The sequence below is a fragment of the Bartonella schoenbuchensis R1 genome (assembly GCF_002022685.1).
Taxonomy (GTDB): Bacteria; Pseudomonadota; Alphaproteobacteria; order Rhizobiales; family Rhizobiaceae; genus Bartonella; species Bartonella schoenbuchensis.
This window is the reverse complement of the sequence record NZ_CP019789.1, coordinates 1,491,885-1,607,227: the sequence shown is the minus strand read 5'-3', so window position 1 is coordinate 1,607,227 and position 115,343 is coordinate 1,491,885. Positions and strand designations below refer to the sequence as shown.

Sequence of the window (115,343 nt, the reverse complement as noted above, 5' to 3'; positions counted from 1 at the left end):
TATAAGGCTAATGCGTTGTCCAGAAGGGCAATCAAGAACAGGATGCGCAATTAAATAAATGTGGTTTGCGTGTTGATTAAAGACGTTTAAAACAGAATCAAGTAGGAAAGGTTTGTTATCATTGACAAGTGTGATAGCAGTTATAGGCTTGCTGCTACGTGTTAGCTCTTTTTGTTCAAAGCAAATGGTGCTTTTTCCTGCTTGATGTAAGCTGAGCGCTTTAGAAGCAATAGCCGCAGCTTTTTCGAGTTCATCTTTTTTATAACAAGCAATATCTTCTTTATCAGTATGGGCGAAAAGGATTTTTGCTAATTGTTTTTGATTGTTCTTGATATCTAATGCTTCTTGTTTTGACATAGTTATACTCCCCTTTTTGCTCTTGGTGACCTTTTCTCCTCACAAGAGCAGGTCGTTTATGCCATCTTTATACTGTACCATTTTATTTTTGAATGAATAGTTATTTATTCAGATAATTATAAAATTTTTTCGCAAGTTAGAGTAATGCTGTAAATTTTGGATAAATAGTTGGCGCAAGTAAAAGGATATTTTTATTGATATTTTTTCTATGAAAAAGTAACATGTTTTTAAAATATACACTAACAATAAATATAAAGATGACAGATCTTCCAGAAAGACTTTTAAACGGTTATCGGTCTTTTATGACCAATAATTTTTCGCAGCAGGCAGCGCGTTATAGGCAATTGGCAGAAGAAGGGCAAAAGCCTGAAATTTTGATGATTGCGTGTTGTGATTCGCGTGCAGCACCAGAAACAATTTTTGATGCCAGTCCTGGTGAAATTTTTGTTGTGCGCAATGTGGCAAATTTTGTTCCACCTTTTTCTCCTGGTGATCAATATGATGCAACAGCAGCAGCAATTGAGTTTGCAGTGCAGTCGCTGAAAGTTAAACACGTTGTTATTTTAGGTCATGGGCGTTGTGGGGGAATTAATATTGTTCTTGGTGAGGTGTATAAGCCCTTGTCATCGAACAATTGTATGGGGCTATGGATGGATCTTTTAGTCTCGGCGGGAAAAGGGGCTTGCTGTCGTGAATCGATGACTGAAACACAGCGACAGGCTGCGTTGGAGCATTTTTCTATTCGTTATTCGTTGAAAAATTTAGAGACATTTCCATGGTTAAAAGAACGTAAAGATCAGGGGCTTTTGACAGTTCATGGTGCTTGGTTTGATATTTCAAACGGTGAATTGTGGAGCTTAGAACAAGAAACAGGGCATTTTATGCGTGTTGAGGAAAAATTACTCACCCGGTCATAAATATCTTTAATATCTTTTTGTTGCCTAATCTTTGTGTGCAAAGGTAATTTATGATCAATCTTGACAAAGAGTAGTTTTTGTTGTTTGAAGAAACAAACATTCAGTGACAAGAATTAACTTGGAGCCACCGACTGGGACCCCACTTATTTTAAGGGTATAAAAAGATCCCAGAGGTCAACATCCGATAACGCGTTGCGTCCTCGGGTGCCATTTTGATTTGTTTGTTATGTGGTCAATGAGGTAGATGATGTTTGAATCCTTGCAGGAGCGTCTTGGTTCCATTCTGTCCAATTTGACAGGGCGTGGTGCTTTGTCAGATCAGGATGTTGCAACAGCGCTGCGTGAGATTCGTCGTGCTTTGTTAGAAGCTGATGTTGCACTGGATGTGGTGCGTTCTTTCACTGATAGGGTTCGTGAAAAAGCTGTTGGCTCTGCTATTGTTAAATCTATTAAGCCTGGCCAAATGGTTGTTAAAATTGTTCACGATGAACTTGTGAGCATGTTGGGTGATGAGGCTGTCCTTAGTGATCTAAACGCACCAGCACCAGTTGTTATTATGTTGATTGGTTTGCAAGGTTCGGGAAAAACAACTACGACAGCAAAGCTTGCAAAGCGTTTAACTGACAAACACAATAAAAAAGTTTTGATGGCGTCACTAGATACGCGCCGCCCCGCAGCACAAGAACAGCTTCGTCAATTAGGAGAGCAGGCGCAGCTTGCAAGCTTACCTATTATTTCTGGTCAATCTGCTGTTGATATTACTGCACGGGCAGTGCAGGCAGCAAAATTAGGCGCTTATGATGTTTTGCTTCTTGATACAGCAGGACGCAATCATCTTGATGATGCTTTGATGATTGAATTGGCTGAGATCAAGGCATTGTCGCTTCCTCATGAAATTATGTTGGTTGCTGATAGCCTTACCGGTCAAGATGCTGTTCATCTTGCGCGTTCTTTTGATGAACGGGTAGGCCTTACAGGAATTATTTTAACACGAATGGATAGTGATGGCCGCGGTGGTGCAGCACTTTCAATGCGCGCTGTTACAGGAAAGCCGATCAAAGCCATTGGGGTTGGTGAAAAAATAGATGCTTTGGAAGAGTTTCACCCTCATCGTATTGCAAATCGTATCCTTGGCATGGGGGATATTGTTTCTTTAGTTGAAAAGACTGCTGAAGCGATTGATCATGAAAAGGCGATGAATTTTGCAAAAAAGATGCAGGCTGGAAAATTTGACCTTAATGATCTTGCAGAGCAATTACAAAAAATGAAAAAACTTGGGGTATGGGCAGCATTATGGGAATGATGCCGGGTTTGGGAAAGATGAAAGAGCAAATAGCGGCTGCAGGTCTTAATGATCATCTTTTGAACCGCCAATTGGCTATTATTTCATCAATGACATTTGCAGAGCGTGCTAATCCTGAGATTTTGAAACATAGTCGTAAACAAAGAATTGCTAAAGGATCTGGTACAAGTGCTGCTGATATTAATAAGCTTTTGAAAATGCACCGTCAGATGGCTGATATGATGAAAGCTATGGGGGGAAAGGGCAAAGGCGGTTTGATGGGAAAAATGTTAGGAGGGCTTGGTTCCAAACTAGGATTTGGGGCTGGAGGTGTTCCTGGTAATATGCCTAATTTATCGGGAATTGATCCGGCACAGTTATCGGCGTTACAAAAGCAAATTAAAAATGGTAATTTAGGAGAGAAATTACCTGGTCTTCCTCAGAGTGGATTACCGTTTCCCGGTTTTCCCAGTGGCCTTTCTGGGAATGGGGGGAAATTACCTCCGCTTCCTAAGAAGAAATCGTAAAGCACAAGAAAAAAGGAAGCGTGATGCAAAAGAAAGTACCAGATGGTTTGACGCGTTTACAAACATCTATTGATAATTTTGGTGTGGCGCTGGTTCATATTTTAGCAAAATGCTTTTGCTGTGTACAAGCAATTGGAGAGTTAAAAGCTTGTTATGATTTATCTGCAGTTTATGTGACGTGTGAGCAAAGTAAGGTTGCAGGTTTGCGACAATTGTTTATGGACAATTGTTTTGAACCCGATTTTGCTGAAAAGTTTTTAAATTTCACCATTAGAAGTGATTTACCATAATAATCATTGCTGAAAGGCAAACAAACAAAGCAAATTAATTTAGATAAAAGTTAAAGTTGATCGGAGAAAAAGATGGCATTAAAAATTCGTTTGTCTCGTGGGGGCTCAAAAAAGCGTCCTTATTACCATATTGTTGTTGCGGATGTGCGTAGTCCGCGCGATGGGCGTTTTCTTGAGCGTGTTGGTGCGTGGAACCCCATGTTGCCTAAAGATCAACAGCGTGTAAAGCTAAACGAAGAACGTATTCAATATTGGCTTGGTCAGGGTGCTCAGCCGACAGATCGTGTTTTGCGGTTTTTAGATGCTGCTGGTTTGAAAAAACGCCCAGCACGTAATAACCCACACAAAGGTGAGCCTGGTAAAAAAGCACAAGAACGTGCTGCAGCAGCAAAGCAAGCTGCTGAAGAAGCATCAGCTTCAATTGCTGAAGAAACTGTATCAGAAGAAGTAGCTGTATCGCAAGAAGATGCTGTATCAAAAGAGGCGGCTGTATCAGGAGAAGCATAGGCGCTTTAAATCTCTTAACTTAAGAGAAGTGTTGTGAAAGCTTGTGTTTTAAGCAGGCAATCATTGCTTGTTTTTATCTGAAAGATGTTTGCTTGTCTTTTAAAAGGTGGTTTGTTTTTTAAGCCATTAATTTGAGCTTTTTAAAAGTCAATAGCGCGGCCTTTAATTTCCCAGTCTCCATAGCGTGCTGGGTCTTTTCCGCCGCGCCCACCATTTTCCAAAGGCATCTTTTCATGGAGTGCTTGTTTACGTCTTTGTGCAGCCTCTTTGAGGGCACGTTGTGCTTCTGGGGGAAGGGGGCGCTGCTTAAGGGAAGCTGCATTTTGTTTTGTTGCATCTTGTTTTATCGCCTTGTCTTTTTGGTCCATTTTATGCCTTTCTTCCATTGAAGAATCAAAAAATCCTTATCATATAGATATTATTACGCATTATCATGGAGTTTTAAAGCAATGAATATCCTGCGCACAACAATGCTTGTGGCTTTTATGACTGCACTTTTTATGGGAGTTGGTTATCTTATTGCAGGAAGCAATGGTATGGTTATTGCGCTTTTGATGGCAGGGGGCTTAAACTTTTTTTCTTATTGGAATTCAGATAAAATAGTTTTGCGTATGTATGGTGCGCGTGAAGTGGATCAGCGTTCGGCACCCGTTTATTATAAGATTGTGCGTGAATTGGCGCAAAGAGCTTCTCTTCCACAACCGAAGGTCTATATCATAGACAGTGGGCAACCCAATGCTTTTGCTACAGGACGCAATCCGCACAATGCAGCTGTTGTTGCAAGTACAGGGCTGTTAGAGCGGTTAAGTCTAGAAGAAATTGCTGGGGTCATGGCTCATGAGTTAGCGCATATTCAACATCGTGATACGTTGATTATGACTCTTAGCGCAACAATTGCAGGGGCAATTTCTATGCTTGGTAATTTTGCTTTATTGATGGGGGGGCAGCGTTCTTCTTCAGAGCATTCGCATGGTGCTGGGGTGCTTGGTAGTCTTATTGCTCTGTTTGTGGCGCCTTTTGCAGCTATGTTGGTGCAAATGGCTATTAGCCGTACACGTGAATATGCTGCTGATCGACGTGGAGCTGAAATATGCGGTAATCCCTTATGGTTGGCTTCAGCTTTGAGTAAAATTGCAGGTGGGGGACATATGGTGCATAATGAACAGGCAGAGCATAATCGGGCAACGGCTCATATGTTTATTGTTAATCCTTTGAAAGGTGAGGGAGCAGATAGCCTTTTTTCTACTCATCCAGCGACTACAAATCGTATTGCGGCTCTTTATAAGCAAGCTGAGGAAATGAATATATTCAAAGCCAAGAATATAAAAGAAGGTAAAAAGAGTATGTTTGGTGAAAAGGTGAGCGGTTTAGATTTAGAGAATGAAGATTTAAATTTTAGTGCTCAAAACGATGCTCTTAATCATCAGGAAAGGGGTGCTTTTCGGCGTACAACAGATCGTCCTTCTTGGCTTCGTCATCAGAATTTTAAAAAGCCTCGGTCATAGTGTTTTTAAAGGGGGAGGTGTAGAGGTGTTATTGTGCAAAATAAAAAAGCGGGATGTATGTCTGAAAAGAATATTCCGGGATTAGTTGTTCGCCAAGTTTGTGCCCGTCTTTTAGGTGTGGTGCTTGATAAGCATAAGTCTCTTTCTGGTTTGACCGATCATGAATATGGACATCCACATTATTTAAAGCTTTCACACCGTGATCGCCTGTTATGTCGGGCTATTTTAATGGCGGCTTTGCGTCATCGAGGTCAGATTACAGCTGCTTTATCGCGTTTTTTAAAACGGCCTTTGCCACTTCAAGCATTGTCGCTTCAGCATCTTTTACATATCAGTGCAGCACAAATTCTTTATCTTGATATTCCTGATCATGCGGCGATTGATTTGGCGGTGCAAATGGCTAAAATTGACCCACGTACACGCCGCTTTTCAGGGTTAGTGAATGCTATTTTACGTAATTTTGCACGTGAGGCGGTGTGTTTGCGTGTGCAAGAGCCAACCATTAAAGATGTTCCAGCTTGGTTTGGGCAGCTTTTGGTGTCAACATATGGGGTTGATAAGGCGCATCAGATTTTAGCGATACAAAATAATGCACCATCGCTTGATTTGACTGTAAAATCAGACAGTATTGGTTGGGCAAAGCGGCTTGGGGGTGTTGTTTTGCCTAATGGTTCAATTCGGCTTGGCGCTTTGGATGGTTCTGTGGTTAATTTACCAGGATATGCGCAAGGGGCTTGGTGGGTTCAAGATTTTGCAGCAGCATTACCTGCTTGTTTGTTAGGAGATATTCGTGGCAAACGGGTTGTTGATTTTTGCGCAAGCCCTGGTGGGAAAACGGCTCAATTGGCTTTGCAAGGGGCAGATGTGACAGCTGTTGAGAGTTCGGCTAATCGGTTAGAGCGTTTAAAAGAAAATATGGAACGTCTTCATTTGTCAGCCCATTATTGGACTGGTGATATGAGAGATTTTTATTCTGAGCAGCTTTTTGATGCGGTTCTTCTTGATGCACCTTGTTCTTCTACGGGGACGATACGCCGTCATCCAGATATTTTATGGACTAAATCGTCTGATGATATCACCAAATTAGCGGCTGTGCAGTATGATCTTCTTTTGGCAGCAATTGCTTTTGTAAAGAAGGGTGGGTGCATTATTTTTTCTAATTGTTCATTGGCAAGACAAGAGGGGGAAGACCTTATTAAAAAGATTTTGTCTACGCGTGATGATATTATTTTAGAACCCATTTTAGCAGAAGAGATGGGTTCTATGAAGCATTTGCTCTCTTCTGATGGTACTTTGCGCACAACGCCTGCTGATTGTTGCTATGATAATTGTGATGTTGAAGACCCGCTGTTATTTGGAATGGATGGTTTTTTTGCAGCACGTTTACGCAAGGTGGCTTAATTAACGTTTCATTTACGTAAATCGCCGACATTCATTGTGTTTGATAAAGAAATGATTGAGCATTTTGTTTGATAAAGAATGGCTGGAGAGATAAGTGTGGCGATTGCGGTGGGAAGTCATCAGGTAAAGACATCAGTTTTTGTGTATAAGGTGTTACAATCTCTACGGCGTTTATGGGTGGGGCCTTTATTTCGTTGGCGATTTTTGGGTTTTCATCCGCAAAGAATTTTAGCCCATCCCATTGATTTGCACTTAGCTGATTCAAAAGTAGCACATGAATTTTACCATGGCCGTTTTGCTTTTGCTGGTCGGGTTGTTCAGTCTGGTTCTCTTTCGCCTTTTTCATTAGTTCCACCAACGCCAGAATGGGAAGCAGCACTTCATGACTTTCATTGGCTGCGGCATATGACGCCAGCACGCAACCCATTAGCTATAGCACATGCGCGCTCTTTATTAGAAGATTGGCTTGATCATAGTGATAAGAAAATAAAAGGGCTTTCTTGGAGTGGGGGGGTTGTTGCACGACGTTTGATTTCATGGATTTGTCATTCGCAAATATTGTTGGAAGGTGCAAGTGAACAGTTTAAAAAGCGTTTTTTGCATTCGCTTGGTTTTCAATTTCGTTATTTGCGTATATTGATTCACAGTATGGAAGAAAATGATCAACGCTTACAAGCGGCGATCGCTTTGGTATTTTCTTCTTTGGCTTTGCCTGTTTGTGCTGCCACAAGGAAGAAAATGCAAACCTATCTTATCCGTGAGCTTTCACGTCAAATTCTTGTCGATGGGGGGCATATTTCACGCAGTCCTGCTATTTTGCTCAGTTTACTGTTGGATTTATTATCTTTGCGTGATCTTTACAAACATAGCAATGAAACACTGCCACGTGTTTTAATTGATTCAGTTGAACGTATGTTACCAGCTTTGCGGTTTTTTATCCATGAAGATCAAACACTTGCACATTTTAATGGGGTTGGTCCTGTTATGTCGGGGCATCTATCGGCTATTTTAGATTTTGATGAAACAGGGGCAAATCCTTTTAGTTATGCGCGTTATTCTGGTTTTCAGCGTTTACAGGCCAATCAAACAACTGTACTTGCAGATACGGGAAAATTTCCACCACATTTTGCTTCAGAATATGCTTGTTCGGGATGTTTATCATTTGAGATGTCTTCTCAAGGAAACCGCTTTATTATCAATGCGGGTATTGCTCCTTATGGGGGGAAGAGTATCGGCATTTCGGGCGTGTTACAGCGGCACATTCAACAGCAACAATCAATGATTGTTCGGTGGGCATTTTTCGCAAAAAAAAGAGCAAAAATACTTCCCTGTTGCTTGAAGGACCGACGGATATTAAAGTGCAACGTATAGAAGAAGCAGAAAAGATTGGTTTTATTGCATGCCATGATGGGTATGTGCGACCTTTTAATCTTATTCATGAGCGCGGTCTTACTTTAACGACAAATGGGGCGATTATTGAAGGGTTTGATCGCTTTTTCATGCCGCATACTGCTCACTCAAATGGTCATAGGGCTGATTGCAATGAGTCTCATTGTGTTGCCGTTCGGTTTCATCTTCACCCCGAAGTTGAGGTCATTCATAATGGGGACAGTGTGCATTTGGCTGTGGAAGGTAAGAAGATGTGGCATTTTATGTCACCTGATACGGATATTTCTTTAGAAGATTCGATTGATTTTGCTGAATTAACGGGCCCACAACGCACGCAGCAAATTGTTTTATATTTCCGCCCTGCGTTGACAGAAAAAATTCATTGGCGTTTTGTTCGTCTTGAGTCAGAATAGGAATATGCTGCACTGATGACGGCATGAAGGTGGTTTTATTATTGATGGATTTCAGAATTTTAAGCATTATGTTCTTTCAGTTTTTTGGAAAAGGCATATATTATTGTAGTAATACATTATAAATTTGCTTGAATTTTAATCATTTTATTTTTAGAATCTTCCTTATGGCTGCTATTTCAAAAAATTATTCTGCGCCTGATCTTCATCAGGTTCGTCGTGCTCTTCTTTCTGTTTCTGATAAAACTGGTTTGGTGGAGTTTGCACAAGCGCTTCACGCTTATGGGATTGAGCTGATTTCAACGGGGGGGACATCCAAAGCATTAAAGGATGCTGGTTTACCGGTAAAAGATGTTGCTGAGGTAACAGGATTTCCGGAAATTATGGATGGGCGTGTTAAAACACTCCACCCATTAATTCATGGTGCTTTATTGGGCATTAGAAAAGACCCAGACCATGCAGCTGCTATGGAAGAACATGGTATTTGTGGGATTGATCTTGTTGTGGTTAATTTATATCCTTTTGAAGCAACAATTCAATCGGGGGCAGATTCACAAACGATTCTTGAAAATATTGATATTGGTGGCCCAGCGATGATTCGCGCAGCGGCTAAGAACCATGCTTATACGGGTGTTGTGACATCAGTTTGTGATTATGATTTGGTTTTGGATGAATTAAAGAAACATAATGGGTGTTTAAGCTTTTTATTGCGTCGTCAATTAGCAGCACGTGCTTATGAGCACACAGCTTCCTATGATGCAGTAATAGCGGCTTGGTTTGCACAAGATTTAAAAGTTGAAATGCCATCTTGGCAGAATTTTTCCGGTCATCTTGATAGTGTGATGCGTTATGGGGAAAATCCGCATCAACGGGCAGCGTTTTATCATACGCGTGATAAACGTTTTGGGGTTGCAACCGCAACGCTTTTACAGGGTAAAGAACTTTCTTATAATAATATGAATGATGCAGATGCAGCATTTGAGCTTGTGGCAGAATTTGATCCTTGTAGAACCGCTGCTGTTGCTATTATTAAACATGCCAATCCTTGTGGTGTTGCAGAAGGGCAGAGTTTAAAAGAAGCTTATTTAAATGCTTTAAGATGTGATAACATATCAGCATTTGGTGGGATTGTTGCTTTAAATCGCCCTTTAGATGAAGAGTGTGCAGGAGAGATTGTTAAGCTTTTTACGGAAGTAATTATTGCTCCTGATGCGACAATGGGGGCACGTGAAATCATTGCACAGAAAAAAAATCTCCGCTTATTGATAACGGGGGGGGTGCCTAATCCACGTTCTGAAGGGCTGATTTTTAAAACACTTTCAGGGGGAGTTTTAGTACAGTCGCGTGATAATGCGGTGGTTGAGGATTTAAAACTCCAGGTGGTAACGAAGCGGGCACCAAGCCAAGATGAGATGCGTGATCTTCAGTTTGCGTTTCGTGTTGTTAAACATGTTAAGTCAAACGCTATTGTTTATGCAAAAAACAGTGCAACAGTGGGTATTGGTGCTGGCCAAATGAGCCGTCTTGATTCAGCTAAAATTGCAGTTCATAAAGCTGAAGAAAACGCAAAAGGAATGGGTTTAACAGAGCCTTTAACCAAGGGATCTGTTGTTGCATCAGATGCGTTTTTTCCCTTTGCTGATGGTTTATTGTCAGCTGCTGAAGCTGGTGTGAGTGCAGTTATTCAACCAGGTGGGTCAATGCGCGATAAGGAAGTTATTGCAGCGGCTGATGCGCATAACTTGGCAATGGTTTTTACAGGTGTGCGCCATTTTCGCCATTAAAGCGTATGGCTTTTTATTTGTTTTTGTTTACCAGTCGAATGAAGGAAATTTGGCAATATGCTCCTATGCTATAAACGCACGACAGTTATGTGATTATAGCACAACTTATTTGTGAAATTTGCTCTATCTTATGGATCTCAAGAATTTAACGTAAGATTTGGGTAAAAAACATGAACATTCTACAGTCTTTTGGTTCTTGGCGCCGTTATCGTCGGACAGTTAAGGCATTAAATAATCTTTCAACATATGAACTTAATGATCTTGGTATTAATCGGGGTGATATTCGTTCAATTGCGTGGCGTTTTTCGCGCAAATCTCTTTGATGTTTGTTTTTGATAAAGCACTATTTACACGTGATCACTTGGGTGTGAAATTTAAAGGGGGTGTTTTGATGCGGGGTTTGTGTTTTCCTCTATTGTAGAAATAGGGGAAGAGGGCAAAAAAGAGAATTGTTTTCCTATCAGCTTTACAAGTTCAAGTTTATGAATGATGTTTCTTTGAAAAGAAACCGAGTAAAGTCTATAATTTTCAGCACAATATGATGATATCTTAAGTAATGCATGCTCTTTTTAAAAGAGGGGGGTATTTGAGTATTTATTTTATGAGATGGGGATATTTGAGGGTTTTATCTTTTTTAGTTATTATATTTTGAAAGCAGAAAAAAAGATGCACCCAAAACACCAGCTGCTAAAATGAACCATGTGAGAGCATAGCTAAGGTGATTATTGTTAAAATGCACAACTGTTAGACCGACAATAGGAAGATTTCCTTGTGTGGCTATTTTTTGTGTAACATCAATAAAATAAGGGGCTACATTGGAAAGCCCTAGCTTTTGGGCCATGGCGGGGAGTTGGCGTGTATACCAGAGATTTTGATCAGGGTTATTTTTGCGTGGAAATATTCCCTCTCCTTCGCTCATACGTAAAAAACCGGTGATCGTAGTCTGCTCTGTATTCGTGGAAGAATGGGGATGAGGTGGGGTGTTTTCTTGCTCAAAGTGGTGGCGTGCATCCATAGGAATGAAACCACGGTTTACAAAGGTTAGAGTATTATCTGCTGTTTGTAAGGGTGTTAAAACCCAATAACCAGTGGCATCTTGAGTGAGGGCTGTTATAAGAATATTGTTGTCTGTTAAGAGCTTTCCGGTAAGTGTGACGGGGCGATATTCATCTTTATCAAAAGTAACATGCTCCCATTGATCTTGGGAGGGAGCTTTGATGGGGGGTAAATGAATGCGCTGATTAGCACTGGCAATAAGATTCGTTTTCCAGTTTAGCCGTTGCATTTGCCAGACGCCTAGTGCACTGAAAAGCAAAAAAAAGCTTATACATAAAATGCCAAGCAGAATAGAAAAAAAACTTATATTTTTGTTGTGTGATTCTGTTGGAGATTGTTTCATTTTAGTCATCAATTCTCTTTTAGCATGTTCAGCGTTTAAAGAAAATATTTTATGTGTTTTTTTCAAAAATGAGTAACATATCTGTCAAAAAGACAGTAATATTGGTAATCACGCGAAAAAAATATGGTTGATATTGGTGATGGAACTGCAAAATTGACAAAATAAGTATCAATAAGCATTGATAAATATCAAAATGCTTGACCTTTTAGTGCTAACACCTTATAAACCCGACATTTCCAATGATGCTTGTTCAAGGCTAAATTTGGTGTGCTTGGCACCCGTTTTGTATTGCTGGATTTGGAATTTAAAAGTTTCTTAAAGTTTAAAGGTGAAGTCTATGTCTCGTGCCTGCGAATTAACAGGAAAAGCTGTCCAGTATGGGAATAATGTTAGCCATGCCAATAATAAAACGCGTCGTCGTTTTTTGCCAAATCTTTGCAATGTGACATTAATTTCGGAAGTGCTTCAGCAAAGTTACCGTTTACGTATTTCAGCGCATGCTTTACGTTCAGTTGAACATCGTGGTGGTCTTGATTGCTTTTTGGTGAAAGCTGATGATAAAGAGTTGTCGCAACGTGCGCGTTTATTAAAACGCCAGATCATGAAGAAAAAAGCTGAACAAGCTGCTTGATTGATTTTGATTCAAAGCAGAATTTAAAATGTTTGCTCTTATTTTTTAAGGGTGAGATTTTAAATCTGTGGGTGTTTAGCTTATACTACTGATTGATTCGCGTTTATACCTCAGGTTACAAGGAATGTTTTCAACCTGTAAATCTTTAGCAGAGCAGCAAAGAAAAAAGCATATTGTTTTTGCAAGTTTTGCAATGTGTTTGGCGGTGACTGCTTCCAATATTTTGGTTCAATATCCTATCTATTGGTTTGATTTGAATGAAATCTTGACCTATGGGGCTTTTACCTATCCAATTGCTTTTCTGATTAATGATTTAACGAATCGTTTTTATGGTCCAGCTGCGGCGCGACGTGTGGTGTATGCTGGTTTTATAACGGCTTTTTTTGTTTCTTGGGTATTAGTTACGCCACGGCTTGCCATTGCTTCTAGTATGGCATTTTTATTTGCGCAATTACTGGATATTTTTGTTTTTACACCTTTGCGACGTAAAACATGGTGGAAGGCACCTTTAGCAGCAGCATTGGCTGGCTCAGCTTTGGATACGGTATTGTTTTTTGCTATTGCTTTTTCTAGTCATTTTAGTTTTATCGATCACATGACAGGTTATGTTGATAGTTCTATCTTGGATAAAACAATATTTTTTGGGTTTGACGTTCCAGTTTGGTTCTCACTTGCTTGTGGTGATTTTTCAGTTAAAATAGTGATGAGTCTGGTTATGCTTGTGCCTTATGGTACAATTTTGAGAAGTTTTAGAGTTTCACTTTTATCAGAGAACTAAAAAGAAAGCTTTTCGTTAGTTTTTTTAAGATTTATCATCAATTCATAAATATGATCAGATTTTTAGTGTATTTGTGGAAATAAAGGGCATTTGAAATGTGCTTTATTTATGTGTTTGGTGCATGCAAATCATTTATCGTGGATGTTTATCTTTTGAAAATATTGTGTGAGCGATTAGTTTTTTTAGGGTCAAAGAGTGTTGCTAATTGTTTTGTCATGGCATCTGCTAGTTCTTCAGCGTTGACGATTGTCACAGCGCGTTGGTAATAACGTGTGACATCATGACCAATGCCAATGGCAATTAATTCTATAGGTGAATGTGTTTGGATTTCTTGAATGACAGCGTGCAAATGCTTTTCAAGATAAGAACTAGGATTAACAGAAAGTGTTGAATCGTCAATTGGTGCACCATCAGAAATGACCATGAGGATACGGCGAGATTCGTGTCGTGATAGAAGGCGCTGATGCGCCCAAATGAGTGCTTCACCATCAATATTTTCTTTGAGCAATCCTTCCTGCATCATTAGGCCTAAATTACGTCGGGCACGGCGCCATGGTGTATCGGCACTTTTGTAGATGATATGGAGCAGATCATTTAAACGCCCTGGATTGTCAGGTTTATTTTGGTTGTTCCATTCTTCCCGGGCTTGACCGCCTTTCCAAGCTTTAGTGGTGAAGCCTAAAATTTCGACTTTGACTTTGCAGCGTTCAAGTGTTTGCGCTAAAATATCAGCACAACTTGCTGCAACAGTAATTGGTCGTCCTCGCATTGATCCTGAATTATCAATGAGCAATGAGACAACTGTATCACGAAAGTGTGTATCGTGTTCTCTTTTAAAAGAAAGCGATTGCATGGGATCGATAATGAGGCGTGCAAGTCGTGCTGTATCCAGATGTCCTTCTTCAAGATCAAAATGCCAAGAACGATTTTGTTGTGCCATAAGACGGCGTTGCAGGCGGTTTGCTAAGCGTCCGACAATGTTTTGGAGATGATTTAATTGTTTATCAAGGCAGTGGCGTAAATGATCTAATTCGCTTTCTGAACAAAAATGAGTCGCTTCTGAAATTTCATCAAATTGACGCGTGAAAATTTTATAATCAGCAAGTTTCTCCATTGGCTGAGAAACATCAGAAGAGCATTTGAATTTCCTTTGTTCTTTTTGCCAAGTATTTTCCTGTTTTTTTTGGGTTGTATCATCATCGCTTAATTGGGTGTTTCGTGTGTTCTCTTTATCATATCTATCATTGTTTTGGTCAGTTGTTTTTTGTTCTTTATTTTGAGAGTATTTTGCGCTTTCACTTTCTTCTTTATCTGGGCTTTTGGTTTCAAGATCATTGTTTGGTTTTCTACTGCGTTCCCTCTTGGAATTTTCATTCAATTGGTCGGTAATTTTCAATGCAATAAGCATTTGATGAGCAATATGTGCAAAAGCTTTTTGGTTATAAATATGATATGTAAGCTCACGCAGTTCTGTTGCAGCTTTTTGTTCAATTGATTGACGCCATAATTCCAATATGGGTTCAGCTTCTTGGGGAGGGGGGCGTTTTGTTATCTTTTCACGCAGTAAAAGTGCAAGTGCATCTTCTAAAGGCGCTTCACTTTGATGGCGCACCATTTGGTAATGGGTTTTTTGGTATTTATCGGCGAGCATTGTATCAAGATTTTGAGCAATTCCTTCCATTGCTAAGGTGCCGATTGCTTCAACGCGTGTTTGCTCAAGAGCATCAAAAATAGCACGTGCTTCTGGTTGTGTTGGAGCAAACTTGGCATGAATATGGGGATCATGCCATGCTTTGTGTAGTGCTATGCAATCTCCCAATGCACGGGTAATGGTGACATCTTTTTGTGTTATGTGTGGTGGTAATATTGATGGGTGGACATAATTGTCGTTTGTAGATGATTTGCTTTTGTTAAAAGTGACTTCAAAATTGCATGTGCTAGAAAGTGTGCGGGTACAGATAGAAACGGCTTTTTTAAAAGCTGCAATGTCAAACTTACCATTGGGAGAGTGGTTTATTTGATGTTTGCTGTTGTCACCAACTTCTGTCGTCATAATTGACGCATTCCTTAAAGATCAGACATTATAGATTGAGTGATTTGGTAAGCTCTTTTCCAAAAGCACGTTGGTAAAACTCTGCAACGATTGAGTGTTCGAGTTCGTCACATTTATTAAGAAAGGTTAATTGAAAAGCCAAGTCAACATTTTGAAAAATTTCAGTATTTTCTGCCCAGGTGATTACGCTGCGCGGGCTCATAACCGTTGAAAGGTCACCATTGATAAAGGCTTGGCGTACCATGTTGGCTACATGCACCATTTGTGAAACTGTTTTTTTTCTTTGAGATGTTTGGAAATGTTTGACTTTTGAACAGACAATGTCAACTTCATGGTCATGGGGTAAATAGTTTAATATCGCCACAATAGACCACCGGTCCATTTGGGCTTGGTTAATTTGTTGTGTGCCATGATAAAGCCCTGTTGTATCGCCAAGGCCAATGGTATTTGCTGTTGCAAAAAGGCGAAATGCTGGATGAGGAGCGATAACGCGGTTTTGATCGAGTAAGCTCAACCGCCCAGAGGCTTCAAGTACCCGTTGAATAACAAACATAACATCAGGTCTGCCTGCATCATATTCATCAAAGACAAGAGCAATGTTGTTTTGATAAGCCCAGGGTAAAATGCCATCTTTAAATTCAGTGATTTGTAGACCATCTTTTAAAACGATGGCATCTTTTCCAACAAGGTCAATGCGACTAACGTGACTGTCAAGATTAATTCGAATACAAGGCCAGTTAAGACGTGCAGCGACTTGTTCAATATGTGTTGATTTACCAGTGCCATGATAGCCAGAAACCATAACACGACGATTAAAAGCAAAGCCTGCTAAAATGGCTAAAGTTGTTTGCTGGTCAAAAAGATAATCGGGATCTAAGTCAGGGACATGTAAGCTTTTTGCGCTAAAAGCGGGTACTTTCATGTCTGTATCAATATGAAATATATCACGAGCGCAGACTGTGATATCAGGAACATCGGTAGCGTGATTTGGTTTTGTCATTGTTTTTCTGGAAGGGTATCCACTCTTTATTATTTGAGTTGAAAAACAATACAAGACATCAATTGCTGATGCAATGCTCTGTAGAAAGAGAGGGGATGGGAGATAATGATTAATATTTCATGGTGTTTTTAAAACAAGTAAATTAAACAAGAAAACAGCTTGCACTCTTGCACTAAAGTGGATTGCTTTGAGCACGGTGACCCCCTCCTTTAGCACTTTAGCACAGGCCGGATTTCTTGAGTAAATTATAGGCGTGTAAAACATCGCGAAAACGTTCTTCTGAAGAACGGTTACCACCATTGGCATCAGGATGATGTTTTTTGACCAGTTCTTTATATTTTGTTTTAATATCCTCAGCTGAGGCATTGGCTTGTAACCCTAAAGTATCAAAAGCTTTGGCTTCCAAAGGTTTTAATTTTCGTGAGGTTGTACCGGCTGAGTGACGTTTGGTGAAAAATGAAAAGGGATCACGCATACGGTTTTGATAAGCCGCTGTTCCAGAGCGAATTGTTGCATAGTGAGGGGATGTTTTTTTTGATGCACTATTGCTCCCAGCAGACCACGTAGGGCGGTGCCCTGTGAGGGCGTCTTTCTGAAAATTTGCGATATCTTTATCGCTAAGGCCTGAGAAATAATTGAAGTCTTTATTGTAAGCACGTACATGATCAAGGCAAAAGTAAAAATACTGCCCTTCACGATTACGGCCTGCTGGCGCTTTGTGCACCCCGGTTTTTTCACACCCCTCCCATTGACACTGTTGGGTTTGTGCTTCACCTTGTTTTCTTTTATTGGAGCTGATACGAATTGAATCAAATAGTTTAGATGTTGTAGCCATGTTTTTGGTTTATGCAAAATCGGTGTGTTTGACAAGGATTGACTTTGAAAATTTATTTTCATACTTAATGTAGTGTCGAAGATGGCTAATTACACTATCCATTTTAGTGGAGAGTAAAGAAAAAATGTCTACTGTGATTCAAACAGTCATCGAAACAAAGCTTCGTGATGCTTTTTGCCCACAAAAACTTGAAGTGATTAATGAAAGCAGTCTTCATGCGGGGCATCGTCATGAAGGTGGTGTTTTTGATAGTCATGGGGAAACGCATTTTCGGGTGAAAATTTTTTCTTCTTCTTTTTCAGGTATGTCACGGGTAGAAAGACACCGGGCGATTTATAAAGTTTTACAGCAAGAATTAACGACGCATATTCATGCTTTGGCTCTTGAAGTTGAAGCTGCTTAAGATGGTTTTTCTGATTCAATGACTTTTGAAGCACGAGGATGTGCTTTTTGATAAACTTCTAATAAGCGGTCTGTATCAATGTGGGTGTAAACTTGTGTTGTCGATAAACAGGCATGGCCAAGTAATTCCTGAATGGTACGCAAATCCCCTCCACGCGACAAAAGGTGGGTTGCAAAAGAATGACGCAATGCATGGGGTGTAGTCGTTTCTGGTAAACCAAGACGAGCACGTAAATTTTGAACAAGGCGTTGAATAATAGCCGGTTGTAGCGGGCCACCTCGAACACCACGAAACATTGGTTGAGTGCTCACTAAAGGGTAAGGGCAGCATTTAAGATAAGTCTCTACCATTTCGTAAACGGTTTTAATCAGTGGAACTAGGCGTGTTTTGCCCCCTTTTCCTATTACAGACAGACTTGTTATCTCTGGATCAGAAAATTGTTCTGGTGTAAGTGCTAAAGCTTCTGATATTCGCATTCCGCAGCCGTAAAGGAGTGCTAAAACAGCAACGTTACGGGCAATAATCCATGGTTCATCTTCTTGTTGATTTTCTGGTTTGATGATATGCAATGCTGCTTGTACATTCAAAGGTTTAGGTAAAAGCTTTGGGTGTTTTGGTGTGCGAATAAGTTTAGCAGCTAGTGTATCAACGATACCCTCACGTGATAAGTAATTGAAAAAAGAGCGCAAACTCGCCACATTTCGGCTTAAAGAGCGTGCACTTATTTTTAACGTACGACGATGGGCCAAATAAGCACGCAAATCAACTACACGCAAATCAGCAAGGTCTTTGCAAGTTACTTCATGCCCGAGGTGATGACACAAAAAAATCAAAAATTGCCGTGTATCGCGTTCATAAGCTTGTGCTGTGTGTGTAGCCATACGACGCGTTTTTACAAGACCCTCTAGCCATTTTTTTCTTGCAACCAAAAGACCCTGCTCCGCTGGGATCAGAGGAGCATTTTGGCCTTTTTTGTTGTCATTATTGGGAGACATTTCTAGTTAAGAGTATTTTTTCCCTTTTTGGGCTTTTCAGAACTAGCCTGCCCATTTGTTTTTTCTTTCTTTTCTATAGAATTGGCAGCAGAATTAGCAGCGGCTTGACTTGCACCTTTTAGAGAGAGCACCTTTAGAAGATTATTCATTGACAAAAGATGCGCAAAAATCCGCCCTAAAAAGCCATTTTTATGCAATTTAGCAAGTTGATGAGCCGGTAATTTATGCAGTTTTTCTTCATCAACAATCCAGAAATCTTCTAATTGAGCTGAAAGACCTTTGTCATTTTTGACATTAATTGATTTTTGACTAAGAAGGTCCATCTTGACAAGAGTATCAATAAATTCAGCTGTTCTTTCCATACCAATTTTAAAGTGCTCAAGAAAATTGATACGCTCTTCCATGAAGGGAGAAATAGACCCATCAGAATTGAAAAGCTCTATGCCTGTAACGTCATTAAACATGCCAGATTGTTGGTCAAAGCAAACAGAAAGCTCTTTTTGATCTTGTATTTGTGCAAGAACAAAAGGATAACGGCGAATAAAAGCAGGGATATAAGTGTCACGTTGCCAACTTTTATCAGCAGTAATGTAATTATTTACATCATTAGAAAGACCTACAAGAGCGATGGATGTGTAATGGCGCTTTTTTTGTTCATCTTCTGCGCTCATAAACAAGATAGGGTAGTCGAGAGCAGCTTGAAAATATTCATCACTTGCTAGGGGAACCCAATGAGTATCTTTTGCAAAGGACATATCTTGTGAGGGATTGAATTTAAGACTTCTATGAAAAGTTTTGTTGATTGGAGTAACATTTTTATAAAAAAGCATAATATTCGCCATCAGATTTCTCCTTTTTCATTCACTATATGCCACAAAATACGCTTTTATAAGATTTTTGTATGGCAACAAGCTCTAATGGACAATAATTAAGTATATAATGATTCTTTCTTTTTAGAAGAGATGATATTATACATGAAACAAAAGAGAAAAAAACTTAAAAAGGCAATTTGTCTTGCCATTATTGGTGCTGCCCATGGAATTAGGGGGATGTTTGGGTTAAGGTATTGGGAGGTGAGCCTGAGCGCTTAAAGGCTTATGGTGTCCTTTATGATAAAGGAGGGCGCTGTTATGAAATTGCAACATTTCGGGTGCAAAAAAACGATGCAATTGTGCGTTTTAAGGGGGTGGAGGAGCGAAGTGCTGCCGAAGCTTTAAAGGGAATTAACCTTTATATTAAGCGAGATCAATTGCTTGATGATTTGGCTGAGGATGAATTTTATCAAATCGATTTGATTGGGCTTTGCGTTTATGATGATGCAGACAAGCGTCTTGGTGAAGTGAGCGGTTTTTTTAATTTTGGTGCTGGTGATTTGCTTGAAATCTGTTTAGATGGCGGCAAGAGAGAGCTCATTCCATTTAGCAAGGCGGCTGTGCCGGAAATTTGTGTTGCTTCTGGTTTTATTGTGATCAATCCAGTGGCAGCGGGTTTGGCTTACATGAAAGAAGAATAATAAATAAGGGAGATTTGAACAAAAAGAGTAGGATGAGGGAATAAGCATGGGATTTCAAGCGCATATTTTAACACTTTATCCTGAAATGTTTCCAGGATTATTAGGTCATTCTTTAGCAGGGCAGGCTTTAGCGCGAGGGATATGGTCGCTCAATACAGTACAGATTAGAGACTTTGCTTTTGACAAACACCACAGTGTTGATGATACACCGGCTGGTGGTGGTGCTGGTATGGTGATGCGGGCAGATGTGTTGGCTGCTGCAATTGATAGTTGCCCCCCTGATTTGCCAAGGTTTTTGTTGAGCCCACGGGGACGTCCTTTTAACCAAAACTATGCTCGTTCTTTGGCTCGTGGTTTAGGCGCGATATTGGTGTGTGGTCGTTTTGAAGGGGTTGATGAACGCGTGATAAAAGCGCGAAAATTAGAAGAAATTTCAATTGGTGATTATATTCTTTCAGGTGGAGAGGTGGCTGCATTGGTTCTTATGGATGCAATTGTGCGACTTTTACCTGGTGTTATGGGCAATCAAGCTTCTGGAGAATGTGAAAGTTTTGAGAATAATTTGCTTGAGTACCCCCATTATACGCGTCCTTCAGTTTTTGAAGGACTTACTATTCCACCGGTATTGACATCAGGCCATCACAAAGCTATTGCAAATTGGCGTCAAGAGCAGGCCGAATGTTTAACACAGCAACGTCGACCTGACCTTTATGCTCTTTATACCAAAAATCTTCGAAAAGCTTGATTCATTTTTAAAGATGGTGTATTGCACAACGCACTTTTAAGAGAGTTTTTTGAAAAAAGCTTTCTATGGATTTAAAAGAAATAAATTCTAAAAGAAAAAATAGTGTATTCGCTCTTGTTTAAAGCAGAGCCCAGGTGTTTAAAGCAGAACCCAAAGAATATCCTTTTTGTATGAAAGGCAGCTTTGTGGTAAGAGTTTAAGGCTCTGACTGTTCGAAAAGAACATGAAGGATGAAAGAAATGAATATTATAGCGCAGCTTGAAGCTGAACAATGCGCAAAAATTGAAGAAAAACGCCAATTTCCAGCGTTTCAGGTGGGAGATACGTTGCGCGTTTTGGTCCGTGTGACGGAAGGTACGCGCACACGTGTTCAGGCTTATGAAGGAATTTGCATTGCACGTTCGGGCGGTGGTTTGAATGAGAGCTTTACAGTGCGCAAAATTTCTTATGGTGAAGGTGTTGAGCGTGTGTTTCCGATGTATTCTCCCTTGGTTGAAGGTGTTGAGATTGTCCGCCGGGGTAAGGTGCGTCGTGCAAAGCTTTATTACCTTCGTGGTTTAAGAGGAAAGGCTGCACGTATCGCTGAAAAGAGAGATTACCGTAAGAATGCTAAGGTTTCTGAGGGAGGAGAAAAAGCAGTCGTTGCAGAAAAAGTTGAAGACAAGACTGCTGAATAAATATTTCTTTAAAGTTTTTTTTAAAAAAGCGGCTTTTATGCCGCTTTTTTGCTTTGTGAGGAAGAATTGCGATTATAAAACTCCTTTATCAAGGAATTTTATACAAAATAAGAGAGATCCTTTAGAGATGCTTATAAAGAGATGCTTGGTGATCAAATTTTAGAGAATCATTTTTTTTCATGGAAAAATGAAAGGTGTCTTTTAATATTTTATTTGCTTTGTATTGATCTTACAAAATGTGTGTAGTGGTAACTTTAACAATATTTTTTGTAATGAATTGTTTGTTACTTTTTTGATGCAAAAATTGCTTACACAAAAACTATCAAGAAACCGATATACTCTTATAAAAATGGGTACATTTAAAAATGGGGAGATTGGAGGAGATGTAGGGATGGCGCCTCCTTGGTCGTGTGAATTAAAAGTTATTCCAATAATTTTCGTTATAATGAGTACTTCAGTGTATTTTTATGAAGGAAATGCGGGTTTGATGAAGGAACAAATATCAGCAAAAAAGCTGTAACACTGTTATTGAAGTTGAATTTGATATGTGTGGATTATTGGGGCACTCAATCTATTGATCTCTTCAGAGAGGGGGGTGTCTTTAAAAGAGAAGCTTATTTTAATAAGGGGAAGTTTATTTTAATGTTAAGCGTGATTTGAAAGTTCTCTATCAAGAAGAGCAGTTTCGTTTTTTCATTAATGATTTAATATAGTTAATGATTTAAACTGTAAATATTGTGAAGTATTTCGTTACTATTTAACGGGTGGGATTTGAGCGGGTTTGAAAAAAATACATGTTTTCGTTGAAGAAACAATGTTTAAGCCTTTGACGTGAAGATAAAATTGTACTAAACAAAGCAGGCTTTATGGTTTATAGCTATAAGCTAATCGGTTTTTTTTATGCGCGACCTTTAATCCGTTATTTGAGATAACCGACCTGTAATGTGCGCCTTTAGGTATCAAAATTGGAATGTGCTTGATCGTTTATTATGAGTTTTCTCGTTTGCGATAAAGTTGCAATGAAAGTCAGGTCAGAGTTTTTATGATAGAGACATCTAGGATAAAAGATCGCCCTTATTCTCCCCATTTGAGTATTTATCGTTGGTCGATTACTATGGCGATGTCGATTGCACATCGTATCACTGGTGTAGCGCTTTATTTTGGAATGATATGTTTTGCCATTTGGTTGGGGGCAATCGCTTGCGGGAGTGATACGTTTAAAACGGTTAATGGGATTTATGGATCTTTCCCGGGGTTGTGTGTGTTATTTCTTTTTACGCTTGCTGGGGTTCACCATATGGTTGGCTGTATTCGCCATCTTGTTTGGAATATGAAGCCTTGTCTTTTAGCAAAAGAAAAAGCAACTGCGACTGCTTGGGCAACTGTGTTTATTACCCTTATTGTGACATGCGCAATTTGGGTTATTGGATATGGGTTGTCTTGATAGGGGATGGAGAAAAATATGAAAAAGATTTTCGAACAGAGTTTGGGAAAGTGCGTGGTTTTGGAAGTGCGCATGAGGGAACAGGGCATTTTTGGTTAGAAAATCTGACGGGTTTTACCAGTGTGCTGCTTTGGATATTTTTTATTGTTCTTGTCATTTCGCTTGTGGGGGAGGGGTATGATGTTATTTATGCACGACTTTCGCACCCTATTGTGGCGGTTTTAATGGGTTTGATGACTTTTTCAAGCCTTTATTATATGAAACTTGGAATGCAAGTTGTTATTGAAGATTATATTCCACATGGAAATTTGCGGATATTATTTTTAGTATTAAACACCTTATTTTGTTGTGTTTTGGGTGGTTTCATTATTTTTGCTCTTTTAAAAATCGTATTGGGAGTTTAACCAACATGGTGGCTACAGTATCGTCTTTGGGCCCTAAAGCGGGTCATGCTCCTTATCATTATGTAGATCATAAATTTGATGTTGTTGTTATTGGCGCTGGCGGTTCAGGTTTGCGTGCAACCCTTGGCATGGCTGAACAGGGGTTAAGGACAGCATGTATTACAAAGGTTTTTCCCACTCGTTCGCACACAGTTGCAGCACAAGGCGGTATTGCAGCGTCTCTTGCAAATATGGGGCCTGACAATTGGCAGTGGCATTTGTATGATACAGTGAAAGGCTCTGATTGGCTTGGCGACACTGATGCGATGGAATATTTGGTGCGCAATGCTCCTGCTGCTGTTTATGAATTAGAGCATTATGGGGTTCCTTTTTCGCGTACACAAGAGGGTAAAATTTACCAACGGCCTTTTGGTGGGCATACGACGCAGTTTGGGGAAGGTCCGCCAGTTCAACGTACTTGTGCGGCGGCTGATCGTACTGGGCATGCTATTTTGCACGCGCTTTATGGGCAAAGCTTAAAGCATAATGCGCAATTTTTTATTGAATATTTTGCGCTTGATTTGATCATGACTGATGGTGTGTGTACAGGTGTTGTAGCGTGGAATTTAGATGACGGTACAATTCACCGTTTTTCTGCTAAGATGGTTGTCTTGGCAACAGGTGGTTATGGACGTGCTTATTTTTCTGCTACATCAGCCCATACATGTACAGGTGATGGCGGTGGAATGATTGCACGTGCTGGGTTGCCGCTTCAGGATATGGAGTTTGTTCAATTTCACCCCACGGGTATTTATGGTTCTGGCTGTTTAATCACAGAAGGGGCACGTGGAGAAGGTGGTTATTTGATCAATTCTGAAGGTGAGCGTTTTATGGAACGTTATGCGCCTTCTTTTAAAGATTTGGCTTCACGTGATTTGGTTTCACGTTGTATTACGCTTGAAATTCGTGAAGGGCGTGGGGTTGGTGCCAAGAAGGACCATATTCATTTGGTTCTCAATCATATTGATCCTGCTATATTGCATGAGCGTTTACCGGGGATTTCTGAATCAGCACGAATTTTTGCAGGTGTTGATGTGACAAAAGATCCTATCCCGGTTTTACCAACAGTTCATTATAATATGGGTGGTATTCCTACCAATTATTATGGGGAAGTTTTAAACCCAACAAGTGATTCGCCTGATTGTGTTCAACCTGGATTGATGGCTGTGGGTGAGGCAGGGTGTGCATCTGTTCACGGTGCTAATCGTTTGGGTTCCAATTCACTGATTGATCTTGTGGTATTTGGGCGTGCGGCTGCAATTCGTGCAGGAAAAATAATTGACCGCAATGCAGAGATTCCGGCAATTAATGAAACAGCTGTTGATGAAATTATGGCACGTTTTGATCGTTTGCGTTTTGCTCAAGGGCATACACCAACGGCGGTGTTGCGTGAAAAAATGCAGCGGACTATGCAGGAAGATGCTGCAGTGTTCCGTACGGCAGATTCTTTAGAGCAAGGATGTCAGCGTGTAAGTAAACTCTGGAATGAACTTTCTGATCTTAAAGTGACAGATCATTCGTTGATTTGGAATTCTGATTTGGTTGAAACATTAGAGCTTGAGAATTTGATGGCAAATGCTATTACGACAGTTCATTCTGCGGCTGCGCGTTTAGAAAGCCGTGGGGCGCATGCGCGTGAAGATTATCCAGAGCGTGACGACAAAAATTGGCGTTGCCATACACTTTCGCATTTGTCAAAAGATGGGAAAGTGACATTATCCTATCGGCCTGTTCACGTGGATCCATTAACATCTGAGGCAGATGGCGGTATAGACTTAAAACGCATTGTGCCTAAAAAACGTGTTTACTAAGGGGAGAATGAGTCATGGTTCAAATTAGGCTTCCCAAAAATTCTCGTGTAAAGGCTGGAAAGATTTGGCCTAAACCTGAAGGTGCGACACAGCTGACAGAATTTCACATTTATCGTTGGTCACCTGATGATGAGGATAATCCTCGTCTTGATACCTATTATGTGGATCGTTCAGCATGTGGTCCGATGATTCTTGATGGCCTTTTGTTTATTAAGAATCATATTGATCCAACTTTGGCGCTTCGTCGGTCGTGTCGTGAGGGTATTTGTGGTTCATGTGCGATGAATATTGATGGGGTCAATACGCTGGCTTGTACTAAAGGGATGGATGATGTGAAACATCCCATCAAGGTGTATCCTCTTCCTTCTATGCCGGTTGTTAAAGATCTGGTTCCTGATTTGAAGCGTTTTTATGCGCAGCATCGTGCTATTGAGCCTTGGTTGCAAACTGTTTCACCTGAGCCTGCAAAAGAGTGGTTGCAAAGCTATTCTGATCGTCAAAAAATTGATGGTCTTTATGAGTGTATTCTTTGTGCGTGTTGTCAAACATCGTGTCCAAGTTATTGGTGGAATGGTGACCGTTATTTAGGGCCTGCTGTTTTACTTCAGGCTTATCGTTGGATTGCTGATTCGCGCGATGAGATGAGTGGGGAGCGTCTTGATAATCTGGAGGATCCTTTCCGGCTTTATCGATGCCATACGATTATGAATTGTACGCAAACTTGCCCAAAGGGTTTAAATCCGGCTAAAGCGATTGCTGAGATTAAAAAACTTATGGTTGAACGCCGTCTTTAAAAAATTATTAGCTTAGAAATTAGCTAGCAACAAAAACAATAGGAGGAAGCGGGGGCATATATGCCCCTGTCTTTTTTTTGTGTGCTTTGGAAGGTGGGGTTATTGAATTTTTTGCTGTGCACTTGCTTTTCTTTTGTATTGTGCATCTTAGAATCTATTAGCACCTTGAAATTATACTTGTGTTTTTGAGATGTGTTGTGCTCTTGAAACGCACTTGTGTTCGTGAACGATATGATAGGTGCGGTTTTGTAAATAAGGGCTTTTACTGTTTTTAAAAAGGGGAGGAGGGGTGCTGTGGTTCATTTAGAGCGGGAGTCCACGTAAAAGGCGTGGGGCATTTGGGGTAAGGCCGGAAGCTTCTTGAATGAAATATTTTTTTATTTTTGGCCTCTGATTAACAAGTCCAAGACCAATATCACGCAGTACTCTCAAAAATAGGGTATCGTTAGAAAAGAGCTTGTTGATCCAGTCATTACTCAAGGCCATACGCACGGTTTCGAAACGTCGCCAATTTTGATAGCGCTCAAGAGCGATGATTGACCCAATGTCAAGACCTAACCGTGCTGTTTTAATGATAACTTCAGCCAAAGCTGCACTGTCACGAAGCCCTAAGTTAAGACCTTGACCTGCAATGGGGTGAATTGTGTGGGCAGCATCTCCCACAAGAGCAAAACGGGGTTTAATGCAAGAATATGCTAGCGAAAGGGCTAAAGGAAATCCTTGGCGTTCGCCATCCCAAGTGAGTTTTCCAAATCGATGACCGATACGTTTTTCGAGTTCTGTTTCAAAAATAAGAGGATCAGCTTTAAGGTAATATTGAGCGGTTTGATGGTCTTCATTCCATACAATGGCTGATCGATTGCCTTTAAGGGGCAAAAGAGCAAAAGGCCCGGCAGGCAAAAAATGTTGAATTGCTTGACCATGATGGGGTTTTTCATGTTCGATAGTGCATATGATTGCTGTTTGTTTATAAGGGTGCACAAAGTTTTTAAGGTTTGCTTTCTCGCGTAGTTTGGAACGTGTTCCATCAGCTGCGATCAGCAATTGTGTTTGCCAAATTTCTTTATTGCTCAAGGTAACAGTTGTGTGGTGGTCTTCTTGGTAAAAATCAACGACACGTGCAGTTTTGATGAAAGGGATATTCAGTTCTTTTACACGTTTTTTTAAAACAGCAGTAAGCTCTTTATTTTCAATCATAGCGGCAAAGGGCTCGCCAGGGGTGATATCTCCTTCAAAGGTTAAAAGGGTTGGTTTGAAAGGATCATTAACGCGTGCATCAGTAATGAGCATTGAATGAATAGGTTGAGCATGAGGCTTGATATGTTCCCAGCATTGCAATTGCTTCAACATACGAATAGAAGCAGCGGAAATGGCTAGCGCTTGTCTTTTTTTACTAGGGGTATTCTCTTGAGGGGGGCATCGACAATGTTTATTTTCAACTCAGGTGCGGCTTGTTTGAGTGCTAGCGCAAGTGTTAAACCAACGATTGCTCCCCCTGCGATGAGGAGATCACATTGTTTTATATTTTGATTCATATTAAAAGACACTACATTTCTTTCTACTTTTGTGTAGTTTATTAGCTCTTAAATGAAAATAATACCCTTTTTGAAAATTATTTTTACAGTCTTAATTAAGAAATTGTTGTAATAAGAATGGTTAAAATGGCATTAATATTTTAAAACTATAAGCTGTAATGTTTTTAACTATAAGCTGTGCAACCAGTTTTTTATGAAAAGTTTTATATTTGGAATTGATTGATGCGCCAAGATTTGTCTTCTGATCATTTATCAGAAAGGCTTGATTATCAAAGTCCACGTCTTGTGAATTTATTTTTGCGTCAGATTGGTGCCTTCATTGGGCTTGGGCTTTTGGGTCTTATTATTTTTTGTGTTTTAGCTTTAGCAACATGGAATGTTGTAGACCCATCATTGACTTATGCCAATGCTCATGAGGTTACAAATCTTATGGGGTGGCCTGGTGCGATTTTTTCAGATTTTGCTATACAGTTTTTTGGTTTGGCAAGTTTGTGCATTTTATTACCCCCGTTTTTTTGGTCACTTTTATTGTTGGCACAAAAAGATATTCGTAATTTTATATTTCGTCTTTTTTTGTGGGTGGTATCAGCGATTTATTTTTCAGCTGTTTTTGCTTTGTTGACACATTTTGCCTCTTTTACGCGTTGGCCCTTGCCGATTGGCTTTGGAGGCGTTGTGGGTGATAAAATTTTAAATACTGCTTATTTATTTTTTCCTTCCTTTTTTGCTTTTTTTTCTTCCTTACAAATTGCTTTTATAGGTGTTTGTCTTGCTCCTTTAGGTTTTGTGATAGCTGCTTTTGCTGGCAATGTGGCGTGGCGTTGCAAGAATGATGACAAAAGAAACAAAAAAACAAAAAGGTCAAAGTAACAGATTCAGTCAGTGATGATGTGGAAGAGGCTCATCACTCTATCTATGAAGTGCTGCTTGGTTTTTTTGTTACAGTTTTTGGAGCAGTTTTGCATTTTCTTTATTTTTTACAAGCACGTTTGGGGCGCCTTTTTTCATGGAGCAAGAATTCTAAGAAACGAGATGATCTTTCTGAGCAGCAAAGTTGGCTCTGTGAGGGGGAAGAAAATGTATTTGGTCGGGTTGAGCCGGTTTTATTTGAAGAAGAAGGAAAGCAGGAGTCTTGCCCCCATAAAGAATCTGTTTCGTCCTCCAAGGGTCGTGTTTTCAAGCCGTCAAAAGTTGTTTTTAAAAATGGTTTTACGCTTCCACTTTTGGATTATCTTTCTGTTTTTCCACCGGCTGAGAAAGATGCGAGATTGTCTCCTACTGCTTTAAAAGAAAATTCTCGTGAACTTGAGACAATCTTATTAGATTTTGGTGTTAAGGGTAAAATGATTAATGCACGCCCTGGGCCAGTTGTAACTTTATATGAATTTGAGCCAGCAGCTGGTATTAAATCTTCACGTGTTATTGGATTGGCTGATGATATTGCTCGTTCAATGCGTGCAATTTCAGCACGTGTTGCTGTTGTTCCAGGGCGCAATGTGATTGGAATAGAGTTGCCCAATGCAACGCGTGAGACAGTTTATTTGCGGGAAATTTTGCAAGCTCAAGAATTTGTTCACAACAAAGCAAACTTAGCGCTTGCTTTGGGTAAAACAATAGGTGGTGAAACGGTGATTGCAGATTTGGCAAAGATGCCGCATCTTTTGGTAGCAGGTACCACTGGGTCGGGTAAATCTGTTGCTATTAATACAATGATTTTGTCACTTCTTTATCGTATGACACCTGAGCAATGTCGTTTAATTATGATCGATCCTAAGATGCTTGAACTTTCGATTTATGACGGTATTCCGCATTTATTAACGCCGGTGGTAACAGATCCTAAAAAAGCAGTGATTGCTCTTAAGTGGGCTGTTCGTGAAATGGAAGAGCGCTATAGTAAAATGTCAAAAGTTGGCGTTCGTAATATTGATGGGTTTAATGCGCGTTTAAAAGAAGCACAAAGTCAAGGAGAGACATTGACACGAACGGTCCAAGTGGGATTTGATCGCACGACTGGTGAGCCCCTTTATGAATCAGAAACTCTCGATTTAAATCCTATGCCCTATATTGTTGTTATTATTGATGAAATGGCAGATTTAATGCTTGTTGCGGGGAAGGATATTGAAGGAGCAGTTCAACGTTTAGCACAAATGGCGCGTGCTGCTGGTATTCATGTGATTATGGCCACACAGCGCCCTTCGGTGGATGTTATTACGGGTACGATTAAAGCTAATTTTCCTACACGCATTTCTTTTTCTGTTAGTTCAAAGATTGATAGTCGGACAATTCTTGGTGAACAAGGAGCTGAACAATTGCTAGGGCAGGGGGATATGCTTTTTATGATGGGAGGGGGGCGTATTCAGCGTGTTCATGGTCCTTTTGTTGCTGATAATGAAGTTGAACAGGTTGTTGCTCATCTGAAAGCTCAAGCGCAGCCTGATTATTTAGAGGCTGTTACACAAGAAACGGCAGATCATGGCGTTGATGTTTCTCTTGTCACTCCTGCGCAAAATGATCCTTATAGTCAAGCTGTTGCAGTTGTTTTGCGTGATCGTAGGGTTTCAACTTCTTATATTCAGCGCCGTTTAGGGATTGGGTATAACCGTGCTGCTTCACTGATTGAGCGGATGGAAGAAGAAGGCATCATTAGCCCTGCTAATCATGCGGGAAAACGAGAAATTTTAGTACCTGCTGAAGAAGAGCCGTTAAAGTAAAAGCCTTTAAATGAATTTTTTAAACAATACTTTAATGAATATTTACAAGTTAAAGGTATTGTTTGATGTTTATATTTTGAAGTTTGCTGCTTATATTTTCAAATGAGCATATGTTGCTTTAAGCGATTAGGAGCGTTGTCTGTGATGACATATTATTTATCATCAAGAAGAGTATTTATTGTTTTTGGTTTTATTATTTGTGTGCTGTTGGCTGTGCCTTCTTTTGCGCAGTCATCTCGTCAGGTAGCGCGGGCTCAGGCTATTGCTAATCATTTTTCCGAAATTAAAACAATGACAGGGGATTTTATTCAGTTTAGCCCAAAGGGCAAAATGAGTGAGGGAACATTTTATTTAGAGCGTCCTGGTAGGATTCGTTTTGGTTATAAAGGGGTGCCTTTGCAGATTATAGCAGATGGTAAAATGGTGGGTGTGAACAATCGTGCGCTCAATACTTGGAACCTTTATCAACTTTCTCAAACACCGATGAAATTTCTATTAGACGATAAAATTAATATATCATCGAAGAATTTATTGGCGCTTCGTGAAGATCCTGGGGTGATAACGATTGTTTTGCATGATAAAAGCATTGGCAAAGGGCAGATAAGAATGATTTTTGATTCTAAAGACTATAGTTTGCGCCAGTGGACGATTGTTGATCAGCAGAATTTGGAAACAACGGTTCAAATTATGAACGTGCGCACGGGGATTCGGTTTGTTGATGGAATGTTTACGATTCCTTATAAAAATATTGCAATATCGCGCAATCGGAATGGAAATTGATGTTTTTTCGTATTGCTACTTGGAATGTTAATTCTATTCGTTTACGCCTTGCGCAAGTCCTTCAATATTTGGATCTCTTTGCGCCAGATATTTTGTGTTTACAAGAAACTAAATGCCCAGATCATTTATTCCCACGTGAGCCTTTTCAAGCGGCAGGTTATGAGCATATTGCACTAAGTGGTCAAAAATCTTACCACGGTGTGGCGGTTGTTTCACGTTTGCCTTTGTTGGATGTTGAAAAGCGCTTTTTTTGTCAAAAAGAAGAGTGCCGCTATCTTTCAGTGGTTGTTCAGCCCTGTGGTAGGGCAATTCGGATTCATAATTTTTATGTTCCTGCTGGGGGTGATGAGCCTGATGTTAGTGTGAATGAAAAATTTCGTCATAAGCTTGATTTTTTAGAGGAAATGTCTTCTATCCGAGCGGATCAAGGTGATGGTTTATCTTCTCTTTTGCTGGGTGATTTGAATATTGCTCCTTTGGAAGATGATGTGTGGTCTCATAAGAAATTATTGAACGTTGTCAGTCATACGCCGGTTGAAACCGAGCGTTTACAAGCATTATGCCGTGAAGGGGGTGGATTGATTTGATGCGCATTAAATTTCCAGTTCCTGCTAAGCTTTATACCTGGTGGAGTTATCGGGCACGCGATTTTGCTCTTTCTGACCGTGGGCGGCGGCTTGACCATATTTGGTCTTCACCAGATTTAGCGCCTTTTATGGATGATCTTTCGATTTTCCGTGCTGCACGGGGGAACCTCAACCTTCCGATCACGTTCCAGTACAGACAGTATTTGATTTTTCACGTGAAGTTTGAAATAAATGCTTGAAGAAACATAGCTAGGTTGATTTGAAGACCACGCAAGGAGGGTGGATGTGGATGAGTACTTTAAAGTGGATTGCTTCAAAGAATCTTTACTATAGTTTCCTTTGTGTATTTTTGATGTTGTCAGGATGTGCTGTTGGCCCTGATTATCATAAGACATCTTTTAGTGTTCCAGCAGTTTGGGGGAGAAAATCTGCTCAAATATCTGACCACTCAGTTGCACTTGCGGGATGGTGGCGGCGTTTTAATGATCCTGTTTTAAATGAGCTAATCGATGATGCGATATCTGGTAATAATAACGTTGCTGTTGCAAAAGCACGCGTTCGTGAAGCACGTGCCAGTGTGGGGCAAACAGCAGGATATCTTGCACCAAGTGTTTCTGGTTCAATTTCAGGCAATCGTTTTTCTGAACAGCCTGATGTGTCTTTAAGTCAATATCGTGGTGGTTTTGATGCCAGCTGGGAGCTTGATCTTTTTGGAGGTCATAAGCGAGCGGTTGAGGCAGCCCGTTATGGTCTTGATAGTACTGTGGAAGATATGCGAGCGACAATGGTAACATTGTTGGGAGATGTGGCAACAAATTATGTTGAAATGCGTGGTTGGCAACAAAAATTGTTGATTGCACGCCGGATTGTTGTATCGCAGCGTAAAACTTTTGAACTTATGCGTACCAAATTGGCCGCTGGTGAGGCTTCAGAACTTGATTTTTCAAATGCGCAAGCACAAATGGCTAACACAGAGGCTGATATATTCCAAATAGAAGCTAGTTTAGCGATGAGTATTCATCGTCTTTCTGTGTTGACTGGTCGTGTTCCTACGGCTTTGGAGGCTTTTTTACAAAAGAGTGCTAAAAAAGAAGGGGCAATTCCACAACCACAATGGCCGATACCTGTAGGAATTCCAGCTGATATTTTGTTAACGCGTCCAGATTTACGGCGAGCAGAGCGCCAATATGCACAAGCTACAGCACGCATTGGTCAGCGTGAGGCAGATCGTTACCCATCGCTCACCTTAACGGGTCGTATTTCAACAACGGCAACACAGATTGGCCATTTGGGAGAAAGTTCAACCATTGGGTGGTCTTTTGGGCCTGGTCTTCAATTTCCTTTTTTTGATGGGGGCAGAGAGCTGCATCGGTTGAAATGGCGCGTGCACAGCGTGATCAAGCGTTTATTACTTACCGGGCAGAGGTGCTTGGTGCTTTAGAAGATGTAGAAAATGCACTGGTGAGACTTTATAAGGAACATCAGCGTTTAGAAAAGCTGACGGTTGCAAATACGGCTGCTTTGCGTTCATTAAAGCTTTCCCAGCTCCTTTTTGAGAATGGGGATATTAGTTTCTTTGAGTTTTTAGATGCGCGTCGTTCATATTATTCTGCGCAAATGGCGCTTAAAAATAGCTATGTTAATGTGGCTTTACAGTATATTGCTTTAATGAAAGCATTAGGTGGTGGTTGGGATGGTGTGGTTGATGTTTCACTCCCGGAAATAGTGGATGAGTGACGGGTTTACGCTTGAGAGTAAATGAGGGAGAAAAAGTTTAATTATGATGAAATACAACATGAAACGCAAAAAGCTTATTTTATGCATTGTGGCTTTTCTTGTCGTGTTTTTAGGGTTTATCCGTGCTCTTTTTTTTGGAAATTCCACCCAAGCTTATATCACAGCGGTGGTGAAACGTGGTGATATTGAAGAAAGTGTTTTAGCTTCTGGTATTGTGCGCCCTTATCGGCTTGTTGCTGTTGGTGCACGCGCGACAGGGCGTGTTATTGCGATGCATGTTTCTCCTGGTAGTGTTGTGAAAGAAGGAGATTTATTGGCAGAGATTGATCCCACAGATCAGGAAAATGATCTGAAAAGGAAGAAAGCTGTTTTGTCTCATTATTATGCTAGTTTAGTTGAGCAAGAAGCTAACCTTACTTTAGCGCAGAAAAATTTGGCACGTCAAAAAGAGATGGTTAAAGCACATGCAGTTTCACGTGCTAACTTTGATAATGCTCTAATACAAGTAAAAATACGTGAAGCTCAAATTGCTCAGCTTCGAGAACAAATTGTGCAAGCACAAATTGATGTTAAAAGTGCAGAGGTTAATTTAAGCTATACGCGGATAACAGCGCCTTCATCAGGCACGGTTTTAGCAACGGTTGTTGAAGAGGGACAAAATGTTAATGCAGTTCAGTCGGTGCCAACAATTGTTATTTTAGGGGATTTGTCAAAAATGACAGTGAAAGCGCAAATTTCAGAAGCTGATATTTTGAAAGTTCATGCTGGACAAGCCCTTTATTTCACGATTTTTGGTGATTCACAGCGCCGTTATAATGGGATATTAGAAACGATAGAACCTGCACCTGAATCTATTCGTAATGATATTAGTATTCACCCTGAGATGTCTGGAGGGAGCAGTGCTTTGGCATCATCAGCTATCTATTATAATGGGCTTGTGCATGTTGATAATAAAGACAATTTTTTGCGCACTTATATGACCGCTCAAGTCCATATTATCTTAGGTCGTGCTCATAATGTATTGTTGGTGCCAAGCGATGCTTTACATGATGAGACAAAAGATCATAAAGCGTGGGTTTGGCTTTTAGTTGGTAAAAATAGGGTGGTTGCAAAACAGGTGACTATTGGGCTCAATAATAAGGTGATGGCTGAGGTTGTTTCAGGATTAAATGAGGGTGATATAGTGATTACCGGTTCAAACGGTGGATTGATATTAGAAGATACCGATTGGCAAAGCGAAGACGAGATCTAAAACATGGAAACAAAGCAGACAGATGCTGTTCTTGTCTTGGAAGATATCACGCGCGAATTTCGTGCAGGTGAAACGTTAGTTCCTATTTTAAAAAATATTAATTTAACCATTAAACGTGGTGAAATGGTGGCTATTGTAGGGGCTTCTGGTTCAGGAAAATCCACATTGATGAATATTTTAGGTTGCCTTGATCGACCAAGTGGGGGGCGTTATTGGGTTTCAGGAAAAGAGATCGCTTCACTTTCAGCAGATGATTTGTCAGCTTTACGGCGCAACCATTTTGGATTTATTTTTCAGCGTTATCATTTGTTGCATGAATTGACAGCTCTTGGGAATGTTGAAATGCCAGCCATTTATGCACGATGTGCATCGGCAATACGAAGAAAGCGTGCACAAAGCCTTTTAACACGCTTAGGGATGGGTGAGCGTATGAACCACCGCCCCAATCAACTTTCAGGCGGTCAACAACAACGTGTATCAATTGCTCGTGCCTTGATGAATGATGCTGATGTTATTCTTGCAGATGAACCAACAGGTGCACTAGATAAACAAAGTGGGCAAGAAGTTTTACGTATTTTAGACGAGCTTCATCAAGAAGGGCGCACCATTGTTATTGTGACCCATGATATGGATGTGGCTCAAAGAGCGCAGCGCATTATTGAGATCAGTGATGGGGAAATTATTTCCGATAATGTGTCGAAAGTTAAAAAGGTTAAGGTTGATATTGAGCCTCTTCATGAAAGGCAAGATTTAAAAGATCATCAACAGCTTGGGGTTTTTCGTTCTTTTATGGATCGTTTCTATGAAGCGTTTACTATGGCTTTGTTTGCGATGAATGCACACCGGATGCGAACTTTTTTAACAATGCTTGGGGTGATTATTGGCATTGCATCAGTTATTGCGATGGTGTCTTTGGGTAATGGGACTCAAAAGAAAATTCTTGAAAATTTTAAGAGTTTGGGCACAAATATATTAACAATTTTACCGGGTAAGAGTTTTTCTGATCCACTAGCAGACAAGATAACAAGTTTGGTTGAAGATGATGCGCAAGCGTTATCGGGGCTACCTTATGTTGATGGTGTAACACCTCAGATTTCAGTGAGTTCGACAGTTTATTATGGGGGGATTGAAGCTAATGCTGTGGTTGCTGGTGTGGGAGAACAATTTTTCCAGACACACGGGTTTAGCGTTGTTGAAGGACAATTGTTTGATCGACAAAGTGTGCGTGATCGAGCAGTTGATTTGGTGATTGAAAAGGAGGCCATTGCTTCTCTTTTTCCGCATAGTCATGAAAGCCCTATTGGGAAAGTGGTGCGTGTGGGTAAGGTGCCTGCACGTATTATTGGTGTTGTGGCTTCAAACAATGAGGCAGGTGCGTCAAATACACTCCAGGTTTATTTGCCTTATACTGCGGTGCAAACCCGTTTTCTTGGAACCACAATTGTTCGTGCAATTACTGTGAAAATTGCTGATGATGTCGATTCAAAGTTAGCAGAAGCTGAGGTTCGGCGTTTTTTAATTACGCGCCATGGTCAGGAAGATTTTTTCATTAGAAATTCGGAATCGTTTCGTCAACGTCTTATGCAGAGTACACAGATTTTAACGCTTTTAGTGACTTCAATTGCAGCAATTTCACTGGTTGTTGGAGGCATTGGGGTGATGAATATTATGCTTGTGACTGTTTCTGAGCGGATCAGTGAAATTGGGGTGCGCATGGCAGTTGGTGCACGCCAGAGTGATATTTTACAACAATTTCTCATCGAAGCAATTTTGATGTGTGCAATTGGTGGGAGTTTTGGGATTCTTTTAGGGCTTTCTGTTGGCAGCTTGTTTTCGCTGTTTTCTCTACCTATTCAATTGGTTTATACGATAAATTCAATCGTTATAGCCTTTGTTTTTTCAGCCTTTATTGGAGTGTGTTTTGGTTTTTTTCCAGCACGCAAGGCTTCACAGCTTGATCCTGTGATTGCTCTGGCACGTGATTGAGGGATCAATTTAAAGAAGAATTATAGTTGCCGTAATAAGCGTGCAGTAGCGTTGAATAAGTGTGCAACAGCATTGATGAGTGTGTTTTAATGAACATAAAGCTGATGATGTTGCGTTTGAGTTCATAATTTGGCTTTTTGCATATGATCAAGAGACAATGGGATTTAAGTTAATAGTTGTTATAGTTGAATGAAAAAGTTGAGTGCTCATTATTTTTGTGTGTTTAATTAACTTTAAAATTTGGAAAGGGGTTCTTGCATTTTGCAAGATTTATAAACAGAAAGATACGATTGTGCATAAAGGGCATGGGGCGCCTATATGGGTTAGCCTTATGAGAGCCTTTGAATTGGCTTTAATGAGAGGGGGGGACGAGGAGATGGGAGGACGTTTTAATGTTTGTTAAAAAAAATCAAGATGTGAAACCGTGCTTATAGCACAAAGGTGTAATGGGAGTATAAGAAGGGGAGTCTTATGTGATTTGAGGGTGATAAAAATAAGAGCTTAAGTGTTTTAATGAAGAAAATTTATAACAAGTAAAATCAAGTGAAGTGGTGGGTGAGGATTAAAATGCGGTTCTGATGTATACTCCAATATTTTTGATATATTCGGAAACAAGAATGCGCATTTGATTGATTTGTTTGATCCAACTGCCTGTAGTATTCTCTTTAATGGGATATGCAATGAAATCTATATGGGGCATTAAATATTTAAGTTCGAGCAAAGAGCGCACCATATGATAATCATGCGTGACAATATAAACTGTCTTATAGTTGTGTTGTTTGATCCAGGCAGCGCTTTCTTCAGCATTGCCTTTGGTATTTGTTGCTTCATATCCAAAATCAACACGAGAAACCAAAAGATGCGGATTGATATATGTGGCGTCAATCAGTTTATTAAGGTCAATTGTTGAGTTGACTCCACTGATTAATAGTCGAGAGCCAAGCCCTTTTTGCAAGAGATCAAACCCTGTTTTTATTCGGTTTTCTCCACCTGTAAGGACGATGATTGCATCTGCTTGTGGTAAGGGATTTGGAGGGGTTAAGTGCTCAATTTTTTCCGAGAAAGTAACAAATGTAGCACCAATGAGTAAAATTGTAATGAAAAGAGCAAGGACTGTTAATGGCACATAGCGTGAAAAGCGTTTATAAAACCGTAAGGCACTTGTGGTGGATTTTGCAATGCAACATTTTTGCTGATTATTGCGTGATGATAATTGAGGATGGGGTGAATTGTGGAGCATGACGCTAAAATAAACCGTTTTCGTGGTGATCAATTTTTTTAAGTTGTGCTAAAATGGTAATCCGGCTTGTTAGTGTGGTAAGAAGGGACACAAAAAGAATAAGACCAAGAATTTTCCAATAAGTTGTGAGATTTATCGAAAAATGCCCAAACAAGGCGGTGATTTGACTGCTTTGTGCTGTGCCAAGGTTATTGTTTATCCAGAAGAAAAAAGCGCTAAAGACAAGTGCGCTTGTCACACCACCATACAATGCACCACGCAGTGCTGTTTTGAAAAAATGCCAATCGAATTGTTTGGCAATGAAATGGGTTTCAGTCCCCAGAAAATATAAGACATTGATAACATGAGAATTTTCTGCCAAAGCATTGCGTGTTGCAAAGATAATTGTGAGCATAAGAGAGCTTAAAACCAGTATTAAAATTGAAAAGCCGATAAAAACAGTTGTTTGTGCCATTGTTGCAAAACGATTGACCCAGAAGCGATGATCATCAAACTGGCCACCTGGGATATGTGTTTTTATAGCTTGGCTGATGGCGTGAAAGTCGGTTTTTTCATCCTTGTTTAAAGTAACAATAATGAGCCGGGGAATGGGCAATTTGCTTAAAGTTAAGCCTTCTCCAAGCCATGGCTCAAGCAATTTTTCAGTGGCTGTTTGATCAACAATTTTGGCTTCTTTCACACCGTGAAATGTGGTGACTAATTGCACTGCATTGTGCAGAGCTTGCTCAATATCGATATTTTCAACAGGCTGTATGTGAATTGTTGCTTCATGGCTAATTTGAGTACTCCAATTGTGAGCAGCCCGGTGCACTAAATCAACACTGCTTAATGTTAAGCTTGCAAGAAATGTCATAATAGCGATCACAACAACCAAAGCTTGTCCGGAAATATTGTCACTAGGAATAATAGCAGTTTTAGTTGTTTTATTGCGTATAAAAATTGATTTTTGAATGTGAGAAATGGGGAAAGACTTAGTCATAAATTGTCATCCGTCCATTATGAAGAATCATACGTCGTGCTGCGACTTGTTCCATCAATGTGACATCATGGGTGGCAATGACAACAGCTGTTCCAAAACGATTTAATTCAATAAATAAGCGCAAGAGGCGTTTTGCTAAAGGCGGATCAACATTTCCTGTGGGTTCATCAGCAAGAAGAATTTCAGGTTGATCAATAAGAGCGCGTGCAATTGCTACTCTTTGCTTTTCTCCACCTGAAAGAACAGGTGGTAAAGCGTGAATATGGTTTCCAAGACCAACCCACTGCAAGAGATCTTCCACTTCACTGCGATATGTTGCTTCTTCTTGCCCTTTAATGCGTAAAGGTAATGCAACATTTTCATAAGTTGTCATATGGTCAAGCAAGCGAAAATCTTGAAAGACGACACCAATGCGTCGTCTTAAAGCAGGAAGCTCTTGTCGTTTAAGTAAGGCTGTATCACTTCCAAACAAATCAATATGACCGCGCGTTGGTCTGAGGGCTAGAAACATGAGACGCATTAAGGATGTTTTACCTGCGCCCGATGCCCCAGTTAAAAACTGAAATGATCCATGCGGAATGTGAAAGCTTATGTCATGGAGGATTTCAGACCCCATCCCATAGCGCAAACCGACATTTTCAAAACGAATCACTCTGAGTTACCACTTTTGCTTTTGAATTTAAGTCATTATCATTGACTTTTTTTATAGTAGTTTCAAGTTTTTTCAGTTTTTACACTCAATGTTCTTTGTTCTTTAATGTTCCTTTTGTCATTCTTTTTAATTGATTGGTGATTTGAAAGTGGATATATGAGCCACCTTTTGGAAAGAGGGGTATATAATTTTAAGCAAAAAGGTGTTTAGAGTGGACGTTGTCCAAACAAAGCTGTACCAATACGAAGGACATTGGCACCAAATTGAAGAGCGGTTTTAAAGTCATTTGACATACCCATAGACAGTTTTGAAACACCAGCTTTTTTTGCAAGTTTAGCTAAAAGAGCAAAATAGGGGCCAGGATTTTCTTCAACTGGTGGAATTGCCATAAGGCCTATAATATCAAGCCCATATTTATTTTTACACAAGCTTACAAAATCGGCTACTTCTTGTGGTGCAATGCCACTTTTTTGTGGTTCTAATCCGATATTGACTTGAACATAACAGGGAAGATATTTTTTTTGTTTGTTCATTTCTTCGGATAATTTTTGAGCTATTTTTTCGCGGTCAACAGTTTGAATAACATCAAAGATTTTGACAGCTTCTACTACTTTATTGGATTGCAAAGGGCCGATAAGGTGAAGTTTTATGGCTTCAAATTGCTCTTGTAGACAAGGCCATTTTTGTGCTGCTTCTTGTACACGGTTTTCAGCAAAGAGTAGTTGACCTGCTTGTAATAGTGGAACAATTTGTTGTGCAGCAACAGTTTTTGAAACAGCAATTAGCTCAACACTTTCTAATGAGCGGTGATAGTCTTTACATGTTGCAGCAATGTCTTGTTGAAGGTTTTTCCACGCCTCAATGGGGGAGGTATTGAGTGTGCTCATGTTTTGTTGTTCCTGTTTTTTGTTTAAAGTTTTGAATCATTGTTTATAAAAGCTTTTAAAATTTCTATTGAAGAGGTTGACGATAGCTTTAATCCATGGTGAAGCATTTACAAAGCTTTTTGGTTCAATTTTGTAAAGAGTATAATGGGAATGACAATTGAGCGCTATAATCCACGTGCACGTGAACAACAATGGCAAGCGGTTTGGGATGAGAGACAAATTTTTCAAACCTCTCATGATGATGGGCGTGAAAAATATTATGTTTTAGAGATGTTTCCCTATCCTTCAGGGCGCATTCATATGGGGCATGTGCGCAATTATACTATGGGAGATGTTGTTGCACGTTATAAACGTGCCAAAGGGTTTAATGTGCTCCATCCCATGGGGTGGGATGCTTTTGGTATGCCAGCTGAAAATGCTGCCATGCAAAATAAGGTGCATCCAAAAGTGTGGACCTATCAAAATATTGCAGTGATGCGTGGGCAATTAAAGCAATTGGGGCTTTCTTTAGATTGGTCGCGTGAGTTTGCAACGTGCGATGTGGAATATTATCATCGTCAACAGATGATCTTTCTTGACTTTTATGAAAAGGGACTGATTGCACGCAAAGTGGCCAAGGTAAATTGGGACCCTGTTGACCACACAGTTTTAGCCAATGAGCAGGTTGTTGATGGAAGAGGTTGGCGTTCTGGTGCTTTGGTTGAACAGCGAGAATTGACGCAGTGGTTTTTCAAAATCAGTGATTTTAGTGAGGATTTATTGGCAGGGCTTGAAAGGCTTGATAAATGGCCAGAAAAAGTCCGCATTATGCAAAAAAACTGGATTGGTAAGTCACAAGGCCTTTTGATTAGCTGGGCTTTAGATAAGACAAATGTTGCTGATGATATATGCCAAGAATTTGATGAAGTTGTTTGTTATTCAACCCGTCCGGATACTTTATTTGGAGCGTCTTTTTTGGCCCTTTCTATAGATCACCCGATTGCGCACACACTAGCACAACAAGACAAAGAACTTGCTGCTTTTATTGAGAATTGTCGGTGTGGTAGTACAACAACTGCAGCACTTGAAACAGCTGAAAAACAGGGATTTCGCACAAAGCTTTTAGCTGTTCATCCATTTGATGCAAGGGTGCGTATTCCTATCTATGTGGCTAATTTTGTATTCATGGATTATGGAACAGGTGCTATTTTTGGGTGTCCTGCTCATGATCAAAGGGATTTAGATTTTGCGCGTAAATATGATCTTCCCGTACGAGCGGTGGTTTTGCCAAAAGATGCTGATGCCGAGGATTTTATGATTTCCAAAACGGCTTACAGTGGTGAAGGCGTGATGATTAATTCAGACTTTTTAAATGGTCTTACGGTGAGAGAGGCTTTTGAAGCGGTTGCTAAACGCCTTGAAGAACAGATCTTGAATGGTCAACCTCAGGGGAAAAGAACTGTGCAATTTAGATTGCGTGATTGGGGAATTTCGCGTCAACGTTATTGGGGTTGCCCGATACCTATGGTTCATTGTGCTACTTGCGGAGTGGTTCCTGTAGCACGCACTGATTTACCAGTTGTATTGCCTGATGATGTGACTTTTGATAAGCCTGGCAACCCTCTTACACGCCATGAAAAGTGGCAAGAAGTCACTTGCCCTTCTTGTGGGCAGTTGGCAAAGCGCGAAACCGATACAATGGATACATTTGTGGATTCTTCTTGGTATTATGCGCGTTTTATCGCACCTCAAGCACAAGAACCAACAGACCAGAAAGAAACAGCACAGTGGTTGCCTGTTCAACAATATATTGGTGGTATTGAACATGCGATTTTACATCTTTTATATGCACGTTTTTTTATGCGTGCGATGAAGATTTCTGGCCATGTTAGTGTGGATGAGCCCTTTGAAGGGTTGTTTACGCAAGGCATGGTTGTTCATGAAACCTACCGTGATGAACAAGAGTGGGTTGCACCAGCAGAAGTTTCCATTGTTGAAAAAGACGGGAAACGCCAGGCTTATAAATTGACTGATCAAAGTCATGTAACGATTGGTTCAATTGAAAAAATGTCGAAATCAAAAAAGAATATCATTGATCCTGATGATATTATTGCTTCTTACGGGGCAGATACGGTGCGCTGGTTTATGTTGTCTGATTCTCCTCCTGAGCGTGATGTCATTTGGACAGAAGCAGGAATTGAAGGAGCCCATCGCTTTGTGCAACGCATTTGGCGCTGTGTGGCTTTGAGTGCTTCAGTTTTAAAGGAAGTTGAACCGCGCACAGGCCGTCATGGTGAAGCTTTGGAGCTTTCAAAGGTAGCACATCGCACGCTTTGTGCTGTGGAGGATGATTTAGAAAAACTTGCCTTTAATCGGGCAGTTGCACGCCTTTATGAATTATTAAATACGATGACGCCATTTTTAAATAAAGTGGAAAATATTGATGATGAGATGAAGTCTGCTTTGCGCCAAGCAATGGATTTTTTCTTTGCAATGATTGCACCTATAATGCCACATTTGGCAGAAGAATGTCATGCTGCTTTTGGGGGAAAAACACTCATTTGTGAACTTTCTTGGCCTGTTTTTGACCCTGCGTTGACAGTTGAAGAGTTTATTACTTTGCCGGTGCAGATTAATGGTAAAAAACGCGGTGATATCACTCTTTGTGTGACAGCCAATAAAGAGGAAATTGAAGAGGCAGTTTTGGCTCTTGAATGTGTTAAAGCACAGTTGGTAGAAAAGCCGGTGAAGAAAGTTATTATTGTTCCACAAAGGATTATCAATGTCGTTATTTAAGTGGGCGTTTTTTGCTGGTTTTACCTGTTTGTTTATGTTTCTTTATGGGTGTCGTGTTGAGCCTCTTTATCGTCAAAAGGTTCAAGGGGGGAACAGGTGGGATCACAAATGGGGGTGCAGGTGGCGTCGTCACAAGTGGGTGGTGCTGCCTTGCATGGGAAGCATTCAAAAGCGGTTTCTTCAGATCTTACTGCAAAATTTGCTACAGTTGTTGTTGAGGAACCTTCAGATCGTTTTGGCCAGATGGTTCGCAATCATTTATTGTTTCTTATGTATGGGAATGGAAGAAAGCCTTCAGTTCCGGTTTATCAATTATCACTACACACATCAGCTGCTACGCACACATCTGTGCAAGTAGAAATTTATGAAGATCCAGATGGAATGGGGCGTTCTTCTGTTGGGACAGTGATAAGCAGAGCTTCTTATATATTAAGAGATATGAATAATGTTGTTGTTGCTAAAGGTAAAGGCGCTATGAGTGCATCTTTTGATCGGCTTCGTCAAGAATATGCGACAGTGCAGGCTGAAGAAAATGCACAAAAGCGTGTAGCTGAAGAGTTGGCTGAGCAAATTTTTATGTTACTTTCAAAAGACTTGGTAAAACTTTAAGCGCTTTTTATGCAATAGCTTATTCATAATGAAAGTTTGGTTGGTTTTTGCACAAAGGAGGTGTCAAAATACCAATTGATTGGAAATATTTGTCATTTTTTTATCAATGATAAGGTGTTTATCAATTACAAGATATTTTGAACATAAGATTATTTCTGACAAAAAGGCTTTACGTCTGCATTGTTTAATGTGGCCTTTTGACAGGATGAATAATGTTAAAGATAGTGCAAATGGGAGGGTTTGAGTTTTGTATTATTTATCTATGTGTGATGCAAATTGCATGAAAGCAGCTTCTAAGCATTGATTGTATAATTATTGAGTGTTCTGGCAAAGGAGGGGGTAGAAATAAAGGGATGTGTGATTTGCGAGATTTAAGTGAAGTGGTAAGGCTGGTTGATTGGAGTGAGAAAAATAAGGAATATTGGTTGATTATTGTTGATATGGGGTGGGGGAGCGACAAGGAAGAATAGTAAGTAAGGTGAGATTAAGAGTTGTTAAACTCCATGCAATGCCAAGAAATGCTCGTATAAAAGGGGAAATCAAACGTGACAGAGCTAAAAATTGTTTCGGTTTTGGTGCCACTTCCTGTTCCCCATGCTTATAGCTATGAGGTTCCTCCTTCTATGGGGGTGGAGATTGGGTCTTTTGTTCGTGTTCCTGTGATGGGGCGTGAGGTTTGCGGTTTTGTGGTGGCTGTTGATGAGCAGACAGAAGATAACGATGGGCAGGGAGCTGTTCCTATAGCGCGTGAAAAGCTGCGCTTGATTACGCATGTTTTTGATTGTCCACCTCTAAAGGCTGAAATGATTGCGTTTTTGCGTTTTGTCAGTCACTATACAATGACGCCTTTTGGCTTTGTTGCACGGTTGGTTTTGCGTGTGCCAACAGCATTAGAGCCGGAAGCGCAGACTTTAGGTTTGCGTTATTGTGGGGGAGATATTGGCCGTTTAACACCAGCGCGTTTACGGGTTTTAGAGGTGGCGCGTGAGGGACTGGTGTGGACACACTCTGGTCTTGCCCGTGCAGCGGGAACTTCTGTTTCGGTTGTTGAGGGGTTAAAGGGGCTTGGGGTTTTTGAAGAAGTGATGATGCCAGCTCTTCCACTTGTGGCAATGCCGGATCCTGATTTTTGTGTACCTGTTTTGGAGGAGGAGCAAAAATCGGCAGCAGCTCTTCTGCGCAAAGGTGTTTTGTCTTCTCAATTTCAAGTTTTTTTGCTTGATGGGGTTACTGGAGCAGGTAAGACGGAAGTGTATTTTGAGGCTGTTGCTCAAGCACTAACATGTGGTAAGCAGGTTTTGATTTTATTGCCAGAAATTGCTTTGACACAACAGTTTTTAGATCGTTTTCATGCACGTTTTGGAACACCAGCGGTTGAGTGGCATTCAGATTTAACACCGCGTCGTCGCGAACGTGTGTGGAGGCAAGTTGCAGAAGGGCAGGTGCGGGTTGTTGCGGGTGCGCGTTCAGCACTTTTTTTGCCATTTCAAGATCTTGGTTTGATTGTTGTTGATGAAGAACATGATGGTTCTTACAAACAGGAAGAGCGTGTTTTTTATCATGCACGTGATATGGCTGTTGCACGGGGTTCTTTTGAAAAGTGCCCTATTATTTTATCTTCGGCTACACCTTCAATTGAAAGCCAGGTTAATGTTTTATGGGGGCGTTATCAGCGGGTTGCTTTATCATTGCGTTTCCAAGCAGCTGCACTGCCACACTTACAAGTGGTGGATATGCGCAAAGGGGGGTAGAAAAGGGGCGCTTTATTTCTTCTGTTCTTGAACGTGCTTTAAGACAAACTATAGACAAAGGAGAGCAAGCTCTTCTTTTTCTCAACAGGCGAGGTTATGCACCTTTAACGCTGTGTCGGATTTGTGGGCATCGTTTTCATTGTATTAATTGCTCAAGTTGGTTGGTTGAACACCGTTTGTATGGTCAACTTAAATGTCATCATTGTGGTTATCACGAGCCTATTCCAGAGGCGTGCCCTGAATGTGGTACGCTTGATCATCTTGTTGCTTGTGGCCCGGGGGTGGAAAGGATTGCAGAGGAAACACGCGAACTTTTCCCACAGGCACGTTTGCTGATTTTGTCAACGGATTTAAAAGGTGGAATAGGTCAGTTACGACGGGAATTGGAAGCGATTACAAACAAGGATGTGGATATTATTATTGGAACACAGTTGGTGGCTAAGGGGCATCATTTCCCTGGTCTTTCTCTGGTTGGGGTGATTGATGCTGATCTTGGTCTTGCTAATGGTGATTTGCGGGCAAGTGAACGCACTTTTCAGCTTTTGTCGCAGGTTACAGGAAGGGCTGGGCGTATGGGGTTGGAAAGTTTAGGATTGTTGCAAACTTATCAGCCAGATCATCCGGTCATACAAGCATTGCTTTCGCAACAGCGCGAGAATTTTTATACGCGTGAGATTGCCACACGTCAGCATTATCATTTACCACCTTATGGACGGCTTGCATCTTTAATTGTATCTTCAAAAGAGCGCAAAGCTGCAGAAAATTATGCACGTGCGTTGCGCCGGGTTGCGCCAACGGTGCAGGGTGTATCCTTGATGGGGCCAGCAGAAGCACAATTGGCACTTGTGCGCGGGCGATATCGTTTTCGGCTTTTGCTGCATGGGCAGCGCTCGTTTGATATGCAAGGGTTTATTCGTGCAATGATTGCAAATGCACCTAAAAGACCTGGTTCAGTTCAAGTTCAAATTGATATTGATCCGCAAAGTTTTCTTTAAAAAATAAAGCAATAAAAATAAATGCGTTTGTTTTAAAAAAATATTGTTTGAGAGAGGGTAGTTTTGAACAAAATGATGAGATTTGTGGTTTTTATTGTCGCTTGGCTTTTAGGAGGAGTGGGAGCACACTCATCGGTTATCCTGTCATCGGTTACAGATGTGATTAAAAGCAATGAAACAAAAGAAATGCAAAGTATTGATGCAACAGTTTTTGTTTTTGCCTATCGCTTAATGAAAGAAAGCGAAAAAATTTTTCAACCAATGATTACTTCTCCACAACAAACGATGCAGTCTCTTTGTGGTTTTCCCGTGGCGCATTCACGCCAATTGATTTATCAATATGCAGCCTTTTATGACACAGTGCTTGAGCAAAATATTATGGCTTTTAATAAAGAGTTGAGTCTTAATGGAACAAAGAGGGAGGGTGTGATGACAGCACAAATTTTAGAGCATTTACACACCCATCGCAAATTGATGGAAAAGGCTCATATACTCAACCTTTCTGCAGATGTGGTGGAAGCTTTTTTGATAGATGAAAATTTAAAAATAGATGTATTGTTGTCTAAGTTTGGGGCTGATATTGCTGCTTTAGTGTTTGATACTTTTCATGATGCAGATATGAATCATATGAATCAATTGAAAAATATGTCTGAAGATATCAAACAGGGGCTGAGAGAAAAATGTGGACCTGATAGCGAGTTAGAAGAGCAATTTTCAGGGGCATTGTAAATATTTCATTTAAAATTTTCAAAAAGCATTGCTTTGTGGTGTTGCGAGTCGGTTGTGTCTATGCTAGGAGTGAAGAAATTTGTTCATTCTGAATTTCAAGAAGAAGATTCTTAAAATTTGAGATATTTGATCCATTTTGTTTGATCAAGATTAAAGAATCGCTAAAAGGAAAGAGGCGAGGTTTCGTGTCGGATTCATTTTCTCGTATGCCGTTGCCATTAGCGAGCCGACGTTATGCGCAAGCGCTTTTTGATTTGGTTCAAGAAGCAGGCTATGTAAAAGATTTCGAAAAGGCATTTACATCTTTTTTGGATATTTTGGATCACAATACAGATTTAAAGCGCTTAATACAAAGCCCATTTTTTTCAACAAAAGAACAGGTTCAAACGCTTGATTCTATTTGTGAGAGTTTTAGGTTTTCTGACAAAGGGGCGGGTCAAATTATGCGCAATTTTTTGCGTGTTATTGTAGAAAATCGTCGACTTTTTGCTTTGTCTGATATTTTACGTGCTTTTCAGTGTTGTGTTGCTTCATTTCGTGGGGAAGCATCGGCACATATTATTTCTGCACATCCGTTGGATGTTCATCAACAAGAGGAGTTGCGCGTGGCTTTGGAAGGTGTTGTTGGGAGAAAAATTTCGCTACGCTTGTCTGTCGATTCGACGATTTTGGGTGGGCTTATTGTCCGCTTGGGGTCATGTCAGATTGATGCCTCTCTTGAGGGGAAATTGTCTTCGCTTAAGCTTGCATTGAAAAAAGAGGTCAGCTGATGGATATTAGACCGTCTGAAATTTCAAAAATCCTAAAAGAGCAAATCAAGAACTTTGACCAAAAGCTGAAGTTTCAGAAATTGGGTGGGTTTTGTCTGTAGGTAATGGTATCGCTCGCGTTTGTGGTTTGGATAATGTCCAAGCGGGTGAAATGGTTTCCTTTTCAAATGGTGTGCGTGGTATGGCACTTAATTTGGAAATGGATAATGTCGGGGTGGTGATTTTTGGATCAGATCGCGATATTCGTGAGGGTGATTGTGTTAAACGGCTTGGGTCTATTATTGATGTTCCTGTGGGGCCGGCTTTGCTCGGGCGTGTTGTGGATGCATTGGGTAACCCCATTGATGGAAAAGGGCCTATTCAGACGCCGCATCGTCGCCGGGTGGATGTGAAAGCCCCGGGTATTATTCCGCGCCAGTCCGTGCATGAACCGATGGTGACAGGGTTGAAAGCTATTGATGCGTTAGTTCCCATTGGGCGTGGTCAGCGTGAGCTTGTGATTGGTGATCGTCAAACAGGTAAAACAGCAATTTTGCTTGATGCGTTTTTGAACCAAAAGCCTTTCCATGAAAAAGGCGCTGAGCATGATCAGGATAAAGTTTATTGTATTTATGTAGCTATTGGTCAAAAGCGTTCAACGGTTGCGCAATTTGTTAAAGTTTTAGAAGAGCGTGGGGCTCTTGACTATTCGATTATTGTGGCAGCTACAGCTTCTGACCCGGCACCGATGCAGTTTATTGCACCTCTTGCAGGTTGTGCTATGGGGGAATATTTCCGGGATAATGGCCAACATGCTTTGATTGGCTATGATGATCTTTCAAAACAGGCTGTGGCTTACCGCCAGATGTCTCTTTTGCTTCGCCGCCCACCTGGTCGTGAAGCATACCCGGGGGATGTTTTCTATCTTCACTCTCGTCTTTTAGAGCGGGCTGCAAAGCTTAATGGCGACCATGGGGCTGGGTCTTTGACTGCTTTGCCAGTGATTGAGACACAGGCCAATGACGTTTCTGCCTATATTCCGACTAATGTTATTTCGATTACAGATGGTCAGATTTTTTTAGAAACTAATTTATTTTATCAGGGAATACGCCCTGCTATTAATGTTGGTCTTTCTGTGTCACGTGTTGGTTCTGCTGCGCAAATTAAGGCGATGAAACAAGTTGCAGGCTCGATCAAGGGTGAATTAGCGCAATATCGTGAAATGGCAGCTTTTGCGCAGTTTGGTTCAGATTTAGATGCATCAACACAACGTCTTTTAAATCGTGGTGCTCGTTTGGTTGAGCTTTTAAAGCAAAAGCAATTTTCACCATTTAAAATACAAGAGCAGGTTGTTGTGATTTTTGCTGGTGTGAATGGTTACCTTGATTCATTGGCTGTTTGTGATGTTAGCCGATTTGAGCAGGGGCTGTTGGCGCTTTTACGTAGAGATTATCCAGATCTTTTGGATGCGATTGGTGATCAAAAGCAACTTACAGATGCTCTGAAGGACAAATTGGTTGATATTCTTGATGCTTACAAGAAGAATTTTTCTTAAAACACGGATTGATGGAATGTTTGGATGGCATCGCTGAAGACTTTAAGAGACCGTATCGCCTCGGTTAAGGCAACGCAAAAGATTACTAAAGCCATGCAAATGGTTGCAGCCACAAAATTGCACCGTGCACAAGAGGCAGCTGAGGCTGCGCGCCCTTATGCTCAGCGTATGGCTCATGTTTTGGCAAATGTTAGCGCTAATGTTGATGGGGTTGATGCACCGCTTTTAATGCGTGGTAGGGGCCTGGATAATGTGCATCTTTTGGTGGTTTGCACGGCTGAGCGCGGTTTGTGTGGTGCTTTTAATACGCATATTGCTCGTTGTGCACGTGAGCATATTCACGCTCTTCTCTCTAAGGGTAAAGAAGTTAAAATTTTAACTGTGGGCAAAAAAGGTGCTGATATTTTGCGCCGTGATTTTAAGGCTCTGATGATTGACCATATTGATTTGCGTTGTGTAAAATCTATAGGTTTTGCAGATGCAAAAAGAATTGGTGAGCGCATTGTTGATTTATTCAATGAGGGTGCTTTTGATGTATGCACACTTTTTTACTCTGAATTTGTTTCTGTGATTAATCAGCGTCCAACAGCTTTGGGGTTAATTCCGTCTGTTGTTCAAGAATGTTGTGTTGAAAAAGTTGGTGTTGGTAAGAAGGGGGATAAGGGGGAAGCTTTGCAATCAGCCGTTTATAGTTATGAGCCTGATGCGGCTTCTCTTCTAGAGACACTTGTTTTACGTAATCTTTCTGCGCAAATTTTTCGTGCTTTGCTTGAAAATGTCGCGGGTGAAATGGGTGCAAAGATGAGTGCTATGGATAATGCATCGCGCAATGCCGGTGAGATGATTAATAAATTGACAGTAACTTATAATCGTCAGCGTCAGGCGCAGATTACCACAGAGTTAGTTGAAATTATTGCGGGCGCTGAAGCGCTTTAAATTGAGAAGGTAGGGATTGATGGTAAAAGCAGTGACGTCAAAAAAAGGAGCACCAAAAGCTGAAGAAAAGAAATCAGCCGCTCGTTCAGGCGTAAAAAAAGCCGCCTCGAAGTCTCAAGGGAGTTCTAAGAGTTCTGGTAATCTTGCGCGCACTTCTTCTAAATCTGTTAGTGCTTCTAAGCCTGTTCGTGGCAAGGGATCTGTTGGTGAGATTAGGCAGGTGATTGGGGCTGTTGTTGATGTGCAGTTTGAGGGAGAATTGCCCAATATTCTTAATGCATTAGAAACTGAGAATATGGGCAACCGGCTGGTTTTGGAAGTGGCGCAACATTTGGGTGAGAACACGGTTCGTACCATTGCGATGGACACGACAGATGGTCTTGTGCGCGGGCAAAAGGTTTTTGATACAGGAACACAGATTTGCGTTCCTGTTGGAGAGGCCACACTTGGGCGTATTATGAATGTGGTTGGGGAGCCTGTTGATAATGCTGGTCCGATTATTGCGACTAAAACGCGTTCAATTCACCAAGAAGCTCCTGAATATGTTGAGCAATCAACGGAATCAGAGATTCTTGTTACGGGTATTAAAGTTGTTGATCTTTTAGCGCCTTATGCCAAGGGTGGTAAAATTGGTTTGTTTGGTGGTGCTGGTGTTGGTAAAACCGTGTTGATTATGGAATTAATCAACAATGTTGCAAAGGCGCATGGTGGTTATTCTGTGTTTGCAGGTGTGGGGGAGCGTACACGTGAGGGTAATGACCTTTATTATGAAATGATCGAAAGTCGTGTGAATGTGAACCCTAAAGACAATAAGGGTTCTGCTGCTGGGTCAAAATGTGCACTTGTTTATGGGCAGATGAATGAACCACCAGGAGCACGTGCACGTGTTGCGCTTTCAGGTTTGACGGTTGCGGAAAGTTTTCGCGATGAAGGTCAAGATGTTCTTTTCTTTGTGGATAATATGTTCCGTTTTACACAGGCAGGTTCAGAAGTTTCAGCTCTTTTAGGGCGTATTCCTTCTGCTGTGGGGTATCAGCCAACTTTGGCAACAGAAATGGGAGCTTTGCAAGAACGTATTACCAGTACTAAAACAGGTTCTATTACGTCTGTTCAGGCTATTTATGTTCCTGCTGATGATTTGACTGACCCGGCACCTGCGACATCTTTTGCGCACTTGGATGCGACAACAGTTCTTTCTCGTGCGATTGCTGAAAAAGGTATTTATCCAGCGGTGGATCCGCTCGATTCTTCTTCACGCATGTTGGATCCAATGGTGGTTGGTGAGGAGCATTATGCTGTTGCTTGTCAAGTTCAAACGATTTTGCAGCGTTATAAATCTTTGCAAGATATTATTGCTATTCTTGGAATGGATGAGCTTTCTGAAGAAGATAAGGCTTTGGTAGGGCGGGCACGTAAAATTGAGCGTTTCCTTTCACAGCCTTTCCATGTGGCTGAAGTTTTTACTGGTTCTCCTGGGAAGCTTGTACCTTTACAAGACACCATCAAGGGGTTTAAAGGTCTTTGTGCTGGTGATTATGATGATTTACCAGAGGCGGCTTTTTATATGGTTGGTTCAATTGATGAAGCAATTGAAAAGGGCAAGCGTTTAATGGCAGAAGCTTCTTCATAAAAGGAGTTTTGTGGTAAATAAAGAAATTACTATGACGAATGTCAGAGGAATTGTGTAAGGGATATTTGTCGTAGGAATGACAAGAGGTTGCTGTGGAAAACAATAGAGCAAAGCGTTTTTTGTTTGAGCTTATATCACCTGAGAAACTTATTTTTTCAGATGAAGTGACATCGGTTGTTCTTCCCTCAGCTTCAGGCTATTTGACAGTTATGGCCAATCACGCGCCTTTAATGGTTCGCCTTATGCCGGGAAGTATTCGCGTTTTATCATCTTCAGGTGAGAAATTGTTTGCTCTTTGTGGAGGGGTTGCGGACATTACACCTTCAAGATGTTCTCTTTTGGCTGAGGCTGTTGTTGCTGTTGATCACCTTTCTTTTGATGAGCTTGAACAGCGGATTTTGAAAGTTCGTGCAGCGTTGGAAGAGGGCTCAAATGGTGGGGCCAATGATCCGGTGGAGGAATTTTTGCATCAACTGACGACTGTTGGCGGTGTGTTAACAGCGGTGTAGCGCGAATGTAGGGAGTGCAGACATGAACGGCAAAAAAAGCGCGATTATGTCTGCTGAAGAAGGTGAAGGGGATCTTCCCCAGTCGGGTCCTATTTTTGCAGGGCCTTTACCGAAATGTTTCGTTTATATTTTTGCCTCTTTTATTTTGCAATGGGCTTATGGCTTGGGGGCAAATATGGTTCAATCCAACATTCTTCAACTTTCTGGTAATTTTCGCGCGACACTTACTGAAACGACATGGTTGGTTGCTGCTTATATGGCGCCCAATGTCAGTGTTGCGATTATGTTGATTAAAATTCGTTATCAATTTGGGTTGCGTTCTTTTGCTGAATTATCGATCCTTGGATTTGTTTTTGTCTGTATTTTGCAATTATTTGTCACAGATTTGCGTTCAGCTCTGATTATTCGTTTTTTTGCTGGTATTGCTGCAGCACCAATGGCTTCATTAGCTTTTTTATATATGTTGGAGGCTTTTGCACCGGAGAAAAAATTCACAATTGGCCTTAGTTTAAATTATATGAATGCAGCTTTAGCGGTTCCTTTATCGCGTTTGATTTCACCTTATTTGCTGGAAAATAATGGGGGTTTTTCTAGTCTTTCAGCAATGGAGATGGGGCTTGTTTTAATTAGTTTGGGATGTATTTTTTCTCTTCCGCTTACACCTGTTGCATGCAACAAGGTGATTAGAAAGTTCGATTGGGTAAGTTATAGTTTGATTGCATTTGGGCTTGGTTTAAATGCAATGGTTATGTCTGTTGGTAAGCTTTATTGGTGGCATGAGGCACCGTGGATTGGGTGGGGGCTTGCTCTTGCACTTTTGTCGTTAGTGATTGCAACCATTTTTGAATTGAATAGAGAGTACCCTTTAATTGATTTACGCTGGCTTTTTAGTAAAGAAATGGTGCAAGTTGTTTTGGTGTTGCTAATCTTTAGGATTCTTTTATCAGAACAATCGACTTTAGCGGCAGATTTTTTTGGTCTTTTTGGTTTGTTAAATGGTGATATGGCGCCGATGTATTTTGCCGTTACCATTGGGACGCTTTTAGGGGGCGGGATTTGTGTTTGTTTTTTGCGCGCTGGCCGTGAAGACTATTTTTATTTTATGTCTTTAAGTTGTTTGGCGCTTGGGTCTTATTTAGATAGTTATGTAAATCACTTAACGCGTCCAGAGGATCTGATGTTGAGTCAAGGTTTGATAGGTTTTGGTTATGCACTTTTTTTACCCCCTGCTTTATTTAATGGTTTTGTGAGAGCAAATGCACGAGGCCCCAGTTATGTTTTAAGCTTTATTGCTATTTTTCTACTAACTCAGGTAACCGGAGGGTTAATGAGTGCAGCTTTTTTTGGGAGTTTGCAATTTATTTTCGCCTATAAGCATTTTGAGTGTTTAAAGCAAGAAATTGTTATTACAGATCCTCTTATTTTTAATGAGATAAATGCCTTATTATCGTCTTCTTATAATGCTTTAAGTCCTAGTAATATTGGGAGTGGGCAGTTCATGTCTGATCTGATTGGGCAGTTAAAGTTGACAGCAAATATTTTGGCTTATGATGATGTTTTTCGGCTTTATTTTTATATTGCAGCGGTTGTATTAATTATTTTTCTTGTCAAAATTATTTATCAATTACGCCCTTTTATTCTTGTGGAGCCGAACTGGAAAGATAAGGCAGTTTTAGTGAAGAAAAGTGAAAAAAGATGATAAGGGCATTGCGTTCGAAAGCGACAATTGTTGCGTTTATATCAGGAATTTTTGGAATTTTATTAATTTTATGGGCTTGGAAACTTCCACCATTTGTAAGCACTATTCAAATAACCGATAATGCTTCAGTTAAGGGGGATGTCACTTTAGTAAGCCCACAGATTTCTGGTGTGGTTACACAAATTTATATTCAAGATTATCAAAGAGTTGAAAAGGGAACTGTTTTATTTGAACTGGATGATACTCTTTTTCGGCAACAACTTTCTCAAGCGCAGGCGATTTTTGATTCAAAGAATGCAAAGCTTGCAAGTGTTTTATTGCAAACTCAGCTTTTGCAAGAAGAGATTGATGCGGCAGAATCAGAATTGGCCCATTTACAAAAGCTATCGAATATTAGTTCTGAAATGAAGAGTTTAAGAACTGATGAGGCTTCGCGTCCACCTTCTTCTCTTTCACAATTATTAGCAACACTTGAAGTAAAACGCCGATTGCAAAAACAATTGGATCTTGAACGGCAAAGTTTACAGTCAGATGTTGCTGGGGCAAAGGTAGGGGTTGAACTGGCAGAGCTTAATTTGGCACATACCAAAATTGTCTCTCCTTGTGCTGGGCAAGTTGGGCTTGTTGGCGCACGGGTTGGGCAATATGTTTTACCTGGAACGCAATTGGTGGCTGTTATTTCTGATGATATTTGGATTGTTGCTAATTATAAAGAAACACAGCTTGCTCATATGCGCGTTGGACAGCCTGTTGTTTTTTTTGTTGATGCCCTAAATAATCAAAAGTTAACAGGTCGTGTAGTACGTTTTGCTCCTGCGACAGGTTCGGAGTTTTCATTATTGAAGACAAACACTGCGATTGGAAATTTTACTAAAATTGCACAACGTATTTCAGTTCGTATTGCTTTAGATCCTGGGCAAATAGGGGCTGAGCGGCTTATTCCTGGTATGTCAGTGGTTACATATGTGGATACTTCGTGACATATTTAAAAAGGCTAAAGGATATTTATTTTGGGTTTGATTTTTGTACTGCTTTTTTATAGCAAAGGGTTGCTAATAGTAGAGGATGTCGTTGGGTTTATAATATTTGCGTTCTGGTATATGGGATGTAAGTTATTTTTAGGATTTGGAGAAGGGGGATGCCCGCTTTTTGGGCGGGCTTTAGAGGAGCTGATTATTTGATTTTACGCGTCAACAGGCAGCTTGCTAGAACAACACCGGTAATAAGTGCGATTGTTGTTTTAGGGTTTTCTTTTGCTTTTTTTTTCAGATCTTCAGTGTGATTGTTAATGCGATAAAGAGCGTGACGGCCTTTTTGTTTCCATGTGTCAAAGAGGTCAAAAATGGTATTTGAAGTGTTGTTATCATGACGCCAACGGCTGATTGTTACCAATTCATCTTTTAATTGTGCTATATGTTTTTTAATTTTAGTATCTCTGCAACAGGGGGGCTGAAATGTGCACATAGATTGACTCCTTCGTATTGTTAGCGTCTTCTAAATTGGAATTTTATTGAAAGACTGATTTGTTAAACGACTTGAAAATTGAAAAGTTGCATGAGAAAAACGCTTAGTTGTTGGTTTATGTTGATCATTGCGCGCGTGTTGGCTTGTTTTAAGTCAATTTTTGACTCATTTGTTTGTTCGAATTATTTTATGATACGGGTAGTATTGTGGTCGTATAATGATGACTTGTGTGATGGTAAAAGATAAAGTGGATTTTTAAAAATTGGGGAGTTGATGAGCGCACCATATTATTTATCTAAGCCTTTAGAGCGTCGCCGATCTGTTGGAGTAAAAGTTGGTGATGTGATTGTTGGTGGTGATAACCCGATTGTTGTCCAGTCTATGACGAATACAGATACTGCCGATATTGATGCGACAGTTATGCAGATTAGTGCTCTTTGGCGTGCAGGTTCGCAATTGGTACGGGTAACTGTTGATCGGGATGAAGCGGCAGCGGCTGTCCCTAAAATACGTGAACGATTGGAGCGGTTAGGCATTTTTGTGCCGTTGGTGGGGGATTTTCATTATATTGGGCACAAACTTTTAGCAGCCCACCCGGCATGTGCTGAGGCTCTTTCAAAATATCGGATTAATCCTGGAAATGTTGGTTTTGGTTCAAAAAAGGATCAGCAGTTTAGTGAAATTATTGAAATGGCTTGCCGTTATCATAAACCCATACGTATTGGAGTAAATTGGGGGTCACTTGATGAGGGGTTACTAACCCGGCTTATGGATGAAAATGCAAAGCAAGAAAAGCCTTTGTCGACTGTTGAAGTGATGAGGGAATCTGTGGTTCAGTCGGCATTACATTCAGCTTTTTTTGCTGAAGAGTTGGGATTGGGGCGTGATCAAATTATTCTTTCGGCTAAAGTGAGTGATGTACAAGATTTAATTGCTGTGTATGGCCTTTTAGCAAAGCGTTGTGATCATGCACTTCATTTGGGTTTAACAGAAGCGGGAATGGGAACAAAGGGGATTGTTGCTTCTTCAGTGGCTTTGGGGATTTTATTACAGCAAGGGATTGGTGATACTATTCGTATTTCACTCACACCTGAGCCAGGAGGTGATAGGACCCAAGAGGTGAAGGTGTGCCAAGAGCTTTTGCAGGTTATGGGATTTCGCCAGTTTATGCCTGTGGTTGCTGCGTGTCCTGGGTGTGGGCGTACGACTTCAACGGTTTTTCAGACATTGGCGCAAAAAATTGAGGCTGATTTATGCAAGAATATGCCAGTTTGGCGTCAAAAATATCCTGGGGTTGAAGGTTTGAAGGTGGCTGTTATGGGATGTATTGTCAATGGGCCGGGGGAATCAAAACATGCTGATATTGGCATTTCTCTGCCTGGAACAGGTGAACAACCAGCAGCACCAGTTTTTATTGAGGGAAAGAAGGTAAAGGTTTTGCGTGGGCCCAATATTGCTGAAGAGTTTGAAGCCATATTGGGTGATTATATCCACACGCGTTTTGGGCAAAACTAGACAAATTGGGTAGAGAGACACAAGTGGTTTGTTTCTGCTTTTTCTTTTGTTGTTTAAATGATTTTGTTGTTTAAGTGGTGTAATGCGCTTTAAAATAAGGGACAATTTTAAGAGAGGGGAGAGGCATTTTTTAATTATTGCGTGTGGCAATAAAGTGTGCTGCTTGTTTGAGTGGTTTTGCTTTATCACCAAAGGGGTGGAGAAGTTCTTCTGCTTGAGTAATGAGTGTATCTCGTTTTTTTTGTGTTTTTTCAATTCCATAGAGACTGACTAAAGTGGCTTTATTGGCTTCTTTATCTTTTCCAGCAGTTTTGCCAAGAGTTTTTGTACTCATGGTGACATCAAGAAGGTCATCTGTTAATTGAAAAGCCAACCCAAGATGTGTCCCAAAGGTGGAAAGTTGATCAATCTGAGTTTTAGAAGCATTGCCAATTATAGCACCTGCTTGGCAAGCAAAGCTTATAAGAGCGGCTGTTTTCATGTGTTGTAGCGTGATGATTGCGTGGTGATCTTGCGGTTTGTTTTCAGCTTCAAGGTCAAGCATTTGTCCACCAAGCATACCACCAAGCCCTGCTGCTTGCGCAAGAGCTGTGATAAGGTCAATTCTTATTTGGGGGCTTAGAGCACAGGCTTTGTGGGCAATAATTTCAAAAGCAAGGGTCAAAAGGGCATTGCCTGCTAGAATGGCTGTGGCTTCATTAAATGCTTTATGAACTGTGGGTTTTCCACGCCGTAGTGTGTCATTATCCATGGCGGGAAGATCATCGTGAATAAGCGAATAACAATGAACGCATTCTAATGCGACGCCAATATCGAGAGATTGTTCAAGGGGGATATCAAAAAGTGCAGCACTTTGGATAACTAAAAAAGGACGCAAACGTTTGCCGCCATTAAGCGTGCCATGACGCATGGCTTTGATTAAGATTTCAGGACGAGCAATTTCATTGTTTTGAGCTTTATAGTTTAAAAGCGTATCAAGTCTTTTTTCAATATTGTGGGTATGTTTTGCAAGAAGGGCCATGAATTCATGCATCGTTTCTTCCTTTGTTTTTGCAAAATGAGTGAGCTCTTTTTAGGATAGGAAGACGAAGAATGAAACGGTTTTTTAATGATCTTTAAGTTTTATCAGGTAAAAATTGAGCTCTATCAGGCAAAAATAATGCAAGATTGGTTTTTAGATGCCTAGTCTTTGAGGATGCTGCAAGTTTAGTATGATCTTTGTTTTTTGTTGTGATCTTTACTTTTTGTCTGGCTGTTTAGATATTCTCATGTAGTGATGCATGATTTGCAGTTTGATGATGTATGATTTGATAAAGTGGGTGGCTATAAGCGGGAAGAAGATTGTGCTATTTTAATGTGTGTTTAGTCTTTTAAGGATTATGGTTGATCTATCTTGTTTGAAGGGAAGTTACTAATTCTTGCCGATTAGTTTAAGAGGCCTTTATGGCGGCTATCTGCCATTAGTTTACAGATTGTTTTTTGGTTTTAGCCTAGCTTGTTTGAAAATGAATTTCTCTTTTTGGTGCTTAACTGATGTTGTTTTCATTAAAAATGTTTAAATAGGCTCGTAAAATCGGATAAAAAATTAAACGAAAGTCTGGTCAAAAGATTTTAATCAGTGTATAGGAAGCTATAACATTGTTGTCAAAAGTGACATTACTGTTGTCAAAAATGACATAAAAGTGACAACAAATGTTATTGTTTAAGTGTTATTTGTTCTTTTTCGAGTCTATTTGGAGTATCTCTTTATGGCTGTACCTAAACGAAAAACTTCTCCATCGAAGCGGGGTATGCGCCGTTCGGCTGATGCCTTGAAAGCACCAACTTATATTGAAGATAAAAATTCTGGTGAATTGCGTCGCCCTCATCATATTGATTTAAAAACAGGCATGTATCGCGGGCGTTCAGTTTTACCCCCTAAAGATTAAGTGCTGAAATTCCACACCCTCGTGATCTAATAGAGTGGATGAAACGGGGGGCCTTTTAATGTTTCTTGTAAGCAAGCCTCATTGTTGAGGCGTAAGGCTTTTTAGGTGGGATGTAAAATTACCGATAAATTAGATTATTATAAAGCAAAATGCTTTTGCAGTAATGCCATGCGGTGTGTATAGAGCTCTTCGTGTGTGTAAAGGCGCTTGAAAAAACTATGTGTGCTCTCTTGTTTGGGAAGTACTTTTTTACGAGTGTTTTTATTTGCTAGCAGGCTTTGAGTTAAGCAAAAAATAAACCCGTGCTCACATAAATAGTGCACGGGTTTTAGTGTACTTTTTATATATATTTTATAGTTTATTATGCAGCATAGACAGCGCTGCTGTCATCTTTTTCTTCATCCATTCCAGCTTTAAATTTGCGTTTGGATTCTTTGGTAAGGTGTGTTTCTATCAAATTGATAGCTTCTGTTTCAGAAAGATTATTAATGATAGCAATTTCACGCGCCATTCGATCAAGTGCAGCAGCATAGAGTTGGCGTTCGGAATAAGATTGCTCAGATTGCAATTCTGAACGAAAAAGATCGCGCACTACTTCAGCAATGAAAACGAGATTGCCTGAATTGATTTTCGTGTCATATTCTTGAGCACGGCGTGACCACATAGCCCGTTTAACACGTGCTTTTCCCTGTAGAGTTTTTAATGCACGCTCAACTAAATCAGATTCAGATAATTTACGCATTCCAATGGAAAGCGCTTTTGCAACTGGCACTTTTACGTCCATTTTATCTTTAGCAAAGTGGATGACAAAAAGCTTTAATTTATGCCCTGCAACCTCCTGCTCTTCAATTGCTATAATTTGCCCCACTCCATGTGTGGGGTAGACGATATATTCAGAGGTTGAAAACCCTTTAACACTAGAGGTTTTCTTTCGCTGGGACGCCATATTAATTTACTCCCTTTGTAACCAACAATGATGTCGGAGAACAAGTTGAAACGCCTGAAAACTGAGTCTTCTGCAACTTATGCATATTATGCTGGTCGATATAGCATAGAAGTTGAGTGTTTCCAGTTACAAATAAAAAAACACTTTGCTTTATAAAAAAGCAAAACAAAATACTTAGCAAAATGGCTTTATTAAGACATTGTTAACATTTAAAATGAAAAAAATCAATCATTTCACTTAAGATTTTTGTTATTACATGAAATAATCTAAGTTTTTTTCAAAAGAGAACAATACATTATGGAGTTATTATTCACCACTTCCTGGATTTTCTGAAAAATACTTTTCTAATTTATTGGGAACACCGTCCATTTCTTTTGCTTGGGGAAGAGGACTTTTTTGGGTGGTTAAATTAGGCCATTTAGTTGCATACTCACGATTGAGCTCTAACCATGTTTCTAGCCCTGGTTCTGTATCAGGCTTAATGGCTTCAGCAGGGCATTCTGGTTCGCATACACCACAGTCGATGCATTCATCAGGGTGAATGACAAGCATATTTTCACCTTCATAAAAACAATCAACAGGGCAAACTTCAACACAATCAGTGTATTTACACTGGATACAATTATCGGTTACAACGTAGGCCAAGATTAAACTCCATTTCCCATTTTAATGACCTTTAAAGGGAATGATATGTACATCCTTATCGCTTTGAAGTTGGTTACGAAGCGCTGCTAATTTTGCAAAAGGTGAATCAGGATCGGGGTGTTTTCGTGTTTGAGATGGTTTGTTCTTTGCGTATTGAGTGGATGTTTTAGTGTATTTATGGGTAGAGGTGGTTTGTGATGCCTCTTTTTTGAAGGGGGCTTTGTTTGGATTGGCTTCTTTTTTGAAAGTTTTTCTGTGTTTGTTTTGCCGTTTTTGCTCAGATTTAGCGCGATTGCTATAAAGGCGATTGTGCTGATAATTGTAACGCCATAATAAAACAATTTTGTCTTCTGCTGCTAGGCAGTTTTGGTGTGCAAAAGCACCAACGGGTTCAGCAGCTGGTAAATCAGGTTCAGCAGCTGATAAATGATCTTTTGAACAAGATGGTTCTTCAATACAAGCAGATGAAGATGAAGCCTTTTTTTCTTCCTGCATTGTTTCTGATGCTAGGATGTCTTGCCATTGATTGCCCACAAATTCTGCTAAAGGATAGTTTTCTTTTGTTATTACATCACTTGCAAAGGATTCTTTGTGCGTGAGCTCTTTTTGAAGTTCAGCGCTACTTTTGGGTTGTGATTGATAACCAAGACCTTTGAGAATTTCTTCCATGTCTGCACTATTGGCACCAAGAATGGACATCATCGTTGGTGTGACAAAAAAACTTTTGCCATCATAGGCACCTTCAGGTTTGGGTTCTATGCCTGGCTTCCAATGGAGTGCAGGGCGAATAAGGTTGGCAAGACGTTCTAAAATATCGATACGTACAGCACGCCGCCCTAAAATTTGATAACCAACAAGATGATAAATTTGAGGATTATATGTTGGATCAATAATCAGTGAAGTTCGCCCAGCAGTTAAAGCGGCTAAAATTTCACTTAAACCAATTTGGTCACGCTCTTCTTTATAAAGGCTCCAAAGAAGTGTAATGGCTTGGGCTGCAGTGGGCTTGAGCACTCCTGTGAGGTAGATATGAAAAGCGCCAAAACGAACTCCTAGTTGTCGTAATACTGCACGTGATTCTTGACCAAGATTTTTGACAGTTTCAGCCACTTTTCGACGCGGTAAAATGCCCAAATTGTCTACAAGTTGTAGAGCAAGAGTCTGCATTGGTCCACTCAAAGTATCAGCATTGCGTAAATCAAAAAGTGGTTTTAAGGCTGTTTCAAAATGAAAAGTTACAAAACGCTCCAATCGTGCGACCACTTTATCGCGGGCTTCGCCAGTTAATTGTGCATCTGCTAAGAGAATAAGCTTGGGCTTTAAAATATTATCAGTTGAGGTTAGTTGTGCCACTGCTTGGCCAATCCAGCGTACAATTCCATCGCAGCTAAGGGTGAAATCTCCATTAGCTGAAGCACAAAAACGTGTAACACGTTGAGCAAAGGCGGTAGCTAAATCTTCATTATTTATTGTATTGTGTGTTTCAACTTCTGTATCTGTGCCACTTTTATGGGCATAAAAACGCAACCCCTCAAATCTGTCATTTTCAGGGTTTTCGACACGAATATCATTCTTGTGAACAGTTTCGCTATCCATCGTTGTTTTCTTTCTCGGCTTTTTTATGGGCAAGAAGATGTGTTTTTGGCACTTTAGTATCTATGCCGTTTCTCTAGCACATTTGTTGCGCTTTCTTCAATCATTCTTGTGGTTTTAATGTTTCTTTGCATCGTTTTTGCTTGAAAATTTCTTCTTTGCTTTATTCAGTTGACCCTTTGCGTGTGTATATTCACAAGTATAGGTTGTGTTAAAAGAGTGCTAGCATAAAGATGGATCTTCCAACATAAAAATAATTTATTGACCCTTCAACAAAAGAATCTGTGTTTTTTGTATCCTTTATGGCCTTGTTTTTGTGGCAATAAAGATGTGAGGGAAGAGTGCTTTGCTTTACTGCTAAGGGCGAGGTTTTCTCTATTTTTTATTGCACGTTACCTCTTAAATTTTCATCGCATAAATTGGGCTCTTACAACAAAAACAATTATAAGTTGCAAACTACACGTTAAAGTAGTATAGACGCAATAAACAATTTTTACGTTCTTTTATATGAGAGAGCAAGTGGGTCGTTATCAAAGCAAATTTGATAATTTTAATCGCAGGGGTTGTAATGCGTAATCTTTCAAATGCAGTTTACAAAAGTAGCAAAAATTATAGCGATGCTGACAAAAGTCTGGGACGCAATATGATGCGTTCTGCAATGCAGGCGCCTTATCTTGAAAAAAAGAAGGAGCATGATTTAGCTTTACGCTGGAAGGACAAGCGTGATGATAAAGCTATGCACCAAATTGCAGCAGCGCATATGCGTTTGGTTATTTCAATTGCTAGTCGTTTTAAGCGCTTTAAAATGCCATTAAGCGACTTGGTTCAAGAAGGATATGTGGGGCTTTTAGAGGCGGCTGCGCGTTTTGAACCGGACCGGGATGTGCGTTTTTCAACCTATGCAACATGGTGGATTCGTGCTTCTATTCAAGATTATATTTTGCGCAATTGGTCGATTGTTCGAGGGGGAACGAGTTCTTCCCAAAAAGCTCTTTTCTTTAATCTTCGTCGTTTGCGGGCTCAATTGGTGCAAGATGATAGCACTATGAGCAAACAAGATATTTTTCGCGTTATTTCTGAAAAGCTTGGTGTTTCAGTGAGCGATGTTGAAACGATGGACTTTCGCTTTTCTGGCACTGATAATTCATTGAGTATGTCTGTTTCTGAGAATGATGATAATTCAGTTACTAAACTTGATACTTTAGTGGATGAAAAGCCGCTTCCTGATTCTTTAATTGAAAAAGTAATTGATGGTCAAAGACGCACACAGTGGCTTTATGATGCTTTACAAATTTTAAATGAACGAGAGCTTGAAATTATTCGTTTTCGCCGCTTAAATGAAGAAAGTGCTACTTTAGAATTTTTAGGTGAGAAATTAGGAATTTCAAAAGAGCGGGTGCGCCAAATTGAAGCGCGCGCTTTGCAAAAGCTGCGTTGTGCTTTGCTTAATGTTAACCCAGCTGATGCTTATGAAGTGTAAGTATTTAAAGTATAACTGTAAGTATTTAAAGCATAAGCGTTTGAAGTGAAGGCATTAGGCGTAAAGTATAAATCATTTGAAGTGCTCAAACCAGTAAAACGCTTAAAAGAGCCTTAAAAGTTGCTTTAAGATTAAAAGTTGCTTTAAGAATTGAGCTGTTTACATCTTATTCAGCAATGATTTTGACGCGTTCTCCCTCATGTAGAATTTGGGTTGGAGAAAGTGCATTCATAATGCGAAACAGCTTTTCTTTATGGGCTGTATCTTGCATTTTTTCAGCAAGGTCTGCAACACTTTCTCCTTTTTTTACGCGTATAACACGAAGCCTTAAAGGTTTGAGTTTATTTAACGCCCGCGATGAAAGTAAATGAAAACTTTCGATGGTGCTTTTGGTAATATGGTTAAAGTTTTGAGGGTGATGAGGGGCGGCGGTGAGAAAACGCAAGACCTGGTCTTTAATGGGAATGACAACAACATCAAATTGCCAATGTTCATTGGATGCATGGGCGTAAGCTGCAGCTAAACCTTGGATGGTGGTGGACTTAACAGAGGCTTGATCAAGCCCTGCGACCCATCCACTTTTTAGATAATCACTAGCAGACATATTTTCAGGCAGAGGTACTGCATCAAAACGGATGGCGGTTTTGTCTGGGCCACTGGCAACAACAGCATATCCTGACGTGTTTATGGTAAAATTATTGGGGACAGAAAAAGCTATATGTAATTGTGGATGAATAAATTGGTTTCCTCGGATATATCCTTCGTGAAGGCTTCCACCAAAAATCATACCATCAATATATTTTAAAAAACTGTCACGATCGGTTTCTCCAATGTTAGGTGCACTGATTTCGTGCGCTTTTTTTATAGCAAGTTGGATTCTTTGTGGAGTGGTTGGATGAGTTGCCAAAAAATCAAGTGAAACATTTGTGGACGATGAGCTATTGCGAAAGACACTATAAGCTTCCATTGATTTTAGAAAGCGTGGAAATGCAAATGGATCATAGCCAGCTTGGTTAAGCATTTCGATCCCTATTGAATCGGCTTGGAGTTCTTGGCTACGCGTAAATTGCGCCAGTTGTTTTTTATCTTTCAAAATATTGTGCGATTTGGTGTTAGAATGCTCTAGTATGTTTGTGGCAGCATGATCTGCAAGTTTTAGCTCAATTTCTTTTTGAAGACGCAAGATGCCATGATTGGCTGTAATGTGTGCTATTTCATGGGCTAAGATTGCTGCAACTTCTGAAGTATCATTGGCTAATGCCAGCATGCCACGGGTGACATAAATATAGCTACCTGGAAGGGCAAATGCGTTGATATTTTCTGTGTCTAAAATAGTGACATAATAGGTTTGGTCAGGACTTTGTGAGGAAGCTGTTAGTCTGTTTACGATTTTTGCTAACATCTGTTCAAGTTTTGGATTGTAATATTGACCACCATATGTTTGCAAAATACGTGAATGGTATGTAGCGCCCAGTGTCGTATAGAGATCATTTTTATTATTGGTTTGGTCGACTATTTCACCAGTGTGATCTTCTGTAACAGGAGAACGGGAAGAATGAAGCTTATTGTTCACTTGGAAAGCAGTGTGACATGCAGACAATAAAAACAGGAAGCTTATGATCGCTATTGACCAGATTTTGCTCAAAACGCCTATTTGCTGAAAAAATCTGATGCTTTGGATCAGAAATCTGATGCCTTGGATCATTGCGCACCTTGTTTGTTGAATATTTTTCTTTAAAAATTTCATGTGTATTTTTTTGTTTTATTACAATCGAGGATCCTTTTGGCTTCTTTATGATGGTAGCTTATAGAAATAATAAAAAAGAAGCTTCATGAAAGGCATAATATGTCATGACAACATTTACAATATTGTTAAATGGAGATATTTTTGTCACCAATCGTTTGCTCAACCAAATTCGCAAAAGCCGAGTCATTGCTGCTGATGGGGGGATGCGCCATGCTGCAGCATTAAATGTGGTGCCTGAACTTTGGTTAGGGGATTTTGATTCTTGTGATCAAACTTTACTGCACACATATGGTGATGTTCCCCGTGAAGCTTTTCCTGCTAATAAAGATGCAACAGATGGAGCATTAGCATGTCAGAGAGCTTTAAGAGAGGGAGCTCAACGGCTTATTTTATGCGGTGCTTTTGGAGGTGAGCGCAGTGATCATAGCCTTTCTCATATGACACAAGCAATAGCCATGGAAGAGCAAGGTATTTCAGTTTTGTTGACGAGTGGTCGTGAAGAAGGGTGGCCGATTGTGCCAAAGCCCTTTTCGTGTGATTTACCTGACGGTTGTCTGTTAAGTATTATCGGATTTTCTGATTTACAAGGTTTAACGATGTCAGGTGTTCAATGGCCCATTTTGAAGCAAAATGTGTCTTTTGGGTCTTCTTTAACACTTTCTAACCGTGTGTGTGGAACTTTTTATTGTCATTTATACTATGGCAAAGCTATAATATTAGCATCTATACCTGCTTATTCTTAATGTGTAAGAGTAAAGAAGCAAGAATACAAGAGGTATAAGAACTGATAAAACATATGAATTCATTTTGTATTTAACAAAGAAAGGATTTTGATATGTTAAAACCAATTTTAACAATGGTAATTGTTTTAGTTGTTGGTTTAAGTTCGATGGCTTGTAGGCGCGTTGATCCAGAATTATTAGATGCTCTTTTTAGTGATTTGCCCGTTGATCATGCACCAGGCATGTGTAACAGGAAAGATAATTCTTGGAGATAACTTAAGAAAATTTGCGATAACTGTGTGAGTGCAGCAGCGCAATCAATTGCTGCTGCATGCTAAATATTTGTGCAACTGTTTATTGCTATTTATATTGTTATTTATAATGTGGAGACTATATTACTGAAAGCTATAATATATTACTTATATTATAAGCATCTATACTTAATTCCATAAAGCTCTTCTTAATGCATAAATAAAATAGCGGGGGCAGAAAGATATGTGCTAATGGGGTGTAATTTTGTTTTATTTTTACAAGGAGGGAATTTTGATATACTTAAGATCAGTTTTAACAAATGGTGGTTGTTTCAATCATTAAGTTAGACTTTGTAGTTTATACAACAACTAAGCGATAAATTGCAGATTATAGTGTTCATGGTGCCCTGTTAATATTTTGGTTGAGGGTGCTTTAAGCCGATACAGAAATCTCAGGAGTTTTTTTAAAAGTAGCTCCTGGTGCAATATTCATATTTATTATGATTTATACCATTGTAAACTAGTTGTATTTGTAGAACTTTTTATTGCCATTTATGGTATAGCAAAGTTATATTATGAATATCTATACTTATTCTACGAAGCTCTTTTCAATGTATAAGAATAAAATAGTGAGAGCAAAAAGGGTAAGGGTTGATAGATACATGTAACTTTATTTTGTTTTTAACAAAGAAAGGGTTTTGATATGTTAAAGTCAATTTTAACAATGACGGTTGTTGCAATCGTTGGGTTAAGCTCGGTAGCTTGCACAACAACTGAGCAAACAGTTGCAGGATATGGTGTTGGTGGTGCTGCATTAGGTGCTTTGGCCGGCACAGCAATTAGTGGAAGCAGTTCTGGAGCAGTTCCAGGTGCAGCAATTGGTGCTATTGCAGGTACAGTAACAGGTGCTGCTGCTGCTCAGAAAAAACAGAAAATGCCTCAGCAAGTACCATTGTGCACCTATCGTGATGTGAGAGGTCAGCTTTACCAAGCTCCTTGCCCACAACCTGTACCACAATTGTGCACTTATCGTGATGCGAGAGGTCAGCTTTATCAGGCTCCTTGCCCACAACCCGTACAGCCTTATTAATGGGTGTACCGCTTTTACGACTTGATCGTATTGTTTTAACTTTTGGAACAACCCCTTTGCTCAATCAGGCTTGCTTATCGGTTGGGCAGGGGGAACGTATTGCACTTGTTGGCCGCAATGGGTGTGGAAAATCAACACTCTTAAAAATTGCAGCTGGTCTATTGGAGCCTAGTGAAGGTGAAATTTTTCACCACCCTCGCGCGCATGTGCGTTATGTATCACAAAGCTCTGATTTTTCAGGGGGTGATGATGTTTATACTTGTGTAGAGGCTGGTTTAAACGATGGGCATGATGTTCAATGGGTGCAGACCCTTCTTAGAGATCTTGGTTTTGTAGGGACTGAGAAATTAACAACGCTTTCTGGTGGAGAAAAGCGGCGCGTATCCTTACTGCAGGCGATTGCAGCAAAACCAGATATTCTTTTATTAGATGAACCGACCAACCATCTTGATGTATCAACCATTGAGTGGCTTGAAGGTGTTTTGTGTTCTTTACGTTCAGCAATTGTTGTTATTTCGCATGATCGGCGATTTTTAGAAACAGTGGCGCATTCAACCGTATGGCTTGATCGGGGTGTGACTAAAAGGGTTGAAAAGCGTTTTTCTGCATTTGAAAGTTGGCGTGATAAAGAGCTGGAAAAAGAGGCGCGTGATCATCATAAATTGGAGCGTCAGATTGTTCGTGAAGAGCAATGGGTGCGCTATGGAGTAAGCGCAAGGCGCAAGCGTAATGAACGGCGTTTGAGCGCATTAAAGGAGATGCGAAAACTTCATCGAACCTATAAAGGGCCTGCAGAACGCGCGCTTTTTGCGGTATCTGAGCGCCAAGATTGTGGTCAATTGGTGCTTGAAGCAAAAGGGATTTCTAAGTCTTATGGTGAGTGCGTTATTGTTAAAGATTTTTCATTGCGTTTGCAGCGTGGTGACAAGGTTGGCATTGTAGGTCCCAATGGTGTTGGAAAAACAACGCTTCTTTCTGTTTTAATTGGCCGCGAGTTGGCAGACAGTGGGGTGATTAAGCATGGGGTTAATGTGACGATGGCTCTGCTTGATCAACAGCGGATTTTAGACGGGGAAGAAACTTTAGCCCATTATTTAACAGGTGGCAGGGGTGATAGTGTGCTCATTAATGGGCAGCAGCGCCATGTTGTTTCTTATCTTAAAGATTGTTTGTTTTTGCCTGAGCAAGCTTATACCCCTATTAAAGAATTATCAGGGGGGGAAAGAGCCCGTTTAATGTTAGCGCGGCTTTTATTACAGCCTGCAAATTGTTTGATTTTAGATGAACCAACCAATGATCTTGATATGGAAACATTGGATTTGCTTCAAGAACTTATTTCTGATTTTGCAGGAACAGTGATAGTGGTTAGCCATGATAGAGATTTTTTAGATCGAACTGTGTCTCATGTTTTGGCACCTGAAGGTAATGGGCGCTGGACCCTTTATGCTGGTGGTTATAGTGATATGATGGCACAAAGAAAGCAGGCTGAGCTTTCGCAGCGTCAAGAATTGCAAAAGCCTGTTGCACGTGATCGGAAAAAACAAACAGCTTCTTCTTCAAAAATAACGCCGCGCAGATTGTCTTATAAGCAGGTCTACGCGCTGGAGCACTTGCCTGAACACATAACGCTTTTACAAAATGAGATCAGAAACCTTGAAAAAGAATTGTCTGATTCTGCGCTTTATAGCTGTGATCAGGCTCGTTTTGAGCGTTTATCTGCAGCACTTGAAGAGAAAAAGAACTTGTGCACGCAAAAGGAAGAAGAATGGTTGGATCTTGAGCTTTTGCGTGAAGCTATTGAAAAAGATAATTGCTTAAATTAATCCATTATTTAAATTAATCCATGCCGAGTGCATTTTTATAAAGTTGGATGATAGCTTCTTCTTCGCTACGTTCATGATCTTCTTTTTTGCGCAGTCGTATAATGTGGCGCACGGCTTTACTGTCAAAGCCAGATCCTTTAAGTTCCGTATAAACGTCTTTAATATCGTCGGAAATTGCTTTTTTTTCTTCTTCTAATCGTTCAATACGTTCAATAAAAGCGCGCAATTGATTGGCGGATACGGCTTGTGTTTCATCGGCTAGAGTGCTCATTATATTTTTCTCCAAGGTGTGTGTTATAAATTAACTCTTTGAATAATAAACTCTTACATTAAGGGTGCCTGATACATTAGGGGTGCCTGAAGAGTGGGAAAAAAGTCAATCGTTTCACTTTTTTACAAATTCGCTTTAAATAGTGTGAATGAAAAAATATATGCGTGAATAAAGAGAAGATAAGCTTATACATGGATAAAGAGAAGATAAAAAAGAAATAAAATAAAAATATGATAAATCACACTTTAAAGCTGCAGTATTTTGAAGAAAAAAGAAAAGAAGGGATGAATGTTTTATTGTAAGGACTGTTTTTGTAAAATTGGGCTTAAAAATGTCAAAAAGCACAAAAGTATATTTGGACAAGGAAGGCATAAAAAGTTGAAGGTTTTTCTGTTAAACGTTCTTCTTTTGTTCTTATTTACCGGATATGTAAAAGCTGATTTTCGGGTTTGTAATATGACTCAAAAAACAGTGGGTATTGCCCTTGGCTATCGCACACTTTCAGACTGGGTGAGTGAAGGCTGGTGGGTTATTCCACCTACAGTGTGTAAATCCCTGATTGATGGGCCGCTTTCATCACGGTTTTATTATTTATATGCAGAAGATGCACAAAAAAAAGGCAGTTGGGTTGGTTCTATAACAATGTGTGTGAAGGATAGCAAATTTGTTATTGAGGGTGTTCATGATTGTTTTGCGAGGGGGTTTCAAAAGGCTACATTTGAAGAAATTGATACAGGTAATCAAACCAGTTGGATGGTCCAGTTAACTGATAAGCCTTTTTTGAATAATTCAACTTCAAAGTCTCCTAATACTTTAGGGGGGTTAGGGGAGGGTTCACCATGAAACGTGCACGTAACATTAAAATCATTGCTACACTTGGTCCCTCTTCTTTTTCAGTATCAATGATTGAAAAGCTTTTTAAAGCTGGAGCGGATGTTTTTCGGATTAATATGAGCCACACAGATCATGCGACAATGCGTGATGTGGTTGAGCGTATACGGGCTGTTGAAAAGGCGGTTTGTCGGCCTATTGGCATTTTAGCAGATCTGCAAGGGCCGAAATTACGAATCGGGCGTTTTGAAAATGGCAAAGAGAATTTGGTTATTGGGCAGCGTTTTACGTTAGATAATAAAGATGTGCTTGGTGATGCACGGCGTGTTTTTTTACCCCATAGGGAAGTTTTAGCGGCTGTTAAACCCGGTGATCGTTTATTGCTGGATGATGGGAAGCTTGAACTTTTGGCTGAAGCTTGTGATGGTGCTTCTATTGAGTGCCGTGTGATTGCTGGAACACATATTTCTGATCGCAAGGGGATTAATCTTCCTGATACGGTTTTGCCTTGTGGGACGATGACATCAAAAGACCATGCTGATCTTATGGCTGTTTTAGAACAGTCAGTTGATTGGGTGGCACTTTCTTTTATCCAACACCCGGAAGATATTTTATCGGTTCAAAAGCTAACGCAAGGCAAAGTATCCTTGATGGCTAAGATCGAAAAACCTCAGGCTTTAGAGCATATAGAAGACATTATTGATGTTTCTGATAGTCTTATGATTGCACGGGGAGATCTTGGGGTGGAAGTGCCTTTAGAACAAGTGCCATCTCTTCAGATGAAGATTATCAAAGCGTGCCGTTTGGCAGGAAAGCCTGTGGTTGTTGCAACGCAGATGCTTGAATCAATGATTACGGCGCCTGTACCAACACGGGCAGAAGTTTCTGATGTGGCTACAGCTGTTTATGCTGGTGTTGATGCGGTGATGTTATCGGCAGAATCAGCTTCTGGTCTTTACCCTGAAGAGGCTGTGGGCATGATGGACCGTATTGCAAAGCAGGTTGAGAGTGATCACACCTATGCTACAATGGTTAATGCGCAGCGCCCCAAACCAGAAGCAACAGGGCCAGATGCGATTTCTTTTGCAGCCCGTCAGATAGCTGAAACACTGCAGTTAGAAGCTATTGTTGCCTATACTGCTTCAGGTGCAACAGGTGTGCGTACATCACGTGAACGCCCAAACAGACCTATCATTGCTTTATCGCCGATTGTTAAGACAGCGCGGCGGTTAGCTTTGGTTTGGGGGCTTCATTGTGTGGTTAGTGAGGATGCGCATGATTTAGATGATATGGTTCATCGTGCAGCTGCAATTGCCTTTCAGGAAGGCTTTTGTCAGGCGGGTGATCGGTTTATTGTGATTGCTGGAGTTCCCTTTGGAACGCCTGGTGCAACAAATTTATTGCGTATTGCTTCTTGTTGTTTAAACAATTCAAAAAGTGTTTGACCCTTTTAAAGGGTGTTTTAAAAAAGGTGCTCAAAGAAGCCTGTTGAACAGATGCATACTCTTAACTTTTAGCAAAAAGCTTGAAAGCTGTAAGGCTTAGAAAATGTGTGGTTTGTGCTTTGAGTGTTTGCAAGCTTTGACATTTAAGTGATATTTAAATGATTATTTGACATTTGAATGATTTTTTGGACGCATGAAAACCTTATGCCTTATGCTTTTTGCTGTTATTTTAAGAGGGTGTGAGATTAGCCTCATCGTCTTGCAAGAGTAATTGATTGGTCAGCTTTTCAATACGCTCAGTTGTTTCGTGCACAATTTTGCTTAAGGTTTGGTCTCGTTCAGAGTTTTGTTGTAAGAGAGTTGCGTAGCTTTCTTGCAATTTTTTATTTTCTCGTTTTATTTCTTCCATTTCATCGATAATCATAATGCCGGCCATAACGGATAAGCGATGATCACCGATTTCCCCAAAATCATTTTTCAGGTGTGTGATATATTGATCTAATTGGGCAGCAAGCTGCTGAAGGTGGCTTTCTTGCCCTTTATCGCAAGCCATACGATAAATTTTGCCATCAATAGTGACAGAAACAGTTTCCATGGTTTAAACCTTTACCTGTCAAGTACAACACGAATTGTTTCCATAGCACGAATCAACCGTTTGGAAACCTCTTTATTGGTTATCTCTAGCCGCTCTGCATGGGCTTCTGATTTATCAAGTTCTTGAGCAAGGCGGCTACGATCAGCGTTCATTTGTTGAATTTCTGCTTCCCATTCATTGTGTTTGTCGATAAGAGTATGCTGATTGGTAATGGCAGCCTCTAAGTTTCTGAGTGCTTTTTCTAGTTGCTTTAAAGCTTGTGGCAGAATATCAGTCTCTTGGTTCATAGTGATTATATCCTTTAACTTTAAGCCTTTTTATAAAGACGAATCACTCATTCTCTTTTGTTGCATGCATTTTATTGTGAAAGATAAAGAATATTTTGGCAAGAAAAACAGGATGTTGATATTAATTAAAAACTGGATTTTTAAACACTGTTGGCATAAATGTTATAAGCATAATTGGCATGCATGTTAGGGCATAGTTTAAGGGCGTAAAAACGTAAAATTAGAGGCATAAAAAGTGTAAGAAAGAAAATAGAAAGACGTAATTACAAGACATATACAGCAAAGTATATACGTATTATAAAATGTCTTCAAGTTGTGGAAAAATAACAAATTAAAAAAATGGTCGATCATTCATGACAAATACTGAACAACAAAATCAAATGGCCAATGCTATTCGCTTTCTTGCTATTGATGCGATTGAAAAAGCACAGTCTGGTCATCCTGGCTTGCCAATGGGGGCGGCTGATATTGCGACAGTTCTTTACACAAAATTTTTAGTGCATGACCCAAAAAACCCTCGTTGGCCCAACCGCGATCGCTTTGTTTTATCAGCCGGGCATGGGTCAATGTTGCTTTATGCTTTAATGTATCTTTCAGGCTATGAAGATATCTCTCTTGATGATATCCGCAATTTTCGCCAAATGGGTTCTAAAATTGCTGGGCATCCAGAATATGGTCATGGTGCAGGAGTTGAGACAACCACTGGGCCACTTGGGCAGGGGCTTGCTAATGCTGTTGGGATGGCATTGGGTGAGCGTTTATTAAACGCACGTTTTGGTGATTTGATCAATCATTATACTTATGTTTTGGTTGGCGATGGGTGTTTAATGGAAGGTATAGCCCAAGAAGCAATTTCGCTTGCTGGTCATTTAAAACTAAATAAGCTGATTGTATTTTGGGATGATAATGATATATCGATCGATGGGGCTATCTCTCTTACAGATAGTACAGACCAAGTGGCACGTTTTAAAGCGTGTGGTTGGAATACCATTAAGGTCAATGGGCATAATCAAAGTGCATTGGCACGAGCCATTGAGACGGCGAAAACTTCTGATAAACCCACTCTTATTGCGTGTAAAACAATTATTGGTTTTGGGGCACCTCGTAAAGGGGGGACTAATAAGGTTCATGGGTCACCTTTGGGGGCAGAAGAAATTGCTGCAACCCGTAAAGCTTTAGGTTGGGCACAAGAGCCTTTTGTTGTCCCTTCTGATATTCTTGACAGTTGGCGTTTGGCAGGTCTTAGTGCTGCAAAAAAGCGCAAAAAATGGGAAGCACAGCTTTCTGCTTTACCTGTGTCAAAGCGGGCTGAATTTGAACGGTTGATGCGTGGCGATCTTGTAAGTAGCTTTGAGAGTGTGCTTGATGAATATAAAAAGCAATTGGTTTTAGATTGTCCGCATGTTGCAACGCGTAAAGCTTCTGAAATGGCTCTTGAAGTCATTAACGGGGTGGTTGTTGAAACCATTGGTGGTTCTGCTGATTTAACTGGTTCCAACTGTACAAAAACAAGCCAGATGAAAAGCATTACTGCTGAGGATTTTTCAGGTCGTTATTTGCACTATGGTATTCGCGAGCACGCAATGGGTGCGGTGATGAATGGCCTTGCTCTTTATGGAGGGTTCATTCCTTATGGTGGGACTTTTTTATGTTTTTCTGACTATATGCGCCCTGCCATGCGTTTGTCTTCCTTAATGGGGTTGCGGGTAATTTATGTGATGACCCATGATTCCATCGGTCTTGGTGAGGATGGGCCAACTCATCAGCCAGTAGAGCATTTGGCTTCTTTGCGCGCACTTCCTAATCATTTTGTTTTCAGGCCTGCTGATGCTGTGGAAACGGTGGAATGTTGGCAATTGGCTTTGAGGGCATGTAAGACGCCTTCTACTTTGGCTTTGAGCAGGCAAAATTTACCACTTTTGCGCCGGGATTATAAAGAAGACAATTTATGTATGCTTGGTGCTTATGAATTACTCATGGCAAGTGATACGGCTCAAGTTACTCTTTTTGCTTCAGGTTCAGAAGTGGAAATTATTGTAGAAGCGCATGCTATTTTAGAAGAAAAGGGTATTCCAACGCGTGTGGTTTCTGTCCCTTGTTTTGAGCTGTTTTTTGAACAATCTGCTGCCTATCAAAATGCTTTAATTGGCGATGCTCCCCTTAAAATTGCTGTTGAGGCAGCCATTCGGCAAGGATGGGATTATTTTATTGGTAGTGATGGTGTATTTATTGGTATGGAAGGATTTGGTGCAAGTGCACCGATGGACGATCTTTATATGCATTTTGGGATTACATGTGAAAATGTAGTTGCTGTTGTTGAAGAAAGATTGAAACAAATCAATGAGGGAAAAATCAAATGAGTATTCGCGTTGCAATTAATGGATTTGGTCGTATTGGGCGTTCTATCTTGCGTGCTATTGTTGAAAGTGGACGCAAAGATATTGAGGTTGTTGCGATCAATGATTTAGGTTCTGTGGAAACCAATGCCCATTTATTACGCTATGATTCGGTGCACGGGCGTTTTGGTGCACCTGTTAAGGTGGTGGGTGATACACTTGATGTTGGGTATGGTTTGATTCAGGTAACAGCACAGCGTGACCCGGCGCATTTACCTTGGAAGGATTTGGGTATTGATGTTGCCCTGGAATGTACAGGTTTTTTTACCGAGCGCGATAAAGCCAGTGCCCACTTGGTGGCGGGTGCAAAGCGTGTTCTTATTTCTGCACCTTCTAATGATGCTGATTTGACTGTGGTGTATGGGGTTAACCACCAGATTTTAAGTAAAGAACATCAGGTGGTGTCGAATGCTTCTTGTACAACCAATTGTTTGGCACCTGTTGCGCAAGTGCTCCACAAGGTTGTTGGCATTGAAAAGGGCTTTATGACGACAATCCATTCCTATACGGGTGATCAACCTGTTTTAGATACAATGCACCGTGATCTTTACCGTTCTCGTGCTGCTGCTCTTTCTATGATCCCTACATCAACGGGGGCTGCTAAGGCAGTGGGATTGGTTTTGCCGGAATTAAAAGGTCTCCTAGATGGTGTGGCCATTCGTGTTCCAACGCCTAATGTTTCTGTTGTTGATTTGACCTTTACAGCTCAGCGTTCCACAACTGTTGAAGAGATTAATGCTGCCATTTGTGAGGCTGCGCAAGGCCAGCTTAAGGGCATTTTAGATTATACAGAAGAAAAACTTGTCAGCAGTGATTTTAATCATAATCCGCATTCAGCCATTGTTCAAGCTGAGCAAACTAAAGTTGTTGATGGTAAGCTTTGCCGGGTTCTTGTTTGGTATGATAATGAATGGGGCTTTTCAAACCGCATGGCTGATACTGCTGTGGCTTTTGCCAAAACCTTGTAAAAAAGAGGACTAAAAGAGGAGCTTTGGTTTCTTTTTAATGGGCATGCTAGCGAGAGTTTTCTTTGTGCAGCAAGCTTCATGAAATTTCTTTTAAAAAAGAAGAGTCTTTTTTAAAAAGAATAGAGATGAACATTTGTTTTTTACTCTTGGACTTAAAGAGAAGTATTGCTGTTTAATTGAGAGGTTTCAAAAAGAGATATGTGGATTGCGAGAACTTTTTGGATAAAAGAGTTAAGCTAAAACAATTGGTGAAAAGAATCAAAAAGAGGGAGAAATAATGGGGTTTCGGACAATTGATGAGGCTGATGTTGCAGGAAAATGTGTGCTGGTACGGGTGGACTTTAACGTTCCGATGTTGCAGGGAAAAGTATGTGATGAGACACGTCTTAAGCGACATAAAGAAACGCTGGTTGAACTGCAAAAGCGCGGTGCTAAGATTATACTGATTTCCCATTGTGGTCGCCCTAAAGGGCAAAAGGTTCCAGAGCTTTCGCTTCGTCCTGTTGCGCAGGCTCTTTCCAAAATTATGGGGCAGGAAGTTTCTTTTTTAGACAAATGTTTTGGTCTTGAGGTGCGTTCTGCTGTTCAAGCCTTAAAAGAGGGTGAGATTCTGCTTCTTGAAAATCTGCGTTTTCATCAAGATGAAGAGGACAATGATGATGCTTTTGCTGAAGCTTTAGCATGCAGTGCTGACATTTATGTGAATGATGCTTTTTCTGTTTCTCACCGTGCTCATGCCTCAACAGAGGGGATTACGCATTTTTTGCCTTCTTATGCAGGGTGTTCTTTGCAACGCGAATTGCATGCTTTAGAACAAGGGCTTGGTGACCCGACGTATCCGCTAGCGGCTGTTGTGGGTGGTGCTAAGGTTTCAAGTAAGCTTTTTGTGCTCAATCATTTGGTTCAAAAGGTCAATGCTTTGGTGATTGGTGGCGGTATGGCTAATAGTTTTTTAGCAGCACAAGGCTATGCTATTGGTAAATCACTTTATGAGCACACTTTAATGGAAACGGTTGAAGAAATTATTGAAAAAGCGCACGAATATGACTGTGAGCTTGTTTTACCGGTGGATGTGGTGGTTGGATTGCGTTGTGAAAAAAATACCCCGCATCGTCAGTGTGATCTTGAGGATATCTCTGATAATGAGATGATTTTGGATATTGGCCCGCGTTCTATTGCCCAGATTAATGAGATGATTGATACTGCTGCAACTGTTGTGTGGAATGGGCCGCTTGGTGTTTTTGAGGTTTCCCCCTTTGATCAGGGGACGATTGCAGTTGCACGCCACGTTGCAAAATGTACTCAACAAGGTAAGTTAGTGTCAATTGCTGGGGGTGGTGATACAGTTTTTGCGCTCAACCATGCGGGTGTTGCGGATGATTTTACTTATCTTTCGACCGCTGGAGGGGCTTTTTTGGAATGGATGGAAGGAAAAAGCCTTCCTGGTGTTTTGGCTTTAATGCAGGCTTGAGTAAGTTATGCATATATGATGGCTTATGGGAAGCTTTCTGATGAGCTATTGTTGTTGATTGTTGTTGAGAAAAATTGGGAAAAAAGAGGAGCTTTTTATGAAAGAACGTCTTGAAGATATAGCGCTTTCTTTGGTCAGTGCAGGAAAAGGTATTTTGGCTGCAGATGAAAGCAATGCGACAATTGGTAAACGGTTTGAATCAATTGGTTTGGAAGCAAATGAGGATCATCGCCGGGCTTATCGTGAAATGCTTTTTACTGCAAAGGACGCTATGAAATGCGCTATTTCTGGTGTGATTTTATTTGATGAAACCATTCGTCAAAAAGCATCCTCTGGTCGAATGTTGACCGACCTTATTCGAGATGTTGGTGCATTGCCAGGTATTAAGGTTGATACAGGTGCTAAGCCTTTGGCAGCTTTTCCTCATGAGACGATTACAGAAGGGTTAGATGGCCTTCGGGAACGTTTGAAGGACTATTTTACTTTAGGAGCACGTTTTGCCAAATGGCGTGCGGTGATTGCTATTGATGAGTATTCTTTGCCAACAAGAGGAGCAATACGCCAAAATGCGCAAGCTTTGGCACGTTATGCTGCTTTATGCCAGGAGGCAGGTCTTGTGCCAATTGTGGAGCCAGAGGTGCTGATGGATGGCCAGTCGCGCCAGCATTCAATTGCGCGCTGCTTTGAGGTAACGCAAGCGGTTTTAAAGACAGTATTTACAGAATTATTCGAGGCACGCGTCGTACTTGAGGGTATGATTTTAAAACCCAATATGGTGATTGATGGGAAAGATGCGCGTAAAGCTTGTGTTGAAGAAGTGGCTGAAAAAACTCTTTGTGTTCTCAAACAGACTGTTCCTGCTGCTGTTCCAGGAATTGCTTTTCTTTCAGGGGGCCAGTCAGATGAAGAAGCCACGGCTCATTTATCTGCTATGAATGCTTCAGGCTCGTGGCCTTGGACATTGACTTTTTCTTATGGTCGTGCGTTGCAATCTGCTGCTTTGAAGACATGGGGTGGAAAACAGGACAATGTTGCAGCTGCACAAAAGGCTTTTTATCACCGTGCACGGATGAACCATCTGGCAGCTTTAGGACAATGGACAAAAGAGCACGAACATTCTTGTGCTTGACCATTTATGTGGGCAAAGCGCGATTATCGTGAAAGTAGCCAGTTGTTGTCGACGCGTTGACGTTGACTCGTGATGCATCATCATGATCGGGATTGGGTTTTGCCCTTAAGGTGCATCTGTTTGTATCATGTGGGAGAGGCTGTGGTGGATGGTGTTGAAGTGAAGGCTTTTCAAGTGTGCCTATAGGTGGGGATGCGTGCATAGGGTGGATGCATGAGGTGTGGAAGCCTAATAGGGTGGAAGCTATGGACATGGGGTGAAAATGTGTGGTGGAATGGCACATAAGAGATGCGATATGTAGGGTGGTTGTGGTGTATTGGGGTGGGGGTGTATGTATAGAGTGGGTGTGGTGATCGTGAGAATGGCCAGTTGTTGTTGAGGCGTTAATTGCGTGCATTATCATGATCAGGGGTTGTTTGCCCTTAAAGCGCATCTGTTTGTATCATGTGGGAGAGGTTGTGATGGTATTGAAGTGAAGGCTTTTTAAGCGTGCCCACGGGTGGAGATGCATGCATAAGATGGATGCATGGGGTGTGGAAGCTTACATAGGCAGAAACCATGGACATGGGGTGAAAACATGCGGTGGATGGTGCATAAGAGATGCGATATGTAGGGTGGTTGTGGTGTATAGAGTGGATGGCCTGATGCGTAAGGTGTGGGGGCGATTATAGGTGGATGCGGTGATCGTGAGAATGGCCAGTTGTTGTCTGACGCGTTGACTCGTGTGCACCGATCATGATCAGGGTTGGTTTTTTCTCTTAAGGTGCATCTGTTTGTATCATGTGGGAGAGGCTGTGGTGGATGGTGTTGAAGTGAAGGCTTTTCAAGTGTGCCTATAGGTAGGGATGCGTGCATAGGGTGGATGTATGGGGTGTGGAAGTTTGTGGGGTGGAAGTTATGGCCATGGTGTGAAAATGTGCGCTGGATGGCGCATAAGAGATGCAATATGTAGAGTGGTTGTGGTGTATTGGGGTGGGGGTGGTGATAGGTAGATGCGGTGATTGAGAGAGTGGCGGTTTTAGATTAGAGTGGGGGCGGTTTCATTATAGTTTGTGGAAGATTAATAAAGCGCCATTACAAGATAGGTGTGTGTTGGTTGGTTTTTTGTTTATTTGCTATATGAATGCACAGTAAGTAAGGCTGACCATGCTGGGTCAGAGGCATCATGGGGGGTTGGTAATTGGCGTTCATTGCGCCCAGTAATATCAATTGTGTAAATTTTTGTTCCTACACCCGCATTTTGACGAAAGAACATGAGCACACGACCATTGGGTGCCCAAGTGGGCCCTTCATTATGAAAACCTGTGGTTAAAAGCCGTTCGCCTTGCCCATCGGGGTGCATAACACCAATGGAGAATTGTCCCTGAAATTGCTTTGTAAAAGCGATATAGTCACCGCGCGGTGACCAAACGGGGGTGGAATAGTTGCCTTCATTAAAAGAAATACGGTAAGGGTTAGTGCCATCGGCATTCATGACATAAATTTGTGGTGTACCATCGCGGTCGGATGAAAAGACGATCTGTTTGCCATCAGGTGAATAAGAGGCTGAGGTATCAATGGCTTTAGTTGTGGTTAAGCGCGTCATGGTGCGTGTGCGCAGATCCATTGTGTAAAGGTTTGCGCTGCCATTATTTTGTAATAAACTCATAATTACTTTTTGCCCATCTGGCGAAAAACGAGGGGCAATTGTCATATTGTCAAAAGTTCCAATTAATTCTCTTTGCCCCATTTCAATTTGCTGAAGATACACATGAGGTGTTTTATTCTTATCATATGCCATATAGGTAATTTCTTGCCTATTGGGTGAGAAACGAGGTGTGAGGACTAATTCGCTCCCATCGGAAAGATAGGTTAGGTTTGCACCATCTTGATCCATAATGGCTAAGCGTTTAACTCGTGCATCGCGCGGGCCTGTTTCATCAACAAAAACAATGCGTGTATCAAAATAGCCACGTTCGCCTGTCATTTTACTGTAGATTTCATCTGCAACCATATGCGCAACGCGTCGCCAGTGTTCTGGGGTTGTATAAAATCGCCGCCCTTTGATTTGGCGGTTGCCAAAGACATCCCATAGACGAAAGTCAACTCTCAGCCGTCCACTTGCTTCTCTATTAACATGCCCGGTGACCAACCCTTGAATATTGGTATGCTGCCATTCGAGAAAGCGTGGTTGACTGTCGGGATTGATGATTGTTTCAGGAAAAGATGCTTTATTTAGTAGTGAAAAAAGTCCAGACCGTTCAAGATCTGCTGCAACGACAGCAGCAATTTTCAGCCCTATTGAATCGTTGGATATGAAATCTGTTATTGCGACCGAGATGGGGTTAAAATCAGCGCTCGAAATAGTCCCCTTCAGTTGTGCGTGGGCTGATGAAAAACTGGAAAGCCATACACTTATGGTAACAATTAACCACGAAAAAAGAGTGTATCTCATTCCTGTCATGCTGGATTTATCCTTTCTTTTAAGAGAGACAAGATCTTCATATTATACGGGTTTTCTCTTTTTAAGAGCTTTCTCTTAAGATTATAGAATTTTTTCTTGTTATAGAACTTTCTCTTGAAGGGGATCAACATTAAAATCAAAACCTTGCCCCCATAAGTTATATTGGTCGCGCGGGAGATCTGGGTAGGGTTGGCATGCAAAAACGGCGGCATATACTTGTTGAACCATGACGGCTTGTTGGCTTTCATCACCTTTTAGGGGTTCAATGATGGGTGTGCCTATAATCATTCCATTACGGTTTAATTGAAACTGCAAACGCACAACTGGACGGTTATTTAAATTTCCACCAATAGCAACAAGTTTAAGCTTTTTTTGAATGCATGCGCCCGCAAGATTGACAAGGGTTTGTGCCATTTTTGTGGTGTCGCCAATATCTTTTCGCGCCCCTTGAGATTCTTGTTCTTTAGAGCGTTTTGCTCCACCTCCTTGTGTGCGTGCACGATTGATCAGATTGCTTTCATCCATTGCTAAGATATCTTCAATGGTTTGTTCACCTTTTTTTGGAGAAGATTGTGCGCTTTGGGAGGAAGCGTGTTTGGTGGGTTTTGGCTTCATTTTTGTCGTTGGACGAGGGACATTTGTTGGTAGCTGAACGGTGGTTGGCTGTGGTTTATTTTCAGGTTCTGTTGGAACAGGTATTTCTGGTGTTTGTTGTTCTTCTGGCAGTGTTATATTTTCATTTTTTGGTGTTTCTTCAGTGGTTTTTGAGGTAGTTTCTGGCGTTGTTTGTGGAGGGGTTTGTGTTTTTATTTCTTGTTTTTCTGGTGTTGTAAGGGATTGGGCTTGTGTTTCAGATGCATCTTTTTCACCAAAAGAGAGAGGTGTTGTCTCAACATTTTTATTTTGTAGTTTTTCTTTTGGCTTTAAGGGGGCTTTAGTGTCGAGTTTTCCATCACCTATGTGGTGTGCATCTTCTTTTTCTTGTGGCCGCGTGGTTGGTTTTGGTGCTGGGCGTTCGTTAAATGGCGCATTTTCTGAGCCTTGTGCACTTGCAAGCTCTTGATCAAGAGGGGCTAAGGTGATGGGAATGGCCTCTAATTGGTGTTGAGGAAAAGAGGTGGGATGTGTCAAATGTATTCCACCCCAGATGAGAATGGCTATATGGGCTGCAAGTGAGAAAGCTAAGCTTTTTTTCATGCTATGATGAGAACTTATATTCATCTTCTTTAAGCCTTAGCCTTTTTCTACTGTTGATCGACTGTTGTATGATACTATTATGGTACTGTTGTATGGTTTTATGTGCGCCTTTTGCCGATCATCTAGTTCTTTATGATATTATGGTTTTATTGCGCTAAACTAGCCAAAGCAACTTGCGAAAAACCGGCCTTTTGAATATTTGCGAGAAGTTGTAAAACTTTTTCATATTCAACAGTTTTGGCAGCGCGCACAAAAATGCGTTGGTTTTGCAATGTTTGATCGGTTGATAGCTGCTCTTTTAATTTTGCAATCAATGCTTGTGATGTAGAGTAATAGTCTTGATTGATTGCAAAACGCCCTTGTGCATCAAGCGAAACCGTTAGGGGGGGGCGGTCTGTTTGCACTGGTCCTGCTTGGCTTTGGGGTAAATCAAGAGGAACACCATTGACCAAAAGGGGCGCAGAAACCATAAAAATAATCAGTAAAACGAGCATAACATCTACAAAAGGCGTGATGTTAATTTCGCTGATTAAATGACTTTGCGAGCGACGGCGTTTTCGTGTGTTTTTCTGAGAAGGAGAAGCAAGAGAAAGTGCCATTGAAAACCACCTATTGTAATGAGTTTGAGGTTATTTTCTCATCAATTTGCCGTGACATAATCGTTGAAAATTCATCAGCAAAGCCTTCTATATGCGTTATGATTTGAGTGCTTTCATGCATGAGTTTGTTATAAGCAATCACCGCTGGGATGGCAGCTAACAGGCCAATTGCTGTTGCTAAAAGAGCCTCTGCAATGCCTGGTGCTACCACTGCAAGGGATGTATTTTGAGAAGCCGAAATTGAAAGAAATGAATTCATAATTCCAACAACCGTTCCAAATAAACCAATAAAGGGGGCTGCTGATCCAAGTGTGGCTAAAAAGCCTAATTTTGATTCTATTTTTGCACTCTCACGCCCTAAGGCTAGATCCATAGCTTTTTCAATTCTGCTTTGTAAATTCAATGATGGTTGAACCCCTTTGGTAAGAGATTTTTTCCATTCCGTCATTGCTGCTATAAAAACAACACAGATGCTGTTGGTATGCTGATTTTGATAGGTTACATAAAGCTCTTCTAAAGATTTGCCTGACCAAAAAGTTTGCTCAAACTGTTTGATGTCATAGCGTATTTTTCGGTAAGTGAATATTTTATCGATAATGATTGCCCAACTCCATACTGATGCAAGAATAAGCCCAATCATGACAGCTTTGACAACCCAATTGGCTTGCATAAACAAACTCCACATTCCAAGGGTATCTGGAGAGGCCAGTTCTATGTGCGCCATGGTATCGTTCCTTTAAATGAAAGATTTATGTATAAAATCTCATTAAAGCATATTGTTTTATAGTTTCTAAATTTGACAAAACAAAGTTTTAAGTTCCTAAACAAAAAGATATTCAAGCAGAAAAAACGCTTAAAACCGGCTTATTTTGCCCCTTTATTTTAAAAATAAGGCAGTTTCATTTTGAAACAAGTGTGGAAGAAAAAAGATCTTTGGGTAAACGGCGTGGTTTTCCTGCTTGATTCATAATGGCAAGCGTTACTTTTGCTTCAGCTAACAGGGTGTTGTCACGCATGATTTGTTGATTCATGAAAAAACGTGCCCCTTGAACACACTCTAGTCGTGTTTTAACCGTTAAGAGATCATCAATATGTGCAGGGCGGGAATAAGTAATGTCTATGCGATGCACGACAAAAAATAGTTTTTCTCCTGTGCTTGATGCAAATCGTGCGCCTGATGCTAACTGTGTGTTGTTGCACCCTATGTTTCGCAAGAACTCTGAGCGCCCGCGCTCAAAAAATTCCAAATAACGCGCATGATACACGACACCAGAAAAATCGGTATCTGCAACATAAACTCTTGTGGGGAGGTCATGAACATAAGCTAAACTACCACTGCTTTGATTGGGTGAAGTGTTGTTGACACAAGTATTGTTGGCGTGAAGATTATGAGTGTGAGGATTATGAGTGCGAGGATTGTTAGTGTGAGAATTGTTGGTATGGGGGATGTCGGCGTGGGGGATATTGGGGAGCGTGTTATGAGGGTGAGGGGTATTGGGGAGCGTATTGCTGGTGCCAGTATTGTTGGGGTGGTTATGAGCGTGAGGGTTGGTTGTGTGCGTGTTATTGGTGGTGGTTTTAGTCATCTTCTTTTTCCCATAGAGTGGGTTGTGTTGAGGAATGATCTTGTGTGTCAGCTGATGGGGTAGATTTTTGTGAGGCTGCTGGTTCAGGGGGACAAAGCCCTAAATGTGCCCAAGCTTTTTCTGTAATAATTCGCCCGCGAGCGGTACGCTGAATAAAACCTTGTTGCAGCAAATAAGGTTCAATAATATCTTCAATGGCATCACGTGGCTCTGAGAGAGCAGCCGCAATTGTTTCAATGCCAACGGGGCCACCTAGAAAAGTTTGTGCAATGAGGATCAAGTAGCGCCTGTCTAGAGGGTCAAGGCCGAGGTGGTCAACCTCAAGGCGCGAGAGGGCTTCATCTGCAATGAAGCGGTCAATTTTTTCTGCACCTTTAACCAGAGCAAAGTCACAAACCCGGCGCAACAGTCTTCCTGCAATACGCGGGGTTCCACGTGCACGACATGCAATTTCATGGGCGCCATCATCGCTTATCTGGACTGAAAAGAGGCGGGCATTACGCTTAACGATATATTCTAATTCTTCTATGGTATAAAAACTTAACCGGATGGGAATGCCAAAACGATCCCTTAAAGGGGTGGTCAATAACCCTAAACGGGTGGTTGCTGCCACTAAGGTAAATTTAGCAAGCTCAATTTTGACTGAACGTGCTGCTGGCCCCTCACCAATGATGAGATCAAGTTGATAATCTTCCATTGCTGGGTAAAGAATTTCTTCAATGGCTGGATTTAAACGGTGAATTTCGTCAATAAACAAAACATCACGTTCTTCTAAGTTGGTTAAAAGGGCTGCTAAATCACCTGCTTTGGCGATGACTGGCCCTGATGTTGAACGAAAATTAACGCCTAATTCCTTAGCCATAATTTGCGAAAGTGTTGTTTTTCCCAACCCTGGCGGCCCTACAAATAAAACGTGATCTAAAGCTTCTTGGCGCGCTTTTGCTGCTTCAATAAATATTTTTAAGTTTGCACGTGCTGCTTCTTGACCAATAAAATCATCAAGGACTTGTGGCCTTAAGGAACGGTCTGGGTCATTGGGAAGGGGTATGGCACCAAGAAGGCGTTGGCTTTCATCTTTACGCATTGTTACCTTGTATATATGTTACCTTGTATAGTTACCTTATATTGTCTGAGCAGAAAATATTTATTGTATTTTAAAAAGTTACCTTGTGTTGGATGAATTGGAAAGCAGTTTAAGGCTATGGCGAATGAGAAGCGCTGAGGAAACAGTTTCCTCTTCAAGGCTAGAGAGGGCGCAGGACAAAGCTTGTGCTGCTTGATCACGATCAAAACCAAGCTTGGTTAAAGCTGATAGTGCATCATTGACTGGTTGATTGGTTTCTTGCGCCTGAAGATTGGAAGCAAGATGTGCGGTATTTTTGCTTTCTTCATTAAAGGGCAGTGCTTTGTTTTTGAATTCGCTTATAATTCTTTCACTAACTTTTTGACCAATACCAGGAGCACGTTTGATCATTGCCACGTCGTTTAATGCAATTGCTTGGGCAAGTTCACCAGGTGATAAAGTTCCTAAAATAGCTAGGGCAACTTTTGCACCTACCCCTGGCACATTTTGCAAAAGGCAAAACCAATCTCGTTCAGCTTTTGTGGTAAAACCAAAAAGGCGAATGGCCTCTGCACGAACATGCGTTTCAATAAATAGGTTTAAATGTTCACCAAGGGTTGGTAAAGAAGATAAAAGCCTGTTTGACACAAAAACGCTATACCCCACACCTTGCACATCAAGAATGATGTGATCGTCACAGATGCTGTCGAGTATGCCTTTTAATTTGCCGATCATGTATTAACCTTGTGAGCTGTAGGATAAGTTAGTACGGTGGGTACTGTGGCAAAGTGCCAGTGCCAGTGCATCAGCTGCGTCACTACTGTCAAATTCAGCGCGTGGGAGAAGAGTTTTGACCATCATATGGATTTGTTCTTTTGCGCCATGGCCCACACCAATAACGGATTTTTTGATGGTGTTTGGGGCATATTCAGAAACTGGAAGACCTGCTTGAGCTGGTACAAGAAGTGCAATGGCACGTGCTTGGCCAAGTTTTAAAGTGGCAGTGGCATCTTTGTTGACAAAAACATTTTCAACAGCTGCTTCATGGGGCATAAAACGGTGCACAACATCAGACAGCCCTTGATGAAGTTGATATAACCTGGAAGCAAGATGGCTTTTTGCATCAGAGCGCAGTGTGCCTGATGCAATAAAGTGTAGATGATTGCCTAATAGATCAACGACGCCCCACCCTGTTCGCTGTAATCCAGGATCGATGCCTATAATACGAATCGCTTTTACCATATGATTAAGCCTATGTTATTTCTTTGTTCTTGAATAGATGCAATACATAAAAAGAACATAGAAACATTAATACAATCCAAAAGAATACAGTAAAAACACTAAAAGAATACAATGAAATATTAAAAGAGCATAATAAAAATGATTTGTAAAAAAGAATTGGGTTCCCTTAATGAAGGGAAATGTGTAGCGCTGAAAGTGCTGGTGGCGGTGGTGAGGAGCTGGTTTTATAAAATGGGGGCAAGATTTCAAAGAGGTTTGAGGATGATGGGAAAGGGCAGGAGATTGAGAATGGATGGAGGGAATGGAGAGTTTTAAAGTGATGAGGGGTGGGAGCATTGGTGAAGGCATTTTTGGCAAGGGTGTGGAGGAGCATGAAGCTTGCATTGATGGAAGCAAGATTGAGCTGTGTTGGTGGAAGGTGAGGTATTATAATGTGAGAGGGTGGGGGTTTGGAAGATTGGGGAGATAGCTTGGGAGAAGAGGGTCAGGAGTTTGGGGGAAACGTTGGTGGAAGAGGATGGCATTTAAGAGGTAAGGGAAGGGGAAGGTGTAAGGTTGAAAGTGCTTGTAGCAGTTGTGAGGAGGCTGGTTTTTAAAATGGTGGCAAGGTTTTTTAAGAGCGTCGAAAAGCACGTTTGAGCAATTGAATTTGTTTGGTTACAGGATTGTTCTTTTTTAAGGTTTTGCAAGAGGCTTGATCGATATCATAACTGACATGGCGCATACGTTCTTCTAAACGCAAAGAACGTGCTACAAAGTGGCGGAAAATTTCTGGCAATTCTGTCCAATGAGCAGCCTGAGGTCCTAGTGATGGTGTATGAAGAGAAATTTTTGCAATCTCTTTTTGTATTTGTTTGGGAGACATTTCCCCTTCACGCCCTGCACGAAAAAGCAACAGTCGAGAGGCAATTTGCATTAGCCGTGTACTTAAATACATGGCTTCTTTTGCATAAAGTGCAGAAGTTTCGACTGGAAGGTGACGAGCAGCACATTTACCTTCTTTATCAATATAGTCTGCTGTTTCTTCAATAAGGTCCATCGTCTCTTCATAGAGGCGGTTAAAAACACTTTCAAAAGCATCGTGTTCCATCATGATAATGGTTTTATCTTTTGAAGGTTCATGTGCATTCACGTTTTTATACTCCAAACTGTGATATGAGAAAAATAATGACACTAAAGACCGATTTAAAGATTCATTTTCTCATTGTTGTAGAGGATGCCTTTTTAAAGACAATTACGCAATACACTTCTTACGCTAAGGTTAATGAGCAAGATGGACAATATTTATAAATATTTATAAATTTGTTTTATCTTTTAGAAGGTACAGGACGATGTGTTTTTTGACTTTCATAATAGTATGCTACAGCAAATTGTATTGCGATACCGCTTATTATCAAGAGAGTGTCGGAAAAAAATGTGCTTGTCGTTAGTGTTTTAAAAATTTGCCCACACATTGCAAAAATAGTGCCGGTGACAAAAACTGGTAAGCCCTGTTTGCCTAAAATCGCTAAGGGGTGCTTTGGGGAGACGTGAAATCGTTCATGCAAACAGGGAAGGCAAAGGATTAGAGACGCTAAGGCTAAAATGTGTACCAAGCGGGGAAGGCTTAAGAAAGTTTTATTAAAATTCATGAGGGGTGAAGACCAGTCAGATGATCCAAAACTTCCCCACCACTCTAGGCGCACCCATAACAGTGCAAACACGAGATAACTTGCTGAGACAATCACAATTAAAGGACGAAAGATGATTTTCCCTCCTTGTTTGAGATATATAGCGCTTGTTAACCCGATAATGAAAAGAAACTGCCACGATAAAGGGTTTAAAAACCACTGCCCTTGGAGTGGATAAGAAGGTGGTGCAATGCTATAAAAGCCACATATAAGGTATATCATCAATGATATGAAAAGAAGAAGACCTTTATGTTTGCCAGTGAAATAAAGGGCAAAAGGAGCAAACAACATACAAACAATATAAAGAGAAAGAATATTATTATAGCCTAGTTGATGGCCAAGGCTTAAAATGCTTAAAAATGTGATGAAAGGTTGTGTTAGAAATATACCCACATTATTCTGAGATGAAAGTTGTTCTGAGTGCCAAAGAATAGAGGCTCCCAAAAAGAGGGCTAATGTGGTAAAGGTGGTAAAAAGATGTGCTTTATAAAGCACAAAAGCTCTTTTCCAAAGTTTTTGCAAATATAAAGTAAAACAGCTTTTGAGGGCTTGAGTATGAAAGCTTAACCCGAGAGCAACACCTGAAAGCAAAACAAATATTTCTGCCGAATCAGAAAAACCGAAGTTTTTGTGTGTGAGATGCTCATAAAATGTTCCAGGAATATGATTGATGAAAATCGTCAACAGCGCTAAAGAACGCAACACATCAATACGGGTATCACGGTAAGATAAAGGAGGGATATGCCTATCATAATTTGAAAGGAGTGTGTCGTGAGGGGAAGTGCTATGATGTGCCATCGAAAAATCCTTCTTCATGATGAAAGGGGTAAATCTGCCTTTAACAAAGCGTGATAATAAAATAAATCTTTATTTAATTTAATCTTGAAGGGAGGCTGTATGGTCCATCAGAAAAATAAACCAATTGAACATTGTTCTTTTCCTCAGTTGGTTCTAACATTGGATGTTCGTCGTGTTATTGAGCCTGCATTTTTACGCCAGATCTTTCAAACAAAGTCCTTTGCGTGCATTATTTTATATGATTCATTTGTTGATCAGGGCGATGGTGCTTTTTTACAAAATAGTGCCAAGATGTATGCTGATGATATTCAACACAATGGCGCTGCCCTTATTATTGCTGAAGATAGCCGTGTTGCTGGCAGAATTAAAGCTGATGGGATGCATTTGGAGGGTGGTCTTGATGCTTTTGACGTATTGGAAAATCAGAAAAAAACCAAAAAATAGTTGGTTTTGGGAATTTACGAACACGTCACTGTGCTATGAGTGTTGCTGAAGCTGGGGTTGATTATGTGTTTTTTGGAAAATTAGGTGCTGATAAAAAACCATCCTCCCATCCTCGAAATATTGCATTGGCAAAATGGTGGGCTGAGATTATGGAAGTACCTGCTATTATTCAAGCAGGCAGTGACCTTGCAACTATTGATGAAACTTTAGAGACGACATGCGAATTTATTGCCATTGAAGAGATGATTTTTGCTCATGATCACCCCTTTATTGTACTTGATAGGGTTAAAGAAAAATGCAAAAATCATCCTTTATCATAGGAATAAGGATATTCATAATGAGCGGGCAGAGGGTATCTTATGAGTAAAGTGTTTGCGTGTGTGTTGATTTTTACAGCTTTTTTGTCTTTTTCTGCTGTTGCAGACCCTGTGGGAGAAGAAGCACAAGATGTTGAAGTTGAATCTAGTAAGATAGAAGAATCACCAGATGAATCCACTTTAAAGGTGCCTGAAAACACTGCAAAAGCCCAAGATCATGAGAGTTCTGCTCAAGTATTAAAAGCAGGCCAATATGATGAAGCCTATGATTATTATATGCAAGGCAATTATTTAAAAGCTTTTCATGAAGCACTCAAACGTGCTGAATACAATGATCCAGCTGCGCAAACTTTGATTGGTCAAATGTATATGGAAGGATATGCTGTTCCCCTTGATGGTGAGCGTGCTGCTTTATGGTTTGGAAGCGCTGCAAAACACGGGGACCCACAAGCACAACTGCGCTATGGCCTTATGTTGTTTAGTGGGACCTTTGTCACAAAGGACAAAGAGCGTGGCATAGAATTTGTTCAAAAAGCACTGCATGCTGGTGTGAGGGAAGCCTATTTCTATTATGGGCAAATTCTTCTTCATAAAGCGTTTGATGAAAAAAACGATCTTGAAGGTGTGACTTTACAAAACAAACAAGATGAAGCAAAAGAACAGGCTTTGAAGTTGTTTTTAAAGGGTGCTGCTCTTGGTGACCCTGAGGCTGCTTTTGCTGCTGCAAAGATTTTGTCTGAGGGGACTTTAACAAAACCGAAAGATGATTATAACGCACGAAGATTGATTGAGGTTGCAGCCCAAAATAAGCACCTTATGGCTCAAATGCTGTTGGCACAATGGTTGATTGAAGGCCGTGGTGGGGAAACCGATTTTAAACGGGCTTTTTATTTGCTGTTTGATAATGCCGTTAAAATGGTTGCGGTGGCACAAGTTAATCTGGCAAGACTTTATCGCGATGCAATAGGGGTAGAGGGCGATATTATTACTGCTGCTGCGTGGTATATGGTGGCAAAGAAGGCGAAAGTGCAAGCTTCTGATCTTGAAGTGATGCTCCAGGGAATGGATGAGGCTCAATTAAAGGAAGCAGAACAAAAAGCGATCGCATTCATACCTGTTCTTTAAGCACATTTTGGGTGCAGATTGTGCATTTTGGGTGAAGATTGATTGATGGTTTTAGGAGATTATTTTCACCAAATCATTTTTGAGTAGTTTTCATAAAAGTGTTTTTTTGCAAATCCTATAGGGTGATTGTTTATATAAGGGTGGTTTTTTTGCAAAATTATTTAAGGTTTTTTGCCGAGGTGCTTTATAGTCTTGCAAAAAGCTGAAAAGCTAGGGTACACAACGATTCTTATTTGAAAAAACCAAATGAGGCTTTAAAAACCATAATGGTTTGAGAAAATAATAATGGTTTGAAAGAATAAAATGAAGCTTAATGAAGCTTTAAAAGATGCAATGGCTTGAAAAAGCCAGATAAGACCTGGAAAAATTAATGGGTCTTTAAAGGGATCAAATGGAATATACACGATGAAAATTAATGGTAATGAAATTCGCCCTGGAAATGTTATCGAGCATCAAGGAGGTTTGTGGGTTGCTGTTAAATGCAATGCTGTCAAGCCAGGAAAAGGTGGTGCCTTTAACCAGGTTGAGATGAAAAATCTGATTGATGGAACAAAACTCAATGAACGGTTTCGTGCTGCTGAGACTGTTGAGAGAGTGCGGCTTGAACAAAAGGATTTCACATTCCTTTATGAGCAAGGTGAGATGTTGGTTTTTATGGATTCAAGTTCTTATGAACAGCTTGAATTGCACAAAGATTTTGTCGGTGATCGCGCTGCTTTTTTACAAGATGGAATGGTTGTCACGGTTGAGCTTTATCAAGAAAAACCAATTGGCATATCGCTACCTGATCAGGTTGTTGTGACAATTGCTGAGACTGAACCTGCAATTAAAGGGCAAACTGTTACCTCATCTTATAAGCCTGCGATTTTAGAAAATGGTATTCGTATTCTCGTGCCACCTTTCATTCAGGTTGGGGAACGTGTTGTTGTTGACACCAATGAATTAATTTATGTGCGTCGCACAAATGAAAAGGGATAAAATATGGCACGTTCTGCGATCATGAATATCATGGTTCAAGCTGCCCTTAAGGCTGGCCGCTCTTTGGTGCGTGATTATGGTGAGGTTCAAAACTTACAAGTGTCTTTAAAGGGGCCGGCTGATTATGTGAGCCAGGCAGATCGCAAAGCTGAGAAGATTATTTTTTCTGAATTGATAAAGGCACGGCCTAAATTTAGTTTTCTAATGGAAGAATCAGAAGAAATTATTGGGGAGGATTCTCAACATCGTTTTATTGTTGATCCTTTAGATGGTACAACAAATTTCTTACATGGTATTCCTTTTTTTGCTGTTTCTATTGCTTTGGAACGTCAAGGGCAGATTGTTGCTGGCGTGATTTATAACCCTATTTTAGATGAGCTTTTTACAGCTGAACGCGGGTGTGGAGCTTTTTTAAACGATCGGCGCTGCCGTGTGGCGGCACGGCGTAAATTGGGGGAATGTGTGATTGCAACAGGAATGCCCCATTTTGGAGGGCGCAATCATGGGCACTATCTTGTTGAGTTGCGCAATGTTATGAGTGAAGTTTCTGGTGTTCGCCGTTTTGGTGCGGCTTCTCTTGATTTGGCGTATGTGGCTGCAGGAAGAACAGATGGGTTCTGGGAAGATAACCTGCAAATTTGGGATATGGCTGCGGGAATTATCATCGTTCGTGAAGCGGGTGGTTTTGTTAGTGATAAAGATGGTGGGAGTGCTATGTTTGGCACAAAAACATCATTGCTGGTAATGAATTTATTCATGCTCAATTAAGTCAAACCCTTAAAAAAGGTGTGTAAAAAGGCCAGATTATAACTGGCAATTAAGATGTGCGCCAAGCGCGTGAGTTTATAAGATGAGAGGGGAAGAGCTTATCCACTTTTCTATGAGATTGATGGTAGGAGATGCCTAGTTTTCAGCGTTGGTTGGAGCTTGTGGGAGGGGTATGATTGTTGGAGCTTGTGAGGGGTAGGTTTGATGGAACCTGTGAGGAGGAAGAGGCTGCCTGCTGTTTTTGCGAGATTAGAGGGTAGGGGGTGCCTAGTTTTCAGCGTTGGTTGGAGTCCGTGGGAGGGGTATGGTTGTTGGAGCCCATGAGGGTAGAGTTGATGGAGCCTGTGGGGGATATAGTTGATAGCACTCTAAATGTTTAGAGATTATTTGAGTGCTATGTTTTGATGTGTTTTAAGACTTCTGGATATTTTTAAAATCTTTTATGATTTTTGGTCTGGTGAAAATTGCAGTTGAGCCCAATGTGCATAAACCCCATTTTGCTCAATCAATTGGGTATGGGTTCCTTCTTCAATGATGGTTCCTTTATCGAGCACGAGGATGCGGTCTGCTTTTAAGACTGTTGCTAAACGGTGTGCTATCACTAATGTTGTTCGGTTGTGCATGAGGCCTTCCAAGGCTTCTTGCACGAGTCTTTCGTTATGTGCATCTAAGGCTGATGTGGCTTCATCAAGGAGCAATAGCGGGGCATTTCTTAAAATTGCTCGTGCGATGCCAATGCGTTGTTTTTGACCACCAGAGAGCATAATTCCACGTTCTCCAACTTGGCTGTTAAAGCCTTGAGGAAGAGATTCGATAAATTCAAGTGCGTTTGCTGCTTTGGCTGCGGCGATGACTTGTGCTTCATCAGCATTTTTTGTACCAAAGATGATGTTGTCGCGCAGTGTGCCTTCAAAAATAACAACCTCTTGCGGGACATAAGCAATTGATGAGCGTAAATCATGAAGAGAGAGGCGGTTAAGATCAACGCCATCAAATTGGATTTGCCCCTTTAGGGGGTCATAAAAACGCAAGATGAGAGAAAAAAGAGTACTTTTTCCTGCCCCTGAGGAACCTACAAAAGCAACAGTTTCACCGGCTTTGATGGAAAAGGATAAATTTTGCAAAACCTGTTCTTGGGGTCTTGAAGGGTAGTTGAAATCAATCTGATTAAAAACAATAGCTCCTTGAACGGGGTGAGCTAAAGGCAAGGGGGAATCTGGTGTTGTGATGGTTGGTTTTTCTTGCAATAATTCGGCAATTCTTTCTGTTGCACCTGCTGCTTGTACTAATTCTGCACCAAGTTCGGATAATTGTGCAAAGGTCATGGCACCGAAAATTGCATAAAGAACAAATTGACCAAGTGTACCACCAGACATGGTGCCATTTAAAACATCACGTGAGCCAATCCATAAGACGGCAACAATGCTTCCAAAAACTAGGAAAATTGCACAACCGGTGAAAAAAGAGCGCAAAACCACAGACAATTGCGCTGTTTGAAAAGCGCGTTCAATAAGAGATGTGAAGCGAGAAGCAATAAAGTTTTCAGATGTAAAGGCTTGTACAGTTCGAATAGCGTTTATCTGTTCAGAGGCAAGAGCATTTGCATCTGCTAAACAATCTTGCGCAGTACGTGTGCGTTGGCGGACTTTACGCCCTAAAATAATCAATGGAATGGCAACAAGGGGGATGGCAAGAACAACAAGAAGAGATAGCTTAAGATTGGTGATGACCATCATCACAATTGCGCCAATTACCACAATGAGATGACGCAGAGCTGTCGAGGTTGTTGACCCAACAGCTGTTTTAATTTGTGTTGTGTCTGTGGAAAGCCTAGACATAATTTCACCAGAGCGAGAATGATCAAAAAAATCAGGTGAAAGTTGTGTGATGTGGACAAAAAGATCACGGCGTAAATCAGCAACAATGCGCTCGCCCAATGTGATGACACAATAGTAACGGCATGCTGAAGCAAGTGCTAAAAGTAAGGCTAATACAAATAAAATGCCAAAATAAAAATTAATATTACCGTGACTTGAAGCGGAAAAACCGTGATCAAGCATTTGACGAATGGCAAGAGGCAAGGCCAATGTGACAGAAGCGGCAATAAATAAAGCGACAAAGGAATAAAGAACAAGCCAGTGATGGCGTTTAATATAAGGAGCAAAAGTTGCAAGCAAAGCAAAAGAAACTCTTTTTTTAGAAGGCTTTGCAAATTTGTCAGAATGATTTGATGGATTTGTGGTGGTGTGCTTGTTCATCTTATTCCTTATCTTTTTATTTTGTGCCTTATAAGACTTTTTTATTCCTTATAAGACTTTATGGATTGATAGGCTTTGCACACTTGTTTTTTTATGTACGCTCAGCTATAAGAATCTCAATTCAATTAATGTATCAAAAAGACGAAGCGAGCGCACTTAAAAAAGCAAAATAGCGCTTTTTCGTTATGTAAAAACGAAAGTATGCCGTATGAAAGCGAATATTCATCCCGATTATCATATGATTTATGTTGCTATGACTGATGGAACTAAATATGAGACTCGCTCGACATGGGGAAAAGAGGGAGATACCCTTTCTCTAGATATTGATCCTACAACCCACCCAGCGTGGACCGGTGGTTCTCAGACATTGGTCGATCGTGGTGGTCGTGTTTCTAAGTTCAAAAATCGCTTTGGTAATCTCGGCGTTTAAAATATTTAACTTCTAAAAACAGTATTTGTGAAGTTTGCAATGTGAAGATTGAGCGCGTTTGAGCACGTGGATTTGACGCGTGATGTGGGAGGGGGCGCATCCAAGATTTCAAAAAAGTGCAATCCGTTTTCAAGAGTACAGTGTGTGAGGCTTGAGGTGATTTGCGAGAATTGAAATCACGTGGGGAACGTGATGATTTAAGGGGTGTAAGGTTTTGAGATCTTAAGGGGGTGTTCAGCCGATTTTAAAGGTGAAATCCGTTTTCAAGAATACGGGTGTATGAGGTTTGAAGCGATTTGCGAGAGTTGAAATCACATGGGGAGCGTGACGATTTAAGGGGGAGATAAAGTTTTTTTGAAGTCTAAGTGGGTGTTCAACAATTTTAAAGGTGAAACCAGATTTCAAGGACATGGATATATGAGGCTTGAGGCGATTTGCGAGAATTGAAATCGCGTGGGGATGAGTGGATGTTTGAAGGGGTGTAAGGTTTTGAGATCTTAAGGGGGTGTTCAGCCGATTTTAAAGATAAAATCCGTTTTCAAGAATACGGGTGTATGAGGTTTGAGGCGATTTGCGAGAGTTGAAATCACGTGGGGATGAGTTAAATGTTTGAAGGGGGAATGAACGTTAAAATTTTATGCATGTGGTGAATATGCGTGTGATGAGAGACTTTTGTATACTGAATGCTCAATATCATGCATTGGAATCATGCATTGGAAATTCTCAATTAAAAATGCTCAAGCGTGTAAATTACAAAAACTAAAAAAAATTAAAAACCCCCTTGCTGCTTTCAAAGAGATACTCTTTGATGCATTCAATCAAACTTCGTGGGTAGTAGAGCAGGTGATGATTTTAAGCCAGTTTTATGGAGATAGCTTGGCTAAAATTTCATCACTAACATCGAAATTGGCATAAACATTTTGCACGTCATCATCGTCTTCCAATGTGGTGAGAAGGCGTAGGATAGACAGAGCTTTTTCTTCATCCACGGGTGCAAGGGTGGTTGCTTTCCAAACGGTTTTAATAGACTGTGCTTCACCAAGTGTTGCTTCCAACATTTTTGAAACCTCACCAATATTTTCAAAGGCACATAAAATGTGGTGGCCAGTTTCTTCTGTTTGGACATCTTCAGCGCCAGCTTCAATGGCTGCTTCCATGATAGTGTCTGGTGTGCCGGCTTCAAGATTATAGATAATTTCACCGATTCGGTTGAACATGAAACTGACAGATCCTGTTTCCCCTAAAGCCCCGCCAGATTTTGTAAAGGCAGCACGCACATTAGAAGCGGTGCGGTTACGGTTATCGGTTAAAGCTTCAACAATAATTGCAACACCGCCTGGGCCATAGCCTTCATAGCGCACTTCATCATAATTTTCGACATCACCGCCTGAGGCTTTTTTAATGGCGCGTTCAATGTTATCCTTTGGCATGGATTGCGATTTAGCGTTTTGGATAGCTAGTCTTAAACGCGGATTCATTGCCGGATCAGGAGCACCTTGTTTGGCTGCAACTGTAATTTCACGCGCAAGTTTAGAGAACATTTTTGAGCGTATCGCATCTTGACGCCCTTTACGGTGCATAATATTTTTAAATTGTGAGTGGCCTGCCATGGCTTCCCTTTCAGTTTGGACGATCACATACCTTATCTGGCAAAATAACCTTGTCTGGCAAGATATATGTTTATAGATTGTCTGGCAAAATATATTGTTTAGCAAAATAATATATGTTGTCTAGCAAATAATATATGTGTTGCAGCATAGGGTGTGCAGATTGAAAAAGACTTTATAAAAAGATTCACCACAAAGGTAAATACACTCTTGTTATGATCATCCAAAGACAGATGTCTTGTCGTGGTAGAAAAATCACGCTATAAAGGCGGTTTCATGAAAAAGGAGGAGATTTCGTGGAAAAATGGTTTACTCTATGGTTCTTCATTGGAAGCCGTGATAAGCCATTGTACATTTCAAAGATAAACGCCCAGAGTTCCTAAAGTGGGCAGTAACTTGCCTTTAGTTTTAAAAAAGGCAAACAAAAGGATAGTATAAAGATGGCAACAAAACTTTTGATGCCCAAAGCGACAGCTGTGTGGTTGGTTGATAACACGGCACTTTCTTTTGATCAGATTGCAGAATTTTGTCAGTTGCATGTTTTGGAAGTAAAAGCCATTGCTGATGGTGAATCTGCTCATGGGGTTAGAGGTCTTGATCCCATTAGTTCTGGGCAATTGACACGCAGTGAAATTGCTCGTGTGGAGGCTGATCCAAAAGCACGTTTAAAGGTTTGCGAATCAAGGGTGCGTATTCCAACGCCAAAACGCAAACGCGCTCACTACATCCCTTTGTCTCGACGCCAAGATCGCCCCAATGGAATCTTATGGTTAGTGCTTAATCACCCTGAGTTAAAAGATGCACAGATTTCACGATTGATTGGAACAACAAAAACAACCATTGAGCAAATTCGCAATCGGACACATTGGAACAGTGCTAATTTAGTTCCTCTTGACCCTGTGGGACTTGGTTTGTGCTTGCAAATTGATTTGGATATTGAACTCCAACGGGCTGCAAAAAATCGCCCTCTGCCTACACAACAAGAAAGTGAAACTTTGCTTCCTGCATCAGTGACAGAAAATTTTGCTCTTGGTGGTGAGTCTCAATCGGCTGCCAATGTTGAGGATGGACCAATGGTGGACAACAATTTTGATGCTGATAAGGTTTTTGCCAAACTAAATGCGCTTAAAAAAGATCATTCCGATAACGAATAGTAGCATTATTTAGCATTAAAAGTGTATAAAGTGGTGGTGGTTTATTTTTATGCAAAGGGGCTTTAAGATTTCGCACCCCTCTTGTTTAAGAAAAAAATTTTGAGAAGAAGAATTCGCATCTCAAGTGATTGTCAATTGCAAACACGTAATTGTCAATTCAAGTAAGACATTCATCAAATGATCGTGCATTTCAAGTAATGGCTATATTTCAAATGATGGCGTATCTTAAACGAGGGTGATTTTAAATGTTGGTGAGGTTGAAATTAATTGCCAATGTTGGGGGAATCAAGGGATAATCAATTATAGGTAAAAGCTTGTAATATTTTTGCCAAGCTCAATATGTTTTTAGAAGCCATTCAGATTGCTAAAGTGAGCGTGTAGAATATTTATAGCTTGAAAGGGCCTTGGGCTTTAAGAAGGTAAAGCACTAAAGGTTGCGCGAAAAGAGTAAAAAGCAGTTTGAAAAGGGCTGCAAAAAGGGAGAAAATATCAAAAAGGGAGAAAATGTGAAAAAGAAAAAGATAGGTAAATGACAAAGAGAGTGTTGCTGGGAGTGTTGTTTTTAGGAGTGCTGTTTTAAGTCAAATATTTACTTTTTTGTGATAAAAAATTTTTTAGGGGATAATGTATTAAAATTCCTTAACTTTGGTGCTTTTTATTAAGGAGAATCAGCATATGGGGTTTATCCAGAACATGCTTCGTCGTCCACTGATTGTGGTCTTTTTTGTTTTGTTGAGTGTTGTTGGTTGTGCCAAAAAGAATTTCAATGAGGCTGGTGGCATGCATTCTTCTATGGGGGATGCAAATTTTAGTAGTGCTGCAAGTGGTTCAACACAAGATTTTACGGTGAATGTAGGAGACCGTGTTTTCTTTAGTCTTAATTCTTCTTCTATTGAGCTTGATGCTGAGTATGTTTTGAAGCGTCAAGCCGAGTGGTTGTTGCGTTATCCTCATTATTTTGTTACTGTTGAAGGGCATGCTGATGACCGTGGAACACGCGAATATAACTTAGCCCTTGGGCAGCGCCGTTCTATTGCTGTTCGCGATTATCTCGTTTCTCTTGGGGTTTCTTCACAACGGATGAAAACAATTTCTTATGGAAAAGAAAGACCTGTTGCTGTATGTGATGATATTTCATGTTGGAATCAAAATCGGCGTGTTGTTTTGACAATCAATTCCGGAAATGGGGGTTATTAAATCTATAAGCGGTGGATTAAAACCGTAGGTCAATGGTGGTCAAAGAAGTGAAATCAATGGTCTATTGAGATCATTAACAATTATTTAGGGGAAAAAAATTTTGCATGCTGGGCGCAAAAAGAGCTGGAAAGCTGGTTTTTTGTATCAATTATCATTCTGGCATGCTTGCGTTTTTACATTAATTGTGGTGGTTTGTTTCTTTTGGCCTGTTCAAAGTACACCTCAAAATGCTATTCAATTTTCTGATCACGGTTTAAATTCATATTATGGTCACAGTTTGGGCGCATTGGTTGCCCACAGCATGGATCCATCTCTCCCCCAGAGTATGGATTTGGCTTTTGATCAGAGTTTGGGTACATTGGGTGCCCAAAGTGTGGGTCCATCTCCCCCCCTTCGAGTATGGATCCATTTTCTGATCTCAGTTTGGGCACATTGAGTGCCCAAGGCATGGGTCCATCTCTTCCCCCGAGTATGGACCCGTCTTCTGGTCAGAGTCTGGGCATATCGTCCGCCCACAGTATGGACCCGCCTCTCCCCCGAGCAGGGGTCCATCTTCTGACCAGAGTTTGGGCACATTGGTTGCCCAAAGCATGGGTCCATCTCTTCCCCCGAGTATGGACCCGTCTTCTGGTCAGAGTCTGGGTACATCGTCCGCCCATAGTATGGACCCGCCTCTCCCCCGAGCAGGGGTCCATCTTCTGACCAGAGTTTGGGCACATTGGTTGCCCAAAGCGTGGGTCCATCTCTTCCCCCGAGCATGGACCCACTTTTTGTTTACAGTGTAGATGCGGTGCAAAAGGTGGCTGCGGATCGTCAGGATACTCTTCTGAAAGACAAAGATTTGGATCTTCTTTTGCGTGCGATACAGGGGGTGCTAGAGCGCGATAAACGAGGGGAGAGGGAAGAGCGTTTGTTTCGGCAACATTTGCTTGATCTTTTTAATCAAGAGGGCTCTTTTCGTTATTATTGCCCTTCGAATAACCCTTATTTAAAGGAGACAGCTTTAAAAGAGACAGCTCAGGTGATTAAGGGGCAAGGTGGAAGCCAAGGTGAAAGTCAAGAGAAAGCGGTTCCAGCTGGCAAGTACAGTTACAGTAAAGAGCAAGGGAGGAAAAACAAGTACAGTGGAAAAGGGGGTAAGAGTGGTGCTGTTGATGGTATGGATGATGAGCGTAAAAATGGCATAAAAGCAGGGCATGGTGAGCATTTACAGCGTGGGGAGCAAGAGCGTGAAAAGGGTGGTGCTGCCAAACAGGTAGACGGGGATGAAGATCAACGCTTATTGCCTAAGAAACTGTATAGAGAGGGCTATCATTTTATTCTTTCTGCCAATTATGCTGAAGCTGAAAAAGCTTTTTGTGCTTTTCACAAGCGTTATAAACAAGACCCTTTAGTTGGCGATGCTGTTTTTTGGTTAGCAGAATCTTTGCTTGGGCAAGAACGCTATCATGAAGCCGCGCAGGTTTATTTGTATGTATGGTATACGTATAAAAACACCTTATATGGTTCTGAAATTTTGCTAAAATTAGCGATGAGTGTTTCTGCTCTTGGTCAAAATAAAGCAGCTTGTGATGTTTTTGCTGACATTCCAAAACACTACCAAACGTTAGAGTGCGTTTTTTGTAAACGTCTTAAACAAGAACAGAGTCGTTCTCAGTGCTCATTCAATTAGCAAAAATTTTTAAGAAGTCAGATTTTACCCATTGTCAGAAGCTGATTGTGGCAGCTTCTGGGGGGGTGATTCGCTGGCTTTGTTGTTTTTGCTTAAAGATTATTTTAAGACACTGCTTTCTCCCCCTGAGATTATTGTTGTTACGGTTGATCATCAATTGCGTGAGGAATCAGCGTGTGAAGCTCAGAAGGTGGCAGAGATTTGTCGCGCTTATCAGATTAAGCATGTCATTGTGCGGTGGGAAGGCACGAAGCCAAAGACAGATATTTCTCAAAAAGCACGTGTTGCACGGTATGATTTATTGTTCCAAGAAGCTGAAAAGCAGGGTGCAACGCTTATTATGACAGGGCACACTCTCAATGATCAGGTTGAAACCTATTACATGCGCTGCCAACGTGTCTTAAAGGATAAAGCGGTTTCACAAAAGGGGGGGCGGGGTGATGAGGTTTTTGCTTTAAGATCAAAAGGTGAGGGGGGGTTGGTGTAGAGCAGGGTGATGAGGCTGCTGGTGCGCAGTGTGGTGTTGAGGCTGTGGGTGTTTCACAAAAGGGGGGGCGGGGTGATGAGGTTTTTACTTTAAGATCAAAAGGTGAGGGGGGTGGTGGTGTAGAACAGGGTGATGAGGCTGCTGGTGCGCAGTGTGGTGTTGAGGCTGTGGGTGTTTCACAAAAGGGGGGCGGGGTGATTATAATAATACATGGGAGGAAATGGGTGTGACAGGCCCATTAAAAGGCGCTAGTGTCTTGAAAGACAATGGTGAATTGATTGAACGTGGTTTGTCTTGTATTGCGCGTGAGGCATTGTTGCGCCGAAAAGTGCGTTTGATTCGCCCATTACTTGGCATTAAACGCGATAGTTTGCGCGCTTATTTGCGTTTGCGAGGAATAGAGTGGATTGATGATCCCACGAATGATGATTTGCGTTTTGAACGCGTACGTGTGCGTCATTCTATTCATTTTAAAGACTTTTCCGAGGTTGCGCAAAAAGTCAATGAAGCTGCATTAAAACGGCGTCAATACGCGCAGATGATTGCTGATTTGATTCTAGCCTTGGATATTGTTGTTGAGTATGGGCGATGTTTTATTAAAAGGCCTGAGCCTTTTTTATGCCGTCATCCTGGTTTTCCATTTGTTGTGGGGTTATTTGCTGTATTGATGGGGGGTAGCCCTTATTTGCTTGCATCTCAAAAATTGAGTGCTCTTAATCAAAAATTGTGTCTTCATTCTTTAGAAAAAAAGCGCTTTACTTTGGCTGGGTCTCTTATCGAATATGGTCAAAAGGGGATTGCTTTTTGGCGTGAAGCTCGAAATATTCAAGAGGCAATCATCCTTCCTGGGCAAACCTTTTTATGGGATGGGCGCTATCAGATCACCAATCATGAGAGAGATGCCCTTAAAGTGCGTGCAGCTGATCTTGTTCATTTAAAACAGTTTTTTAGGTATGGAAAATATTTTTCCAATACTCATATAATTGGGGAGGGTGAGGTGATTGGGGATATGGTTGATTTTGAAGCTATGGTTGATCGTAAACGACCTCATTTTCCTTCGTTGCAATCTCTTCCATTGGTTTTAGGGGCTAAAGGTATTGATATTCCAGAGCTTTCTCACCTTTCTTGTTGCCATAAAGTGACTGTGCAGCGCATTCTTGCACCCTTTAATTGGCTATCGTTGCGCGAAGATGCCGCTCTTATTAATGTTGTAGAACCTTTTTTTAATATTACATGAAAACATTATGTGAAAAAGATGCAGAAAAATCGTTTTAAAAAATGATAAACATCTCATTCATGTCTTGGCAAGGCGTGGACAAGATTATATGTTACTCATAATTCTATAAAAATTTATATCTGATAAATGGACTGAATATGAATTCCAATTACCGCTCCCTCATGATTTGGGGGCTCATCGCCTTAGTACTCATTGCGTTATTTTCTTTCTTTAATGGAAGCACCCAGCGGACTGGGAATAGTGAGCTTTCCTATTCTGATTTTTTAAAGAAGGTCGAGAATAACGAGTTTACAACTGTGACTATCCAAGGTCAAAAGTTAACAGGACATACGGCTGATCGTCGAATCATTTCAACTTATGCACCAAGAGATCCCTCTTTGGTACAAAAGTTGGAAGATAAAAAGGTTAATGTGAAGGCTGTGCCTGAAAGTTCTGGGAATAGTATCTTTCTCAATTTATTGTTCTCTCTTCTTCCTGTTATTATTATCGTTGGGGCGTGGATCTTTTTTATGCGACAAATGCAAAATGGATCACGTGGTGCAATGGGGTTTGGGAAATCAAAAGCAAAATTGCTAAGCGAGGCGCATGGACGGGTCACCTTTCAAGATGTTGCTGGTGTTGAAGAAGCAAAGCAGGATTTACAAGAAATTGTTGATTTTCTACGTGATCCACAAAAATTTCAGCGTTTAGGGGGGCGTATTCCCCGTGGGGTTTTACTTGTTGGGCCACCAGGAACCGGGAAAACCTTGCTTGCACGCTCTGTTGCTGGGGAAGCTAATGTTCCATTTTTTACCATTTCAGGGTCAGATTTTGTGGAAATGTTTGTGGGTGTTGGGGCAAGCCGTGTTCGTGATATGTTTGAACAAGCTAAAAAAAATGCTCCTTGCATTATCTTTATTGATGAAATTGATGCGGTTGGGCGCCACCGTGGTGCAGGACTTGGCGGTGGAAACGACGAGCGTGAACAGACATTAAACCAGTTGCTTGTTGAAATGGATGGGTTTGAACCTAATGAAAGCATTATTTTAATTGCTGCAACAAACCGGCCAGATGTGCTTGACCCTGCTTTGTTAAGACCAGGGCGTTTTGATCGACAAGTTGTTGTGCCAAACCCTGATGTTGCTGGGCGTGAGGAGATCTTGAAAGTTCATGTGCGCAATGTGCCTTTAGCGCCCAATGTTGATTTGAAAGTCTTGGCAAGAGGAACACCAGGGTTTTCCGGTGCTGATTTGATGAACCTTGTTAATGAAGCTGCTTTAATGGCTGCAAGCCGCAACAAAAGAGTGGTGACAATGCAAGAGTTTGAAGACGCGAAAGATAAAGTCATGATGGGGGCTGAACGCCGTTCAACCGCTATGACACAAGAGGAAAAAGAGCTGACTGCTTATCATGAAGCGGGGCATGCTATTGTGGCTTTAAATGTGCCTGTTGCTGACCCTGTTCACAAAGCAACAATTGTGCCAAGAGGAAGAGCTTTGGGGATGGTCATGCAATTGCCTGAAGGCGATCGTTATTCCATGAGCTATCGGTGGATGATTTCACGCTTGGCGATTATGATGGGTGGAAGAGTGGCTGAAGAATTAAAATTTGGAAAGGAAAATATCACATCTGGTGCGGCTTCTGATATTGAACAGGCTACAAAATTGGCACGTGCTATGATCACAAGGTGGGGATTTTCTGATATGCTTGGCAATGTTGCTTATGGCGATAATCAGGATGAAGTTTTTTTAGGTCATTCGGTTGCAAGAACGCAAAATGTCTCTGAAGAAACGGCACGCATGATTGATGCGGAAGTGCGCAGACTTATTGATGATGCTTATAAAAGTGCAACAAAAATTCTTACAACAAAAAAGAAACAGTGGTTTGCGTTGGCACAAGGTTTGTTAGAATATGAAACATTAACTGGTGCAGAAATTAACGAAGTGATTGCGGGTAAACCACCTTCACGCACACAGGGTAATGATCATGTGCCTTCACGTACTTCATCTGTGCCTAAAACAGGTGGTAAGGGTGGAAAAGAAAAGCTCAAATCTTCTGCTGCGGAAAAGAAAACGGATGTTACTGAGAAGAAAACGGATGTTGCCGAGAAAAAGGTGCGTAGTTCTAAAAGTGCTTCTAAAAATACGCTAAAGGCAAGTGATAACAAGAAGGTGAAAGCAAAAAGTGATTCTGCGAGCAATCCAGATGCTTAGAAATAGGTAAATAGTACTCAATGCAAAAAACTTCCCTTTAAGATTTGAGTAAAGCAGTAAGCAGGAGGTTTTGCTGACTTTAAGTCGAAGATTTTAACAATAAGTGAGAGGTCTTTGGCTGGGTGTGTGGGCTTTCTTGTGCATGCAGACACGTTTTGAAAAGATGGAAGAGTGTTAAGGTGTTGCTTTAGTAAGTTATCTATTGGGAACAGGATTTTTGTGCGTGGGTAAAGGTTGTTTATCTCAATAGATTCGTGCGAGAGGCTGGTCTTTTTTTAAAAGATTGGGGGCTTTGTGAGGAGGGTTCTAGGAGTGGGCTTGAAGAGCAAGGTTTGTGAGGAGCGGTTGGCAACTTTGCAGATTGGTGGGGGCATTTTGGTGAGCTGAGTGGTTTGTGGTTTAAAGAGATGATAGCTTGAGGGGGGGATTGATGATCCCCGAAGGGGTTGTGGTAGAGTGGTTAGTAATTAATTTGGAAGGTTGATGAGCTGAAGGGGTTTAAAGAACGAGGTTTATGAGGAGCGGTTGGCAACTTTGCAGATTGGTGGGGGCATTTTGGTGAGCTGAGTGGTTTGTGGTTTAAAGGGGTGATAGCTTGAGGGGGGCGATGATCCCCAAAGGGGTTGTGGTAGAGTGGTTGGTAATTAATTTGAAAGGTTGATGAGCTGAAGGGGTTTAAAGAACGAGGTTTATGAGGAGCGGTTGGAAACTTGGCAGATTGGTGGGGGCGTTTTGGTAAGCTGAGTGGTTTGTGATTTAAAGGGGTGATAGCTTGAGGGGGGGATTGATGATCCCCGAAGGGGTTGTGGTAGAGTGGTTGGTAATTAATTTGAAAGGTTGATGACCCGAAGGGTCTTCTGGGTGGAAAGGGAAAAAAGATGGCGCAAAAATATTTCGGAACAGATGGTATTCGGGGGAAAGCCAATTGTTTTCCTATGACACCAGATTTTGCCATGAAAGTGGGGATGGCTGTGGGTGTTTTGTTTCGTTCACAAGGGCAGCCGTGCCGTGTGGTGATTGGTAAAGATACTCGATTGTCTGGTTATATGCTCGAAAATGCTTTGGTTTCAGGATTTACTGCTGCTGGAATGGAAGCTTTTTTGCTTGGGCCTGTGCCAACCCCTGCTGTTGCCATGCTTTGCCGTTCTCTGCGGGCAGATATTGGAGTGATGATTTCTGCTTCTCATAACCCTTATTACGACAATGGAATTAAGCTTTTTGGCCCTGATGGTTTTAAGCTTTCAGATAAAATTGAAGCAAAAATTGAACAATTACTTGAGAAAGATCTTTCACATTCTTTAGCAAATTGTGCAGAAATTGGGCGTGCAAAACGGGTTGAAGGGGATATTTACCGTTATATTGAATATGCAAAACGCACGCTGCCACGTGATGTGCGTTTGGATTCTTTGCGCATTGTGGTTGATTGTGCCAATGGTGCTGCATATAAGGCTGCACCGCTTGCTTTATGGGAATTGGGTGCAGAGGTTATTGCGATCAATAATGAGCCTAATGGTTTTAATATTAATCAAGAATGTGGATCCACTGATCTGACTTCTTTAAAAGAGAAAGTTCATGAGGTGCGTGCCGATGTGGGGATTGCTCTTGATGGGGATGGTGATCGTGTTTTAATGGTTGATGAAAAAGCCCAAACCGTAGATGGTGATCAATTGATTGCGGTGCTTGCTGAGCATTGGCACAAAACTGAGCGGCTGCAGCGCAATGGTGTTGTGACAACCATTATGGCAAATCTTGGGTTGGAGCGTTTTTTAAACGCTAAAGGATTAGATTTGGTGCGTACTAAGGTTGGGGATCGCTATGTTGTCGAAGCGATGCGTGAGAAGGGTTATAATGTTGGTGGGGAAAATTGTGGGCACATTGTCTTGAGTGATTTTGGGACAACGGGTGATGGGTTAGTTGTTGCTTTGCAGATTTTAGCGTGCATGAAAGAAAGCCAACTTTCGATGAGCGAGCTGTGTAAGCGTTTTGAGCCTGTGCCCCAAATTTTGAAAAATATAACAATTAAAGACAAAAATGTGTTGAATAAATCTCCGGTCAAAGCTGCGATTGATCAAGTGACAGAAGGGCTGGGAAAAGAAACACGGTTGGTTATTCGTGCTTCTGGAACTGAGCCGTTGATCCGTGTGATGGTTGAAGGTGATGATACTAAAGCCATTGAAACTATTGCGGCAGATATTGCAGACGTTATTGTGCGCAATGATCGTGTTTAGAGTGCTCCAAGGGTGGATGTAGAATGCCCTTTCTGGGGGAGGGGGTGTTTTAAGAGAGGTCTAAAGCGCCTTATCTTGCAGGGGTGGGTGGTTAAGGATTACTCTTTCCCTTAAAGGCTGGTGGAAACAAATCGCGGCTGTAAGCTGAATTAAATCAATCTCATTCCGTTTATTATTCTGACGATAATGGGGGGTATTTTATTCGTATCTTTTGTGTGCTGAGGTTTTCTCAATATTTCATGAGCAAGTTTGGTTTAAAGGTGTGTGTGCTTTTTACACAAGGCGAATGTGCTGGGAAGAAGATGGGTGTGTGGGAGAGGGGTATTTGGGAGAGAGGCTTAGGTGTTATTGTGGTGTGTGCTTGGTTAGAGGGGGATGAGGTTGAGTGCGTTTGAAGAATGATGCAAGTAAGCTGTGGGTATTGTTGTTGGGTCAGTGTGCGTGGGGAAAGGTGGTCAGGGTAGTCAAGCGTGAAGGGGGTGGGGGTATGCTTTGAGAGGGGGCAGATGTGCTCTCTTGTGGGGGGGTAGATTGGGTGCAACGATGTGGGGGGATGTTGAGGCATGAGGGGATGCCAGGGCTTTGGTTTGAGAGTGCGGGGATGAGGCAGGGCAGACTTGGAAGGAAGAGGATGTGTGGAAGGGGTATTTGGGAGAGAGGCTTAGGTGTTATTGTGGTGTGTGCTTGGTTAGAGGGGGATGAGGTTGAGTGCGTTTGAAGAATGATGCAAGTAAGCTGTGGGTTTTCTTGTGGGGTCAGTGTGCGTGGGGAGAGGTGGTCAGGGTAGGTCAAGCATGAGGGGGGTGGGGGTATGCTTTGAGAGGGGGCAGATGTGCTCTTGTGGGGGGTGTGCTTTTTGCAGAGGAAAAAGGCACATTCTCTGGGTATAGAAGAATGTGCCTTTGGGGGGGTGAATCACAATAGCTATATGTTTTAAAAGTGATCTTTTTTATCTTTTTGCCACAAAAAGTAAGCTGCAAGTCCCAAGGCTGGTAACCCTAATTTAACAAGAGGCAAGTATTTACCCAGCATTGCGATGCTGGAAAGGGTTGACTCTGTCATAAACTTACGGTGCTGTTCTTCATAGTGTCTTTGATAATTGCGTTGTTGATATGCTTTGAAAAACCGACTTAGCAAAACACTTAATCCTGCAACAAAAAACCAAATAAATACCATTGTTGTGGCTGCACCAACTGGGTGCATCACTAAACACAAAGCAAGGAAGCTTAAGACATTTAAAAACACTAGAGCCATCAATAATGAAAATCCAATAATTCCACAGCAAATTGCTTGGATACGGATCTGTTTGACCGTATTTTTGAGATTTCCACCAGTCAATTGGTACAGTAAGGATACAATAGACGTTTGCATGAGTTAACGGCGGATCAAGTAAGAGAGAACAAAACCAATGCCCGCTGCAACCAAAACGCTCTTGCTAGGATTTTTGCGTACACATCTGCTTAAGTTATGTTCAAAATCGCTTAAAACATCTTTAGCTTGTGATGCAATATCTTCACCATTGTCTTTTACTGAAGCGTAGAATTTTGTTGCTTTGTTTTTGGCTTCACTTAATGTGTTTGAACCAAGGTCACTTAGTGCTGAGGTTATGTTTGCCATTTCACTGCGTAATTGTTTCAATTGAGCGTGCAGGTCTTTTTCTGTTGATGTTGCTCTGTCATCTGCTGCTTTGTTGTTTGCCATAATGATTCTTCCTTCTTTTTCTTGTGTTATTTTTGATTCATGGTGAAAGCCATCACCTGAGTCAAAGATTTGAACATTCGTTAGTGTTTAACGCCCTTAAATCATATTGGTTCCATGCTTAATACAATTTATAAGTGTATTTTTTTATAAATGTTGTTTTTCCTAAAGATTCTTAACAGTATAAGGCAAGTTACGCAAAAAACCCTTGAAAAAGAGGACATGATGGCATGGACAAAATTTTTATGATTCTTTTTTCATGAAGTTTTGCAACAGTCTATGCCCCCCTTTGTGATTGAATTGTTAGGTTTTATAGATAAACCTATGGTTGTATATGCGAACCTTTAGGGAGTGTGGGCTCTCTTTAAGAGAGATGCATAAATGCATGAGGGGAAGTATGCGTAAGAGGGATATGCGTGCGGGGGAGAGGATGTGCTGTGTGGGATAGGTTGGGTACGTGCGGGAGGTGTGCGTGCGAGGTGTGAGTGAGGGGATGCTGAGGCGTGAGGTGGTGAGAGAAGGGTGTGTGAGTGTATGGTTGGGACGTTGGTTTGAAAGGGCGGGGATGAGCAGACAGACTTGGGAAAAGGGGTGGATGTCGGGGAAGGGGGGATGAGAGCGAGGAGGTTGTGGGTGTTGTATGGTGTGCGAGCTTGGAGGGATGATACGAGCTGTGGGTACTGTTGTGGGATTAGTATGAGTGGGGAAAGGTGGTCGTGGTAGTCAAGTGAGGGAGGGTTGGGAGTGTGCTTGAGAGCGGGCAGATGTGCTGTGTGGGATAGGTTGAGTGCGTGAGGGTGTGTGAGTGGGGAGATGCTGAGGCGTGAGGATGGTGCCGGGGCTTTGGTTTGAAAGGGTGGGGATGAGCAGACAGACTTGGGAAGAGGAGTGATGTGTGGAGGAGAGAGGTGTTTGTGAGAGAGTAGGCTGTGAGTGTTGTGTGGTGTTGCGAGCTTGAAGGGATGATACATACGAGCTGAGCTGTGGGTACTATTGTGGGATTAGTGTGAGAGGGGAAAGGTGGTCAGGGTAGTCAAGCGGGGGAGGGTTGGGGTGTGTTTGAGAGGAGGCAGATGTGCGGTGTGGGGTAGGTTGGGTACGTGAGGTATGTGTGTGCATGAGAGGTGTGAGTGGGGGATGCTGAGGCGTGAAGTGGTGAGAGAGGGGTGTGTGAGTGTATGGTTGGGGCGTTGGTTTGAAAGGGCGGGGATGAGCAGACAGACTTGGGAAGAGGAGTGATGTGTGAGGGGAGAGAGGTGTTTGGGAGAGAGGAGGTTCTAGCTTGTTGTGTGGTGTGCGAGCTTGGAGGGATGGTACGAGCTGTGGGTGCTATTTGTAGGATTAGTATGAGTGGGGAAAGGTGGTCGTGGTAGTCAAGTGAGGGAGGGTTGGGAGTGTGCTTGAGAGGGGGGAAGATGTGCTGTGTGGGGTAGGTTGGGTACGTGAGGTATGTGTGTGCATGAGAGGTGTGAGTGGGGGATGCTGAGGCGTGAGAGGGTGAGTGAGGTGGTGAATGAGGGGTATGTGAGTAAAAGTGATGGCACTTTTTATTATAAACTGGACTTGATTTGTCTTCTTTTATTTTTTATAACCGTTTTAAAAAGGAGGGGTGGGGTCATTTTGGAGATTTGTGAGAAACAATGGAATCTGAAACAGGGGCTTTAGATAAGAGTTTTACTTTATTTTCGGCGGGTGATTTTTCTCCCTTTTCGATGTTTATGGCTGCCGATGGGGTTGTGCAAGCTGTGATTGTTGTGTTGATGCTTGCTTCTCTTATATCTTGGACAATTGCTCTGGCTAAAATTGTTGAAATAACGTGGGCAAAACGCAAAGCACATCGTGCGTTGCAGTTTGTTCTAAATGCTCAAACTTTCACGCATTTGACCTCTGATTTCAAAAATCAGCAAGAAGCAAATTCAGTCTTTCTGGGGGCAGGTGCAATCTTTTTGGAAGAAACGCTCAAAGAGGTGAATCTTTCTACTCAGCAGGTGGTCTTCATTAAGTTTCAAGGTACCAGAGAACGAAAAGATGACGATAGTGCTTTGTGTGCTTTCAATGAGGGGGTGAAAGAGCGGGTACATTTACTTTTAGCCCGGTGTGTGTTGACGGCTACAAGACACATGGCTTGTGGGACTGCTGTTCTTGCAACCATTGGTGCTATTGCGCCTTTTGTTGGGCTTTTTGCAACCGTTTGGGGGATTATGAATGCTTTTATTGGGATTGCTCAAACTCAGACAACGCGCTTGGATGTTGTGGCGCCGGGAATTGCTGAAGCTTTGCTTGCAACGGCTATAGGGCTTTTTGTCGCTATTCCTGCTGTTGTTATGTATAATGGTTTAACGCGTGCTCTTAATGGATATCGAAATGATTTAGGAGATATTGCTGCGGCTATTGAAAGGCTTTTGAGCCGTGAACTCGACCAACAAAGACAGCAAAAAAGCCGCAAACAATGAAAACAGACTATCATAATGAATATGAGGGCGATGATTTTCAGGTCCAAAGTGAGATCAATGTAACGCCTTTTATCGATGTTGTTTTGGTGCTTCTTATTGTGTTTATGGTGGCTGCACCTTTGGCAACATCTGTTATTTCTGTTCAGTTGCCTTCTGTAACAAAAACGCCTGTTTCCCAGCCTGATAAGCCTCTTTATATTACCTTACAAAAGGATCATTCTTTTTATGTTGGTGACACTCTTGTGGAGGAGGGAGAATTTATTGAAATCTTGTCTGGAGAAACTCAAGAAAATTTAGAAACAAAGATTTTGATTCAAGCAGATGAAGAAATTGACTATGGCCGCGTTGTTAATGTGCTGGATCAGTTGCAAGCAGCTGGATATACCAAAATTGGTCTTGTGGGAATGCACAAGACTTTAAACCATGGTGAAGGGAGAAATGGTAGGGAGGAAAACAGGGGTGATAGGGGAAATAATGGTGATGGAGAAAATAGGGGTAATGGTGATAATAATGACAAGGGGGGTGGTAATAGTGAGGGGGATAGTAATGGGAGCAGCAATGGTGAAGGGGGAAATAGGGGTAATGGAGGAAACAATGGTGAGGGGGATAGCGGGGGTAGCAAAGAGCCTGCAGCTGATACCACGTTTTCTCATGAATAAAGTTTTTTTATGAGCCTGAAAAAAGGAGAGCCTTTCTCTTGAAAATAGTGGGTGAGCTGTTTTTTAAGATAAAAGAGCTTTCGTTTTCCAGAAGGGGAGAGGGGGTTGTTTATGTTATTTGCGTGGTGATGGGAGAGGCATTCTCTTATAAAAGTGCACTAAGAGGTTGCGTTTTAAGGCAAGAGAATAGCTTTTTAAAAGCGCTAAGAACCCCGGCGCGCCTTACAGAGGAGCGGGGGGAGGGTAGATATTAGAGCCGCGGGGGATTATTAATTGTGCCCTGTTGAGCCAAAGCCGCCTGTTCCACGCCCTTGTGTGTGGTTTCCTTCATGTGTTTTACATGAGGTATTTTCCTGATCTGGTTTGATGACACGTACATCGACTTGAGTAACAGGTGCGATGACTGTTTGTGCAATGCGCATTCCACGTTGAATGGAAAAATCTTCTTGCCCTAGATTGATGAGAAGAACTTTCACTTCACCACGGTAGTCACTATCAATCGTTCCGGGGGTGTTTAAGCATGTAATGCCATGTTTTAAAGCCAAGCCAGAGCGTGGACGTATTTGTGCTTCATAGCCAGGTGAGAGGTGGAAAATTAAACCTGTGGGGATGAGGGCACGTTGCCCGGGAGTTAAAACGATTGTTTCATTTTCTGCCAATGCTGCCCGCAAATCAAGACCAGCAGAGCCGGCTGTGGCATATTGGGGAAGATCTAAATCTTGCCCGTGGGCAAGGCGTTCTACCGAAAGGGTAAGCTTTTGTGAAGGGGTGGAGGAAAAATCACAAGAAGAGGTAGAGGTGCTCTTTTGGCTGTGTGCATGAGCATTAGGGGAAGGGTGAGGCGAAGTGGAGGAGGGATGAGACATAACGTGGAGTTTCCAAAATATAAATGACAGCAAGCCACTTTAACAAAAGCTTCCAAGCAAGACAAGCCGGTAGATTTGCTGATAGAGGGGATGTTGATGAAGGGCTTATCGGTGGGGTACAAGGAGCATGAGAGAGGGGGGAGGAAAGTCACAAGGGGTGGTGCTCTTTTGGTTCGTGTGCATGAGCATTGGGAGAAGAGGTGAAATGAAGTGGGACAGGGGGATGAGGTGGCGAGGTAGAGAGGGAGGTGGAGGAGGTGAGAGAGGTGGAGGAAGGTGAAGAGAGATGAGATGGGAGGAAGGATAAAGTGGGAGGAGGGATGAGGCGGTGCGGTAGAGGGAAGTGGGAGAAGTGTGGAATGAGGTGAGAGAGGGGGAGATGAGGTGAGGCGAAGTGGAGGAGGGATGAGGTGGGAAGAGGCGAGGTGGGATTGTTTATATACTGCCAATTAGGATACCCGTTGCAAGGACTAAGGCTCCACCCACGATAACTTGGAAAGAAGCGCGCCAGAAAGGTGTGGCCATAAATTTATTTTGGATCCAGACAATAGCCCAGAGTTCAAAAAATACGATAAGGCAAGCAAGGGTTGTTGCAAGGTAAAAGTTGTCAATAAGATAGGGAAGAGCATGGCCTAGCCCCCAAGCATTGTCATGACGCCGTTGGCAATGCCTCTTTTAAGTGGAGAGCCACGCCCCGATAATTTTCCATCATCATGGGCTGCTTCAGTAAAGCCCATTGAAAGACCTGCACCAATTGCAGCAGAAAAACCTATCAAAAAAGTTTGATAAGTATCACCTGTTGCAAAGGCTGCTGCAAAAGTGGGGGCAAGGGTTGAGACAGACCCATCCATTAGGCCTGCAAGGCCAGGTTGAATCCACGTTAAAAGTGTTTGTTTATATGCTTGCATTTGTGATGAGGTGGCTTGATCTTCTTCTTGTGCTGTTTGAAAATTTGTTTCATTGCGCGAAATGTCTGAAAGAGTAGGCTCATCAGATGAAGGCTCTGAGGTTGGTGCAGGAATATTGCAAGCTGTGCGCAGAGATTCTTGAAAATGCTCAAGCTCTTTGGTGCCCATTTTGGCAAAGATTGCTGCTTGCTCTGGACAATGCTCTTGCAGAGCTTTGGCATATTTTAAATAAAGTGCTGCTTGTTCTTCTTGTAATTTGAGAGCATAAGCGACCATTTCTTGGCATAAAGGGGGGTCAAAAGTGTTATGATGTGAAGAGGGGGAGGAGGACTTTGACATTGTTGCTCTCATTATTAGAATAATTCTAAAATGTAGGGGGCATCAAACAAAAGTCAATTTTGGATATCGTTGGGTTGGATATCAAAACTCAAATCTTGGGTGTAAGATCAATCTTAAATGTAAGGTCTAATTTGGGGTGTAGAGTCAATTTTAAGTGTAGAGTCAATTTTGAGTATAAAGTGCCCTTAAAGTTTAGCTGTACTGTGGGGGTGCGGGTTGTATTTATGAGGCGGGTTGTGTTGCAAGATGGCAGTTTGGGTTGTGGGCGGTGTGCCTTGTGTTGTAGGTGTTAGGGTGTGTAGGGGAAGGGATGCGCTTAAAAAGCGTGTGCGGGTGTGTTATACGGGTGGCGCGTGTTGGAGGGGGGATGTGCTTTGTGTTAGAGGGCGGTGCTGTAGCTTTACAGGTTTTTGCTTTATGGTGTTTATTGTTCATCCATCATTTGAGAGGAGCCCTTTGGATGCTACATACAGACTAAGGAGCATGAACAACAAACTGGCAAGGACATTCCACCCAGCAAATGACAGAAAAAGAAAGCGCACTGGTGCTTGAGCACAAGAGGGAGATGCTGGAGGCTTTTCCAGTGAAGTAAAAAGCTGGTCTACACCTGTTGTGAGTGTTGTTGTATTTAAGCTGCAGTGGGCTGGTGCTGGCCAAAAGTGATATTCAACACCGGTATGATAGATTGCAAGCCCAAGGCTTGTTGCCATGAGCACAAAAACGCATATAAATAAAAACCGTACCAGAGAAGACAGGCAAGAAACCCATGCTAAAAGGCCTGCTAAGATTAAAAGCGGGAGAGCACCGTAATAGGGCAGGCGCTCAAGCAGGCATAAGTGGCATGGAAGATAACCACCGATAATTTCAAAGCTTAGTGCGATAGCCAGTGTGGCGGCAAGGCAAAGGGTTAGAAAAAAGGCCCACAAACTTTGCTCTTTATTGCTTTGTTTGCGATAAA

At 41.2% G+C, this 115,343-nt stretch carries 94 protein-coding genes and 14 pseudogenes (2 of these 108 cut by a window edge); 68 read left to right on the top strand and 40 right to left on the bottom strand.

The genetic code is table 11. The annotated features are described in order from the left end of the window. Positions 1–357, bottom strand: partial view of an NAD-glutamate dehydrogenase gene (locus BscR1v2_RS07250; RefSeq protein WP_078690237.1) — the 5' end (the start) only. 4,356 nt of this gene lie to the left of the window's left edge; only the first 357 of its 4,713 coding nucleotides appear in the window; its start codon is at positions 355–357; its stop codon lies beyond the left edge, outside the window. Between the two features lie 257 nt (positions 358–614). Here BscR1v2_RS07250 and BscR1v2_RS07245 point away from each other — a divergent pair, with 257 nt between their 5' ends. From BscR1v2_RS07245 to rpsP, 4 genes and pseudogenes are all read left to right on the top strand, one after another. Beyond that, positions 615–1,274, top strand: a complete 660-nt coding sequence (locus BscR1v2_RS07245; protein ID WP_078690343.1) for a carbonic anhydrase — start codon at positions 615–617, stop codon at positions 1,272–1,274. Between the two features lie 247 nt (positions 1,275–1,521). Further along, positions 1,522–3,083, top strand: a pseudogene (ffh, locus tag BscR1v2_RS07240) (signal recognition particle protein). 23 nt (positions 3,084–3,106) lie between these two features. Beyond that, the gene (locus tag BscR1v2_RS07235) at positions 3,107–3,373 is read left to right on the top strand and encodes a chorismate mutase family protein (RefSeq protein WP_078690236.1); all 267 of its coding nucleotides are present in this window, start codon (positions 3,107–3,109) and stop codon (positions 3,371–3,373) included. A 72-nt stretch (positions 3,374–3,445) separates the two neighbouring features. Next, positions 3,446–3,880 (top strand): 30S ribosomal protein S16, encoded by a 435-nt coding sequence (gene rpsP, locus BscR1v2_RS07230; protein WP_078690235.1) that lies wholly within the window; start codon positions 3,446–3,448, stop codon positions 3,878–3,880. 140 nt (positions 3,881–4,020) lie between these two features. Here rpsP and BscR1v2_RS07225 read toward each other — a convergent pair whose 3' ends face one another. After that, complete coding sequence (locus BscR1v2_RS07225; protein WP_078690234.1) at positions 4,021–4,248, bottom strand: DUF1674 domain-containing protein; 228 nt, start codon at positions 4,246–4,248, stop codon at positions 4,021–4,023. Positions 4,249–4,329: 81 nt separating this feature from the next. Here BscR1v2_RS07225 and htpX point away from each other — a divergent pair, with 81 nt between their 5' ends. From htpX to BscR1v2_RS07200, 5 genes and pseudogenes are all read left to right on the top strand, one after another. Further along, entirely contained in the window at positions 4,330–5,385 is a 1,056-nt protein-coding gene (gene htpX / locus BscR1v2_RS07220) for a zinc metalloprotease HtpX (RefSeq protein WP_078690233.1), read from the top strand. A gap of 33 nt (positions 5,386–5,418) precedes the next feature. After that, a complete protein-coding gene (locus BscR1v2_RS07215) occupies positions 5,419–6,786 on the top strand; it encodes an RsmB/NOP family class I SAM-dependent RNA methyltransferase (RefSeq protein WP_078690232.1) in 1,368 nt (455 codons plus the stop codon). 78 nt (positions 6,787–6,864) lie between these two features. Next, positions 6,865–8,588 (top strand): annotated as a pseudogene (locus BscR1v2_RS07210) (heparinase II/III family protein). Positions 8,589–8,752: 164 nt separating this feature from the next. Further along, positions 8,753–10,369, top strand: coding sequence for a bifunctional phosphoribosylaminoimidazolecarboxamide formyltransferase/IMP cyclohydrolase (gene purH, locus BscR1v2_RS07205; RefSeq protein WP_078690231.1), 1,617 nt, complete (start codon positions 8,753–8,755; stop codon positions 10,367–10,369). A 170-nt stretch (positions 10,370–10,539) separates the two neighbouring features. Then, a complete protein-coding gene (locus BscR1v2_RS07200; RefSeq protein ID WP_010704399.1) occupies positions 10,540–10,692 on the top strand; it encodes a DUF1127 domain-containing protein in 153 nt (50 codons plus the stop codon). A gap of 311 nt (positions 10,693–11,003) precedes the next feature. Here the strand turns inward: BscR1v2_RS07200 and BscR1v2_RS07195 are convergent, their stop codons facing one another. Then, positions 11,004–11,777: an SURF1 family protein gene (locus BscR1v2_RS07195; protein WP_078690230.1), complete on the bottom strand. Its 774-nt coding sequence runs from the start codon at positions 11,775–11,777 to the stop codon at positions 11,004–11,006. A 328-nt stretch (positions 11,778–12,105) separates the two neighbouring features. On the opposite strand from BscR1v2_RS07195, the gene rpmB reads away from it, so the two are divergent. Both rpmB and BscR1v2_RS07185 read left to right on the top strand, forming a co-directional pair. Then, the gene (gene rpmB / locus BscR1v2_RS07190; protein WP_007476415.1) at positions 12,106–12,399 is read left to right on the top strand and encodes a 50S ribosomal protein L28; all 294 of its coding nucleotides are present in this window, start codon (positions 12,106–12,108) and stop codon (positions 12,397–12,399) included. Positions 12,400–12,523: 124 nt separating this feature from the next. Further along, positions 12,524–13,177: a VUT family protein gene (locus BscR1v2_RS07185; RefSeq protein WP_078690229.1), complete on the top strand. Its 654-nt coding sequence runs from the start codon at positions 12,524–12,526 to the stop codon at positions 13,175–13,177. Positions 13,178–13,322: 145 nt separating this feature from the next. Here BscR1v2_RS07185 and cobT read toward each other — a convergent pair whose 3' ends face one another. The 3 genes from cobT to BscR1v2_RS07170 form a co-directional block, all read right to left on the bottom strand. Further along, the gene (cobT, locus tag BscR1v2_RS07180) at positions 13,323–15,230 is read right to left on the bottom strand and encodes a cobaltochelatase subunit CobT (protein ID WP_078690228.1); all 1,908 of its coding nucleotides are present in this window, start codon (positions 15,228–15,230) and stop codon (positions 13,323–13,325) included. A 28-nt stretch (positions 15,231–15,258) separates the two neighbouring features. After that, positions 15,259–16,230 carry a cobaltochelatase subunit CobS gene (gene cobS, locus BscR1v2_RS07175; RefSeq protein ID WP_078690227.1) on the bottom strand — a complete coding sequence of 324 codons (972 nt, stop codon included), beginning with the start codon at positions 16,228–16,230 and terminating at the stop codon, positions 15,259–15,261. Between the two features lie 217 nt (positions 16,231–16,447). Next, on the bottom strand, positions 16,448–17,065 hold the full coding sequence (locus BscR1v2_RS07170) for a J domain-containing protein (RefSeq protein ID WP_078690226.1): 618 nt from the start codon (positions 17,063–17,065) through the stop codon (positions 16,448–16,450). Between the two features lie 124 nt (positions 17,066–17,189). Here BscR1v2_RS07170 and BscR1v2_RS07165 point away from each other — a divergent pair, with 124 nt between their 5' ends. Beyond that, positions 17,190–17,468, top strand: coding sequence for a BolA family protein (locus tag BscR1v2_RS07165; protein ID WP_010704393.1), 279 nt, complete (start codon positions 17,190–17,192; stop codon positions 17,466–17,468). On the opposite strand, the gene BscR1v2_RS07160 is transcribed toward BscR1v2_RS07165, so the two are convergent. Both BscR1v2_RS07160 and BscR1v2_RS07155 read right to left on the bottom strand, forming a co-directional pair. Beyond that, on the bottom strand, positions 17,465–18,463 hold the full coding sequence (locus tag BscR1v2_RS07160; RefSeq protein WP_078690225.1) for a tyrosine recombinase XerC: 999 nt from the start codon (positions 18,461–18,463) through the stop codon (positions 17,465–17,467). The genes BscR1v2_RS07165 and BscR1v2_RS07160 overlap by 4 nt on opposite strands. 2 nt (positions 18,464–18,465) lie before the next feature. Then, positions 18,466–19,305 carry a SapC family protein gene (locus BscR1v2_RS07155; protein ID WP_078690224.1) on the bottom strand — a complete coding sequence of 280 codons (840 nt, stop codon included), beginning with the start codon at positions 19,303–19,305 and terminating at the stop codon, positions 18,466–18,468. A gap of 132 nt (positions 19,306–19,437) precedes the next feature. Between BscR1v2_RS07155 and rimM the strand changes: the two are divergent. From rimM to BscR1v2_RS07120, 8 genes and pseudogenes are all read left to right on the top strand, one after another. Next, positions 19,438–19,976, top strand: a pseudogene (rimM, locus tag BscR1v2_RS07150) (ribosome maturation factor RimM). 46 nt (positions 19,977–20,022) lie between these two features. Further along, complete coding sequence (gene trmD, locus BscR1v2_RS07145) at positions 20,023–20,721, top strand: tRNA (guanosine(37)-N1)-methyltransferase TrmD (RefSeq protein ID WP_010704389.1); 699 nt, start codon at positions 20,023–20,025, stop codon at positions 20,719–20,721. A gap of 239 nt (positions 20,722–20,960) precedes the next feature. Further along, the gene (rplS, locus tag BscR1v2_RS07140) at positions 20,961–21,398 is read left to right on the top strand and encodes a 50S ribosomal protein L19 (protein WP_078690342.1); all 438 of its coding nucleotides are present in this window, start codon (positions 20,961–20,963) and stop codon (positions 21,396–21,398) included. Positions 21,399–21,747: 349 nt separating this feature from the next. Then, positions 21,748–21,918, top strand: coding sequence for a hypothetical protein (locus BscR1v2_RS08160; protein ID WP_153302019.1), 171 nt, complete (start codon positions 21,748–21,750; stop codon positions 21,916–21,918). 522 nt (positions 21,919–22,440) lie between these two features. Further along, positions 22,441–22,842 carry a succinate dehydrogenase, cytochrome b556 subunit gene (gene sdhC / locus BscR1v2_RS07135; protein WP_078690223.1) on the top strand — a complete coding sequence of 134 codons (402 nt, stop codon included), beginning with the start codon at positions 22,441–22,443 and terminating at the stop codon, positions 22,840–22,842. After that, positions 22,839–23,246, top strand: a complete 408-nt coding sequence (gene sdhD, locus BscR1v2_RS07130) for a succinate dehydrogenase, hydrophobic membrane anchor protein (RefSeq protein ID WP_236829001.1) — start codon at positions 22,839–22,841, stop codon at positions 23,244–23,246. The genes sdhC and sdhD overlap by 4 nt, the downstream gene beginning before the upstream one ends. 5 nt (positions 23,247–23,251) lie before the next feature. After that, positions 23,252–25,096, top strand: coding sequence for a succinate dehydrogenase flavoprotein subunit (gene sdhA / locus BscR1v2_RS07125; protein ID WP_010704385.1), 1,845 nt, complete (start codon positions 23,252–23,254; stop codon positions 25,094–25,096). Between the two features lie 14 nt (positions 25,097–25,110). Beyond that, on the top strand, positions 25,111–25,890 hold the full coding sequence (locus BscR1v2_RS07120; RefSeq protein WP_078690221.1) for a succinate dehydrogenase iron-sulfur subunit: 780 nt from the start codon (positions 25,111–25,113) through the stop codon (positions 25,888–25,890). Between the two features lie 303 nt (positions 25,891–26,193). On the opposite strand, the pseudogene BscR1v2_RS07115 reads toward BscR1v2_RS07120, so the two are convergent. Then, positions 26,194–27,425, bottom strand: a pseudogene (locus tag BscR1v2_RS07115) (ubiquinone biosynthesis hydroxylase). 222 nt (positions 27,426–27,647) lie between these two features. On the opposite strand from BscR1v2_RS07115, the gene BscR1v2_RS08595 reads away from it, so the two are divergent. From BscR1v2_RS08595 to BscR1v2_RS07085, 7 genes and pseudogenes are all read left to right on the top strand, one after another. Further along, entirely contained in the window at positions 27,648–28,295 is a 648-nt protein-coding gene (locus BscR1v2_RS08595) for a DNA translocase FtsK 4TM domain-containing protein (protein WP_418214933.1), read from the top strand. Positions 28,296–28,315: 20 nt separating this feature from the next. Continuing rightward, complete coding sequence (locus BscR1v2_RS07110) at positions 28,316–30,136, top strand: DNA translocase FtsK (RefSeq protein ID WP_418214932.1); 1,821 nt, start codon at positions 28,316–28,318, stop codon at positions 30,134–30,136. Between the two features lie 144 nt (positions 30,137–30,280). Then, complete coding sequence (locus BscR1v2_RS07105; RefSeq protein WP_078690220.1) at positions 30,281–30,916, top strand: LolA family protein; 636 nt, start codon at positions 30,281–30,283, stop codon at positions 30,914–30,916. Further along, positions 30,916–31,729, top strand: a pseudogene (locus BscR1v2_RS07100) (exodeoxyribonuclease III). The gene BscR1v2_RS07105 and the pseudogene BscR1v2_RS07100 overlap by 1 nt, the downstream one beginning before the upstream one ends. Positions 31,730–31,786: 57 nt before the next feature. After that, positions 31,787–33,240: pseudogene (locus BscR1v2_RS07095) on the top strand (efflux transporter outer membrane subunit). Positions 33,241–33,283: 43 nt separating this feature from the next. Beyond that, positions 33,284–34,492 carry an efflux RND transporter periplasmic adaptor subunit gene (locus tag BscR1v2_RS07090; RefSeq protein WP_078690219.1) on the top strand — a complete coding sequence of 403 codons (1,209 nt, stop codon included), beginning with the start codon at positions 33,284–33,286 and terminating at the stop codon, positions 34,490–34,492. A gap of 3 nt (positions 34,493–34,495) precedes the next feature. Continuing rightward, positions 34,496–36,478, top strand: coding sequence for a MacB family efflux pump subunit (locus BscR1v2_RS07085; protein ID WP_078690218.1), 1,983 nt, complete (start codon positions 34,496–34,498; stop codon positions 36,476–36,478). 562 nt (positions 36,479–37,040) lie between these two features. Here the strand turns inward: BscR1v2_RS07085 and BscR1v2_RS07075 are convergent. The 4 genes from BscR1v2_RS07075 to BscR1v2_RS07060 all read right to left on the bottom strand — a co-directional run bounded on the left by BscR1v2_RS07075 (position 37,041) and on the right by BscR1v2_RS07060 (position 40,236). Next, complete coding sequence (locus tag BscR1v2_RS07075) at positions 37,041–37,718, bottom strand: YdcF family protein (RefSeq protein WP_078690216.1); 678 nt, start codon at positions 37,716–37,718, stop codon at positions 37,041–37,043. A gap of 4 nt (positions 37,719–37,722) precedes the next feature. Next, positions 37,723–38,697 carry a cell division protein FtsX gene (locus BscR1v2_RS07070; protein ID WP_078690215.1) on the bottom strand — a complete coding sequence of 325 codons (975 nt, stop codon included), beginning with the start codon at positions 38,695–38,697 and terminating at the stop codon, positions 37,723–37,725. Further along, positions 38,690–39,349, bottom strand: a complete 660-nt coding sequence (gene ftsE / locus BscR1v2_RS07065) for a cell division ATP-binding protein FtsE (protein ID WP_010704374.1) — start codon at positions 39,347–39,349, stop codon at positions 38,690–38,692. The genes BscR1v2_RS07070 and ftsE overlap by 8 nt, the downstream gene beginning before the upstream one ends. Positions 39,350–39,555: 206 nt before the next feature. After that, positions 39,556–40,236, bottom strand: coding sequence for a YggS family pyridoxal phosphate-dependent enzyme (locus BscR1v2_RS07060; protein WP_078690214.1), 681 nt, complete (start codon positions 40,234–40,236; stop codon positions 39,556–39,558). Between the two features lie 150 nt (positions 40,237–40,386). Here BscR1v2_RS07060 and leuS point away from each other — a divergent pair, with 150 nt between their 5' ends. The 11 genes and pseudogenes from leuS to BscR1v2_RS07005 all read left to right on the top strand — a co-directional run bounded on the left by leuS (position 40,387) and on the right by BscR1v2_RS07005 (position 55,153). Beyond that, positions 40,387–43,011 (top strand): leucine--tRNA ligase, encoded by a 2,625-nt coding sequence (gene leuS, locus BscR1v2_RS07055; protein ID WP_078690341.1) that lies wholly within the window; start codon positions 40,387–40,389, stop codon positions 43,009–43,011. Next, positions 42,998–43,620, top strand: a pseudogene (gene lptE / locus BscR1v2_RS07050) (LPS assembly lipoprotein LptE). Before leuS ends, lptE begins: the two are co-directional and overlap by 14 nt. Before the next feature lie 545 nt (positions 43,621–44,165). Then, positions 44,166–46,366, top strand: a pseudogene (locus tag BscR1v2_RS07045) (primosomal protein N'). A 72-nt stretch (positions 46,367–46,438) separates the two neighbouring features. Beyond that, a complete protein-coding gene (locus BscR1v2_RS07040) occupies positions 46,439–47,095 on the top strand; it encodes a hypothetical protein (protein ID WP_078690213.1) in 657 nt (218 codons plus the stop codon). A gap of 185 nt (positions 47,096–47,280) precedes the next feature. Next, positions 47,281–47,865, top strand: a complete 585-nt coding sequence (locus tag BscR1v2_RS07035) for a F0F1 ATP synthase subunit delta (protein ID WP_078690212.1) — start codon at positions 47,281–47,283, stop codon at positions 47,863–47,865. Further along, a pseudogene (gene atpA, locus BscR1v2_RS07030) lies at positions 47,865–49,399 on the top strand (F0F1 ATP synthase subunit alpha). Before BscR1v2_RS07035 ends, atpA begins: the two are co-directional and overlap by 1 nt. A 24-nt stretch (positions 49,400–49,423) precedes the next feature. Then, entirely contained in the window at positions 49,424–50,335 is a 912-nt protein-coding gene (locus BscR1v2_RS07025) for a F0F1 ATP synthase subunit gamma (protein ID WP_078690211.1), read from the top strand. Positions 50,336–50,354: 19 nt separating this feature from the next. After that, positions 50,355–51,965 carry a F0F1 ATP synthase subunit beta gene (atpD, locus tag BscR1v2_RS07020; protein WP_078690210.1) on the top strand — a complete coding sequence of 537 codons (1,611 nt, stop codon included), beginning with the start codon at positions 50,355–50,357 and terminating at the stop codon, positions 51,963–51,965. A gap of 92 nt (positions 51,966–52,057) precedes the next feature. Continuing rightward, entirely contained in the window at positions 52,058–52,474 is a 417-nt protein-coding gene (gene atpC, locus BscR1v2_RS07015; protein WP_078690209.1) for an ATP synthase F1 subunit epsilon, read from the top strand. Between the two features lie 22 nt (positions 52,475–52,496). After that, complete coding sequence (locus BscR1v2_RS07010) at positions 52,497–54,173, top strand: MFS transporter (protein WP_078690208.1); 1,677 nt, start codon at positions 52,497–52,499, stop codon at positions 54,171–54,173. Further along, entirely contained in the window at positions 54,170–55,153 is a 984-nt protein-coding gene (locus BscR1v2_RS07005) for an HlyD family secretion protein (RefSeq protein WP_078690207.1), read from the top strand. Before BscR1v2_RS07010 ends, BscR1v2_RS07005 begins: the two co-directional genes overlap by 4 nt. A 193-nt stretch (positions 55,154–55,346) precedes the next feature. Here the strand turns inward: BscR1v2_RS07005 and BscR1v2_RS07000 are convergent, their stop codons facing one another. After that, positions 55,347–55,637: a hypothetical protein gene (locus BscR1v2_RS07000; protein WP_078690206.1), complete on the bottom strand. Its 291-nt coding sequence runs from the start codon at positions 55,635–55,637 to the stop codon at positions 55,347–55,349. A gap of 273 nt (positions 55,638–55,910) precedes the next feature. On the opposite strand from BscR1v2_RS07000, the gene ispG reads away from it, so the two are divergent. Further along, positions 55,911–57,152 carry a flavodoxin-dependent (E)-4-hydroxy-3-methylbut-2-enyl-diphosphate synthase gene (gene ispG / locus BscR1v2_RS06995; protein WP_078690205.1) on the top strand — a complete coding sequence of 414 codons (1,242 nt, stop codon included), beginning with the start codon at positions 55,911–55,913 and terminating at the stop codon, positions 57,150–57,152. Between the two features lie 130 nt (positions 57,153–57,282). Here ispG and BscR1v2_RS06990 read toward each other — a convergent pair whose 3' ends face one another. After that, positions 57,283–58,185: a polyprenyl synthetase family protein gene (locus tag BscR1v2_RS06990; RefSeq protein WP_078690204.1), complete on the bottom strand. Its 903-nt coding sequence runs from the start codon at positions 58,183–58,185 to the stop codon at positions 57,283–57,285. A 715-nt stretch (positions 58,186–58,900) separates the two neighbouring features. Here BscR1v2_RS06990 and rpmF point away from each other — a divergent pair. Beyond that, entirely contained in the window at positions 58,901–59,080 is a 180-nt protein-coding gene (gene rpmF / locus BscR1v2_RS06985; protein WP_004857790.1) for a 50S ribosomal protein L32, read from the top strand. 361 nt (positions 59,081–59,441) lie between these two features. Here the strand turns inward: rpmF and BscR1v2_RS06980 are convergent, their stop codons facing one another. The 3 genes from BscR1v2_RS06980 to BscR1v2_RS06970 all read right to left on the bottom strand — a co-directional run bounded on the left by BscR1v2_RS06980 (position 59,442) and on the right by BscR1v2_RS06970 (position 62,267). After that, positions 59,442–60,026 (bottom strand): CarD family transcriptional regulator, encoded by a 585-nt coding sequence (locus BscR1v2_RS06980; RefSeq protein ID WP_078690203.1) that lies wholly within the window; start codon positions 60,024–60,026, stop codon positions 59,442–59,444. Between the two features lie 306 nt (positions 60,027–60,332). Continuing rightward, positions 60,333–60,671 (bottom strand): ferredoxin FdxA, encoded by a 339-nt coding sequence (gene fdxA, locus BscR1v2_RS06975; protein ID WP_010704357.1) that lies wholly within the window; start codon positions 60,669–60,671, stop codon positions 60,333–60,335. A gap of 21 nt (positions 60,672–60,692) precedes the next feature. Next, on the bottom strand, positions 60,693–62,267 hold the full coding sequence (locus tag BscR1v2_RS06970; RefSeq protein ID WP_078690202.1) for a hypothetical protein: 1,575 nt from the start codon (positions 62,265–62,267) through the stop codon (positions 60,693–60,695). 565 nt (positions 62,268–62,832) lie between these two features. Here BscR1v2_RS06970 and BscR1v2_RS06965 point away from each other — a divergent pair. Next, positions 62,833–63,744: an RNA polymerase factor sigma-32 gene (locus BscR1v2_RS06965; RefSeq protein ID WP_010704355.1), complete on the top strand. Its 912-nt coding sequence runs from the start codon at positions 62,833–62,835 to the stop codon at positions 63,742–63,744. 166 nt (positions 63,745–63,910) lie between these two features. Here BscR1v2_RS06965 and BscR1v2_RS06960 read toward each other — a convergent pair whose 3' ends face one another. After that, complete coding sequence (locus tag BscR1v2_RS06960; RefSeq protein ID WP_236829000.1) at positions 63,911–65,317, bottom strand: M48 family metalloprotease; 1,407 nt, start codon at positions 65,315–65,317, stop codon at positions 63,911–63,913. A 278-nt stretch (positions 65,318–65,595) separates the two neighbouring features. Here BscR1v2_RS06960 and BscR1v2_RS06955 point away from each other — a divergent pair, with 278 nt between their 5' ends. The 4 genes from BscR1v2_RS06955 to BscR1v2_RS06945 all read left to right on the top strand — a co-directional run bounded on the left by BscR1v2_RS06955 (position 65,596) and on the right by BscR1v2_RS06945 (position 69,377). Beyond that, a complete protein-coding gene (locus BscR1v2_RS06955) occupies positions 65,596–66,234 on the top strand; it encodes a thiamine diphosphokinase (RefSeq protein WP_078690201.1) in 639 nt (212 codons plus the stop codon). 92 nt (positions 66,235–66,326) lie between these two features. Further along, the gene (locus BscR1v2_RS08085) at positions 66,327–66,488 is read left to right on the top strand and encodes a hypothetical protein (RefSeq protein WP_153302017.1); all 162 of its coding nucleotides are present in this window, start codon (positions 66,327–66,329) and stop codon (positions 66,486–66,488) included. Positions 66,489–67,167: 679 nt separating this feature from the next. Then, positions 67,168–67,554, top strand: coding sequence for a glycine zipper domain-containing protein (locus tag BscR1v2_RS06950; protein WP_010704352.1), 387 nt, complete (start codon positions 67,168–67,170; stop codon positions 67,552–67,554). Continuing rightward, positions 67,554–69,377 (top strand): ABC-F family ATP-binding cassette domain-containing protein, encoded by a 1,824-nt coding sequence (locus BscR1v2_RS06945; RefSeq protein WP_078690200.1) that lies wholly within the window; start codon positions 67,554–67,556, stop codon positions 69,375–69,377. The genes BscR1v2_RS06950 and BscR1v2_RS06945 overlap by 1 nt, the downstream gene beginning before the upstream one ends. 13 nt (positions 69,378–69,390) lie before the next feature. On the opposite strand, the gene BscR1v2_RS06940 is transcribed toward BscR1v2_RS06945, so the two are convergent. Then, positions 69,391–69,648: a DUF2312 domain-containing protein gene (locus BscR1v2_RS06940; RefSeq protein ID WP_010704350.1), complete on the bottom strand. Its 258-nt coding sequence runs from the start codon at positions 69,646–69,648 to the stop codon at positions 69,391–69,393. 288 nt (positions 69,649–69,936) lie between these two features. Here BscR1v2_RS06940 and BscR1v2_RS06935 point away from each other — a divergent pair, with 288 nt between their 5' ends. Together BscR1v2_RS06935 and pyk are read left to right on the top strand one after the other, a co-directional pair. Beyond that, the gene (locus tag BscR1v2_RS06935; protein ID WP_078690199.1) at positions 69,937–70,491 is read left to right on the top strand and encodes a DUF1036 domain-containing protein; all 555 of its coding nucleotides are present in this window, start codon (positions 69,937–69,939) and stop codon (positions 70,489–70,491) included. Next, positions 70,488–71,924, top strand: coding sequence for a pyruvate kinase (gene pyk / locus BscR1v2_RS06930; RefSeq protein WP_010704348.1), 1,437 nt, complete (start codon positions 70,488–70,490; stop codon positions 71,922–71,924). Before BscR1v2_RS06935 ends, pyk begins: the two co-directional genes overlap by 4 nt. A gap of 229 nt (positions 71,925–72,153) precedes the next feature. Here the strand turns inward: pyk and BscR1v2_RS06925 are convergent, their stop codons facing one another. Next, positions 72,154–72,519, bottom strand: coding sequence for a cell division protein ZapA (locus tag BscR1v2_RS06925; RefSeq protein WP_010704347.1), 366 nt, complete (start codon positions 72,517–72,519; stop codon positions 72,154–72,156). Positions 72,520–72,530: 11 nt separating this feature from the next. Continuing rightward, on the bottom strand, positions 72,531–72,806 hold the full coding sequence (locus BscR1v2_RS06920) for a DUF4164 domain-containing protein (protein ID WP_078690198.1): 276 nt from the start codon (positions 72,804–72,806) through the stop codon (positions 72,531–72,533). 353 nt (positions 72,807–73,159) lie between these two features. Here BscR1v2_RS06920 and tkt point away from each other — a divergent pair, with 353 nt between their 5' ends. The 4 genes from tkt (at position 73,160) to BscR1v2_RS06900 (ending at position 78,770) form a co-directional block, all read left to right on the top strand. After that, positions 73,160–75,166 (top strand): transketolase, encoded by a 2,007-nt coding sequence (gene tkt / locus BscR1v2_RS06915; RefSeq protein ID WP_078690197.1) that lies wholly within the window; start codon positions 73,160–73,162, stop codon positions 75,164–75,166. Further along, positions 75,163–76,170, top strand: a complete 1,008-nt coding sequence (gap, locus tag BscR1v2_RS06910) for a type I glyceraldehyde-3-phosphate dehydrogenase (protein ID WP_078690196.1) — start codon at positions 75,163–75,165, stop codon at positions 76,168–76,170. The genes tkt and gap overlap by 4 nt, the downstream gene beginning before the upstream one ends. A gap of 277 nt (positions 76,171–76,447) precedes the next feature. Further along, positions 76,448–77,641, top strand: coding sequence for a phosphoglycerate kinase (locus BscR1v2_RS06905; RefSeq protein WP_078690195.1), 1,194 nt, complete (start codon positions 76,448–76,450; stop codon positions 77,639–77,641). Between the two features lie 97 nt (positions 77,642–77,738). Then, positions 77,739–78,770, top strand: a complete 1,032-nt coding sequence (locus BscR1v2_RS06900; protein ID WP_078690194.1) for a class I fructose-bisphosphate aldolase — start codon at positions 77,739–77,741, stop codon at positions 78,768–78,770. A 4-nt stretch (positions 78,771–78,774) separates the two neighbouring features. Here the strand turns inward: BscR1v2_RS06900 and BscR1v2_RS08155 are convergent, their stop codons facing one another. The 6 genes and pseudogenes from BscR1v2_RS08155 to ybgC all read right to left on the bottom strand — a co-directional run. Beyond that, entirely contained in the window at positions 78,775–78,972 is a 198-nt protein-coding gene (locus BscR1v2_RS08155) for a hypothetical protein (RefSeq protein ID WP_153302016.1), read from the bottom strand. A 906-nt stretch (positions 78,973–79,878) separates the two neighbouring features. Continuing rightward, positions 79,879–81,213, bottom strand: a complete 1,335-nt coding sequence (gene tolB, locus BscR1v2_RS06895) for a Tol-Pal system beta propeller repeat protein TolB (RefSeq protein ID WP_078690193.1) — start codon at positions 81,211–81,213, stop codon at positions 79,879–79,881. Between the two features lie 99 nt (positions 81,214–81,312). After that, complete coding sequence (locus BscR1v2_RS06890) at positions 81,313–82,434, bottom strand: cell envelope biogenesis protein TolA (RefSeq protein ID WP_078690192.1); 1,122 nt, start codon at positions 82,432–82,434, stop codon at positions 81,313–81,315. Positions 82,435–82,556: 122 nt separating this feature from the next. After that, positions 82,557–83,009, bottom strand: coding sequence for a protein TolR (gene tolR, locus BscR1v2_RS06885; RefSeq protein ID WP_078690191.1), 453 nt, complete (start codon positions 83,007–83,009; stop codon positions 82,557–82,559). 10 nt (positions 83,010–83,019) lie between these two features. Next, entirely contained in the window at positions 83,020–83,733 is a 714-nt protein-coding gene (tolQ, locus tag BscR1v2_RS06880) for a protein TolQ (protein WP_078690190.1), read from the bottom strand. A gap of 175 nt (positions 83,734–83,908) precedes the next feature. Next, a pseudogene (gene ybgC, locus BscR1v2_RS08385) lies at positions 83,909–84,325 on the bottom strand (tol-pal system-associated acyl-CoA thioesterase); the annotation flags it as partial. 72 nt (positions 84,326–84,397) lie between these two features. On the opposite strand from ybgC, the gene BscR1v2_RS08380 reads away from it, so the two are divergent. After that, on the top strand, positions 84,398–84,658 hold the full coding sequence (locus BscR1v2_RS08380) for a hypothetical protein (RefSeq protein WP_236829029.1): 261 nt from the start codon (positions 84,398–84,400) through the stop codon (positions 84,656–84,658). On the opposite strand, the gene ruvB is transcribed toward BscR1v2_RS08380, so the two are convergent. The 3 genes from ruvB to ruvC all read right to left on the bottom strand — a co-directional run bounded on the left by ruvB (position 84,588) and on the right by ruvC (position 86,900). Beyond that, the gene (ruvB, locus tag BscR1v2_RS06870; RefSeq protein WP_078690188.1) at positions 84,588–85,679 is read right to left on the bottom strand and encodes a Holliday junction branch migration DNA helicase RuvB; all 1,092 of its coding nucleotides are present in this window, start codon (positions 85,677–85,679) and stop codon (positions 84,588–84,590) included. The two genes, BscR1v2_RS08380 and ruvB, sit on opposite strands and share 71 nt — an antisense overlap. Before the next feature lie 78 nt (positions 85,680–85,757). Continuing rightward, a complete protein-coding gene (gene ruvA / locus BscR1v2_RS06865) occupies positions 85,758–86,393 on the bottom strand; it encodes a Holliday junction branch migration protein RuvA (RefSeq protein WP_078690187.1) in 636 nt (211 codons plus the stop codon). A gap of 3 nt (positions 86,394–86,396) precedes the next feature. Next, positions 86,397–86,900, bottom strand: a complete 504-nt coding sequence (gene ruvC / locus BscR1v2_RS06860) for a crossover junction endodeoxyribonuclease RuvC (protein WP_010704334.1) — start codon at positions 86,898–86,900, stop codon at positions 86,397–86,399. Between the two features lie 301 nt (positions 86,901–87,201). Here ruvC and BscR1v2_RS08075 point away from each other — a divergent pair, with 301 nt between their 5' ends. Next, positions 87,202–87,369 (top strand): hypothetical protein, encoded by a 168-nt coding sequence (locus BscR1v2_RS08075; protein WP_153302015.1) that lies wholly within the window; start codon positions 87,202–87,204, stop codon positions 87,367–87,369. A gap of 144 nt (positions 87,370–87,513) precedes the next feature. Here BscR1v2_RS08075 and BscR1v2_RS06855 read toward each other — a convergent pair whose 3' ends face one another. Further along, positions 87,514–88,032 (bottom strand): DUF1465 family protein, encoded by a 519-nt coding sequence (locus BscR1v2_RS06855; protein WP_078690186.1) that lies wholly within the window; start codon positions 88,030–88,032, stop codon positions 87,514–87,516. Between the two features lie 35 nt (positions 88,033–88,067). Between BscR1v2_RS06855 and BscR1v2_RS08445 the strand changes: the two genes are divergently transcribed. Then, positions 88,068–88,190, top strand: a complete 123-nt coding sequence (locus tag BscR1v2_RS08445) for a hypothetical protein (protein WP_257787978.1) — start codon at positions 88,068–88,070, stop codon at positions 88,188–88,190. A gap of 17 nt (positions 88,191–88,207) precedes the next feature. On the opposite strand, the gene BscR1v2_RS06850 is transcribed toward BscR1v2_RS08445, so the two are convergent. After that, positions 88,208–89,368 carry an OpgC family protein gene (locus tag BscR1v2_RS06850; RefSeq protein WP_236828999.1) on the bottom strand — a complete coding sequence of 387 codons (1,161 nt, stop codon included), beginning with the start codon at positions 89,366–89,368 and terminating at the stop codon, positions 88,208–88,210. 99 nt (positions 89,369–89,467) lie between these two features. Here BscR1v2_RS06850 and BscR1v2_RS06845 point away from each other — a divergent pair. From BscR1v2_RS06845 to BscR1v2_RS06830, 4 genes and pseudogenes are all read left to right on the top strand, one after another. Beyond that, positions 89,468–90,132 (top strand): annotated as a pseudogene (locus BscR1v2_RS06845) (thiamine phosphate synthase). 39 nt (positions 90,133–90,171) lie between these two features. Beyond that, positions 90,172–91,254 carry a tetratricopeptide repeat protein gene (locus BscR1v2_RS06840; RefSeq protein ID WP_078690185.1) on the top strand — a complete coding sequence of 361 codons (1,083 nt, stop codon included), beginning with the start codon at positions 90,172–90,174 and terminating at the stop codon, positions 91,252–91,254. Between the two features lie 405 nt (positions 91,255–91,659). Next, positions 91,660–92,232 (top strand): elongation factor P, encoded by a 573-nt coding sequence (gene efp, locus BscR1v2_RS06835; protein ID WP_078690184.1) that lies wholly within the window; start codon positions 91,660–91,662, stop codon positions 92,230–92,232. Between the two features lie 3 nt (positions 92,233–92,235). Beyond that, positions 92,236–93,026: pseudogene (locus BscR1v2_RS06830) on the top strand (inositol monophosphatase family protein). Between the two features lie 414 nt (positions 93,027–93,440). Here the strand turns inward: BscR1v2_RS06830 and BscR1v2_RS06825 are convergent. Beyond that, entirely contained in the window at positions 93,441–95,258 is a 1,818-nt protein-coding gene (locus BscR1v2_RS06825; protein WP_078690183.1) for an ABC transporter transmembrane domain-containing protein, read from the bottom strand. A 208-nt stretch (positions 95,259–95,466) separates the two neighbouring features. On the opposite strand from BscR1v2_RS06825, the gene rpmE reads away from it, so the two are divergent. Beyond that, a complete protein-coding gene (gene rpmE / locus BscR1v2_RS06820; protein WP_007476551.1) occupies positions 95,467–95,688 on the top strand; it encodes a 50S ribosomal protein L31 in 222 nt (73 codons plus the stop codon). A gap of 863 nt (positions 95,689–96,551) precedes the next feature. On the opposite strand, the gene BscR1v2_RS06815 is transcribed toward rpmE, so the two are convergent. Then, positions 96,552–97,298 carry a YebC/PmpR family DNA-binding transcriptional regulator gene (locus BscR1v2_RS06815; protein WP_010704326.1) on the bottom strand — a complete coding sequence of 249 codons (747 nt, stop codon included), beginning with the start codon at positions 97,296–97,298 and terminating at the stop codon, positions 96,552–96,554. Between the two features lie 437 nt (positions 97,299–97,735). Between BscR1v2_RS06815 and BscR1v2_RS06810 the strand changes: the two genes are divergently transcribed. The 7 genes and pseudogenes from BscR1v2_RS06810 (at position 97,736) to BscR1v2_RS08440 (ending at position 107,857) form a co-directional block, all read left to right on the top strand. Next, positions 97,736–98,449: a DUF1013 domain-containing protein gene (locus tag BscR1v2_RS06810; protein WP_078690182.1), complete on the top strand. Its 714-nt coding sequence runs from the start codon at positions 97,736–97,738 to the stop codon at positions 98,447–98,449. 675 nt (positions 98,450–99,124) lie between these two features. After that, positions 99,125–99,646: a peptidoglycan-associated lipoprotein Pal gene (gene pal, locus BscR1v2_RS06805; RefSeq protein WP_078690181.1), complete on the top strand. Its 522-nt coding sequence runs from the start codon at positions 99,125–99,127 to the stop codon at positions 99,644–99,646. 799 nt (positions 99,647–100,445) lie between these two features. Continuing rightward, positions 100,446–101,318 (top strand): tol-pal system YbgF family protein, encoded by an 873-nt coding sequence (locus BscR1v2_RS06795; protein WP_153302012.1) that lies wholly within the window; start codon positions 100,446–100,448, stop codon positions 101,316–101,318. After that, positions 101,303–103,042 (top strand): annotated as a pseudogene (tilS, locus tag BscR1v2_RS08590) (tRNA lysidine(34) synthetase TilS). The gene BscR1v2_RS06795 and the pseudogene tilS overlap by 16 nt, the downstream one beginning before the upstream one ends. 137 nt (positions 103,043–103,179) lie before the next feature. Then, positions 103,180–105,234 carry an ATP-dependent zinc metalloprotease FtsH gene (ftsH, locus tag BscR1v2_RS06775; RefSeq protein ID WP_078690175.1) on the top strand — a complete coding sequence of 685 codons (2,055 nt, stop codon included), beginning with the start codon at positions 103,180–103,182 and terminating at the stop codon, positions 105,232–105,234. An 878-nt stretch (positions 105,235–106,112) separates the two neighbouring features. Then, positions 106,113–107,462, top strand: a complete 1,350-nt coding sequence (glmM, locus tag BscR1v2_RS06770; protein ID WP_078690174.1) for a phosphoglucosamine mutase — start codon at positions 106,113–106,115, stop codon at positions 107,460–107,462. 266 nt (positions 107,463–107,728) lie between these two features. Beyond that, a complete protein-coding gene (locus tag BscR1v2_RS08440; RefSeq protein ID WP_257787977.1) occupies positions 107,729–107,857 on the top strand; it encodes a hypothetical protein in 129 nt (42 codons plus the stop codon). 538 nt (positions 107,858–108,395) lie between these two features. Here BscR1v2_RS08440 and BscR1v2_RS06755 read toward each other — a convergent pair. Both BscR1v2_RS06755 and BscR1v2_RS06750 read right to left on the bottom strand, forming a co-directional pair. Further along, on the bottom strand, positions 108,396–108,833 hold the full coding sequence (locus BscR1v2_RS06755; RefSeq protein WP_078690171.1) for a hypothetical protein: 438 nt from the start codon (positions 108,831–108,833) through the stop codon (positions 108,396–108,398). 3 nt (positions 108,834–108,836) lie between these two features. Then, positions 108,837–109,163, bottom strand: a complete 327-nt coding sequence (locus tag BscR1v2_RS06750) for an ElaB/YgaM/YqjD family protein (RefSeq protein WP_078690170.1) — start codon at positions 109,161–109,163, stop codon at positions 108,837–108,839. Between the two features lie 1,637 nt (positions 109,164–110,800). Between BscR1v2_RS06750 and exbB the strand changes: the two genes are divergently transcribed. Next, positions 110,801–111,613, top strand: coding sequence for a tonB-system energizer ExbB (gene exbB / locus BscR1v2_RS06740; RefSeq protein ID WP_010704317.1), 813 nt, complete (start codon positions 110,801–110,803; stop codon positions 111,611–111,613). Next, positions 111,610–112,272, top strand: coding sequence for a biopolymer transporter ExbD (locus BscR1v2_RS08135; protein WP_078690168.1), 663 nt, complete (start codon positions 111,610–111,612; stop codon positions 112,270–112,272). Before exbB ends, BscR1v2_RS08135 begins: the two co-directional genes overlap by 4 nt. Before the next feature lie 269 nt (positions 112,273–112,541). Here BscR1v2_RS08135 and dut read toward each other — a convergent pair whose 3' ends face one another. From dut to BscR1v2_RS06715, 3 genes and pseudogenes are all read right to left on the bottom strand, one after another. Further along, on the bottom strand, positions 112,542–113,138 hold the full coding sequence (gene dut / locus BscR1v2_RS06725) for a dUTP diphosphatase (RefSeq protein ID WP_078690166.1): 597 nt from the start codon (positions 113,136–113,138) through the stop codon (positions 112,542–112,544). 435 nt (positions 113,139–113,573) lie between these two features. Further along, positions 113,574–114,034 (bottom strand): annotated as a pseudogene (locus BscR1v2_RS08585) (VIT1/CCC1 transporter family protein); the annotation flags it as partial. Between the two features lie 782 nt (positions 114,035–114,816). Next, positions 114,817–115,343, bottom strand: the 3' portion of a protein-coding gene (locus BscR1v2_RS06715; protein WP_078690165.1) for a disulfide bond formation protein B. Its footprint extends 43 nt past the window's final position; the window shows 527 of its 570 coding nt (coding positions 44–570); the start codon falls outside the window, past its right edge; the stop codon is at positions 114,817–114,819.

Bases quoted from the DNA above. Each gene is read 5' to 3' on its own strand.
- BscR1v2_RS08085 (WP_153302017.1), top strand. From the start codon at position 66,327: ATGTTAAAACCAATTTTAACAATGGTAATTGTTTTAGTTGTTGGTTTA.
- tkt (WP_078690197.1), top strand. From the start codon at position 73,160: ATGACAAATACTGAACAACAAAATCAAATGGCCAATGCTATTCGCTTT.
- htpX (WP_078690233.1), top strand. From the start codon at position 4,330: ATGAATATCCTGCGCACAACAATGCTTGTGGCTTTTATGACTGCACTT.
- cobS (WP_078690227.1), bottom strand. From the start codon at position 16,230: ATGACAAAACCAAATCACGCTACCGATGTTCCTGATATCACAGTCTGC.
- BscR1v2_RS06970 (WP_078690202.1), bottom strand. From the start codon at position 62,267: ATGGATAGCGAAACTGTTCACAAGAATGATATTCGTGTCGAAAACCCT.
- BscR1v2_RS06965 (WP_010704355.1), top strand. From the start codon at position 62,833: ATGCGTAATCTTTCAAATGCAGTTTACAAAAGTAGCAAAAATTATAGC.
- exbB (WP_010704317.1), top strand. From the start codon at position 110,801: ATGGAATCTGAAACAGGGGCTTTAGATAAGAGTTTTACTTTATTTTCG.
- BscR1v2_RS06925 (WP_010704347.1), bottom strand. From the start codon at position 72,519: ATGGAAACTGTTTCTGTCACTATTGATGGCAAAATTTATCGTATGGCT.
- BscR1v2_RS06890 (WP_078690192.1), bottom strand. From the start codon at position 82,434: ATGAATATAAGTTCTCATCATAGCATGAAAAAAAGCTTAGCTTTCTCA.
- atpD (WP_078690210.1), top strand. From the start codon at position 50,355: ATGGTAAAAGCAGTGACGTCAAAAAAAGGAGCACCAAAAGCTGAAGAA.
- BscR1v2_RS06980 (WP_078690203.1), bottom strand. From the start codon at position 60,026: ATGGCGTCCCAGCGAAAGAAAACCTCTAGTGTTAAAGGGTTTTCAACC.
- rpmB (WP_007476415.1), top strand. From the start codon at position 12,106: ATGTCTCGTGCCTGCGAATTAACAGGAAAAGCTGTCCAGTATGGGAAT.
- trmD (WP_010704389.1), top strand. From the start codon at position 20,023: ATGGGATTTCAAGCGCATATTTTAACACTTTATCCTGAAATGTTTCCA.
- BscR1v2_RS07000 (WP_078690206.1), bottom strand. From the start codon at position 55,637: ATGTGCACATTTCAGCCCCCCTGTTGCAGAGATACTAAAATTAAAAAA.
- BscR1v2_RS06935 (WP_078690199.1), top strand. From the start codon at position 69,937: ATGTTTTATTGTAAGGACTGTTTTTGTAAAATTGGGCTTAAAAATGTC.
- purH (WP_078690231.1), top strand. From the start codon at position 8,753: ATGGCTGCTATTTCAAAAAATTATTCTGCGCCTGATCTTCATCAGGTT.
- BscR1v2_RS06955 (WP_078690201.1), top strand. From the start codon at position 65,596: ATGACAACATTTACAATATTGTTAAATGGAGATATTTTTGTCACCAAT.
- BscR1v2_RS07090 (WP_078690219.1), top strand. From the start codon at position 33,284: ATGATGAAATACAACATGAAACGCAAAAAGCTTATTTTATGCATTGTG.
- BscR1v2_RS07025 (WP_078690211.1), top strand. From the start codon at position 49,424: ATGGCATCGCTGAAGACTTTAAGAGACCGTATCGCCTCGGTTAAGGCA.
- BscR1v2_RS08160 (WP_153302019.1), top strand. From the start codon at position 21,748: ATGGGTACATTTAAAAATGGGGAGATTGGAGGAGATGTAGGGATGGCG.
- BscR1v2_RS06810 (WP_078690182.1), top strand. From the start codon at position 97,736: ATGGCAACAAAACTTTTGATGCCCAAAGCGACAGCTGTGTGGTTGGTT.
- sdhC (WP_078690223.1), top strand. From the start codon at position 22,441: ATGATAGAGACATCTAGGATAAAAGATCGCCCTTATTCTCCCCATTTG.
- glmM (WP_078690174.1), top strand. From the start codon at position 106,113: ATGGCGCAAAAATATTTCGGAACAGATGGTATTCGGGGGAAAGCCAAT.
- pyk (WP_010704348.1), top strand. From the start codon at position 70,488: ATGAAACGTGCACGTAACATTAAAATCATTGCTACACTTGGTCCCTCT.
- sdhA (WP_010704385.1), top strand. From the start codon at position 23,252: ATGGTGGCTACAGTATCGTCTTTGGGCCCTAAAGCGGGTCATGCTCCT.
- BscR1v2_RS08380 (WP_236829029.1), top strand. From the start codon at position 84,398: ATGAGTGTGAGGATTATGAGTGCGAGGATTGTTAGTGTGAGAATTGTT.
- BscR1v2_RS06840 (WP_078690185.1), top strand. From the start codon at position 90,172: ATGAGTAAAGTGTTTGCGTGTGTGTTGATTTTTACAGCTTTTTTGTCT.
- ruvA (WP_078690187.1), bottom strand. From the start codon at position 86,393: ATGATCGGCAAATTAAAAGGCATACTCGACAGCATCTGTGACGATCAC.
- BscR1v2_RS06950 (WP_010704352.1), top strand. From the start codon at position 67,168: ATGTTAAAGTCAATTTTAACAATGACGGTTGTTGCAATCGTTGGGTTA.
- BscR1v2_RS06990 (WP_078690204.1), bottom strand. From the start codon at position 58,185: ATGCATGAATTCATGGCCCTTCTTGCAAAACATACCCACAATATTGAA.
- leuS (WP_078690341.1), top strand. From the start codon at position 40,387: ATGACAATTGAGCGCTATAATCCACGTGCACGTGAACAACAATGGCAA.
- BscR1v2_RS06945 (WP_078690200.1), top strand. From the start codon at position 67,554: ATGGGTGTACCGCTTTTACGACTTGATCGTATTGTTTTAACTTTTGGA.
- rpmE (WP_007476551.1), top strand. From the start codon at position 95,467: ATGAAAGCGAATATTCATCCCGATTATCATATGATTTATGTTGCTATG.
- BscR1v2_RS06755 (WP_078690171.1), bottom strand. From the start codon at position 108,833: ATGCAAACGTCTATTGTATCCTTACTGTACCAATTGACTGGTGGAAAT.
- BscR1v2_RS06900 (WP_078690194.1), top strand. From the start codon at position 77,739: ATGAAAGAACGTCTTGAAGATATAGCGCTTTCTTTGGTCAGTGCAGGA.
- BscR1v2_RS07245 (WP_078690343.1), top strand. From the start codon at position 615: ATGACAGATCTTCCAGAAAGACTTTTAAACGGTTATCGGTCTTTTATG.
- BscR1v2_RS07165 (WP_010704393.1), top strand. From the start codon at position 17,190: ATGTCTACTGTGATTCAAACAGTCATCGAAACAAAGCTTCGTGATGCT.
- gap (WP_078690196.1), top strand. From the start codon at position 75,163: ATGAGTATTCGCGTTGCAATTAATGGATTTGGTCGTATTGGGCGTTCT.
- BscR1v2_RS07235 (WP_078690236.1), top strand. From the start codon at position 3,107: ATGCAAAAGAAAGTACCAGATGGTTTGACGCGTTTACAAACATCTATT.
- BscR1v2_RS07085 (WP_078690218.1), top strand. From the start codon at position 34,496: ATGGAAACAAAGCAGACAGATGCTGTTCTTGTCTTGGAAGATATCACG.
- BscR1v2_RS06825 (WP_078690183.1), bottom strand. From the start codon at position 95,258: ATGAACAAGCACACCACCACAAATCCATCAAATCATTCTGACAAATTT.
- rpsP (WP_078690235.1), top strand. From the start codon at position 3,446: ATGGCATTAAAAATTCGTTTGTCTCGTGGGGGCTCAAAAAAGCGTCCT.
- BscR1v2_RS06920 (WP_078690198.1), bottom strand. From the start codon at position 72,806: ATGAACCAAGAGACTGATATTCTGCCACAAGCTTTAAAGCAACTAGAA.
- BscR1v2_RS07185 (WP_078690229.1), top strand. From the start codon at position 12,524: ATGTTTTCAACCTGTAAATCTTTAGCAGAGCAGCAAAGAAAAAAGCAT.
- BscR1v2_RS08135 (WP_078690168.1), top strand. From the start codon at position 111,610: ATGAAAACAGACTATCATAATGAATATGAGGGCGATGATTTTCAGGTC.
- BscR1v2_RS07075 (WP_078690216.1), bottom strand. From the start codon at position 37,718: ATGCTCCACAATTCACCCCATCCTCAATTATCATCACGCAATAATCAG.
- BscR1v2_RS07200 (WP_010704399.1), top strand. From the start codon at position 10,540: ATGAACATTCTACAGTCTTTTGGTTCTTGGCGCCGTTATCGTCGGACA.
- BscR1v2_RS08075 (WP_153302015.1), top strand. From the start codon at position 87,202: ATGGAGAGTTTTAAAGTGATGAGGGGTGGGAGCATTGGTGAAGGCATT.
- BscR1v2_RS07155 (WP_078690224.1), bottom strand. From the start codon at position 19,305: ATGGCGAATATTATGCTTTTTTATAAAAATGTTACTCCAATCAACAAA.
- BscR1v2_RS06815 (WP_010704326.1), bottom strand. From the start codon at position 97,298: ATGGCAGGCCACTCACAATTTAAAAATATTATGCACCGTAAAGGGCGT.
- BscR1v2_RS06905 (WP_078690195.1), top strand. From the start codon at position 76,448: ATGGGGTTTCGGACAATTGATGAGGCTGATGTTGCAGGAAAATGTGTG.
- BscR1v2_RS07005 (WP_078690207.1), top strand. From the start codon at position 54,170: ATGATAAGGGCATTGCGTTCGAAAGCGACAATTGTTGCGTTTATATCA.
- rpmF (WP_004857790.1), top strand. From the start codon at position 58,901: ATGGCTGTACCTAAACGAAAAACTTCTCCATCGAAGCGGGGTATGCGC.
- BscR1v2_RS07160 (WP_078690225.1), bottom strand. From the start codon at position 18,463: ATGTCTCCCAATAATGACAACAAAAAAGGCCAAAATGCTCCTCTGATC.
- ruvB (WP_078690188.1), bottom strand. From the start codon at position 85,679: ATGCGTAAAGATGAAAGCCAACGCCTTCTTGGTGCCATACCCCTTCCC.
- BscR1v2_RS08595 (WP_418214933.1), top strand. From the start codon at position 27,648: ATGCGCCAAGATTTGTCTTCTGATCATTTATCAGAAAGGCTTGATTAT.
- BscR1v2_RS07010 (WP_078690208.1), top strand. From the start codon at position 52,497: ATGAACGGCAAAAAAAGCGCGATTATGTCTGCTGAAGAAGGTGAAGGG.
- ispG (WP_078690205.1), top strand. From the start codon at position 55,911: ATGAGCGCACCATATTATTTATCTAAGCCTTTAGAGCGTCGCCGATCT.
- tolB (WP_078690193.1), bottom strand. From the start codon at position 81,213: ATGACAGGAATGAGATACACTCTTTTTTCGTGGTTAATTGTTACCATA.
- BscR1v2_RS08155 (WP_153302016.1), bottom strand. From the start codon at position 78,972: ATGCACGCATCCCCACCTATAGGCACACTTGAAAAGCCTTCACTTCAA.
- tolR (WP_078690191.1), bottom strand. From the start codon at position 83,009: ATGGCACTTTCTCTTGCTTCTCCTTCTCAGAAAAACACACGAAAACGC.
- BscR1v2_RS07105 (WP_078690220.1), top strand. From the start codon at position 30,281: ATGACATATTATTTATCATCAAGAAGAGTATTTATTGTTTTTGGTTTT.
- ruvC (WP_010704334.1), bottom strand. From the start codon at position 86,900: ATGGTAAAAGCGATTCGTATTATAGGCATCGATCCTGGATTACAGCGA.
- BscR1v2_RS07070 (WP_078690215.1), bottom strand. From the start codon at position 38,697: ATGACTAAGTCTTTCCCCATTTCTCACATTCAAAAATCAATTTTTATA.
- tolQ (WP_078690190.1), bottom strand. From the start codon at position 83,733: ATGGCGCACATAGAACTGGCCTCTCCAGATACCCTTGGAATGTGGAGT.
- BscR1v2_RS08445 (WP_257787978.1), top strand. From the start codon at position 88,068: ATGACACTAAAGACCGATTTAAAGATTCATTTTCTCATTGTTGTAGAG.
- BscR1v2_RS07170 (WP_078690226.1), bottom strand. From the start codon at position 17,065: ATGGCTACAACATCTAAACTATTTGATTCAATTCGTATCAGCTCCAAT.
- BscR1v2_RS06850 (WP_236828999.1), bottom strand. From the start codon at position 89,368: ATGGCACATCATAGCACTTCCCCTCACGACACACTCCTTTCAAATTAT.
- BscR1v2_RS07060 (WP_078690214.1), bottom strand. From the start codon at position 40,236: ATGAGCACACTCAATACCTCCCCCATTGAGGCGTGGAAAAACCTTCAA.
- BscR1v2_RS06750 (WP_078690170.1), bottom strand. From the start codon at position 109,163: ATGGCAAACAACAAAGCAGCAGATGACAGAGCAACATCAACAGAAAAA.
- rplS (WP_078690342.1), top strand. From the start codon at position 20,961: ATGAATATTATAGCGCAGCTTGAAGCTGAACAATGCGCAAAAATTGAA.
- BscR1v2_RS07040 (WP_078690213.1), top strand. From the start codon at position 46,439: ATGATGAGATTTGTGGTTTTTATTGTCGCTTGGCTTTTAGGAGGAGTG.
- dut (WP_078690166.1), bottom strand. From the start codon at position 113,138: ATGTCTCATCCCTCCTCCACTTCGCCTCACCCTTCCCCTAATGCTCAT.
- BscR1v2_RS07120 (WP_078690221.1), top strand. From the start codon at position 25,111: ATGGTTCAAATTAGGCTTCCCAAAAATTCTCGTGTAAAGGCTGGAAAG.
- efp (WP_078690184.1), top strand. From the start codon at position 91,660: ATGAAAATTAATGGTAATGAAATTCGCCCTGGAAATGTTATCGAGCAT.
- BscR1v2_RS07225 (WP_078690234.1), bottom strand. From the start codon at position 4,248: ATGGACCAAAAAGACAAGGCGATAAAACAAGATGCAACAAAACAAAAT.
- cobT (WP_078690228.1), bottom strand. From the start codon at position 15,230: ATGACGACAGAAGTTGGTGACAACAGCAAACATCAAATAAACCACTCT.
- BscR1v2_RS07195 (WP_078690230.1), bottom strand. From the start codon at position 11,777: ATGACTAAAATGAAACAATCTCCAACAGAATCACACAACAAAAATATA.
- BscR1v2_RS06940 (WP_010704350.1), bottom strand. From the start codon at position 69,648: ATGAGCACTCTAGCCGATGAAACACAAGCCGTATCCGCCAATCAATTG.
- ftsH (WP_078690175.1), top strand. From the start codon at position 103,180: ATGAATTCCAATTACCGCTCCCTCATGATTTGGGGGCTCATCGCCTTA.
- pal (WP_078690181.1), top strand. From the start codon at position 99,125: ATGGGGTTTATCCAGAACATGCTTCGTCGTCCACTGATTGTGGTCTTT.